The following is a 101,422-nucleotide window of genomic DNA, read 5'->3' on the forward strand; positions in this document are numbered from 1 at the left end:
AGCATCACTACTGTCTTTTTCTGATTTTTCTTCTATAATACGCGCCTTTCATTAGCCACTGAGTAAATTCTATGGACCAGCCGTTGTATTTTTCTGAGCAAGACTTTGCCTTCCCGAAAAAGCCTGTGCCATTAACCCAAGACGAGAAACAAGCCTACAAGGCGCGTATTAAAACCTTATTACAGCAAAAAGATGCGGTATTGGTTGCGCACTATTATACCGATCCGGAAATTCAGGCTCTAGCCGAAGAAACCGGCGGCTGTGTTTCCGATTCGTTAGAAATGGCCCGTTTTGGTAATCAGCATCCGGCTAAAACCTTATTGGTAGCGGGCGTAAAATTTATGGGTGAAACCGCCAAAATTTTAACGCCAGAAAAAACGGTGATCATGCCAACACTGGACGCTACTTGCTCGCTGGACTTAGGTTGCCCAGCCGAGGAGTTTTCAGCGTTTTGTGACCAGCATCCAGATAGAGTCGTCGTGGTATACGCCAACACCTCTGCAGCCGTTAAAGCGCGTGCTGATTGGGTAGTAACTTCTTCTATTGCCCTTGATGTAGTGGATTATTTGGATAGCCAAGGCAAGAAAATTCTCTGGGGTCCAGATAAGCATTTAGGTGCCTATGTGCAAAAGCAAACCGGTGCCGATATGCTACTGTGGAACGGCGCCTGTATTGTGCACGATGAGTTTAAAGCCAAAGCGCTAATTGAACTGAAAAAACAGCACCCAGAAGCGGCAGTATTAGTGCATCCGGAATCGCCAGATAGCGTAGTGCAGCTCGCTGATGCAGTGGGCTCAACCAGCCAGCTGATTAAAGCCAGCCAAACACTGCCTAATGAGATGTTTATTGTCGCCACAGATGCAGGCATCTTTTACAAGATGCAGCAGCTGCTGCCCAATAAGACCTTTATCGCCGCCCCAACTGGTGGTAATGGCGCAACCTGCCGCAGCTGCGCGCATTGCCCTTGGATGGCAATGAATGGCTTAAAAGCCATTGAAGAGGCGTTAATCAATCACGAGGGTCATGAGATCTTTGTTGATGCTGCCATTCGCGAGCGTGCCTTATTACCGCTGGATCGGATGTTAAACTTTGCGAAAGAACAAAAAATGCAGGTAAAAGGCAACGCTTAAAGTCGGTTGCTGTAGCTCGCTGTTTAAAATAGCGGCAACAACACCTAGTGATTGCATATAGTTATTGCTAAGTCGCCGCTTTTTCCCTAGTATAACGGCGCTTGCAGTGCAAGCCCCGGAGAGATGGCTGAGTGGCTGAAGGCGCACGCCTGGAAAGTGTGTTTAGGTTAACCCCTAACGAGGGTTCGAATCCCTCTCTCTCCGCCAGATAAATGAATAAGGCCCACGCCAAAAGCGTGGGCCTTATTCATTTATGCGCCGAGATAGCGGATTTGGTTCGAACCCTGGGTTCGACAAATTCGCTGGGAGCGAATTTGGACGCACTTTAGTGCGGCCCGTAGGGCCAGAACCAGGGATGGTTCTGGCAATCCCTTACCCACCGCAACGCCAAAAGCGTGGGCCTTTTGTTTTAACGCGGTGAGCGAGGTCTTGGTTCGAACCCTGAGGTTCGACAAATTCGCCTGGAGCGAATTTGGACGCACTTTAGTGCGGCCCGAAGGGCCAGAACCAGGGATTGTTCTGGCAATCCCTTACCCACCGCAACGCCAAAAGCGTGGGCCTTATTCATTTATGCGTCGAGATAGCGGATTTGGTTCGAGCCCTGCAACCTTATCTTAAACCGAAGCGCTTTAACACCTCGGCGCGCTCGTCGGCAGATAAGGCTGCCAATTTCTGTTCGGTTTTCTTAGTGATACGGATAACGGAACCACGTTGTAAGTTACGTAACTGCGCCGAAACCGCTTGCTGGTCGTTACGGGTGTTGCTAGGTTGTAATAATGCGCGACAATCATGCTGATTTGGCATAAAGCCTAATTTCCGAGCATAAGCATCCAACTGACTTGCTGCAGCACCTTGCGTTTGCAGTTGGCAATACTCAAAGTTCGAGTAGACGTAGGTGTTATTGCTGGCCATAGCATTAACGCTAAACAACATAGTTAAAGACAGCATAGTGCTTAATACTTTCATCATAATCTCCGGCTAAGTTAGATAAACTGATAGCAGTCTAAGTTCAGCCTGTGACAAAGCCGTGTAAGAAGCACGAAAATATTTATGACAAAAGGATTAGAATTTCTTATGTATGATTTGCCCTATCTGCGAGGTTATCCTGCAACAGTTTGTCAGCAGGTACAGCAACTGTTGGCAGCTGACCTGCTTGGTAGTACCCTGGCAAAGCGTTATCCCGAGAATAGCCACGAGATCCAAACTGATAAAGCGCTGTACGAGTTAACGATGCAACTTAAACGGCAGTTTTTAAAAAGCAGTGAGCCGGTAAGTAAGGCCGTGTTTGACCCAAAAATTCATGTCATTAATAATGCATTGGGCACCCATAGCCAGGTTAGCAGAGTGCAGGGCGGTAAACTAAAAAGCAAAAACGAAATACGGGTAGCCAGTCAGTTGAAAAAGTTACCTTTACCGCTACTACGGATGGTGGTGGTGCATGAGTTAGCCCATCTGCGGGAGAAAGATCATAACAAAGCCTTTTATCAACTTTGTCAGTATATGGAGCCGCATTATCATCAGTTGGAGTTTGATTTACGGTTATATTTAACTTGGCAGGATCTGCAGCAAAGTAGCTAGCGTATTTTATTGAAAATGCGGCAATAGGGTAGTCCATTTCCCTATCACCGCGACCAGGAAAGGTTAGAACCTAATGGTATAGCGTAAAGTCCATAAGCGACCTACCCAATCATGTACGGCACTGGCATAGCCATCGGTAGGTGAAGAGGCATAAGGAGGTGCTTTATCCGTCAGGTTACGCACCGCCAAACTGACAGATTGCGCATCGCTAATATCGTAGCTCAGGCTGCCACTTAGGGTAGTCCAGGCTTTGACGGTTTCATTACCACCAAAACGGAAATCGCCATCACCCAATGAGCTAATGTAATGTGCTGATAAGCTGGCAGACCAGTCACCATGGCGCCAATCTGTGCCAAAATCAGCCACTAGATCCGGGCGGGCAATTTCATTAGCACCAGACAGCCGGCCTAATAGATCTTCTTTTGGGGAGTCAGGCGTTAGCTGTCGCTTATAGTTAAAGGTCTTGGTGCCCGCCGCATAAAACTTAAAGCTACCAAACCCAGTATCTAGCCGGTAGTTTAAGTTAACATCGATACCATCAGTTTCCTGGCTGCCGATATTGTAAAAGCCAGTGCGTAAGAACACCAACTCGTTGTTTACGACGACACAGCCAAAAGCATCACCCAGTGCGGCTTCAGTGCTGGTTACCGGTGCTGCGCCGCTTAAACAGCCACGTAGCGTAGTGATTGAATCGTAATCCACAATATCGGTATGGCGGTAACGCCAGTAATCAGCAGTAAGTTGTAGATTATCGGTTAAGTTCCAAGACATACCGATATTCAAGGCTCGTGACTTTTCAGCGTCTAGCTCTTTGTTACCCACCCGCTCCTCGTCGTAGCCCACTTCTACTGGCTGAGTGCCACAGAATGATTGGAATGGCTGGCCAGGCAAGCAGCTGATGTAGTTAAAGCCTAATGACTTACCTGCGCCAATCTGCGACAGCGACGGAGCACGGAAGCCGGTGCTGGCTGAAGCACGTAAAATTAAACTATCGGTCGCCCGATAACGCAATGACAGCTTAGGATTGATATCGCTGCCAAAATCGCTGTAGCTGTCGTAACGCAATGCTACGATGGCATCCAGTTGCTCGGTAAGGGGGACGTTTAACTCAGAATAGAGCGCGAATTGATCACGACTTGCTGCAGCGTCACTGGCACCCAGCGAGTAAATGCCATCTGCGGCAGCTAAAGGTGAAGGCGTATCAGAGATTTTTTCGCGACGGTACTCGCCGCCAAATACCGACTGCACTGTGCCCGCTGGCATTTCGAATAATTCACCGTTTAAACTAAAGTCTGCTGAGAAAACCGAAGAGTCACCCACCCGTGGCGCTTCGTCCCGCATACCCGTGATCACATCTTGCGGTGTGTCTCTACCTAAATTAAAGGGGTTAAAACTGCCGTTATTAACCGCTTCCCGCACTTTAGCGCGTGAAAAATAGCCAGAAACATGACGTATTTCATTTTCAGATTTACCGTAACTTACTGCTGTTTCATAACCCCAGTTGCCAAGTTCACCACGCAAGCCTGCTAAGGCGCGGTAAGCTTCTGCTTCAAAAGATTGGCTGCGTCGCTCTGGGAAGCGGGTGCGTAAGCGAATATTATTATCCGGGTTACCATCGGCTGCGTTTAACTCTCTGGCCCAGGCTGGAACAAAGGCAGCATTGCCTGGCACCGTAATATCCAAACCTGCCGGAGCATCGTAAGTGAAACCGGTGTTACGCTGATACATTGCTTCAGCAAAGAACTCTTTGTTATCACCTAAATCATAATAATGATTAATAGTAGTACCAAAGTTCTTGGTTTCAGGCTGGATAGCGCGTTGAATCACATAATCGTAGCGGCAGCGAGTGTTGCCGTTACTGGTGTCATTACCGCACCATGGCTCTGGGTTATCAACACCATCAATGGTTACCCGGGTGTTAGATTTGAAAGTCACTTCAACATCACGGTCTTTATTAAATAGCGCATTGCGATCGAAATAATCGATAACAACAGTCGTATTGCTGTTTGTTGTCGCAAAACCGCCAACATAAGTCAGATTTTTGCGACTAAAATCATGGCTAGAAGTATCGTCGCCGTACATCACTGACACTTCATGGCCTTCAACGTCTTTACGTAGGATAAAGTTAATAACGCCGGCAATAGCATCTGAACCGTACACAGAGGAAGCGCCATCGGTTAATACTTCTACGCGCTCTATAGCTGACATAGGAATAGCGTTAACGTTAACAAAGGTATCGGCACCATTGCTAAAAGAGTCAACTGCGACGCGACGGCCGTTGACCAAAATCAGCGTAGAGCTACTGCCTAAACCCCGTAAACTAACACCTGCAGAACCCGCTGGTGCGCCTTCATTACCGGAAGTACCGCCAATTTCGTTAAAGGTGCCTGCGCTGGCTTGGGGCAGATCACGCAAAAAGCTGCTGATACTGTCGTAACCACGGCGGGTAAGATCATCGCGGCTAAACACTTGCAACGGATTAGCGCCTTCCATATCCACGCCCTTTAAGCGTGAACCTGTCACTTCAATTTTTTCAATTTGCTGCTCTGCAGCATTGGTATCAGTGCTGCTTTGGGCAAAAGCCTGACCTGATACCGCTAAAGTTATTGCCAAGCCTAGTTTTGACAGCTTGTTAACTGCTTGATATTTCATACACATTCCTCTGGATAACATAAAGTGTTGCCTTTAAGGCAATCTGATTAAAAAAAGGAGCTGCGTCGAAACAGAAACAGAAAAGATCGGTACACCGACAGGCACAAAACACGCGTGTTTTGACGATGTCAGAATATTATTTGATCAAGAGAATCTCTGCCTGACGCAGAGGGAGAACTAATTATTGAACCACTCGGAGAGATAAAACGGCGAGCAGTAGTAGCTATGGCGATTAAGCGCACATTTTTGCATACTGTCCTCCGTTAATTAGAAAAGTTAGAAGCTATCTATCGTTTAAATTGTCTCATTCATCGCACAGTGTCAAGCAAAATTTGCAGTAATCATCAGTAAAGTTATTTATCTGTGGTAGCTAATTGCTGCCGCTGTTTGCTGTTGCTAAAATAAGCGCCAATTGCTGGCTTGCCCGTCTGGGGCTGTGTTGCCTGTGTGCTGAGGTTCTAAATGCGTTATTTTGCACTGTTATGTTGTGCCATCTTAGCTGGACCTGTTGCTGCTAAACCGGCCAGTGTGGTTTTTAGTAGTGATTTTGAACAAAGCAACTTAACACAATGGCGGCAATTAGGTGATTGCCAGCTTACCAAGGAATTAGCTCGCAGTGGGCAGGCGGCTTTGCGCTGTGGTATCGGTAATTCGAGCTTGTTTAGTCGTGAGGCGTTAAGTGAGCAAGGCTTATTGGAGCTTTGGGTATCACCCGAGTCTGAACTGACCAGCTATCGAATACAGGTACTATTATCTGATCGCAGCACCTTAGACAGTGCTTGGCAGCCTGTTGCGGTCATTGAGCATCAGGCTGGCAGTGTTGGCTATAAAGCCCATCGTATTTCAATAGATGATCCTGGCCGTAAATTTTTAAGATTGGATATCGAAGCGCAACATGGCTTTGTGCAATTGGACGATCTGCAAATCGAGCGTATTTTGCTGGGTACGGCCCTACATAAAAATGAGCAACGGATTATCAGTGGTATTTTGGACAAATTACGTCGCGATCAAAATATCGAATTGCAAGCTGAATCTTTCCGCACCCTGGGTACCAATTATGCTGCGCAGCTTGATGTACAGCGGCAATATCTGGAATACGCCAATGCTTTGCATTCTGGGATCTCGCTGGTTTTAGCCAGCTCGGAACGTAATAAAATGTCCAATCCGATGGCCTATGCCAGTTTTCGGAGCATTATCAGCGACACTAAAAGGGTAAGTTCAAAAATCCAGCAGGCGCGCTTAAACTCGATGATCAAACCCTTTGGTGATCTGGTTACGGCAACACTCAATGTGGTAAGTGCTGGGACTTATTCGGCTTTTGCCGAGCCTTTTAAATCCTTTTTAGCAACCAGTTTTGATCGTTCCAGCTATCAAAATGCAGGTTTAAACCGCGCTGATCGGAAGTTTGCCGAAGAACATGGTCTAAAAATATATCAGGATGCAGAGCGTTTTCTCACTGAGCTTGAACGGGAGCTGCAACAGGTTAGTCAGTTAGACAGCGAGCTTGCGACGATTCAGCGTACCATAGAAACCTACCGCCGTGATTTGGAAAAGCACCTGCGTGATACCTTGTTACATGCCAACATTGCTAGCTCGAAAGAGAATATCAGCAAAGTCCTCAGCAAAGACGAAAATGTACGGCAAAAAATTACCGCCGCTGCAGCTGGCAATATTAGCCTTAAAGCCGGTACCTATTTGAATGATGGTAATAATACTGAGCTTATTCGTTTTGTGTTAAAAACGTCTGAATTATTGGATGCGATGCAAAGCTATAAAGATGGCTTTAATCAAATTACTTCTGCCATGCTCACCTATTATGAGCGTTTCGAGCGTTCAGTAGCGACTGAACAAAATCCCTTTACCGAGAAAGCAGATAGAGAAGCTTGGGAGAACCATGCCCGTAAAGCCAGAGAATATTTAAAGCAATCAAAAGAGTCTTTTAATAAAGCGTATTTGTAAGGTAGACCGCGTTATGGTGGGGGCTTTACTGGCACCCTGGTCAGAATTCGTTATAATGAGGCGCTATGACCCAAGATGAGGAATTTATGGTTAAGACATCTGTATTAGCGGCATTGTTCTGTTTTAGTGTGACCACGGCCATGGCAAGCCAACCAGTTAATCTGGAAAGTACCATGAAAACCATGGGCTTTGCGTTTAAGCAAGCAACGGAAGCAACCACAACGGCAGAGGCCTTACCTTTTTTAGAGAAGCTGCACCGTTTAACGGAGCAAGCAAAATCAGCGCCATTGCCTGCTGATAAAGCCAGCGTTTTTACGGAAGGGCTAGATAAGGTATTAGCGGAACTGGTATTGGCGAAGCAAGCTGTAGCCAGCGACGATATGTCCAAGTTACAACAGCACCTAAAGCAGGTGGATGCGTTGAAAAAGCAATATCATAAAGAACGCCGTTTTAGTTTTTGGCAGCTTATTTTTGGTAAATATTAAAAACGATTCTTATTCAGGTTAGGCTCAGTTTCTGTGCGCTAGGCTAATGATAATGGCTATCTGCTATAAGATAGCCAGCGTAAATAGTCAATCAGAAGCGGGGTACCAGCTATGAAAGCACGTAATCAAACAGTACAAATAAGCGAACGTTATTATTATCAACCAAAGACTGTGAACTTAACCTTGCAAGAGCGCAGGGCATTAAGTTTAGTTTGGTCAGAGTCAACCGAAGAGCGGCAAATTAAAGCAGTTGAGCCGGAAACGGAACACTGTGCCGTGCTTGGATATAACTAAATGGCTGTCATTGGTGAGCAGTTATCCCTAATAGCAGGCGTTTAGATGCTGTATTATCGGATAACTGCTCAGCCTGTCAGTTAGGCTAAACCGACATAGACGTTTTGTACGTCGTCATCGTTATCGATAGCATCTAAAAAGGCTTCGACCTCTGCCTGCGCGCTTTCGTCTAAAGACACCGGGTTATTGGCTCTGTATACTAACTTAGCAGAATGCACCTCATAGCCAAATTCTGGTAGGGCTTTTGCCACCGCATCCAAATCGGTGCTTTCTGTTAAAAAAATCACTTCGCCATCTTCACCTTGCTCGAAATCCTGGGCACCGGCTTCAATAGCTGCTAACTCCAGATCGGCATCTGCACTGGTGGCTACGGCTTCTATCTGTCCCAAGTGTTTAAAATCCCAGGAGACTGAACCTGAGCTACCTAATTGACCTTTGCGAAATAGCATACGCATACTTTGTGCACTGCGGTTCTTATTATCGGTTAAACACTCAACGATGACTGGCACCTGATGAGGAGCAAAACCCTCGTAGACTACGGTTTCATAGTTCACCGGGCCATCCAGTAAGCCTGCGCCCTTTTTAATAGCGCGTTCCAGCGTATCTTTGGGCATTGATGCCTTTTTTGCGACTTCGATGGCTGAGCGCAATTTGGCGTTCATCGTTGGGTCTGCACCGTTGCGCGCGGCAACCATAATTTCTTTGGCAAGTTTAGTAAAAATGCGACCTCTGGCGTTGGCCGCATCCATTTTATGCTTGTTTTTCCACTGGGCACCCATAGTGAGATCCTGTTAAGCTAGCAATTAAAAAATTTGGTGGGCTAGTCTAGCGAAAACTTGGCTTTTATAGCAACCGCCAGCACCGCTTTTTACGTACAAATCCCCAGATAATCTTAACTAAGTCAGGAGTTGTAATGAACCTTGCGCATATTAATGCGATAGTATTTGATTTGGACGGCACCTTGGTCGATTCTCAGCTTAATTTTGCCGCCATTTGCGATGATATTGGTTGGCCTCGCGGTACACCTTTATTGGAGAAGTTGGCAACATTGGGGCAAACAGCTGAGGCCGCACGAGCCAATGAAATTATTCGGATGCATGAGCTTGCTGGCGCCAGAGCTGCTAGTTGGATGCCCGGTGCAGAAGCTTGTTTACAGTACTTACAGCAACAGAATTATCCTTTGGCGATTTTAACCCGCAATATGCGAGAGGCTACCACCTTGATGTTAAATCGTTTGCAAATTCCCATCTCTTTAGTGCTTACGCGGGAGGACTGTGCGGCAAAGCCCGATCCGGAAGGTTTGCTGCTGATTGCCAAGCAACTTGAGGTACCGTGTCAGCATATGTTGTACGTTGGCGATTATATTTTTGACCTGCAAGTGGCCGCCAATGCAGGTGCCCGTTCTTGCTTATATTTAAATGAAAATAATCAAGTGTTTATAAAGGACGCAGACTATAGCATTACTCACTTTTCAGAGTTAGCGAGGGCGTTTTAGCTTGCAGGGGATGAAAGTGAATCGTCTGCAGGATGTGAGTTGCAGTCATTAGTTTTAGTTGGAATTTTAGGCAACAGTTGCCATTAGTACTAGTTAGGCTCTATAGTGGTCCGATAAGAACAACCTAATTAAAAGGTGCGACTTGTTTAACCGCGGAACATTGTTAGAACGGCTTGGCAATAAACTGAAGCAAGATTTCTATCTGGCAATGATTACGCTGGTAGGTGCTATTATTGCATCTTTTGTAACGCCTTATGCTATTTACCGGCTCTATACCGGTAATCTGGTGGTGGGCATTGCTGATTTGATTATTGTGATCTCTGCCATCAGCGCCGTTATTTATGCTTGGCGCACCGGCGATACGGTAAAGCCTGGTCAATTTTTAGCGCTTATTTTTTGTATTGGTGCTGGTATTGTCTGTATTAGTTTAGGGATAAATGGTCTATTCTGGGTGTATCCCTTGCTGGTGTTTATCTTTTTTCTGGTATCAGCAAGGCGAGCGGTAATTTTGTCGCTGATGTTGCTTTTTACGCTGGCAATGGTAGACCTTGCTTGGCCTTCGTTGATTTTCGTCAATCACTACCAAATGACTTCCTTTTTGGTTACTTCTTTTGTCTGTAGTTTTTTTGCTTACGTATTTGCTTATCGTGCACAACTGCAACGTAATGAATTAAAACAATTAGCCAGTATCGATAGTTTGACCGGGGCAGGCAATAGGCACACTCTTAATCAAGAGTTAGAGCAGGCTGTATTATTAAAGCAAAAGCTGCAAAGCCGTTTTGCGGTAATCTTATTCGATCTCGATTTCTTTAAACAAATTAATGATAATTATGGCCATAAAGTAGGGGATGAAACCCTAATCAGGCTCGTCCCTATCATCTCAGGTATGATCCGCCAGACAGATCAGGTTTTTCGCTTTGGCGGAGAGGAGTTTTTGGTGTTGTTACGCGATATGGACACACAAAACTTACTGCCTCTGGCAGAGAAAATCCGCAGTGGTGTTGAGCAAAAGTTACGTTTACCGGATGGGAAAGCGGTTACCTTGTCTGCTGGTGTGGCAATACTAGAAGAAAATGAACACTGGGAGCAATGGCTTCACCGTGCTGATATGGCGCTTTATCAGGCAAAGCATAATGGCCGCAACCAGGTTATTGCTGCGGCCTAAGCCAGGTTTATTGTGGGCAGTTATCCTGCTGTTTTAATAGGGGCATTAACAGTGGCGCCATACCATTTAATACCTGTAACGGTAAGGCAGAGGTAAAAAAGTAATCTGCCGCCGCATTTCCTGGTAGGTAAACGCTAATAACACCAAAGTATTTATCACTAAAATAAAACGCAAAGGTTGCTGTGCGGTTTAATGCCCGAGATTGCACCGTCTCACCGCGGCTGTTTACGGTGCTGATACGGTTATCACCAGTACCGGTTTTACCACCCATAATAGCAAGATCAGGTAGTTGTGGCAGGCTATAATGCGCCAGCAGCCGACGGCCGGTACCTTGTTGTACTACACCTGCTAAATTTTCCCGCAGTATTTGCGCTACCTCTGCTGGCATAACCCGCTCAGCGCTAACTTCTGTGCGACTCAGACGAGTTGCATAGGGCGTATTTTCAGCAAAATGTAAGCCTTCAACCCGGAACATCGGCAGGCGTCTGCCACCATTTTGGATAATACCTAGCAGCTCAGCTAATGCCGCCGGGCGATCACCTGAACTCCCCAAAGCGGTGGCCAGTGACGGCACCAGATAATCAAATGGATAACCCAACCGCTGCCAACGCTGATGAATATCCCAGAATGCCTCAATTTCTAGCATAGTGCGAATGCGATTATCCCGGGCGCTGCGCGACTGGGTGCGAAATAGCCACTGATAAGCTTGCTGGCGTACATCGGCGCTTAAACTGATCGCTTCGCTCAGGCTGGGACTCGGATTTCTTTGTAAATATGCCAGTAACCATAGCTCTAATGGGTGGCTACGGGCCAGATAGGCCTGATCGGGCAAACTAAACTCGCTGGGCGCATACTTGCGGTACAATTGACGCCATTGTTGTGCAGTTAACGGATTATCGCTAAAACGTTGCTGCATAAACTGAATAAAGTCACTCTCACTTTGTTCAGGATCGATAAAACGATAACCAGCGCTTAAGCGATCGGGTGTTTGCCGTAAACCACTTAAAAAAACCTCAAGCCGTTGTTCTGCCGATAGCTTGTGATATTTACGCCAGAATCGTTGTAAAAAGCTTACTCCTTCATGATCAGCAAAACGGCGTAAATATTGATCACGGCGCGGATCATTGTCGTTCTTTAACAGCTGATAGCTGCTGGTTTCGCCATGATGGATACTGTATTGCACGATTTCTTGGGTAAGTCGTACGAATGGTAAGTTAATCGATTCATATAAGGACTGGCGTAAAGTCGGGGTCATTAGATCTTCTTCACGTCGAAAGTTGCCAAAAGTATGTAAGCCACCACCGGTGAAAAAGCTGGTACGCGGATCGGCTGAAAATTCTCGGTCCAGTGCCGAATTCAGCATGGTGGTTAAGCTAACCCCCGGATTAGCAATCAGATAATTAATAGCCCATTGCGTCAGCTGATCTTGCGGAGCTATATCCAAAAATGCCAGTTGACTTGATGACTCTTCAGCATAAAGCTGATGCAGCTCAGCAACCATTTCTAAGTAGGTAGTAAGCATCCGTAACTTGGCGGTGGACCCCAACTCCAGCTTCCCCCCTTCGTTTAAATCGAACGGTTGTTCGGCGTGATTATCCGTCTGCACCCTTAACTTATTGCCGGTAGGCGTGCTTTCGTACAGAGTAAAACTGTATTTTACGCCGCGAATTTGATCTTCACGTAACAAGCGCGGCCCAATAATACCAGCAGTGGCGGCATAGGGTTGCTGCTCTAGCTGATTTAAATAGCGGTTAATTTTTTCTTGTAACGGCAAGTTAAGGGTTGTCTGTACAGTAAGATCTAGCCGATCGGTTTGGTACAAACTACGGCCAAGTAAAGCGGCCACTCTGTTACGTACTAACAGGGCCGTTTTATCTAGTTTCCGCGGTGCACTGCGAATTGGTTGGTTAAAGCTGAGACGTTGTTTGCTGGCTGCATCGAACCATGTTTGATTGACAATACCATATTGGCGTAACAAGCGCAGGTGGCTATCGACTAACTGTTCCAGCTCATTCCTGCCTTGAAGTAAGTAAAAACTGGGCCGGCGCTGCGCGATAAACAAAGCGAGTACCTGGCGCAGTGCCTGGCCATGCTCTGCGGTGGCGCTGCTCTCTTGCAATAATTGATTTACCCGCATCGCATCATTACCAAACCAGGCTGCAAGGCCGTCGGCAATGCCATGAACTTCACCTGTTTGTGGTGTTGCGGCAAGGGGCACGGTGTTTATATAGTCTAGGGCAATTTGTTTGCGTCGCTCAAGGGTTTCTATACCGGGTTGATAAGCCCTGACACTAGCAGAGAGCATTTGCTGGAATTTGTCGCTAAAACCAGAAGTAAAGCCCTGAGGCGAGTGGCGATACTTTTCAATCTGCGTTGCCAAGGTGCTGCCACCTGCGGTGGCGGTATCTTGACCCACCAGTTTTTTTGCTTGTGCCAGTAAAGCAGCACCTAAACGGGACCACTCTATTGCTGGATTGGTGAGCGGGGCATGCTGAAATAAGTTGCGATTTTCAATAAAAAGCAAGGTGCGCAGCATTAACGGTGCTACATCATTGAACTGCGCAAATTGTACTTCTGGTGTTTGAAAACTAAATAACGACTGCTGGCGACAGTCAAATACCTGTAAGCCCCATTGGCTTTTTTCAGCATAAGGCGGGTAGAACCCCCAATCAGCATAACGTTGCAAAGCGGGAGAGAAGCGGCTTTGTTCATTTATCGTAAAACCGCTATTATTCAATCTTGGTAACCACTCGGCTAAATGACTATAGCCAGCACGTTGATCAAAAGGCCCTGCCGCAGGAAATACCGGCTTTTCTTCCTCTGGGGCTGGCCCTGGCGCTGTTTCAAAAGTTAATTGATTAGCAAGCCAATGGAATACGCGCGCTTGTACGTAGCTGCTGCGTAATTCTTGATAAACCAAGCCCGCAACCAACACCAGCAATAATAACCAGAGTAACCATTTTAAAGGGCGCCAGTTACGTACTCTGGGTGTTTCAACGGTTTGGCGTGTATCTCGCACGTTATCGAAACGGCGTCGCTGAGTAATTGGAGGAACTTCAAGAGGTGCCTCACCGATTCTGGGTTCTACTTTTCGTTCTTCAGACATAAATAAGCTTTATTTCACTTCCTGTGAGTTTAGTGCTTGTGCGCGTGACAAACGTGCCGGGTCTGTTGTAAGTTGCCAACCCTGCAAGTTAGTGGAAATTAGCTGGCATAGGGCAGCAATATGATCAGGCCGATCATTTAAGGCGCTAATATATTCATATCGCTTTCCACCAGCATGCTCAAAATATTCTTTATTTTCTTCACCAATTTCTTCAATAGTTTCCAGGCAGTCTGCAGAGAAACCTGGACAAAACACCTGAATACTGGAAACACCTTGTGCCGGTAAAGCTTTGAGTGTTTCATCGGTATAGGGCTTTAACCACTCCTCACGGCCAAAACGGGATTGAAAAGTGGTTAGGTATTGCTCTTTGCTTAATCCCAATTGCTCTGCAATTAAGCGTGACGTTTTATAGCACTCGCAATGGTAGGGATCGCCATTCATCAAATAACGTTTTGGAATGCCATGATAAGAGAATAGCAGTTTATCGGCCATACCGTGAACTTGCCAGTGTTCCCTGATTCGATTGGCACAGGCGTCAATATAAGCTGGGTAATCGTGATAATGGCTAATAAAACGTAAATCAGGTAACCAACGGCGCTGCATAAAATCTCGTGCTAATTCATCAAAACTAGAAGCCGAGGTTGACGCTGAATATTGCGGATATAAGGGCAATACCAATAATTTTCGTACACCTTGCGCCATTAAACGTTCTAGGGCACTGGTAAAGCTGGGGTTGCCGTAACGCATAGCAAAATCCACTACGACATTATCATGGCCAGCTGCGGTAAGAGCGGCCTGTACCGCTTTAGTTTGCCGTACCGTATGGAACATTAACGGCGATCCTTCGTCGGTAAAAACGGTGGCGTAAGCTTTTGCTGAGCGACGCGGGCGAATATTTAAGATCACGCCGTTTAAGATACACCACCATAGCAGCCGTGGGACTTCTACCACGCGAGGATCCGATAAAAACTGTTTAAGATAGCGTTTTAATGCTTTAGGCTTTGGCTCATCAGGGGTACCTAAGTTAGTTAATAGGACGCCAATCTTATCAGCTTGCGCATGGCTAAAGTCTTTAGTATTGATAAAACCCATAGTCGTTGTTTACTCTCGTTACTCTGAAAAGTGGCCTTACGGCGGCGGGTCAGCATCAGATCTTATCTCAAATTGATCTTAGCAGCTTCGTCTACGTAAAAATATTACTTGAAGCAGATAAAGTTGAGTTTCTTTAGCGGATGCCATAACGTTATTGCTGACTTAACCATCTACCTAAACAATTACAACAACAGATTGTCTTTGGGCAAGTTTAATACGAAAGGCGGGATTAAATTGAAAAAAATCGTGTTGTTTATCTTAGCTGTGCTAGGTGCAGCTGCTTTGGGATCTGTGCTGCAAAGCCTGTTTAACTTAACAGCAATAGCAGCGTTAACCGATGCAATTGCGTTACCTCTGTGGTTTCAGACCATCGGTTATGATCTTATCTATTTTATGCCAGTTCTTGCTGCAATTTTACTCCCTGTGATGTTGATCAGTTTGCTAATAACGGCACTATTGCATCGTTACCTTAAACTATCATTATTAGCGGCGAGCTTTGGCGTAACCGTACTGGGCACTTGGCTTGCATTGCTGATCATCAACCATTTTGCACCTATGCCCACCCTAATTGCGCTTAATCGCAGTACTGTTGGCACTTTGCTATTACTTTGTTGTAGCGGTTCTGCTGTGGTGATTTTTCAATATTTAACCCATAAGCGGAGGCTCAGATGACACGTCTTTTAGCATGCTTTTTAAGCATCAGTTTGCCAGTTTATGCTAGCCAGTCTATCCAAGTAGAAACAGTCGCGTCAGATTTAGATTTCCCATGGAGTCTGGCATTTTTACCGGAGGGCGGCTATTTGGTTACCGAACGAACCGGAAGCCTGGTTAGTTTTTCGGCAGCAGGGGAATTGCTGTCCCGCCATTCTGTGGCTTTACCTAAGATCTTTGTTGCTGCACAGGGAGGTTTGCTCGACATAAAGTTGGCTAAAGATTTTTCGCAAAGCGGCCGCCTTTTTCTGAGCTATTCCTGCGGTAATATCCATGCAAATAGTACTTGTCTGGCAAGCGCTCAGTGGGCGGCAGGGGAGCTAACGGCAATTCGTCCCATCTTCCATGCCAAGCCTGATCGTCAGGGTGCTGCGCATTACGGTGGCCGGATAGCCTTATTGCCAGATAACAGCTTGCTGTTAACCTTGGGTGATGGGTTTGACTTTCGCGAGCAGGCACAGAATAAAGCGAGCCATATTGGAAAAATTGTCAGACTAACGGAGGATGGAGCTGCACCTACTGACAATCCTTTTGTTGAACAACCTGGGGTAGCGGCTGAAATTTTTACGCTTGGGCATCGCAATGTGCAAGGAATTTTTTATGACGAGGTAACAAATAAAATTTATAGTCACGAACATGGTCCCAAAGGTGGGGATGAGTTAAATCTGCTGGAGGCAGGTAAAAATTATGGTTGGCCAGTGGCAACCTATGGTGTTGATTATACTGGTGCGCGAATTTCGCCCTTTACTGAATTTGCGGGTATGCAAGCACCTTTGCACGTTTGGACGCCATCGATAGCTCCAGCGGGGATGACCCTTTATCGCGGTGAATTATTCCCTAAGTGGCACGGCAATATTTTTGTCAGTGCCCTGGCAGGCAAGGCATTGCATCGTTTAGTGTTAGAAAATGACAAGGTGGTAACTGAAGAGGTGTTATTAAAGGAGCTGGGTAGTCGCATTCGAGACGTGCGCACCGGCCCAGATGGCGCTATTTACTTACTGACCGACGGTGCCAACGGCCAACTACTGCGCCTCACCCCTTAAAACTTATCCACACAACTCCGGTACCGGTAAGAGCTAAGAGGCCTGACCGGTACCGGAGTCGTGTGGACAACTTGTCTTTAGTGGTTATGGCCGCCTTCACCGTGCGCATGGCCGTGGGCAATCTCATCGGCCGTTGCTTCCCGTATTTTGATGACTTCAAGATCGAAGCTAACCGTTTTACCTGCTAGTGGGTGATTGGTATCCACCTCTGCTTTAAACATACCCACTTTTACCACTGTTACCTGGCGTTCACCTTGCTCGGTTCTTAACCAAGCAATCATGCCGGGTTTCCATTTCTTGGCACCAGATAAGTGTTTTACTTGAACACTTTCAATCGCATCTGTTAACAATTCGCCGTAAGCATCTGCAGGCGCTAAGGTAACCTGTACTTTGTCGCCGACCGTTTTACCTGTTAATTCTGCTTCCACTTTAGGAAACATTTGATTATGGCCATGTAAGTAAAGCAAGGGCGAGCCTTTACGTGAGCTTTCTAGTTCAGTGCCGTTTTCACTTAGGGTGTAATGAAACTGCACAACGCTGTTTTCTTGAATTTGCATAGGAAAATCTTCAATAATTTATCGTGCAGCTATTATACCTAATAGCAAACAAGAATTGTTTCTAATATCACAGATATTTTTGCAAACTTATCCACACAACACCGGTACCAGTTAGACCTCTGAGGTCTGGCCGGTACCGGTGTTGTGTGGATAAACTGGTTGGACCGGTACCGGAGTTGTGTGGATAAATGGGTTAGGTGGCGGCTTTCATGGCGCTGGCAAAGTGCCGCAAAGCCGGCAGCAGTATGGCTGGCTCGTGCAGGTGTTGCTCAATCAGTTTAACAATAGCCGAGCCGCTAATGGCACCTGCAGCACCGTTGGCGATAGCATCACGCACCTGTTCCGGGCTGGAGATGCCAAACCCCAATAGTGGTGGTGCGGGGTTATATTGCCGGATGCGGTTAATCAGCTCGGCAGTAGGCATCGCCGCTTTAGTTTCCGCTCCCGTCACACCGGCGCGGCTTAGCAGGTAGGTATAGCCGCGGCCATAAGAGGCAATGGCGCGCAAGTCATCATCATCGACGTTTGGTGGCACAATATAGATAGGGGCAATATTGTGTGCCATCGCGGCCTGGCGGAACATTTTACTTTCGTGTAGCGGTACATCGGCAATCAGCACCGAATCAACCCCTGCCTCAGCGGCTACGGCATAAAACCCGTCGACTCCCTTGGCCATTACCAAGTTGGAATAGAGCAATAAACCAATCGGGATATCTGCAGCATAAGCACGAATTTTTTTAATTAGCTCAAAGCTCATCGCCGGTGTCACCCCAGCAGCTAGCGCACGGATATTAGCGTTTTGAATAGTTGGGCCATCGGCAATCGGATCTGAGAACGGGATCCCCAGCTCCAGTGCATCGGCGCCGCCATCAATTAGCGCTTTGATAATTTCAAAAGACAGCTCTGGGTTTGGATCGCCCAAGGTGACAAAGGGCACAAAGGCGCCGCGCCCCTCAGTGGCTAAGCGACTAAACATCTGTTGATAACGCTGCATTATTCTGCTCCCTCTGTCGTTGCTTGCTCGGCCTGTTGCTGTGCTTGTGCCGCTAACACGCTATGCACATGGCTTAAATCTTTATCGCCGCGGCCGGATAAGTTAATTAATAATACCTGTGGGGTAGTGGCTGCTGCGGCCAGTTTTAGGGCATAAGCTACCGCATGCGAGCTTTCCAGTGCTGGAATAATGCCTTCGGCCTTGGCTAACAGCTGAAAAGCAGCCAGGGCTTCATCATCATTAATGGCCACATATTCGGCCCGACCACTTTGCTGCAAGAACGTATGCTGAGGGCCAACTGCCGGATAATCCAGACCTGCAGAAATAGAATAAGACTCTTCAATCTGACCATCGCTGGTTTGCATAATGGCGGTATAGGCACCGTGTAAGATGCCATAGCTGCCAGTACTTAGCGCGGCACCATGTTGGTGAGTATTAATGCCCATACCCCCTGGCTCGACGCCAATTAATTTCACGTTCGGCTCGTCGATAAAATCGAGCAATCACTGCATCGGGTAATTTACCTTCGGCTTTAAGAATTTGCGCCTTGGCTTCTTCGCCAATCATTCGCTGAAAATCCCGTACTATGGTAGGAAACGGATGCGGACCTGCAGCAGTACCCAGCATATAATGGGTGGTGTCATAGGTAGCGGACCAATCGCGCATCGCTTCGTTTACCGCATCTTTTAAGGTACCGGAACCTGCCGTAACCGGAATAACCGTTGCGCCCATCAGCTTCATCCGAAATACATTCGGCTGCTGGCGCTCAATATCTTTGGCGCCCATATAGATACGGCATTTTAGACCGAGCAAAGCACAGGCTAAGGCGGTAGCCACACCATGTTGGCCCGCGCCGGTTTCGGCAATCACTTCTTTTTTGCCCATACGCTTGGTTAACAGAGCCTGGCCTAATACCTGATTAGTTTTGTGGGCGCCGCCATGCAGTAAATCTTCGCGCTTTAAGTAAATTTTTACCAAGGGGTTTGGTGATAAATTTCGGGTTAGCGTTAACGGAGTTGGCCGGCCCGCATATTCCGTTAGCAGCTGTTGAAACTCGGCCAAAAATGCCGGATCTTGCTGCGCATCCACAAAGGCGGCTTCCAGTTGCTTTAATGCCGGTACCAGTAATTGCGGCACAAACATACCACCGTACTGACCAAAATAAGGGTTTAGTTTAAGCTCACTCATTAGCGACTCTCTTTAATTAGCAGTAATTAGCTCGAAAATTAATTTGCCTGCTTTGGCAGCAGATCAAATTGGCGAATTCTGTCAAAGGCTTGCGCAACTTTGTCGGCATCTTTAATGCCGGGGGCGCTTTCTAAGCCGGAATTTAAATCTAAGCCAGCAACTGGCAAGCCTAATGCCAGACTAACATTGTCTGGGTTTAAGCCGCCGGCCAGCATAATCTTTTGCTGACTTGCTGTGTTTTGCAGCAATTGCCAGTCGAAACTCAGGCCACTGCCGCCATGTTGCTCTGGATGAAAGCTATCTAGCAAAATGCGAGCAGCATAAGGCGTAAACGCCGGTAAGGCCGCTTTAACCCGATAGGCTTTCCAGATCTCACAATTGGCGGGAAGCTCAGTTTTGAGTTGTTGCAGGTAGCTATCGTCTTCATCGCCATGCAGTTGCACAGCACTTAACCCTAAGCGGTTGGCCAGTTTTGCCACATCTTCTAACGGGCTATCGACAAAGACACCAACAAAGTTAAGCGCAGCGGCTTGCACCAGCGCCGCTGCTTGCTCCGGACTGACATAGCGCGGTGAGGTTTTAGCGAAAATCAGGCCTCCATAATAAGCACCTGCCTGCTTAACGGCTTTTACGTCTTCCACCCGGGTTAAACCGCAGACTTTATGCTCGCCGATAATCAGTTTATGACAAGCTTTTGCTAAATCGGCTTCAGCCATCAGCGAGCTGCCCACTAAAAAAGCATCGGCGACCGGTAATAACTGCCGTACCTGTTGATTAATGTAAATGCCTGACTCGGATACCACAGTGCGACCTGCCGGTATTAAGGCCCGTAACCGCACACTGGTTTGTAGATCGGTGCTAAGATCGCGCAAATTACGGTTATTAATCCCGATAAGCTCGGCACCTAAGGCCACAGCACGCTCGGTCTCTTGCTCGTTGCTGACTTCTGTCAGCACTGTCATGGCTAAATCTTTAGCAATTGCGGCTAACAAGCGGTATTGGCGATCAGATAAGATTGAGAGCATTAATAGCACCGCATCTGCGCCAGCTTCGCGCCCGGCATAGATTTGATAAGGCTCAATAATAAAGTCTTTATGTAAAAGTGGCTTATCCGAGAGTTGCCGCATCGCGCGTAAATAGTCGTAGCTGCCCTGAAAGAACTGGCTATCGGTTAGCACCGAAATGCAATCGGCATAGGTGTTATACACACTGCTGATTTCAGTTAAATCAAACACCGGTCGAATTAAGCCTTTCGAAGGGGAGGCTTTTTTACACTCTAAAATAAAACGCGCGCCGGGTTGCTGCAGTGCCGCCAAAAAGCTATTGCGGCTTTGCGTAACCAGATGAATAAAGTCATCTAGTGGCCGCTCGGCGGCCATGGCGGCAACTTCGCCTTGTTTATGGGCGACAATTTTAGCCAACACGCCCTCAATAGCAACTTCCGGCCTAAAGCTTAGGGTTTCGATGACATCAGCCAAGGCTTAACTCCTTTAAGGTGTGTAACGTACTAAGCGCTTTAGCACTTTGCAATTGCTCTAGCACGGCACGGGTATTCACTTTTAAATCGGCGCCTAAGCCGGAAATTTTCAGCATTGCCGCAACATTGATTGCCACAGCATGTAAGTGCGCTGCGGGTGCGCTGCCATCTAAAATGGCTAAGGTGGCTGCGGCATTTTCTGCGGGCTCGCCGCCAGCTAAGCTCGTTAGCGGCTGCAGCTCTACGCCAAAATCTGCTGGGCTTAATGTGAATTCTGAAAGGACACCGTCTTTTAACTGGCAAACATAGGTATTACCATGCAGGGCAATTTCATCGCAGCCGCTGCCATGTACTACCCATGCAGCTTTAGTGCCTAACTGTTTTAAGGCCTCGGCCATTAAGCGGCACAGCGCCGGATCGTAAACACCAAGTAATTGAAAATCGGGGCGGGCCGGGTTAATTAAGGGGCCAAGCAGGTTAAAAAGGGTGCGGCTTTTTAACGCAGTACGCACCGGCATGGCATGCTTAATACCACTGTGATACAGCGGCGCAAACAAAAAGCTGCAACCACTGCCTACAAGGGTGTTAGCCGCCTGCGCTGGGCTTAGCTGAATATTAACGCCCAGCTGCTCCAGTAAATCGGCTGAGCCTGAGCGGGAAGACACGCTACGGTTACCATGTTTGGCTACCGGCAGCCCCATACTGGCTGCTACAATGGCAGCGGTGGTAGAGATATTAATGGTATTACTGCCATCACCACCAGTACCACAGCAATCGATAGCACCGCTTACGCTTGCAGGAAAAGGCGTTGCAGCTGCTAATAGCGCGCTGGCCGCGCCGGTAATTTCATCGGCGGTTTCGCCCCGTACCTTTAACGCGACTAATAAGGCTGTTAATAATACCGGCTCTACTTCGCCTCTCACCACGGCGCCAAAAAACTGCTCACTTTGGGCGCGGCTTAGGCTTTTATTGTTAAGCACCTGCTGCACTAATGGCAACACGCTGGCGTTTTGTTCCGTTATCGCTTGCGTCATTAGCATGGGCTCCTGTGTAGTTGATCTTTTAATAAATAAGCAACACTTTGCTTTAACAAGGGCTTACCCAAAGTCGTTAAAATTGACTCGGGGTGAAACTGAAAACCCAGCATCCGATCCTGCTCGTTAATTACCGCCATTGGAATATGCCGCTCGCGGGCAATTTCGGTTAGCGCACTGGGCAGTGTTGTTGCCATTAACGAGTGATAACGTGCTACCGGAAAAGGCCTGGGTAAATCAGCAAATACCGGATGTTCATCCAGCACTATAGCCGAGGTTTTACCATGTACGGTTTCACCAGCGCGACCGACCACTCCACCGTAATGTTCTACAATGGCCTGATGCCCTAAACAAATGCCCAGCACCGGATAAACCCCCGCGCAAAGCTTTAGTAACGCTGGCATGGCACCGGCATCGGCAGGTGCACCAGGACCTGGCGAGAGCACCAGTAACACTGGGCCACTTTCTTGTTGCATCTTGGCAAAGATATACTCGGGCGGCACGGTATTGCGATACAGTTTTAGCGTAAAGCCTAGCTGCGCAAACTCATCAACCAGGTTATAGGTAAAAGAGTCGATATTATCGAGCAGGTAAATGGTCGTCCCTGCCAGTGGGTTCGTTAAATCTGCTGCAGATTGCTGGGCTAGTGCTTGTTGTGTTGTCATCTTAGTAACCTGCTAATTGAATGGCTTTAATCACGGCTTGCGCTTTATTGCGGGTTTCTTCTGCTTCCAGTTTGGCAACTGAATCGAACACCACACCAGCACCGGCCTGAATATAGGCCATGCCGTTTTCCACATAAGCTGAGCGGATCACGATACAGCTATCGAAATCGCCATTACCGGCTAAATAACCCACCGCCCCGCCATAGGAGCCGCGCTTTTGTCCCTCCACCTGTCGGATCAGCTCAGCCGCTTTGACTTTAGGTGCACCCACCAATGTACCCATATTCATACAAGCCTGATAAGCATGTAAGGCATCCAGTTCTGGTTTTAAGGTACCAACGACCCGTGATACTAAGTGCATAACATAAGAATAACGGTCTACTTTAAGCAGCTCTTTGACATAACGGCTGCCAGGTACGCTAATTCGCGCCACATCGTTACGGGCTAAATCGACCAGCATTAAATGCTCGGCTTTTTCTTTCTCGTCCTGGCGCAGCTCCAGCTCAATGCGGCTATCCAAATCACGATCAATACTGCCATCGGCGGCAAAACCACGGCGACGTGTGCCGGCGATAGGGTAAATCTCAACCTGACGATCGGCAGCGGCGAATTTTAGCGCTGATTCCGGCGAGGCACCAAACAGGCAAAACGCTGGATCTTGCAAATAAAACATATAGGGGCTGGGATTAAGCTGCTTTAATTTGGCATAAGCTTGCAGCGGCTTGGGGCAGGGCAATGAAAAACAACGCGACGGTACTACCTGAAAAATATCACCCGCCACAATATGCGCTTTTAAGTTTTCGACTTGTTGCTCAAAATCGCTATCACTAATATCAACCGCAATGTCTTGCTCTGCATTGCCCTGACCTGCAGCCAATGGCTGGCTGTGTGCCAATAGTTGTTTTAACTGCTCCAGCCGTTTGCCAATCACAAAACAATTGGCCGCCGCGTTTTCACCACAAAACACATTACCCACCAAGCGGCTTTGCTGGCGTTGATGATCAATCACCAGTGCGGTCTCGGCTAAGTAGAACAGATAATCCGGGCATTTATTGGCTTTGGCTGCTACTTCTGGCAACTGCTCGATATTGGCAACCATATCGTAGCCAATCACCCCGCCTAAAAAGATGGCAAAAGGCTCGTCACACTGGCCGCGCAAGCTTTGTTGAATAACACGCAAGGCACTAAAAGGGTTAGCTTGGGTTAAACGGCTAACTTCATCTAATAGCGCATCCGGCCGGGTAAAGTTGGCGCTGAGTTGCTCCGAGCTCAGCGTTATGCTGGCTAAGCCCTGCAGTTGTTCAGCTAAAAAGGGTAACAACGCCAGACCATTATTGCTAAGTGCGCTAATCACTACCTGCTGAGCGTTACATTCAATGCGCAGTGCCGCATCAATTAGCATTAGGCTATTGACGCTGTTCTTGCTATCTATCTCGGCCGACTCTAATAGTAATGAGCAGCTAGCTGGTTTACAGACACTGGCGTAAGCCGCCAGCGCATCGGCCTGATAGGGCACAGGCAGGGCGATACTGGCAACTTCGCCTGCTGTATCGGTAATATGGCTAAAAATCATTTACGTGGTCCTTACTGCAAAATGGTTACAGGCATCAGGCCAAAAAAAAGCCCGCTTCTTTGGGAAACGGGCTTAGGTAATTAAAGCGAATACAACGCCTACACACGCCCGTTGGGAATGTGCCACCACCAGTTAATCAGGTTGAAAGCGGTTGTAAATTGCATTGGTTTTAATCACCTTAAATTGGACTCGTACATAAAACCGCGAAATCGTTTTCGCGTCAAGGGTAATTTTGCATTTAAAAGAAATAAAACCGTAAAGATGGCTATACGGCTCATTCAGTTGTCTATGCGGGTTTTGCTTTTTACAAGGTAACACTATAAAAGGAAATGCGCTGATTAAGCGCAGCCATGCCGTAGCTATAGTTAGTCGGCTACTAAACCAGCTTAAAAACGCCAACTTAGCTGTGCATTGACGGCTATTCTGATAATCCTTGTTGCTGTTTAAGCGTGGTGATTTTTTGCCATATCTCTTCACTCTCTGCCGTTAAGTCGGCAAAAAGCCGCATATCACCATTACGCTGGGCATGCATCGCCTCTTCTAGTTTAGCGTTATATTGCTTGCTAAGTTTTTTTAAGGGATCAGGCTTTAACCATCCGAACATGTGTCGCTCCTTCTTATGTTGATATAACCAGTACGCGATAACGGTTAACTTGGTTTTGCGAAAGTTGGGCTTTACCACATAGTATGCGACAATAATGGCAGAGATTAAGGAAACTGCATGAAAATCGACTTACATAGTCACACTAACCACTCTGATGGCGTATTAAGTGTATCTGAATTACTAAACCGGGCACTCGAGTTTAAGCTGGATGTGCTGGCCATTACCGATCACGATACCGTGAGCGCCCTTGTAGAAGCAGAGCGTTGGCTGCAAGCTGAAAAAGCCCCCTTAACGCTGATTAAAGGGGTTGAGATCTCTACCGCTTGGGCGGAATTTGAAATCCATATCGTTGGTTTAAATATCGATGCCGATTGTCCGCAGTTTCTTAGCCGTTTAGCCAGTCAGCAGCAGCGCCGTTTGGCCCGTGCGCAAGAGATTTCCCGGCGTTTGGCTAAAGCCAATATTCCTGGTGCCCTAGAAGCCGTCTTAGCCGAAACCGGCGAGGGCGCTATAACCCGTACCCACTTTGCCCGGTTTTTAGTAAAAACCGGTCGTGCCGCCACCATGAATACGGTATTTAAGAAATATCTGGCTCGCGGTAAAACTGGCTATGTGCCCAACAATTGGGTGGAGATGGCCGAGGCGATTCAATGGATCCATGAGGCGGGTGGCCAAGCGGTACTGGCGCATCCACTTAAATACAAATTAAATGGTAAATATTTAAAGCGACTGGTCAGTGATTTTACGCTAGCCGGTGGCGATGCCATGGAAATTATCTCGCCGCAACAAACCCTGGTGCAGCGACGGGAGCTATGGGCGCTGTGTTTACAGCATGGGCTAACCGCTTCTGTTGGCTCAGATTTTCATCAACCAACAACTTGGAATGAATTGGGAAAGCATCTATATTTACCTGACGATGTTACTCCGATTTGGGCGAACTGGGCGTTATCTCAGCTAGCCGCGACGACCACTTTACAAAGGCAAGACTTATGAGCCAGTTTTTTCATATCCATCCAGAAACACCACAGCAGCGGCTGCTTAAACAAGCGGTGCAAATTATTCAACAAGGTGGTGTGGTGGTGTATCCCACAGACAGCGGCTATGCGCTGGGTTGTCACACTGGCGATAAAAATGCGCTGGAGCGGATATTGCGTATTCGGCAAATTAGCGGTGATCACCATTTTACCATGATGGTGCGTGATTTATCGGAGCTGTCGGTGTATGCCAAGGTAGAAAATACCGCCTTTCGTTTAATTAAAAACAATACACCAGGTGCCTATACCTTTATTTTGCGCGGCACCAAAGAAGTGCCTCGGCGTTTATTAAATGAAAAGAAAAAAACCATTGGTTTACGTATCCCAGAAAATAAAATTGCGCTGGCGCTGCTAGCCGAGTTAGGTGAGCCTTTACTTTCGACCAGTCTGGTATTGCCGGGCCAACAATTTGCGGAAGCCGATCCTGATGATATGCGCCAGCAGTTGGAAAAGCAGGTTGATCTGATTTTACATGGCGGCGTTATTGGCGAGGATCCGACCACTATCATTGATTTATCGGAAGATAACCCAGTAGTAATTAGGGAAGGGCGTGGTGATGTGCGGCCTTTTCAATAAGGTAAGTGGTCGCTTACCGAGCACAGTGAAATGACGGAGCCAGTTGCCAGCCTAACCATTCAACACCCTTTACCGCTGGCTTTTGTCCGCGGAGAGGCGGTATTAGATAGGCCGGAAGATCTCTATATTCCGCCGGATGCCTTAGAAATTCTGCTTGATGCCTTTGAAGGGCCACTGGATTTTTTACTGTACTTAATTCGCCGCCATAAATTTGATTTGGTCGATTTACCGGTAAACGAAATTACCCTGCAATATATGGAATATATTAACCTAATGCAGGAATTAAATTTTGAGTTGGCGGCAGAATATCTGGTGATGGCCGCCATGCTAGCTGAGATTAAATCCCGCTTGTTATTGCCTCAGTTAAGCAGTGCGGATGCGGAAGAGTTAGATCCCCGAGCAGAGTTAGTGCGGCGCTTGCAAGAGTATGAAGTCTTTAAACAAGCGGCAACCGATTTAGACGCGCTGCCAAGGCAAGAGCGGGATTTTTTTCCGGCTAAAGCCAGTTTAGCGGATAATTTTAGCCCACTACTCATTTTCCCTGAGGTAGAATTTGACGAGTTGATCGCGGCACTCAAAGATATTGTAAAACGCGCCAACGCCTTGCAGCATCATCATATTAAACGTGAACATTTATCTACCCGTGAGCGCATGAGCAGAATTCTTGACTTATTGCAGCAGCGTCAGGGGTATCTGGAGTTTGCCGAATGCTTTGAGCTAAGCGAAGGACGGGAAGGTGTGGTGGTAAGCTTTTTAGCCATATTAGAGTTAACCAAAGAGAAACTGGTGGAGTTGACGCAAGTGGCTCCTTACGCACAAATCCATGTCAAATTAGCAATGAATGAGGCATAATGGCGCGCAAAATAAACGATGTGCAATTACTGCAGCTATTAGAAGCGGCCATTTTTGCGGCCGATAAACCCCTCAGCCGTACCGAGCTACAGGCCACAGTATTAGATGATTTCGCGGTAAGTAGCCGTAAACTCACCCAAATATTGCAGCAATTACAGCAAGATTACAGTGCGCGCGGTATTCAGTTGTTAGAAACGGCCAGTGGTTATCGTTTTCATACCCGACCGGAATTTAGTGATGCCTTAGCCAAACTTTGGCCAGAGCGTTCGCCACGTTATTCCCGTGCGGTATTAGAAACCTTAGTATTAATTGCCTATCGGCAGCCGATCACCCGCGGCGAAATTGAAGAAGTTCGCGGTGTCTCGGTTAGTACGCAAATTATTCGTACCCTTACCGAGCGCGGCTGGGTAAAGGTCGTAGGGTATAAAGAAGTACCGGGACGGCCAGGGCTCTATGCGACTACTGCCGCCTTTTTAGATTATTTTGGGTTACCCCATTTAACTGCGTTGCCGCCACTCACTGAGTTTCAAGCTATTCTCAGTGAGAACGTTGAGCAACACGTATCCACCGTCGAGATGACAGGAGAGCTCCATTAATGAGTGAAAAATTACAGAAAGTATTGGCCCGTGCTGGCGTAGGTTCGCGCCGCGAAATGGAAGAGTGGATCAGCCGTGGCCGGGTTACCGTCGATGGTAAACCTGCCGTGCTGGGTGATCGGGTTGATACTACCCAGGCTATTCGGGTTGATGGGCATCCGGTGCTGGTAGCCAGCGAAGAGCAGCATATTTGCCGGGTACTGGCTTACCACAAACCGGAAGGCGAGATTTGTTCGCGTACCGATCCAGAAGGTCGGCCAACGGTGTTTGCGCGTTTACCCAAAATACGCGGCGCGCGCTGGATTGCGATTGGCCGCTTAGATATTAATACCTCTGGCTTGCTGCTATTCACCACTGATGGTGAGCTGGCTAACCGTTTAATGCATCCTAAGTTTGAAGTTGAGCGTGAGTATGCGGTGCGGGTGTTTGGCGAAATTAATGATGCGATGATTCAGCGCTTGCGCACCGGTGTCGAATTAGAAGACGGCAAAGCCAACTTTAAGAAAATTAAAGCCCTGCCAGGCGAAGGGATCAACCGTTGGTTCCATGTAGTGCTAACTGAAGGTCGTAACCGCGAAGTCCGCCGCATGTGGGAATCGCAGGGCGCAGTAGTGAGCCGGCTTATTCGGGTGCGCTATGGCGATTTGCTGTTACCAAAACACTTACCTGCTGGCGGCTATGCCGAGTATCCGCTGGATGAAGTGAATTATTTGCGTAAATTGGTGCATTTAGGTGCAGAAAATGAAACCTTAGTTAAGGCGGAAGATCGCACCGAGCGTCGTCGTCGCATGGCCAGTATGAAGCGTGCGGTGCGCAAGCATCAAATCGCCGAGAAAACCCCGGGCAAAGCGGAAGGCAAAGCCACTAAAACTGAGCGGCCTGTTAAATCGGAGAAGCGGCCTGCAGCCTCTGATAACAAACCCAGCAACAATGGTACTAAGCCAGCGCGTAAGCCGGGTCACAAACCAAAACAGCCGACGCGTAATCGCGGTTAAGGTAAGCTGATAACAGTAAATAGCAGCTGTAGCGTAATGCAGCTGCTACTTTGTTTGGTTGTAGTGCCATAAAGATGCCAAGCAACGTTTTCACTTTTAACGCAAAAACGCAGCAATGCTTCGTTCTAGTGCTTCTCGCTCAATATCGTAAGTAATAAATACCAGCTTACTTTTTCGATCGGCATCTGGCCATTCAGGTAAAAATGCAGACTGATGGAAAATATGCTGTACCCCATGGATCACCATTGGGCCAGGAAACCCTGCTAAATTAATAATACCTTTAATTCTGAGCATATTAGCCCCCATCATCTGCATCATACTCGTTAACCATCCCTCTAAGCGGCCATGCTGCAAGGGGGTATCAAAAGTAAAACAGTACGCTTTAATATGCGTATTGTGGCGATTTACATCGTTTTGACTACTCAGATCCGAGCTTAAATTGTCCAGGAAAGGGTTTGCTGCCATCGCAGTTGCATGGTCTAACGGCGCAAATGAGGCCAGGTTTAACCATTGATTGAGCGGTGTGGCACTCTGGACGGGTTCGATATGATCTAAACTGAGTATAGCGTTCGGATCAAGCTGACCAGCTTGAGGCTGCGCAATGGTTGCAGCGGGATTTAACTGTTGCAAGCGTTGGGTTAATGCGGCAACTTGGTGAGGCTGTGCCGTAGCAAAATCGGTTTTAGTGATAAGTAATAAATCGGCAACTGCTACCTGTTTTTGTGACTCGGGATGGCGATCAAGGGTTGCTTCGGCATGAAGAATATCGACGGTGGTGATCACGCCTTGCAGCCGAAACATGGCATTGAGCTTGTTATCGGTGATAAGCGTGTGAACTATTGGCGCTGGCTCGGCCAGGCCAGTAGTTTCAATAATAACCCTATCGAACTGACGCTGCCCATGGCGCGAGAAACGCCAATGGATATCGCGCAATGTCTTGGCTAAATCGCCACGAATAGTACAACACAAACAGCCACTGCCTAATTCGACAATGACATCTTCGTTGGTATGGCTTACCAACAAATGATCCAAACTGACACTACCAAATTCATTAATAATCACCAAAGTACGCGCCATCTCTGGTTGTTTAACTAAATAGTTAAGTAAGGTTGTTTTGCCACTACCTAAAAAACCCGTGAGTAAATAGACAGGAAGCCGATTGGCATTAACTTGAGACTGCAACGAATGCTACCTAATGTTGAGAACTAACTCTGTTATATAGTAACATCTAGTTTGGTAGCTTGACAGTTGCTGCGGCATAAAAGGAGGGAGCAGGGATGGTGCCTGCGTCCTAAACTTTGCTAGGGGCAGCATTGATATAGTATGGTAACAAGAGTTAGGAAATAGTGTTTTAGAAAAATCGCTCTTACTGCTTTTACACAGTTAATTTGTGTATTGGAGATACAATGCGCCCGCTTGTTCTCGCGATAGCCTTTATTATCGGCTGTTTTCCTGCCTATAGTTGTACCTTTCGCTTTGGTAATGAAATCAGTTTTCGGCCTTTTATCGAGTTGCAAGACAACAATTGGCAAGGCTTAACGGTTGAGCTGTTACAAATGTTGGTGCAGGATGTTGGATGCGCATTAGAGTTTATTCCAAGCCCGTGGTTACGTTCGTTAAGGCTGATTGAACAGGGTGAGTTAGATGTGTTGACTCATCTTACCTACAATCATGAACGTGCAGCTCGTTTTGCTTTTATTGGGCCGCATCATTTAGAAAGTATTTATTTGGTAGCTGTAGCTGATGCCTTTCCTGGGGTATCGAGTATTGGACAATTGAGCAGCAAAGGGGCCGGCTTTATTGCCTTGTTGAATGGTGCCTATTATGGCCAAGAACTCGACGCCATGATGAAGCACAAGCGCACGCAGGAGTTTTTTATTGCTATTGTGAGTAATCAAGACAAGCTGTTGTTGCTTGCCAATGGCAGAGTGCAGGGGGGTAATGGATAATATTACCGCGCAGAGCACGATATCAGCTTACCACTACCAAAACCGACACTGTAAAAAGTGCTAAACTTACCTCAAACCAAGCTAAATCGGAGAGCCTGACAAAATACTAACTAAGTTTTCTGACTAATTACGTACCTTGTGGCTGGTTTGCGGAATCAGTTCTGCTTTTTTCGCGCGGTCTCAAGCAGAGATTTTTGGTAATTTGACTGCGCTATATGTTTAGGTCCCTCTAACTTCATCTTTTTGTTTTAGCAAATAATTTTTTAAAGGTAACTCAGTGGCAGCATTATTTTTTTCAAGTGTGTAATTTTTATTGGAAAGGTAAGGTCAATGACTCTATCTCTTTGAACTTAACGGACCTTACTTTTACGGATAAGTTTGTAAAGTAGCTCGGGCGATAGGCGGCTGACCAAAGCGGCGAGCTTTTCTTTAAAGCCTCCAATCACAATATAGCTTTGGCCTGCTTTCAGGGCTTTTAAACTAGCTGTGGCAAATTGCTCTGCCGTCATAGCTTTAGCTTGGGCATCATCCATCTTACCTAGTGCTTCGCCATTGCCGGTTAAGGCGTTCATCGAAACGGCTGTTTTTACAAAACCAGGAAAGATAACGGACACTCGGATACCCTGCTCAAACAGCTCAGCTCTGGCGCTATTGGCCCATAAATGTAACGCTGCTTTGGCTGCTGAATAACTGCCACGATATTGGGTGCCTACAAGCCCTGCGACACTAGAGACAAACACCAATTGCCCGCTTTTTTGCTGCAACATCACCGATAGAACCCGGCGGCTCAGCGCCACTTGCGCAAAATAGTCAATTTCCATAATTTTACGATCGGTTTCGCCGGTGGTATCCATCACCAAAGCGCGTTGACTAATACCGGCATTGTTAATAAGCCAGTCTAGTTTGCCATACCGTTCAAGTAGGGCTGCTAGGGCCTGTTGCTGGGCTTGTTCATCACAAATATTTAGGGGTAAGACAAGGTGTTTTTCAGGATCAGGCAAGGTCAAACGCACCCGCTCTAGCTGGTCGGCACGCCTGGCGCTTAACACCACTGAGGCGCCTTCTTTAGCAAAAGCGCATGCCAGTGCCTCACCAATGCCACCTGATGCCCCCGTTATCCAAACAATTTTATCTTTTAGCGTTTTTGTCATTGTTCTAGCCGTCTACAGATAAAGAGGTCTGATGGTAGAGTATGCAGCCCGCTGTTGTCAAAGCAGTATTTATCCACACAACTCCGGTACCGGCCAGAGCTCGGACCTCCGGCCGGTACCGGAGTTGTGTGGATAAGTTAGAGTTCTTCACGGATATAGCGGATGCGCTCGTCTTCGTATACCTGGTAGATGTTTTGCAATAATGCTTTTAAATCATCCGATTGTTCACCCATGCGGATACTCATAATCACTGGCGACACCGCGCGTTGCTCGTCCAGATCCAAATAGCTGACGTCCTGGCGGATAAAGGCATGCATACTGCTGGGTACTATCGTCAGGCCTTCACCGGCGGCGACTAAACCGATAGCAATTTGCAGCTCCCGCACTTCAATCACCTTATTCGGCGTTAAGCCGCGATCATAAAACAGCGCCAGGATCTGATCGGCAAAGCTCGGTCGTGGCTGCTTTGGGAACACCAAGAGCGGCTGATCAATCAGATCACGCAGCGTCAGCTTCTGGCCTTTTTTGGCCAGTGCATGCGAGGAAGGTAGCGCCACCATTAGCGGCTCTTCGCGCAGCAAAATACGCCGGATACTGGGATCCTCGACCCTTAAGCGACCAAAACCAACATCAATTTTGCCGGCTTTTAGCGCTTCAATCTGCTCTGAGGTGGTCATTTCGTGCAGGGTGAGCTCCACGTTGGCATGTTGCTCGCGAAACTGGCGGATAATCCGCGGCAGCAAGCCATACAGTGTAGTGGCAACAAAACCAATCGATAAACTGCGCTCTATTTTGCCGACCCGCTGCGTCATGGTTTTGATCTCAGCGCTTTTGGCCAGCAAGCGTTTGGCATGGGTATACAAAAATTTACCGGCTTCGGTCAGCTGTAATGGCCGGCTGCTACGCTCAAACAAACTCACACCAAGTTCATCTTCTAATTGCTGAATTTGCCGGCTAAGTGGCGGCTGGGCAATAAAAAGTCGCTCCGCCGCGCGGGTAAAATTCTGCTCTTCTGCTACAGCGACAAAATATCGTAAATGCCGAATTTCCATCATGTATACCTTTTTGGTATGGAGTTGATACCAACATAGTGTTGGAACTGCGATTAACGCCGAAGTATTGTCCGGTTATCCGATTTAACTATACCGAAACGATATGATCAAGGCGATTGAAACAATTCTGATAGATATCCCGACCATCCGACCGCACAAGTTGTCGGTGGCGACGATGAGCACCCAGACTCTGGTACTGGTGCAAATCCAAACTGACGACGGTTACAGCGGCTGGGGCGAAGCGACCACCATTGGCGGCCTGAAATATGGCGACGAAAGCCCGGAAAGCGTAGCGGTGAATATTCGCGAGCATATCGCGCCCTTATTGCTTGCACAAGATGAGCGTCAGGTCGGCGCCCTGATGTACCGCCTGCGCAAAAATATCCGCGGCAACCGCTTTGCCAAATGCGCGTTGGAAACTGCCTTACTGGATATCCAGGCGCAGCGCCTTGGCGTGCCAATGAGCGAGCTTTTAGGTGGCCGCCTGCGTGACAGCGTACCGGTACTTTGGACCCTGGCCAGTGGTGATACCGCCAAAGATATCGACGAAGCGCAGATGATGATCGATTTGCGCCGCCATAACAGCTTCAAACTGAAAATCGGTTTAAACAGCATTCAGCACGACGTGAATCATGTGTTGGCGATTAAAAAAGCGCTGGGTAACGACGTCAGTATCCGCGTTGACGTCAATCAGGCCTGGTCGGAACTACAAGCCACCACTGCCATTCAGCAGTTACAGGATGGCGGTATCGATTTAATTGAACAGCCATTAAAAGCCGAAAACCGCGCCGGTATGGCGCGGCTGGCTGAGCGCTTTAGCGTTGCCATAATGGCCGACGAAACCTTAAACGGCCCGCAGGATGCGTGGGAAGTCGCCCGCCTGAACGCCGCTGATGTGTTTGCAGTAAAAATTGCCCAGTCCGGCGGCCTGATCCAGGCCAAAGAGCTTAGCACCATCGCCCGCTTAGCTGGCATCAGCCTGTACGGCGGCACCATGCTGGAAGGCGCTGTTGGCACTATGGCCTCAGCCCAGCTATTTGCCACCTTCGATGAACTGGAATTTGGTAGCGAACTGTTCGGCCCCTTGTTGCTGAAGCAAGACATTCTGGCCGAACCACTGCAATACCGTGATTTTGCGCTGCAACTGCCGACCACACCAGGTCTGGGGCTGGCGCTGGATCTTGACAAAATTGCCGCCTGGCGTCGCCCGGCTTAAGGAGCTTTAGCATGTTATTTCAGGTACGGATGGATGTAAGCATCCCCGCCCATTTAAGCGAAACCGAGGTCAACGACCTTAAAAGCCGTGAAAAAGCGCTGGCGCAGCAACTGCAGCAAAGTGGCAAATGGCGCCATCTGTGGCGCATTGCCGGCCAGTATGCCAACACCAGTATTTTTGATGTAGCCAGTAACGAAGAATTGCACAACCTGCTGCTGTCGTTGCCGCTGTATCCCTTTATGCAGATTGAGGTCACGCCGCTGTGCCGGCATCCGTCCTCGATCCATGACGACGACCGTTAAACCACGCTCTCACTAATAATTTGATACCGACAGGGGACAACACCATGACACATAACGAAATCGACCAGTTAGTAAAAGGCTTTATCATTGACGCCGCCCAATCTGCAGCGAACCCGCGGGTACAGCAAATTGTGCTGCGCTTGGTAAGCGACTTATTCAAAGCGATTGAAGATTTGGATCTTAGCGCCAGCGAAGTCTGGAAAGGCTTAGAGTTTCTGCAAGAAGCCGGCGGCCGCATGGAGCTGGGTTTAATTGCTCCGGGGATCGGCTTAGATCGCTTCCTCGATATCCGCTTTGACGAAGCCGAAGCTAAGCTTGGCATCACCGGCGGTACACCGCGCACTATCGAAGGCCCGCTCTATGTGGCCGGTGCGCCTGTTGCCAAAGGCTTTGCGCGACTGGATGACGGTACTGAATCTGAACAAGGCAAAGTGCTGTTTATGCAAGGCACTGTATATGGCGCTGACGGTAAGCCGCTGCCCAATAGTCAGGTCGAAGTGTGGCATGCCAACCTGCTTGGTAACTACTCATTCTTTGATAAGTCGCAGTCTGATTTTAACCTGCGCCGCACCATCATTACTGACGACAACGGCCGTTATCAGTTCCAGAGCATCGTGCCAAAAGGCTACGGCTGTCCGCCAGATGGTAGCACCGCCAAATTACTGGGCTTATTAGGCCGTCACGGTCAGCGCCCGGCACACATCCACTTCTTTGTGACGGCAGATGGTCATCGCAAACTGACTACGCAAATCAATATCGACGGTGACGAATACCTGTGGGATGACTTTGCCTTTGCCAGCCGCGAAGGCCTGGTACCGCCGGTAGTTGAGGTTAGCGATCCGGCTGTTTTGGCCAAACATGGTGTTAGCAAACCGTTCGCCTCGATTGATTTTGACTTCCATTTAAATGCGGAAGTGGCGGCGGCGCCTACGACTGAAGTCGAGCGGCGTCGCGCCCAGGCCTAAGTTCATTCCAGCTTAATCCTGAGCTTGCTCTGAGTTGTAACGGAGTTCCCTTGGCGCAGCAGTTGGGTAAACCATAGTACAGACTGCTGCGCTTTTTTTCAGGATATCAGTAACTGATTTTGAGGTAAGACACCATGTATATCATCGATCCGGACCGGCCGCTGAACGAGCGCACCCTGAACGACTTTTTAGTTGAAGATCACGACAAAGGCGACCACCGCCTGCACCGCAGCGCCTTTACCGACCAGCGCTTATTTGAGCTGGAAATGAAATATATCTTCGAAGGTAACTGGATTTACCTGGCGCATGAAAGCCAGATCCCAGATACCAATGACTACTACACTACCTATATTGGCCGTCAGCCAATCTTTATTGCCCGCAACCGCGCCGGCGAGCTGAATGCCTTTATCAACGCCTGCAGCCACCGTGGCGCTCAGCTGTGCCGGCATAAAAAAGGCAACAAAGCCACCTTTACCTGTCCGTTCCACGGCTGGACCTTTAATAACAGCGGTAAGTTGTTAAAAGTCAAAGATCCGCTTGATGCCGGCTATTCGGAGTGCTTTAACAAAGAAGGCTCGCACGACCTGAAAAAAGTCGCACGCTTTGAAAGCTACCGCGGCTTTTTATTCGGCAGTCTGAACCCGGACGTCGCCCCGCTGACTGAGTTCCTGGGTGAAGCGGCGAAAATCATCGATATGATTGTTGATCAATCAGCCGATGGCTTAGAAGTGCTGCGCGGCTCCTCTACCTATACCTTTGACGGCAACTGGAAACTGCAGGCCGAGAATGGCGCCGACGGTTACCACGTTTCCGCCGTGCACTGGAACTATGCGGCGACCACCAACCGCCGCAAAGAAGAAGCCGCCAAGCGTGAAGATAATATCAAGGCGATGGATGCCGGTCGTTGGGGCCAGCAGGGCGGTGGCTTCTATGCCTTTGAACAGGGCCACATGTTGCTGTGGACCAACTGGGCGAACCCGGAAGATCGGCCGAATTTCCCGCGTTATCAGGAATTTGCCGACAAGTTTGGTCAGCCCACTGCTGACTGGATGATCCAGCGCTCGCGCAACCTGTGTCTTTATCCGAACGTCTATCTAATGGATCAGTTCGGCAGCCAAATCCGTCTGTTACGGCCACTAAGCGTGGATAAAACCGAAGTCACCATTTATTGCATCGCACCGAAAGGTGAAGCGCCAGAGGCCCGTGCCCGCCGCATTCGTCAGTACGAAGATTTCTTTAATGTCAGTGGCATGGCCACCCCGGACGATTTGGAAGAATTCCGCGCCTGTCAGCAGGGTTATGCCGGTAAGGTGATGGAGTGGAATGATATGTGTCGGGGTGCCACGCACTGGATCCAGGGCGCGGATCAGGCCGCACAGGAAATTGGTTTAAAGCCGGTGATGAGTGGCCTGAAAACCGAAGATGAAGGCTTATACACCGTGCAGCACAGCTACTGGTTAAAAGTAATGCAAGACGCTCTGGCCAAAGAAGGAGGCAAAGTATGAATAAGCTGAGTAATAGCGCGGTTGATTATCAGCAACTTTGCGCCTTTTTATACCGCGAAGCCCGGTTACTGGACGATGAACAGTGGGACGACTGGCTGCAATGTTATCACGACGACGCCCAGTTCTGGATGCCATCCTGGGATGACGATGACAAGTTGGTCACCGATCCGCAAACTGAGATTTCGCTGATTTATTACCCGAATCGCGCCGGGTTGGAAGACCGGGTGTTCCGGATCAAAACCGAACGTTCCAGCGCTACCATGCCGGATACCCGCACCAGCCATAACCTGAGCAATATCGAAGTGGTAGCGCAGCAGGGCGATTTAGTCACGGTGCGTTTTAACTGGCATACCCTGAGCCATCGTTACAAAACCACGTTCAGCCATTTCGGTATGTCGCGCTATGTCATCGATGTCAGTGGCGATAGCCCGAAGATCCGCGACAAGTATGTGGTGCTGAAAAACGATTATATCCATCAGGTTATTGATATTTATCATATTTAATGCCGGGGAGCCTGCTATGACCTTTCGTATTGCCTTACAGTTTGAAGACGGTGTCACCCGCTTTATCGACTGCAAAGACGGTGAGCTGTTATCCGATGCCGCTTACCGCCAGAAAATTAATATTCCGCTGGACTGCCGTGACGGCGCCTGCGGTACCTGCCGCGGCTTTTGTGAGTCGGGCAAGTACGAGATGCCGCCCGAGCTGTATATCGAAGATGCGCTAACCCCAGAAGAAGCCGCACAAGGCTATATTCTGGGCTGTCAGATGCGGCCCAAGTCTGATTGCGTGGTGCAAATTCCGGCTTCGTCGACCAGCTGTAAAACCGGCATGGCCGAGTTTGCCGGCACCCTGACGGCGCTGAGCCAGCCGAGCGATTCCACCATTTGCTTTACTATCGCGCCAGAGCAACCGGCTGCGCTAAGTTTTCTGGCCGGGCAATACGTTAAGGTCGCCGTACCGGGCACTCAGGATAGCCGTGCCTATTCCTTTAGTTCCGGCCCGGGTCAGGACAGCGTCAGCTTTATCGTACGCAATGTCCCGGGCGGTCTGATGAGCAGCTTTTTAACTCAAGGCGCCAAAGTCGGCCAGGCGATGAGTTTTAGCGGCCCCTATGGCAGCTTTTACCTGCGTCCGGTACAACGGCCGGTATTAATGCTGGCCGGTGGTACCGGTATTGCGCCCTTTATGGCGATGCTGGATGTGTTAGCGCAAACCGGCAGTGCTTATCCGGTGAATCTGGTGTTTGGTGTAACGCATGATCAGGATTTAGTTGAGCTGGACAAACTGGCTGCTTTTAAAGCGCAACACAGCTGGTTTGACTATCGCACTGTGGTGGCCAGCGAGGCCAGTCAGCATCCGCGCAAGGGCTATGTTACGGCGCATATTGACGAGGCGTGGCTGAATCAGGGCGATGTCGATATTTATCTGTGTGGTCCGGTGGCGATGGTGGATGCAGTCCGTAACTGGCTGAATACCGCACAAATTACCCCGGTAAGTTTCCACTACGAGAAATTCTCAGCCAGTGTCGGAGCCTAAGATGAACGCACGCTTTGTCAATAAAGTGGTACTGGTTACCGGCGCAGCTCAGGGCATCGGCCGCGGTGTCGCCGAAGCGCTGGCACAGGAAGCCGCCAAGCTGGTATTGGTTGACCGCGCCAGCTTTTTGCCGGAGGTGGCCGCGGAAATTAAAGCCGCAACCGGCCTGGCTGACAGCGATATTCTGACCGTGGAAGCTGATCTGGAAAGCTGGAGCGGCGCCGAGCAGATGGTGCAGGCGGCGCTGACACAGTTTGGCCGCATTGATGTGCTGATTAATAACGTCGGCGGCACCATCTGGGCTAAGCCATATCAGCACTATCAGCCGGATGAAATTGAAGCTGAAATCCGTCGCTCCTTAATGCCGACGCTGTGGAGCTGCCGTGCCGTATTGCCAGCGATGCTGGCGCAGCAAGCCGGCGCCATTGTCAATGTGTCTTCGATTGCCACCTGCGGTATTAACCGCATCCCTTATTCGGCTGCCAAAGGCGGTGTTAATGCCTTAACCGCCAGTCTGGCGTTTGAGCATGCTGCTGATGGCATTCGGGTCAATGCGGTCGCCACTGGCGGCACTGAAGCGCCACCACGCAAAGTGCCGCGCAACCCGAAGCCACTGAGTGCCGACGAGCAGGTCTGGTATCAGCAAATTGTCGATCAGACCATCGAATCGAGCCTGATGAAGCGCTACGGCAGCATTAACGAGCAGGTACAGGCGATTTTGTTTCTGGCCTCTGATCAGGCCTCTTACATTACCGGCACTGTCTTGCCGGTAGGTGGCGGCGATCAGGGCTAAGCGGCAAACAGGGCGAACCAGCGCCGTTAACTCTTTAACTTAAGCTTTGCCAGTTGCTGGCACAGCGAAGCAGGTGAACAGATGATAGATAAAACTGTGGCGACCGCCGCTGACGCGGTGGCGCAAATTTACGATGGCGCAACGGTGATGATTGGCGGCTTTGGTAGCGCCGGCCAGCCGGCTGAGCTGATTGATGCCTTAATCGCTCAGGGGGCGCGCGAGCTGACCATTGTTAATAACAACGCCGGTAACGGCGACACCGGGCTGGCGGCGCTGTTAAAAGCCCGCCGGGTGAAAAAGATGATCTGCTCTTTCCCACGCCAGTCCGACTCTTACGAGTTCGATGCGCTGTACCGTGCCGGTGAAATTGAACTGGAACTGGTGCCACAAGGCAACCTGGCTTGCCGAATTCAGGCCGCAGGTTCAGGCCTTGGCGCCGTCTTTACTCCTACTGGTTATGGCACCTTGCTGGCGGAAGGTAAAGAAACCCGAGAAATCAATGGTAAACACTATGTGCTGGAATACCCGATCAGCGCCGACTTTGCGCTGATTAAAGCGCAGCATGGCGATCGCTGGGGCAATTTGGTGTACCGCAAAACCGCACGTAACTTCGGCCCTATTATGGCCGCCGCGGCTAAGGTCACTATTGCGCAGGTTAGCGAAATTGTCCCGCTGGGCGCGCTGGATCCGGAGCAGGTAGTGACACCGGGTATTTTTGTTCAACAACTGGTTGCAGTATAAGGAGCCGCGTCATGATGTATCAGCCATTAAACCGCGATCAACTGGCGGCGCGGGTTGCCCGCGATATTCCGGAAGGTAGCTATGTCAACCTGGGTATCGGCTTACCAACGCGAATTGCCAACTTTCTCGATCCGGAAAAAGAAATCTTTTTACACAGCGAAAACGGCCTGCTGGGCATGGGCCCGGCACCGGCGCCGGGCGAGGAAGATCCGGAGTTGATTAACGCCGGCAAGGAGTTTGTTACCTTGCTAACCGGCGGTTGTTATTTCCATCATGGCGATTCCTTTACCATGATGCGCGGCGGCCATATCGATATCTGCGTACTCGGTGCCTTTCAAATCGCTGCCAATGGCGATCTGGCCAACTGGCATACCGGTGCCGCTGATGCCATTCCGGCGGTTGGCGGGGCGATGGATTTAGCCGTGGGTGCCCGCAAGGTCTTTGTGACGACCGATCATGTCACCAAAAAAGGCGAGCCAAAGATTGTTGAGCGCTGTAGCTATCCGTTAACGGGTGTTGGCTGTGTCGCTCGCATTTACACCGATCTGGCGGTGATTGATGTGACACCACAGGGCCTGCTGGTACAGGAAATGGTACCGGGTATTAGCCGCGAGCAGTTGCAGGCGATGACTGGCGCAGCGCTGCAATTTTCTGCTAACTGTCAGTAAGGCTGAGGAGCTAATAATGAGTGAAGTCTATATTTGTGATGCCATCCGGACGCCCTTTGGCCGTTTTGGTGGCGCCTTAGCTGCCGTACGCGCTGATGATTTGGCCGCGGTCCCGATTAAAGCCTTAATGGCCCGCCAGCCGCAGGTCAACTGGCAGGCAGTGGATGATGTGGTCTATGGCTGCGCCAATCAGGCCGGTGAAGATAACCGCAACGTAGCGCGAATGGCAGCCTTACTGGCCGGTTTGCCGGTCGAGGTGCCGGGTACTACAGTTAACCGGCTGTGCGGCTCCAGTCTGGATGCCATTGCTATTGCGGCCCGCGCTATTAAAAGTGGCGAGCAGCAATTATTGATTGCCGGCGGCGTAGAGAGTATGTCGCGGGCGCCCTTTGTGATGGGTAAAGCCGACAGCGCGTTTTCGCGCAATCAAAAAATTGAAGACACCACCATCGGCTGGCGCTTTATTAACCCGCTAATGGCAGAGCTGCATGGTGTCGATGCAATGCCCGCCACAGCCGAAAATGTCGCCGAAGATTTTAATATCAACCGCGCCGATCAGGATGCTTTTGCACTGCGCAGCCAACAGCGCGCCGCTGCTGCCCAACAGGCCGGTATTCTGGCGGCAGAAATTACGCCGGTATTGATCCCACAGCGTAAAGGCGAGCCGTTAGTCATAAACGAAGATGAACACCTACGCCCGGACACCACCTTAGCCGCCCTGCAAAAACTAAAGCCAGTGGTTAAAGCTGACGGTACAGTGACCGCCGGTAATGCCTCGGGTGTTAATGACGGCGCCTGTGCGCTGTTACTGGCCTCGGCAGAGGCAGTAAAAGCGCAGCAACTGACGCCGCGTGCCCGCATTTTAGGTACCGCCGTTGCGGGTGTCGCGCCGCGGATTATGGGCTTTGGCCCGGCACCTGCGGTGAAGAAAGTGCTGGCATTAACCGGGCTTAATTTGGCGCAAATGGATGTCATTGAACTAAACGAAGCCTTCGCGGCGCAGGCACTGGCAGTCACCCGCGACCTGGGTTTGGCTGATGACGAAGCCAGAGTCAACCCTAATGGCGGCGCTATCGCGCTCGGTCATCCACTCGGCGCATCCGGCGCGCGGCTGGTCATCAGCGCTTTACAGCAGCTGGAACGTAGCGGTGGTCTTTATGGTTTATGCACCATGTGTATCGGCGTCGGTCAGGGCATTGCCATGATTATCGAACGGCTGGAGGCGACAGATGTTCGTTAAAACCGACGATAAGGTCCAGCTGTACTACCAAACCGCAGGCGATCAGGCTAACCCGGCGCTGTTGTTATCCAACTCGCTGGGTACCCGCTGGCAAATGTGGCAGCCACAAATCGATGCCCTGACCAAATACTTTTATCTGATTAGCTATGACAGCCGCGGTCATGGCGAGTCGGATAAACCCGCCGGCCCCTATAGCCTGACGCGGCTGGGGCAGGACGCACTTTGCGTATTGGGCGCACTCGGCATTAAAAAGGCGCATTTTTGCGGCATTTCAATGGGTGGCTTAACCGGGCTATGGTTGGCGATCTATGCGCCGGAGCGTTTTATGCGGATTGCGGTAGCCAATACTGCGGCGAAAATCGGCAGCGCCGAGGGCTGGCAGAGCAGGGCAGCTACAGTGCGCGAGCAAGGCCTGATTGAGCTTGCAAAATCAGCACCACAGCGCTGGTTTACCCCGGGCTTTATTCGCAAGCATGCCGCCTTAGTTGAGCAGTTAACGGATACCTTAGCTGAGCAAGATAAGGAGGGTTATGCCGCCTGCTGCGATGCCCTGGCCGAGGCAGATTTACGCGCGGATCTGTCACGGATCCAGTTGCCGTTGTTAGTTATCGCCGGTAGCGCCGATCCGGTAACCACAGTGGCAGACGCCGAGGCGATTGTACAGGCTTGCCCCAGTGCCAGCCTGGTATCGTTAAAAGCCTCGCATATCTCCAATCTGGAACAACCCGCAGCCTTTAACCGGGCGCTAAGTCAGTTTTTGCGGGGCTAGTATCCAGCAGCAGGATAAGTGCATCCGGCGGCTAAACGCGCCGTACAACTTTCCTGGGGCACGCCGTGAACCCATCCCTGTAGGGTTACAAACTTCATCCTGAAGTTTGCCCTGGCCCGAAGGGTAAACTTCAGGATGAAGTTTATAACCCCCAGGGATGTATTTACGGCGTCTTTGCGTGCAATATCGGCTGTAAGCAGCCTGGCGGTTCGACTAAGCCAAACTAATCGAAGCCGAAAATGAGAATTACCGCCGGATGCTCCAGTCTCGGGGCAAAATCATGCGAGTCTACAAATTTATCTCTTTCTCGCTAAATCCCGAGCTGAAACCCTAAAATCCCGCCTGTTTTTCAAGCATATCCAAATCCGAATAGCAATAGTTTTCCATACTTTCTCGGTATAGTGACATACTGATTCGGTGTTGGATTATCACGCTATAAGCAGCGTATCTTCTGGGTAATGGTGAAAAATACACCATACCGATAGGGTTGCCTCGCCAGCCTATCCATCAACAGGAAGATAGAGAGAACACCGCAATGCCAAACACAACAATACACCCTGCCGGCAGTAACCGGCCCGACAACAGGCTCGATGTCAACCAAACCATCGACAACGCCCGCTTTAACCGCTTTCACTGGCGGGTACTGCTACTCTGTGCACTGATTATTATCTTCGACGGCTACGATCTGGTGATATACGGTGTCGTGCTGCCGGTACTGATGCAGGAATGGCAACTTACCCCAATGCAAGCCGGTGCCCTTGGCAGCTACGCATTGTTTGGCATGATGTTCGGCGCACTGTTTTTTGGTCCGCTGGCCGACAAAATTGGCCGCAAAAAAGCCATCGCCATCTGTGTGGTGCTATTTAGCGGCTTTACCTTTTTAAACGGCTTTGCCCGTGATGTGACTGAATTCGCCATTTGCCGCTTTATTGCTGGTTTAGGTATTGGCGGCGTGATGCCCAATGTGGTGGCGCTGATGAACGAATATGCGCCGAAGAAAATCCGCAGCACTCTGGTTGCTATTATGTTTAGCGGCTATTCGGTTGGTGGTATGTTGTCGGCTGGCCTCGGCATTTGGCTTTTGCCCAACTTTGGCTGGGAAGTTATGTTCTATCTTGCCGGCATTCCGCTGTTATTACTGCCGTTGATTATGCTGTTACTGCCTGAGTCGGTTGGCTTTTTAATTAAACGCGGCCGTCATAGCGAAGCGCGGCAAATGCTGCAAAAGGTAGAGCCGGCGTTGTCATTAACCACGCAATCCGAATTGCTTTTGGCCGACAATAAACCTGCTGGTAAACCGGTTAAAGAGCTATTTACCGACGGTCGTGCGCTGGGCACCCTGATGCTGTGGCTGGCGTTTTTCTGCTGCTTGCTGATGGTGTATGCGCTGGGTTCCTGGTTACCGAAGTTAATGGCTAATGCCGGCTATAGTCTGGGCTCCAGTTTAGCCTTCCTGCTGGTACTGAATTTTGGTGCCATCTTTGGTGCGGTCGGTGGCGGTGTACTGGGTGATAAACTAAATCTACCCAAGGTATTGGCGGTGTTTTTTGCTATTGCCGCGGTGTCTATTACCTTACTTGGCTTTAAACCACCGATGGTTGTGCTGTATTCACTGATTGCCATTGCCGGCGCCACCACCATTGGCAGTCAGATCCTGCTGTATGCCTGTGCCGCACAGTTCTATAACCTGAATATCCGTTCCACCGGTCTTGGCTGGGCGTCGGGAATTGGCCGTAACGGCGCCATAGTGGGTCCCTTGCTGGGCGGGTCTTTGCTGGCGATTAGCCTGCCATTGCAACTGAACTTTATGGCCTTTGCCGTACCCGGCGTGATTGCATCTGTGGCGATGTCGGTGTTTGTATTAAGCCAGCGCAGGGGCAAGGCAGCACCGGCTTTTGTCTTACAAAAACAACGGGTATAAGCAATGCGAACTCTACTGCGGGATAGCTCAGTATCAGCGTTGGTGGCCGGCTTAATTGCGACCTTGATTTCCTATGCCGGCCCTTTGTTGATTATTTTTCAGGTTGCCGCTGTGGCGGAGTTACCCGCAGCCCTGCTGAGCTCTTGGATCTGGGCCATCTCGATTGGCAGTGGTGTACTGGGCATTGCCCTCAGTTATTACTACAAGGTGCCGGTGATTATCGCCTGGTCGGCGCCCGGCTCAGCGCTGCTATTAACACTGTTACCGGGATTAAGTTATGCCGAAGCCGTTGGCGCTTATCTGATGACCGCGTTGTTGCTACTGCTGCTGGGGCTAACCGGTGCCTTTGACCGGCTGCTAAAGCTGTTACCGCCGGCCATTACGGCAGCTATGTTGTGTGGCATCTTACTGCAGTTTGGCATGGCGGTATTTGGGGTATTGCCGCAAAACCCGCTACTGGTCTTGTTAATGTTACTGGCTTATCTGCTGGGGCGGCGCTTTTTACCGCGTTACGCCATCGTGCTGGTATTACTGACCGGGCTAACCATAGCATTGTGGCAGGGGCAGGTCGATACCAAGCTGATCAGCTGGCAGTTAGCCACAGTGGTGTGGACTACGCCGGTATTTAGCCTGCAGGCTTTGCTTAATGTGTCGGTGCCGCTATTGCTGGTGGCACTAAGCGGCCAGTTTATGCCGGGTATGGCAGTGCTACGACAAGCCGGTTACCCACTGGCCGCCAGCCCGCTGTTAACCCATAGTGCGCTGGGCAGTGCAGCGCTGGCGCCCTTTGGTTGTCATGGTTTAAACCTGGCCGCCATTACTGCGGCGATCTGCACTGGCAAAGATGCGCATCCGGATCCGGCCAGGCGCTATATCGCCGGTATCAGTGGTGGTGTGGCGTATCTGCTGCTGGGGATCTTTGGCGGCACCCTGGTGGCACTGTTTAGTGCTTTTCCCAGGGCTTTTATTGCGGCCTTAGCGGGGCTGGCGCTGTTTGGTGCTATTGCCGGCGCCTTGCACTCTGCCATGGCAGAGCCCAAAACCCGCGAAGCCGCCCTGATTACCTTGCTACTTACCAGCTCGGGCGTCAGCTTATTCGGTCTGGCTGCCGCCTTTTGGGGCCTAACCGCCGGCTTACTGACCCATGTTGTACTTACTTATAAACAGAACGAACTAACACCCTAATACTTTTTCGACAGGATTTTTTATGCGCAATGATATGTGTGGCGGCTTCCTGCGGCCTGAATTTAGCAAAACAAACCGCTCTAAAGCAGCTAAGTCTTTATCTTATATCGTTTTTAGTCTTGCAGCTGTTATTGCCAATGCCGCACAGGCTGATGGGGAAATCACCCCACTGTGGCAGGAGAGCAAGCTTGATTTACAGCTAAGAAACTACTATTTCTCGCGTGAGTTTAGCGATCTTAAAAGTCCGGGGCCACGGCGCGCAACCGAATGGGCACAAGGGGCGGTGGCAAGCTTTAAATCCGGCTATAGTGCGACGCCGCTGCAGGTCGGTTTTGACGTGCATGCCTTCGCCGGCGTTAAGCTCGACAGCAGTCGCAGCAAAATTAACAGCGGTTTACTGGCATTGGACGACGATGGCACTGCCGCCGACAGCTACGGCCGGCTGGCCGGTACGCTAAAACTAAAGGCCGGCGGCACTGAGTTAAGAGTAGGGGAGTTGCTGCCGAATTTGCCGGTATTAACCTATAGCGATATCCGGTTATTACCGCCAACCTATCAGGGCGCCAGTTTGCATTCTGTGCTGAGCAGCAAGCTAACATTACAGGCTGGCTATCTGGAAAGTACTAGTCTGCGAAACCGCGCCGGGCGCGATAAATTACAGGCTATGCTGGGGCATGTGCCGCAGCGCCAGGTCAGCAGCGACAGCTTTCGCTATCTTGGCGCTGATTATCAGTTAACGGCGAACAGCCAGTGGCGGCTTTGGTATGCGCAGCTGGAAGATCTCTATCAGCAAGCCTATCTTAACTGGCAGCAGCAGTTGGCAGTGACTAAACAGCTGCAATTTAAGGCGAATATTGGCTTTTTTTCCGCGCAAGAACACGGCCGGGCGTTGTTAAACCAACTGGACAACCAGGCACTGTACGCGCTGTTTTCGTTACAGCAGGGCGCCCATACCGGCTATATCGGCTATCAGCAAATGCGCGGCGACAGCGCCTTCCCTCGGGTATTTGCCAATGTCAGTATTTTGGGCAACGAAGTACCAACCTTTGAATTTGCCTCGGCCGGTGAGCGCTCCTGGCAACTGCGCTACGATACAGACTTTAGCTTTTTCGGGCTGCCCGGCTTCAGTAGCACCCTGCGTTATATCAAAAGTCATGGTGCCAAAGTTGGCATGATAACCGATGGTGCAGCCTTTGAGCGGGATTTGGATTTGGCCTATAGCATTCAGCACGGTACTTTAAAAGGCTTCAGCTTGCGTCTGCGCAACGTCACCGCCCGCGCCAACTACCGTACCGACATCGACGAAAACCGACTGATCTTGAATTACAACTTCACTTTCAACTAACCTCTATTATCCACACAACTCCGGTACCGGCCAGAGCTCGGACCTCCGGCCGGTACCGGAGTTGTGTGGGTATGTTAATGATTTATCCACAATAAGTTAGGGGGCAACTCGAAATTTGCGTTCAAAGTACTTCTTAAATAACGTTATTGCCAATACCCCTATAATGGGCGCGATTAGCCAACTGACTATTTGCCAGTGCCCGGTTAATATCCCAGCTAGCATCCTTCTACCGCCTGCGGCAAAAAATGCGGTATAAAGTGCGATACCGCTGGCAATCATCGAGCTGAAGTGCTCAATAATCCATTGCCGCTGAGCTAGCTTTGTTTGCCAGGTATAACGCCAAATACTTATAGCAGTCACGATCCCTACAGTAGAAAAAACCATAAAGAGCACAGTACCGCTTTTCCAGCCCGACCAAAGCATGTAGCAACTACCGAGCAACAGCAGCAGAACCGGTAATTGCAGTTGCCAACACTTAAGTTGCTGCAAAGCAGATTTCGCTTGTAAGACAGCATAGGCATGGCGAACGGTAACCCAGGTAAGAACACTGAGCAGCAATAGAAAAGAGGAAAAATGTCGTCTTACGCGGGCAAAGTGTTCCTGTTTATCCGCAGGTAGGGGGTTACCGCTGGTATAGACCGCAATAGGATCGATCAGTACCAAGATACTCATAATAGCGCCAGAGGCTGCGATAAAAAGCATCATCTTATAATAGAGACGACCGCTGACATTATGTATTTTGCTACCTTTCTTGCTTACAATTGGCAGCCAAAACAGCAGCAGACATATTGCCCCCAGTAGAATGTGTACGTAAAGTAAAGTGGAATGTATGGTTGACATGACAAAGCCTCCATTGTTTGCAGCCTGCAGTGTAATGAAGGTTTGGAGGCGATACAGGTGCCAGAAGTCAGCATGTTAAAACATGACTTTTGGCCTATTGCAGTTATTAGTTAAACGCAGATAATACGTTAATGAAGCTACGTTTCCCTCTTGAGACCCTAGCTGGTGTTTTAACCTGGCTGTTGGTGTCGGCGCTAACCTTACTTATCCTGCAGCGTTTACCGGGTGAACAACCTATTGTGCTGGTTACGTTACTTCTGTTGCTCTATGGCATCGGCTTTATCTTACTCACGCAAGAACATCATAGTTGTGGCCTGAGCGGACGCTATGGTCGTTATTTGTTATGGTTAACATTACTGTGTGCTTTTTCATTGTTAGTGATACTACCGCCGAGGCAGTTTGATTATCTTTCCATTCTAACCATTATCTGGGTCTGTTTATTACCGCATAGTATGTCGCAGCGTCGGGCACTGTTGTTAAGTGCAGTAATCGTGGTGAGTTGGTTTAGTTTACAGGCTTACTTAGAACAACGCAGTTTGTGGATCACCGCTAGCTTATATGGTGCATTTCACCTCTTTGCGGTGATAATGCAAAGTGCTATTACTGCTGAACAACAGGCTAAACAGGCGTTGGCCGCGAAAAATCTGGAGCTACAAAGCGCCCAGCAACTGTTATTAGCGGCATCGCGCCAAAATGAGCGCATGCGTATTGCCCGAGATTTGCACGATTTACTGGGACACCATCTAACGGCACTCACCATTCAGCTGCAGATTGCCTGCTATCATACAGAGGGAGAGGCCAAGCAGCAGGTAGAGCAAAGTTTGCAATTGGCCAGGTTATTGCTGTCTGATGTGCGTGAGGTCGTAAGTTCAATGCGTGAACATTCTGATCTTAATTTGCAGCAACTGTTAAAGCCGCTGCTAGCAAGTTTACCCAAACCGTTACAGGTGGAGTTGGATATTCCAGCCGAGTTAAGCCTCTCCGGTGTTCTACCAGCCCAGCATATATTGATGCTGGTGCGGGAAGCCATCAGTAATACCTTAAAGCACGCCAGGGCCACTAAACTTTGTATCAGTGCAAGGGTAGATCAGCAGCACGTAGTGCTCACTATCACAGATAATGGCCAGGTGGTAAGTAATTGGCAATCGGGAAATGGTCTAACGGGTATGCAAGAGCGTTTAGCTGAATGCGGTGGCAGTTTACAAGTAAGTGATCATACTGGTGCTATGCGTTTAGAGCTGCGCTTACCGCAGGAGCATGTCCGTGTTTAAAGTATTGCTGGTAGATGATCAAAAATTAATTCGTGAGGGTATTCGTAGTTTATTAGCGATATCGGGCAAAGTTCAGGTAGTGGCTGACGCTGCCGATGGTACCAGTGTTGTGGCGCTTTGTCAGGTTCATCGACCAGACGTAATTTTGCTCGATCTCTCTATGCCAATAATGGATGGCATTGAAACCTTACAGGCTTTGCAACAAGCCGCCATAAGCACACCCGTTTTAGTGTTAACAACGTTCGATGAGCATGATTTAGTATTGCAAAGTATCCAAACTGGCGCTAAGGGCTTTTTGCTAAAAGATGTGTCGCTGGACACACTGGTATCGGCCATTGCTGCCTTGGCCAGCGGTGGTAGCTTTTTTCATCCTAATATAACTGAGCGCTTACTTACTCAGGTGCGAAAACAACCAAAAACTGCTTTTAGTAAACCGGTAGCTTTTGAAGCGTTAACCGATAAAGAGCTTGAAATATTGCAGTTGATGGCAGCAGGTTACAGTAATAAAGAGATTGCCAGCGCCTTGTCTAAATCTGAAGGTACGGTAAAAAATCAGTGTTCCACCATTCTCAGTAAATTGGGGGTTCGCGACCGCACACGTGCTGTGTTGTTGGCATTGGAGCAGGGATTAATTATTTCATAAGAATTGTTTTGCTGGTTGGTTGCAACTGACTGTAGAGCAGCCAAACTAGCGGGTAGCCGAAAAATTATCCACAAGACTCCGGTACTGGCCGGAGGTCTGAGCTTTGGCCGGTACCGGAGTCTTGTGGATAAGTTAGTTGAAGGCGAGGTAGAGGGGGCGGCCGCTTAGCATTAAGGTAACCGCGAATACGGCGAGGCCGAGCAGATTGTGCCGATATTGGCCGAGGTTAGGCGCGTTGACCGCCAATAGCGAGCATAGGGTAATAATCGGCAGTAGAATGCCGTTGGCAACCTGCGCGAACCAGATCACGCTTAACGGTTTCAAAGCGAGGCTGGACACGACGACCCCAATTGACATTACTAACAGCTAGGTCAGCCGAAACTGCGTTGCGTTAAGCGTCAACAGTCCCTGCAGTGCATAGGCTGCTGCCAGCGGTGCTGTTAGCGCCAAAGATAACCCTGCCGCCAGTAATCCCAGCGCCATTAGATAGCGGGCGCCACGATCAAATAGAGGCTCCAACGACAACGCCAGCTCACCCGCATTGTTTAAACTGAGCCCTTTACCGAAAAATGCCGTTGCCGCGATTGAGATTATGGCTAGAGTAATCAAAGTTCCCAGCGGAATTGCGGTACGTAAATCGGCTGCTGACTCGCCCAGCGCCTCTGTCTTATCCGTTGTTCGCCATTTTGTGCTGCACTGGCCGCGTGTGAAAACAGCGAATAAGGCACCACCGTGGTACCAATCAGAGCAATAATGGTTAAGGTTGCACCGTCTGGCAGCGTCGGTACAATGGTTAAGGTTGCACCGTCTGGCAGCGTCGGTACAAAGAGTCCTCGCAGCATGGCACCCAAGTCAGGCCGGGTCAGCAGCATACTACTGATAAATGCCAGGCTCATCAGCAGAACTAAGCCAATTAGCCAGTGCTCAACTCGCTGATAGTTACCCTGCCATAGGATAGCGGAGGCGATAAAGCCCAGCAATAGCGCCCAGGGATTCAAAGCTGTCCGCTTTGCCAGTGCACGTCGCCAGGCGGTATCGCCCCAGATGGCCTCGGCACCAAGGCTGGCATCAGTTAAATTGCTGCCCTGATAAGCGCTATTACCGACGACAATAGCACCAATCACCAGTAGCGCAAGCAGCGTTTTAAGCACATGAATAAAGTTTATATTTTGGTTACTGCTAAGCGTCTTCAAAGGGCTCTGACATGAAGGTTTAACTTCAAGCTTATGATTTTTATGAATAATAAAAAATATTAAATTTTTCTAATTTTTTTTGACCAGAAAACTAAATCGCTACGTAGACATAGAAGCGTAAACAAACGCAGACAATATTGGAGAATAGCGCCATGTCTAGTTTAAGCCAGTTAGTGTTGAATTTAAGTGTCAAAAGAAAGTTGCTCAGCGGTTTTGCGGTAGTGCTGGCAATTTTATTAACCATCAGCACGCTGAGCTTTCAAGCTCTGAGTGCGTTAAGTGAACGTTTTACCTTACTGAACAATGTGAAAAGTATTAGTTTGTTAATCTCCGACGCCAGACAGCAAGAGAAAAATTTTATTCTGCGTGGAGATGCGCGCTACATCGATGAGGCAGTTGCCTTAGTTGACCAGAGTTTAGGCCTTGCCGGAGCTGCCATAGCGGATTTTAGCACCCCTGAGAGTGTGTTGCTTATGCAAACCTTGCAGCAACAGGCCAGAAATTATCAACAAGAACTGCGAAATTATCAGCGACTAGAGCAAGAGAATCAGAGTCGCCAACAACAGATGGAAGCACAGGCGTACGCTGCCATCAGAAGCTTTAACCAGTTGGAACAGGATTTCCGGGCCAAGGCTACTGCTGCTATCGAACGTCAGGGAAATTCAGAAAGTATTAACGCTTTGCGCTACTCTCAGCTAGCTTCCGATGCCAATAGAGCCTTAATGGAAGCCCGGCGGCTAGAACGCAATTTTATCATCAGTAAAGATAACGCCGTGTATCAGGCACTGTTGGCGCAGTTAACTGTGTTGGAGCAAATTGTGCCGCAATTACAGCAGAGTAGCACTGAAACCGAAGTTCAGCAGTTGTTGACCGAGATTAACCAACAACTTAATGCTTATCGTGCCGAGTTTAGTCGCTTTCGTCAGCTCAGTGTTCAGCTGGAAGCCTCTGAGCAACAGCTAACAGAGCAGGCGCGTGCTGTGGTATCCGATGCAGATAGCTCGTTGGAACGACAACTTGAGCGTTTAGCCAGTGAAGAGCAACAACTTAAAGCGGTACTGATGTTTTCTAGCGTTTTGGCCTTGATATTGGGGATAACCGCTGCACTTATCATTACCCGAATGATTGTTAAACCTCTACAGCAAGTTGTTGAAGTTGCAGATAAAATCGCGGATGGTGACTTAACTGCAGATTTACATTCAGTTCGCACCGATGAGTTAGGGCAGTTAATGCAGGCAATGCAACGTATGACGTTGAGCTTGCGACAGCTGATTTTACGTTTATCCAGCGGCATTACCCAGCTCGCCAGTTCGACCGAAGAAATGGCGGTGATTTCGCAACAAACCAGTACCGGAGTTGCCCAACAAAAAATGGAAACTATGCAGGTAGCAACGGCGATGAACGAAATGACGGCGACTGTGCAGGACGTTGCTCGCAGTGCAGAAGAGGCGTCAACTGCTGCAACGCATTCAGCTGAGCAGGCTGAATTTAGTAACCGGGTACTGGATCGCACTATGACAGGTATTAAGAGCCTGGCGCAGGAGGTGAGTGAATCGGCTAACGCTATTTCGGCCTTACAAGAAGAGGCTGCCAGCATAGGCGAAATTGTTAGTGTTATATCGGGTATTACTGAGCAAACTAACTTGCTGGCACTTAATGCAGCTATAGAAGCCGCACGTGCTGGCGAAGCTGGCAGGGGGTTTTCGGTGGTTGCGGATGAGGTTAGGCAGCTGGCAAATCGGGCACAACAATCCACCACAAAAATCAGTGAAGTGATAAAACGTTTACAGCAAAAAACTGAGCAGGCGGTGCTGGCAATGCAAGCCAACGCGGGGATGGCTAACGATGTCTTCAAATCGACTGACGATGCGACGGCTGCGATTGAGCAAATTATCAGTAATATTAGAAATATTCAGGCAATGAATCAGCAAATTGCTGCAGCTGCACTGCAGCAAAGCACTGTGGCTGAGGAGATAAATCGCAGCCTCACCAATATTCAAGTGGTGACAGAGCAATCTTCGGTCGCAATTGAAGAAACCGCGAAAACCAGCAGTGCGCTCAGTCAGCTAGGACTGGAACAACAGCAACTGGCTAATCAGTTCCGTTTATCTGCAGCTTGATTGTGTCGGCAGTCGATGCCGACTCGTAGCGCCTGGAGGGTGCAATGTTAGAAAAGAATTCTAAGTTAACACCCGGGGCTTTTTACCAATTTCAGGTAGATAGCCAAGGTAGCTATACCTTAACTGCAATGAGTGAGATGATTGAAACCTTACTCGGTTTCAGCGCCTGCCTACTAAAAATGCAACCGGCTTTATTATTTGAGCGGATGCATCCGCAAGATGTGCTGCGGGTGAAGCGTGAGACAGAAAAATCTGCGGCGCAGCTGACAGTTTTTCACAGTCAGTACCGTTTTCAGCATGCAGCTGGACATTGGGTATGGTTGGCTGCGCAGTCTGAGCCAACTCTTTTTGCAGATGGTGTTCGCTGGCATGGTTTTATCTACGATATCAGCGAACAAAAACAGATTGAGCGGCGATTGAAACGTGCAATGCTGGATGGTCAGTTGTTGTTGGATCATATGATGGATGCAGTCATCACAGCTGATCAACGCGGCATAATTCAAACCTTTAATCCGGCTGCACAGCGTTTGTTTGGGTATACCAAGGCCGAAGTGCTTGGTAAGAATATCGCCATGTTGATGCCGCATACTCATGCTAGCCGTCATGATCACTACCTTGCCGCTTATGATAAAAGTAAGATCCCAAAAGTTGTTGGTAATAGCCGGAAACTGGAAGCAAAACATCGCGATGGCAGTTTAATCAGTATTGAACTGCGCGTATCAGACGTATTAAGGCAAGATGGTAGAACCTACTTAGCAGTGATCCGGGATTTGCGAGAGCAACAGCAAGCGGGTGATCTAAAGCGCTTACGTTACCTGGATCCGTTAACTAACTTGCCAGACAGATATAGCCTGCTGATTGAGCTGCAATCAACACTAGATGCCTTCTGGCCGGAAACAACACAATATGCGTTGTTGTTAATTGATATTAGAAACTTTAAGAAAATCAATGATTGGCTAACGCATCAACATGGTGATGAATTATTGCGGCAGGTGGCTGGTCGTTTAAAACAAATCATACCTTATCAGCGCTTTTTAGCGCGTACCGGGGCTGATGAGTTTGCTTTTATTATCAGCCGGGAGCAACCCTCGGTAGAAGAGTTTAGTCAGTACTGTGATGCCATTGTCACTGCTCTGCTGCAGCAAATGAAACAACCTTTTGTCGTGTTTGAGCGTGAAGTGCCTCTTGCTGTGAATATTGGGTTAGCGACTTTGGAGTTAGGAATGAAACCTGAATCCTGGTTAAAAGCCTGTGAGTTGGCGTTAGATCATGCCAAATTATATGAAACTGCTGATTACATCTTTTTTTCACCTGAGCTGGCACAAAAAACCTTGGGTAAGTCACAGTTGGAGCTGGAGTTGCAGCAGGCTTTGGCAGAACAGCAATTAAAGCTATTTCTACAAGCTAAGTTTGATAGTGAAAAGCATTTACAAGGTGCCGAGGTATTATTACGCTGGCAGCATCCTACTCGTGGCTGGGTCTCTCCAGCGGAATTTATCCCTTTGGCAGAAGAGTCTGAGCTGATTGTACAAATTGGTGCCTGGGTGCTCGAGCAAGCCTGCATCTTATTGCGTGACTGGCAGCAAACGGAACAAACAGCTGAACTGGATCTGGCGGTAAACATTAGCAGCAGGCAATTCAGTGAGCAGCAGTTCGTTGTAAAAACCTTGCAAATGATTGAACGTTATCAGGTTAATCCGCAGCGTCTGCATTTGGAGCTAACGGAAAGCTTGCTAATTAATAACGCGGATGACGTGGTTGAAAAAATGATGTTGTTAAACAGTAAGGGGATCACCTTTTCACTGGACGACTTTGGTACAGGGTATTCTTCGCTCAGTTATTTAAAACGCTTACCGTTGCAGGTTTTGAAGATTGATCGTAGTTTTGTTAGAGAGATGCATAGCAACCCAAATGATCAGGTGTTGGCGAAAACTATAGTATCTATGGCGCACAGCCTCGGCTTGGGTGTAATTGCCGAAGGTGTTGAAGACGAGAGACAATTTAGTTTATTAAAAAATATGGGGTGTGGTGGTTTTCAAGGCTTTTATTTACATAAACCGGCAGCAGTGTCAGACTTTACCAAGCAGCTAATCGGCGCATCAGCTGCTTGGCATTGTCAACATATCTATGCTTAGTAACAACGCTTCTTTTCGATCGGTACCGCGGTATATTGGGTTATCAGACGTAAACCTTATCCACAGCACTCCGGTACCACCTAATAAGTCAACTTATCCACAGCCCGTCAATGTCACCTGATAAATTAGCTTTTGTAGCCATTAGGATTTTGGCTTTGCCAGTGCCAGGTATCTTGCACCATATCTGCCAAGGTTTTTTCGGTTTGCCAACCCAGTAACTGTTTGGCTTTAGTTGGCTCGGCGTAGCAACTGGCTATATCGCCTGGCCGCCGCGGGGCGATTTTATAAGGCACGGCTACCTGGTTTCTTGCACTGAACGCTTTCACCATATCCAGTACGCTGTAGCCAACACCTGTACCTAAGTTAATTGCTTCAATGCCCTGATGCTGCTGTAAATACTCCAGTGCCTTGAGATGTCCTTTCGCCAGATCGGCCACATGAATATAGTCGCGCACCCCTGTACCATCTGGGGTGGGGTAATCATTACCAAACACCGATAGCTGTTCACGTTTACCTACAGCAACCTGTGCAATAAATGGCAGTAAATTATTGGGGATACCATTGGGATCTTCGCCAATCAGGCCGCTTATATCAGCGCCAACCGGATTGAAGTAGCGTAGCAAGGCAACAGACCAATCCGGCTCCGCTTTAACAAGGTCCTCTAAAATAAGCTCAATCATTAGCTTACTTTGACCATAAGGGTTCGTAGCAGAGCGAGGCGCACTTTCTTTTATCGGCACTTCTTTGGCATCGCCGTAAACGGTAGCGGATGAGCTAAAAACGAGTTTTTTTACATTAAAATGGCGCATTACCCGACAGAGGGTTATGGTACCAGCCACGTTATTGTCGTAGTAATGTAAAGGCAATTGAGTCGATTCGCCTACCGCCTTTAACCCGGCGAAGTGTATTACCGCACTAATTGTATATTGACTAAACACTGCGGTTAATGCCGCTTGATCGCGGATATCACCGGTAATGGTAACAATTTTTTCGCCCGATAACTGCTCAACACGCTTTAGTGCCTCATCTGAACTATTACTGTAGTTATCAAAGCTAATAACTTTATAGCCGGCACGCACTAAACAGAGTGCAGTATGGCTACCGATATAGCCAGCGCCGCCTGTTAGTAAAATGTAATTGCTCATTGCTGCAATCCCTTGGACATGTAATTAAGGTAGCACTTTTTTGTAAGGTTTGACGGTGGCTTTTACATAGACACCGGCTTGCCAGTAAGGATCAGCTGCGGCCCAGGCTTCGGCATCAGTCAAAGAGGGAAACTCAGCAATCACTAGAGAACCGGTAAAACCGGCTTCACCAGGCGCTTCTGAGTCAATCGCGGGTAATGGGCCTGCGGCAAATAAACGCTGTTCATTTTTTAGCTGTTCTAGCCTGGCCAGGTGAGCAGGGCGGGCTGCCAACCGTTTTTCCAGACTATTGGCCGCATCTTCTGCATAAATCATATATAACATGTTAAAAACTCACCTTAAAAAATAAGCCAGAACCTTAGCAGATTTGCGGTTTAAAACCAATTGCTGCGAGTAACAATTGAGGTCGGGCTAGGATTTCTCAACACAGGCTGTTAGCATGCAGCTGACAACAATAAATTATAACTATAACAATTACCCAAACTGCCTTGTGAAAGCTTATATGAGTGAACACTGCGGCTAGCAAGGGTATATCACTATATCCAGGAGTCACGCAGTTATGAAACGTGAACAATTTAGCTCCAGCTTAGGTTTTATCCTGGCTGCAGCAGGTTCCGCCGTTGGTATTGGTAATCTGGTCGCCTTTCCGGTTATGGCCAGTAAAAATGGTGGGGCGGCTTTTCTAATTATGTACGCCTTTTTTGTATTCTTTATTTGCTTACCTGTGATGTTAGCCGAGATGAGTCTGGGCCGGCATACCCGGCAAAACCCCTTAGGTGCCTATACACAAATTGGTCAAAGTCGGGCCTGGCGTACTGTTGGCTGGTTGTCGGTGCTCACCCCTTTTATGATTGGGGTGTTTTATCTGGTGATTACCGTGTGGATTGCCGGCTATTTGGGGAAGGCGCTGATGGGGCAGCTTGATCAACTGGCTGATCCCGCAGGTTTTGATGTCTTTATCAATAGTAACGAACTCTTTATTTACATGGGTTTTGTCGTAGCTCTAACCTTTTTGATTTTACAAGGTGGTGTGAAGAAAGGTATTGAAAAGGCCACTACGGTCTTAATGCCAACCTTGTTTATCATGTTGATTGCCTTGGTTATTTATGTGTTGACCTTGGATAACGCTATGCTCGGCGTAAAATTCTTTTTAATTCCTGATTTTACCAAGCTTACCGGTGAAGTGTTGAATGGTGCTTTAGCTCAGGCGTTTTTCTCTTTGTCACTGGCTATGGGGATTTTGATCACTTACGGCTCTTATATTCAAAAACACGACAATATTGTCTCAGCCGGTAAGACGGTAGCGGGTTTGTCGTTGTTAGTTGCTTGTTGCTCAGGCTTATTGATTCTGCCTGCCGTCTTTTCCTTTAACCCGGATATCGAAATTGCTGAGTTATCTGAATCCAGTATTGGTATGATCTTTATGTTTTTACCAAAAATCTTTTTGGCACTGCAAGCCGATATTGGCTACTTTGGCGCTTCTTTTATTGCAGCTTTCTTTTTCCTGTTAGTGTTTTTTGCTGCGATGACCTCGTTAGTGTCTATTATTGAAGTGCCTGTCGCCAGTGTAATGGATGGTAAAGGCGTGAGTAGACGTAAGGCACTCTACATTTTGGGCAGCGCTATGGTCGTTTTAGCCATCATATCTGCCTTATCGTTCGGCCGCGTTGATGCGCTTACCAATTTGCTTAGTTACGGCGGGGCTGATAAATCGTTCTTCGCGATTATTTACGATATGTTTTATGAAACCATATTACCGTTAAACGGCTTCTTATTGTGCCTATTTGTTATTTACCGTTGGAAGAAGCACAATCTTATTGCAGAAATCAGCGATGGCAATCAAACCTTTGCTGGCTCGGTGCTGCAAAAGTACATGAACCTCTCGTTAGGCATCTTTATTCCGGTAATTTTAGCCATAATTTTTGTTAATACCGTTTCTACCATCTATTTTGGTAAAAACTTATTATTCTAACTTACTAACACAACTCCGGTACCGGGTATAACTTATCCACACAACTCCGGTACATGTGGATAAACTGGTTAGACCGGTACCGGAGTTGTGTGGATAAATGTGTAGAGATCAGGCTTTGGTTGAGATTAAGCTGGTGCGGCGGTTGCCAAGGGTATCCGGGATTTTGCCAAGTTGGCATTGTGCTGTGCTTACGTTTAAGCCTTGAGCGGTGCAGCGTTCGGTAAGCAGCGGCAAGAATTTTTCGGCTTGGCGTAGTGCTAATGGTTCGTCAGTGTAAAACTGTAATTGCACATCGCTATTATTGAGTTTCGCCACCGCCATTAGCTGTCCATAGCGGCCTAAGTCGAATTTCATTGTCAGTTGCCAATATTTTTGTTGCTCCGCTTTTTCTTTGTTTTCAGCCTCTCGTTGCTCAATTAAAATTTGGCTTAAGCGGCTTTCTTGCTGTTGTTGCAGTGCCAATGGGATTAACCATTGCTGGCCGATGCTGGCTGTGTCGGCATTTTGTAACTGGGCCAGCTGCAAGGCACTGCTGTGGCTGCCTAGAGCACGTAAGAGCTGACTACTTTGCTGCTGATCTAATTGCGCGATATTTTGCGCTAAGCGTTGTGCGGTGGTTTCTTTGCCAGCATGCAGCGGCTGTCTTAATAAATGCCCGAGTAATAACTGAATCGCAACGGCCAAGGTACCTGCGGCTGTGCCCAGATTAGGTTGAGCTTGTAGCGGTTGAAACTGTAACGCGGCTTGAAGCTGCTCTTGCACTTGTGGCACTGATAATATTTTAGCATTGTCAGGTTGCGCCTGGCGCACCAACAATAGCAATTGTTGCACAGCTTGAGGCATCTCCGGCATGTTACGCAGCGTTGCCGGGCTAATCTCAAGTAATGGTAAAAGCTGGCGCCAGGCAGAGGTGCTAGGTGCCAGTTGGTGGGCAGAACTCGTTTTAGAGTCTGCAAGCATATTACTAAGAGGCAAAGGCTTTAAAAAATCACTACTGGGTAATCGCAGTTTTTGCTCACTGGCTACGGGTTGAATGCTCAACTGCCAGTCATTGTTTTTTACCGTTGTACGGCCAATATTTTCTGTAGGAGCCACCAGGTTCAAATGTAGTGCTTTTACCTCGGATAGTGGTATTTTTAGCGGTTCATTTGCTAGTTGTGTTACCGACTCTCCGCGCTGTAACCGTTGTTGTAACAAGGCTAACTGTTTAGGGTCCTGCAATAGCTCTGCCTGTGCTTTGGTTAGTGCAACAGTTTGAGGTAACGCTGTTAAAATTTTGATTTCTAGCTCCACCATACCTGGCTGGGGCATGCTAAAACGCATTTGTAGCGGTATATCAAGAGGTATAGATTGCAGAGCTGCTGGCGAGTTGAGCGCAAGCTTCAGTGGACCTTGCGCAGTTTGGACAATCAATTGTGACTGTTGCTGGCTAAGCTGTTGTAGTTTAGCAAAGTACAGTATCGAGGGTTGCAGTTTTACAGCTGCTGGGTCTGTTGTTGGGCTGTGAATATTTAACATTTTTTCCAAATTAACTGCTTTCATTGCATCCTCTTTCAAGCTGGTTATAGCACCTTTTAACAGACTGAAAACAGATACTGTCTTAGAGCTTGCCGGCTGCGCGCTCTTTTCTGTTAATTCTCTTGTAACAGCAATATTGGGTTGCAGCGTAATCTTTGTGTCAGTGCTTTTAGCCTCTTGGTGTTTTCCTTCAATATTTTTTGCTTCAGGGCCAAGTAGGGTTAACTTTGTTGCCAGCATATCCGGTGTCAATTGAACATCAGGTAAAGCTTTAAGAGGTTGCACAAGCAATACAGCGCTTGCCTGAGGCAGTTGAGTGTGAGCTAAATGCTGGATCAAGGGGGTTAATAACGTTTGCAGTACCGAGCGCTGAGTGCTGTTAAGCACGAAAGTGGTATCACCCAACTGTAAGATAGGTGTGTTGCTGAGTAGTTGCTGTTGTAGTGCAACTTGTTGTTGAGGTTGAAGCAATAACTGCTGCAAAGCAGGACTTAGCTTTTGCAGAATATCAGACTGACTGAACTGAGTAATTAAAGTTGCAAAGGAAGAAACTTGCCCGCCAGCTTGCTGGGCAACTGATAAGATATGTAGCTGTGCATATGAAGTAGGGATCTTTAGGTTAAAGGTTTCACCTGCTAAATGCCGTATCATTTCACCTTGCGCAAAATGCTTTGCCAATTGCTGCAGATGCGTAGGGTTTGTTAGCCATTGTGCTTGTGCCTGGCTTAGTGCTATCGCTTGCGGTTGACCTTGCCATTGCATCACTTTAACATTCACAGCGTTATTGGGTGCCGCGCTAAAGCTCAGTTGCAGAGGCATATTTGTTGGTAATGCTGCTGGTGCCTGTAATTTTACTTGTTGCATGCCTTGCGGTTGTTGCAAAAATAAAATGGCGCTGTCAGCTGCTTGTGCTACCAGTCTGGCATTATAGGGAGTATTGGCTAGCAAAGGCTGCAACGCGCCAGGTGAATTGGCAACTAGCTGATTAAGTGTTGGCAGAGAACCAGGCTGTAAAGGTTGCATCTAAAGCGAAACACTCCTGTTTAAAAACATCACTAGTGTCAGTATAGCTTGCCGACAATTCCCGCAAACAGCTGATCTGGATCACGCTGCTTACGCGGTTCTGATTCTTAATCGGCCTGCATTATGCTACTATGCGCGCAATTTTGTCCGTCGTCGATAGTCAGAGGCCTGTGAATATAGCACAATCCACCTTTGCTGTTACTGCACCAGTGTTGTTAAGCGCGCAAGGACTAAGTTGCGTAAAACAAGACCGGGTGTTGTTTGAACAGCTATCGTTACAATTAAAGCCGGGCGAGCTTTTGCAAATTAAAGGCAAAAACGGTGCCGGTAAAAGCTCGTTATTACGTATTTTAGCCGGTTTAGCGCGACCGGACGAAGGCGAGCTAGCCTATCTTACCCAACCGCTTAGTACTCAATTGGCTGACTATGCGGCAAATCTGTGTTTTATTGGCCATCAAAGCGGTATCCACGAACAACTTACTGCCTTAGAGAATATGCAGTTTTGGCGGGCAGCCGCAGAGCTCAGAGCGGTAGACGATTATGCCTTACTAGCTGCTCTGGGCCTGGCAGGCCTTGAGGATATTCCTTGTAAAATGCTCTCAGCCGGCCAGCAGCGCCGGGTGTCTTTAGCGCGGCTTTGGGCCACCAATGCGCAAATTTGGATCTTAGATGAGCCTTTTACCGCCTTAGATCAAAGTGCTATCAGTAGTTTACAGCAGCACTTTATCCAACATTTAACCCAGGGGGGAGCCATTATTCTGACTACTCACCAACCGCTGACGTTAGACTATCACGCGCTACATGCCCTGGAGATCCAGTACCGATGGTAAAGTTTGGGGTTTTTCTAAAGCGCGAACTGCGGCTGCTGGCGCGGCAAAAATCTGACTGGCTAAACCCGGTACTATTTTTTGTAATAGTGCTTACCCTTTTCCCGCTAGGGGTTGGGCCAGAGCCCAATATGCTGCGTATAATAGCGCCAGGAATAGTCTGGATAGCGGCATTGCTCAGTGTGCTGCTGGCGGCAGAGCGGTTGTTTAAAGATGATTACCGTAATGGTGTTATTGAGCAGTTAGTTGCTGCGCGCCATACGCTGTTAGCCTTTGTGTTGGCGAAGATTGCCAGTAATTGGTTGAGCACTGGCTTACCCTTGATATTGTTGGCGCCGGTGGTTGCTTTACTGTTTAATATGGAATTGCCAGCGCTACAAGCGATGACATTAACATTAATCTTAGGCACGCCAGTGTTGAGTTTATTGAGTGTGCTGGGGGCGGCTATTACGGTTTCGGCCGATAAAGGCGGCATTTTACTGGCACTACTAATTCTACCGCTGTATATTCCGCTGTTAATTTTTGCCAGTGCTGCTATTGAGGCTGCGAGCATGGGGCTGGAATACCGTGGGCAGCTGGCAGTTTTACTAGCTATTGTATTGTTTTCATTAGCATTGGTGCCTATGGCGGTGTGCAGTGCTTTAAAGATAAATGTGAGCTGATATGTTTAAGTGGTTAGATCCTTTAGCAAAACCGGAAACGCTATTTCACTTTTGCGGCAAATTGACACCTTGGTTAATGGGCTCTGCTATTTTTACCATGTTGCTGGGTAATATCTGGGGGTTAGGTTTCACGCCAACGGATTACCAGCAAGGCGATAGCTATCGTATTATCCACATTCATGTGCCGTCCGCTATTATGTCGATGGGCGCTTATATGGCGATGGCCATTGCCGCCTTTACGGCCTTAGTTTGGCAAATAAAGACTGCACAGTGGGCTGTTCTCGCCATTGCACCTATAGGTGCCGTTTATACGGCTATTGCCTTATTAACCGGTATGGCATGGGGTAAACCCATGTGGGGTGCCTGGTGGGTGTGGGATGCACGCTTAACCTCCCAGCTTATTTTATTATTTTTATACTTTGGGGTTATGGCACTGCATGGTGCCTTTTCTGATCGGCAAACCGGTGCCAAAGTGGCCAGCTTACTTGCCGTTATTGGTGTAATTAATCTGCCAATTATCCATTTCTCGGTAGAGTGGTGGAATACCCTGCATCAGGGCGCCACCATTACTAAGTTCGGTAAGCCTTCTATTGATCCCAGCATGTTATGGCCGTTGTTAATCAGTTTGTTAGCTTACAAGCTGCTGTTAGCGGCGTTAGCTTGTTATCGTTTACGTACTGCAATCTTAGAGAATGAGCAGCATCGGCCTTGGGTTAAACAATGGGTAGCTAAACAATGAATGGAACATTAACTGTGTTTTTTCAATCACTTTTTAGCGGTAATATAGAGTTACCTCAGAAACTTTTTGGTATTTTTACCTTCTATTTTGCCAGCTTTTCCGATCTTTTAGCCATGGCCAGTAACGGCATTAGCTACAGCTTTTTTGTTTGGCTGTCGTTTGGTTTAACGTATTTATTGTTAAGTGTGTTACTTGGCTGGAGTCTCTATCAGCAACGGCAGTTTAAACAGCAGATGGCTGCTAAACTGGCCCGGGAGCAACGAGTTAAGCAGTATCAGGAGCAACAGACCTAATGCAACCAAGACGTAAAAAACGCCTGTTTTCAATGTTATTAGTGATTAGCCTTATTGCCGGTGCCGTTGGCGCTATGCTGTTCGCTTTACAGCAAAATATTAATTTATTTTATACCCCGGGCCAGTTAGTACAGGGGTTAGGGGAAGGTAAAATTAAACCTGATGTAGGCCAGCGTTTGCGTTTAGGCGGTATGGTGGTGCCGGGGTCGGTGTCACGGGATGCAACCAGTTTAAAAGTTAGTTTTGATTTAACCGATGACTCTGGTGAGATAGCAACGGTTGAATTTGAAGGTATCTTGCCGGATCTGTTTCGTGAAGGGCAGGGTATAGTGGCGCAAGGTATTTTGAAAAGTGCCAATGTGCTCGCAGCCACTGAAGTATTGGCTAAGCACGATGAAGAGTATTTACCGCCGGAGGTTGCCGAAGCGGTAAAAGGTATTCGTCATGTACCGCCGAGTCAGCTGCAACAACAAAACCGCCCACAAAGCAATTACGGAGGCTAAGCATGATCCCTGAATTGGGTCAGCTGGCGCTGACGTTCGCCTTAGCTTTTTCTATTATTCTGGCAATAGTGCCATTAATGGGCAGCTTTACTGCCAATGAACGCGCTCTGTTGGTGGCCAAGCCGCTGGCCATGGGCATGTTCGTATTTACCTTGTTGGCTTTTTGTGCCCTAAGCTGGGCTTTCTACCACGACGACTTTACCGTGTTAAATGTGGCGAATAACTCCAGCTCGGTATTGCCCTGGTACTTTAAACTCACTGCGGTTTGGGGCTCGCATGAAGGCTCCATGTTAATGTGGGTAATGATTTTAGCGGCATGGACTGCCTTAGTTGGGCAATATTCTAAAGGTTTACCCTTACTGATGCAGGGCCGTATCCTCGGCGTGATGGGCTTAATTAATATTGGTTTTATTGCCTTTTCGTTGTTTATGTCCAACCCCTTTGAACGCACCTTGCCCTTTTTCCCGGTTGAAGGCAGCGATTTAAATCCGTTATTACAAGATTACGGCATGATTATCCACCCGCCACTGCTTTACATGGGCTATGTGGGGTTTGCAGTCTCTTTTGCTTTTGCTATCGCGGCCTTAATTGGTGGTAAATTTGATAGTACCTGGGCGCGTTGGGCCAGACCCTGGACCTTGGCTGCCTGGTTATTTTTAACCTTAGGTATTATGCTGGGCAGCTGGTGGGCTTATAAAGAATTAGGCTGGGGCGGCTGGTGGTTTTGGGATCCGGTAGAAAATGCTTCCTTTATGCCTTGGTTAGTGGGTACCGCATTAATCCATAGTTTGGCGGTAACCGAAAAACGCGGCACCTTTAAATCTTGGACAGTATTACTTGCGCTTGGCGCCTTTTCGCTAAGCTTACTAGGTGCCTTTTTAGTGCGCTCTGGTGTTTTAGTCTCGGTTCACTCTTTTGCGGCTGATCCTGAGCGTGGCGTGTTCTTATTAATCTTCTTATTGATTGTGATTGGTGGCTCTTTGTTATTGTATGCCAGCCGCATGCATTCAGTACGCAGTCAGGCACGCTATGAGATTTTCTCACGCGAAGTCATGCTCTGGGGCAACAACGTGTTCTTATTAACCGCCACCCTAGTGGTATTGCTGGGGACTTTATTCCCGTTAGTGCACAAAGAGCTGGGTTTAGGTTCGATCTCTATTGGTGAACCGTTTTTTAACCAGATGTTTTACTACTTAAATATTCCTTTTGCCTTGTTACTCGGTTTAGGGCCTTGGGTGCGCTGGAAGCAGCAAAAAGCGGCACCTTTGTTAAAACCGATGGCGCTAATTGCGGTGTTTAGTTTAATTCTGGCATTAGGCACTATGGCAGCAACTCAGACTGTGGCAGCGAATCTGGCACTATTAGGGCTACTACTTGGTGCCTGGGTCGGGGTTTCCGCCATTATGGAAGTCTATCAGCGGTTACAACAGTTTGGCTCGATAACACAGGGCGTGGCTAAGCTCCAGGCTTCGCATTACGGCATGACCATTGCGCATATCGGTTTTGCGGTGATGATCGTTGGTATTGCTATGACGCTTACCTACAGCGAAGAGCGTGATGTACGGATGGAGATTGGTGATCGGGTTGTACTTGCTGGTTATGAGTTTGAACTGCAAGACGTATACAAGCTAAACGGCCCTAACTATGGCGGTGAAGCGGCAGAAATTGATGTGCGGCGTGTTGATGGCCGTTATGTTACCCATCTGCATGCCGAAAAGCGCGAATACACTATTCAGCGCATGGTGATGACAGAAGCCGCTATTCACGCCCGTTTAAGCCGTGATCTTTATGTGTCTTTAGGTGAAGCGCTGCCTGGCAACGCCTGGGCTATCCGTGTATATGTTAAGCCGTTTGTTCGCTGGATTTGGCTAGGTGGCTTGCTTATGTCACTTGGCGCCTTAATCGCGCTACTGGATAAGCGCTATCGCCGCAAAACAACAACAGGTGGTGCGGCTTATGCGTAAAACCTTATTTTATGTACCGCTGGTTTTGTTTTTAGGCCTTTCGCTGTTTTTGCTGAGCGGGTTGTTTTCAGACCCGCGCGAGCGTGATGCGGTGATGGTGGGTAAACCATTGCCCGCCTTTAGCCTGCCGGATTTAATGAACCCGGAGCAAGTCTGGTCACCGGAAACACTCAAGGGTGAAGCCTTTCTGCTGAATGTGTGGGGTATTTGGTGTCCGACCTGTAATGCTGAACTAGGCTATATGAGCCAATTGCGTAATGAGCAGGGCGTGCGGATTATCGGTCTTTACTATGTGCTACCGGAAGATCCGATGTTTGGCGAAGTGTTTGATTTAGCTAAGCTACAGGTAGATGTGCAAAGCCGTTTGCAGGCGTTTGGCGATCCCTACCAGTTTAATATTTTGGATCGGCAGCGGCGTTTATCTATGGATTTAGGCGTCAGTGGTGCACCAGAGCATTTTATTGTTGATGCGAAGGGTATAGTGCGCGCTCATCATATTGGTGATATTAATCCGCAAGTTTGGCGTGCTAAGTTAGCGCCGATTTACCAGCAATGGGCAGGTAAACCATGAAATATGTCGCCAGGTTATTATGCTTGATAGTAACATTGAGTTTCGCGGCAACGGCCGTTGCCGAGCAAAGCCAGGAGCTGTTTAATTTTGAATCGGAACAACAGCGCCGGATCTACGCGCAGCTAACTGCAGAATTACGCTGCCCACAGTGTCAAAACCAAAATATCGCCGATTCAAATGCCGTGGTGGCGGTGGATATGCGCGAAAAAACTCATGAGTTAGTGTTGCAAGGCTACAATCGGCAGCAAGTGCTGGATTATATGATCGACCGCTACGGTAACTTTGTGCATTACCAGCCGCCGGTTAACTCAGTTACCATTTGGCTGTGGTTACTGCCGGTTTTAATGTTAGTCGCACTATTTCTTTTTCAATTACGCCGTCGCCGGAATGTTGATGAAGACGATAGTACCTCCTCAGAAGTGTTGTCAGAGACGGCTACAAAAGCAGCACAACAAAAAGCCCTATTAAGTAATGAGCTTGATCACATTATCGAACGTTATCGGAGTAAAAAGTTATGATCTGGCAAATCGTTGCCGGCGCTGCAGTGATGTTTGCACTAAGTGCGCTTTTTATTTTTTGGCCACGTAAAGCCAGCGCGCAGAATCATCAAACCCCGGCGCAATTATTTGAAGAGCGTCTGCAATTATTAGTGCTGGCCCGGGATGCGGGTGAATTAGCCGAGCAAGACTTTAGTAGTGCCGCAGCTGAGTTAAAAGATCAGTTTTTAGAGCAAGAACAGAAAGCCGTGTTGTATCAACAACCTAAGCATAAGGTGTTATTTCACTCTAGTTTAGTGGTGTTTGTGCTGGTAATTGTCGGCGTTATTTACAGTCAGAACGGGCATTATCGAGAGTTAGCAGATTGGGAGCTGGCACAACAGAATCTGGCCACTTATGGTCAGCGTGCTTTGTTAGGCGAAGGAGAGCCAATGAATGAGCGCGATATGCAATTGTTCTCGCTGGCGCTACGTACTAAGTTAGATAAAGAAGGCGATGATGCCGTAGCCTGGATGCTGCTTGGCCGCGTCTGGATGACGCTAGGTATGCTGGAGGAGTCGGTCGAGTCTTTTGAACGCGCACTAAAGTTGATGCCGGAGCGTACACCACTGCTAATAAGCTATAGCCAGGCGTTAATCATGCTCGGTGGTGACTATAATCTTGCAAAAGCTGGGCAAAGTGTTGCTAAAGTGCTGATGAAAGAGCCAGATAATATCGACGCGGTGTCTTTAATGGCGCTTATTGCGCATGAGCGGGGTGACAACGAGCAAGCTATTTCAGCCTGGCAACTGTTAGCGAGCAGCTTAGACGCTGATGATCCACGTTTAGCGGTTGTTGCTGAGCGTTTAGCTGAGCTAACGGGGCAAACGGCGGCAGCGACTGCAGAGGTCGTTGCTGAGAATGAACGTAGTATCACTTTAACGCTTAGTATCGCGGATACGCTTGCAACGGATTTTCCAGACGCTAGCTTATTTGTCTTTGCCCGGGCAATAGGTGGACCGCCATTACCGCTAGCTGCAAAACGTCTGCCTATGCAGTCAGGGTTAGTTACAATCAATTTGAGCACCGCAGATGCCATGCAACCCGGTTGGGATTTAACCCAGAGTGAGCAGATTGAAGTCGTTGCACGTATCGCAATTTCAGGTACAGTTGAGCGTTCAGCACAAGATGTTGAAGTGGTGTCAGCGCCACTGCGTTTTGAGCAACCACATTTAACATTACAGTTAACCTTGGAACCCTAAGATGTCAGCACTTTTTAGCCGTACCTTTTTACTTGCTGTAGTATTGAGCTTAACGGCTTGCGCCAGCTCTGAGCAGGCTAAACAACAAGCAGAGCAAGTACCGGTCAATCAGGCACCGGTTTATGATGATCCAAGAGATCCGTTCGAGCGGGTTAATCGCTCACTGTGGGACTTTAACTACGACATTCTGGACGCATATATTTTACGCCCAGCAACCGTAGGTTATATGGCGGTTGTCCCTAAGCCAGCCCGTAAAGGCTTAATCAATGTGGTTGATAACCTTGGTGAACCTGCCAGCTTTTTAAATAGCATCTTGCAAGCCAAACCCGAGAAAGCCGCGGTTAGCGCCGGACGATTTTTGGTGAACAGCACTGTAGGTGTACTCGGCATTTTTGATGTTGCCAGTAAAATAGGCTTGGAAAATGCCGATGAAGACTTCAATCAAACACTTGCTGTTTGGGGCGTAGGTGACGGACCTTATTTAATGGTTCCAGCTCGCGGGCCTACTACGGTGCGAGGCACTGCAGGGGGTATTGTTGATACATTATATTTTCCACTAGGTTTGTTAAATACCCCGCTAACCCTTACCAGAGCGGCCATAATGGCGCTGGACGGTCGCGAGCAGCTAATGCAAGTGGAAAATATGTTGAACAATTCGCTTGATCCATACTCTTTTGTAAAGGAAGGTTATTTTCAGCGGCAATTATTTAAAATTTATGATGGCAACCCGCCTGCACCGGAAGAAACACTCGACGACGACATCCTCGATTTTCTCGACGACATCGACTAAAAATTATCCACACGTCTCCGGTACCGGTCCGATCTGTTTATCCACAACTTATTCAACAGACTCCGGTACCGGTACGACCAGTTGGTGTTCAATTCGGTCGTGGCGCTGCGCCAGCAATTAACCTCTGAGGGATAAAATGATTAAAGTATTGAGCGTGTTTGGCACCCGGCCTGAAGCTATTAAGATGGCCCCTTTGGTCAATCAGTTAAAGCAAGACTCGGCTTTTGACAGCAGGGTTTGCGTCACTGGCCAGCATCGTGAAATGTTGGATCAAGTATTAAAACTGTTTGATATCATTCCTGAATATGATTTAGCCATTATGAAACCGGGTCAGGATCTATATGATGTGACCACCAGTATTCTATTGAATATCAAGCCGGTATTACGTGATTTTCAGCCCGATGTTGTTTTAGTTCATGGCGACACTAGCACTACCTTCGCTGCTGCTCTAGCGTGTTATTACGAAAAAATTGCGGTAGGGCATGTCGAAGCTGGCCTGCGCACAGGGAATATTTACAGCCCTTGGCCAGAAGAAGCGAATCGCAAGTTAACAGGCGCTCTAACTCGTTTTCACTTTGCTCCCACAGAGACGTCTGCGCAAAATTTGCGCTTAGAAAATGTTACGCCAGAGCATATTGTGATCACCGGTAATACCGTGATTGATGCACTGCTGCAAGTGGTTGGTAAGGTAGAACAAGACACTACGCTAAACCAGCAGTTTGCCGCGCAATTTCCTTTTGTTAGCCCTGATCGGAAAATGGTATTAGTCACGGGGCATCGTCGTGAGAGCTTTGGCGGCGGTTTTGAACAGATTTGTGCTGCCTTGGCTGATATTGCCAAAGCTTATCCCGATTGCGACATTGTTTATCCGGTGCATTTAAACCCTAATGTGAAAGAACCGGTGTATCGCTTGTTAAGTGATGTGAGCAATGTGCATCTTATCGCGCCGCAAGATTACTTACCCTTTGTCTATTTAATGAGCCGTAGTTATTTAGTGTTAACTGACTCAGGTGGCATCCAGGAAGAAGCTCCCTCATTAGGTAAGCCTGTGCTGGTAATGCGTGATACCACAGAGCGTCCTGAAGCAGTAAGCGCCGGTACCGTTAAATTAGTTGGTACCGATCGGCAGAAAATTGTCAGCGAAGTAAGCCGTTTATTTGATGATAAAGCTTACTATGACAGCATGAGTTTTGCGCATAATCCCTACGGTGATGGCCAAGCCTGTAGCCGAATTTTAGCCGCGTTAAAGCAAGCCCTATAATTTATCCACATGACTTTATCCACACAACTCCGGTACCGGTAAGAGCTCTGAGGTCTGGCCTGTACCGGAGTTGTGTGGATAAGTGGGTAGCCATCTGGATGGAAATATCTTATTCCAAAACAAGATTATGCTTTTTATACTGTTCTGGTAAGCTGCCAACATTATTATTAAGATGTTGGAGTTACTATGGCCGCGCCTCTTCAAAGCCATTTAAAAGCCCTCGAAAACGAATCTATTCAAATTTTCCGTGAAGTGGTTGCCGAGTTTGAAAACCCGGTGATGCTGTATTCAGTAGGCAAAGATTCTTCTGTGTTACTGCATTTAGCCCGTAAAGCGTTTTACCCGGGTAAAATTCCCTTTCCGTTATTGCATGTCGATACCACCTGGAAATTCAAAGAGATGATTGCCTTTCGCGATCAGATGGCGAAAGAGCATGATTTTGAGCTGCTAGTGCATCAAAACCCCGATGGTTTGGCCATGAACATCGGCCCTTTCACGCACGGCAGCAGCAAACATACCGATGTGATGAAAACCCAGGGCCTAAAGCAGGCGCTTGATAAATACAAGTTTGACGCCGCCTTCGGTGGTGCCCGTCGTGATGAAGAAAAATCCCGCGCTAAAGAGCGGGTATATTCGTTTCGCGATCGAAACCATCGCTGGGATCCAAAAAACCAACGGCCGGAGCTGTGGAATATCTACAACGGCCGGGTGGATAAGGGCGAAAGTATTCGGGTCTTCCCGCTGTCAAACTGGACTGAGCTAGATATCTGGCAATATATCTATTTAGAAAATATCGCTATTCCACAGCTGTATTTCGCCAAGGCGCGGCCGGTAGTAGAGCGCGATGGTACCCTGATTATGGTGGATGATGAGCGCATGCCGCTACGTGAGGGCGAAGTGCCGCAACTGAAACAGGTGCGCTTTCGGACCTTAGGCTGCTACCCACTTACTGGTGCGGTGGAATCAACGGCGGCGACCTTACCGGATATTATTCAGGAAATGTTGTTAACCAAAACCTCCGAGCGGCAGGGGCGGGTGATAGATCATGATAGCAGTGGCTCGATGGAGAAGAAAAAGATGGAAGGGTATTTTTAACGCAGCCTAAGTCAGGCCAAAACCAAGGCAGACAAGTGCCTTAGCGTATTTTGGCGCAAGCGATTAAAAACAGCACACCATTTAGAGGATTAAAAGATGAGTCATGCATCAGCTTTAATAGAACAAGATATTCTGGCCTATTTAAAACAACACGAAAACAAGCAATTATTGCGTTTTATCACCTGTGGTAGTGTCGATGATGGTAAAAGCACCTTAATTGGCCGTTTACTGCACGACAGTAAAATGATTTTTGAAGACCAGTTAGCCGCTATTACTGAAGATAGCAAAAAGGTCGGTACTCAGGGAAACAATATTGACCTGGCTTTGCTGGTGGATGGCCTGCAATCAGAGCGCGAGCAGGGCATTACCATTGATGTGGCTTACCGGTATTTTTCTACCGACAAGCGTAAATTTATTATTGCCGATACGCCAGGGCATGAGCAATACACCCGTAATATGGCCACCGGTGCTTCTACCTGTGATTTAGCGATAATTTTGATTGATGCACGGCGCGGTGTGCAAACACAAACCCGCCGCCACAGCTTTATCTGCTCGCTGCTGGGTATTAAGCATGTGATTGTCGCCATTAATAAAATGGACTTGGTGGATTACTCACAGGCGCGTTACAAAGAAATCCAGGAAGAGTATTTAAAACTGGCAGGCTCCTTAGATATTCCCGATATCCGCTTTGTGCCTATTTCGGCTTTAGAAGGCGATAATGTGGTAAACCCCAGTGAAAAACTCAGCTGGTTCCGTGGTTCAACCTTAATGCAATATCTGGAAAATATCGACATTAGCGCAGTAGCCAATGAAGACTTCCGCTTTCCGGTGCAGCTGGTGAGCCGGCCAAACTCAGATTTTCGCGGTTTTCAGGGCACCATTGCCTCAGGCAGTGTTGCCGTAGGCGATGCGATTCGGGTATTACCGTCTGGTACGGTATCTACCGTAAAAGAAATCGTGACCTTCGATGGTAATTTGCCACAGGCTTTTGCCAATCAGGCGGTGACCATTACCCTGAACGACGAAGTGGATGTCAGTCGCGGCAATATGCTGGTGAAAAAAGACGCCTTACCGCATGTGTCCTCGCGCTTACGTGCCAGATTGATTTGGCTACACGATAGCCCGATGAAAGTAGAGCGGCAGTATTACATTAAGTTTAGCTGCAAAACGACCTCGGGTGAGGTGGAGAAGCTGCATCACCGAATTGACGTAAATACCTTGGCAGAGAAAGAAGCTGACGTATTAGCGATGAACGAGATTGGTTTGGTGGACATAACGCTTACTGAAGCTATGGCTTTTGATAGCTATAGCAAGAATAAGCAAACCGGTGGTTTTGTGATTATCGACAGATTAAGCAACCTTACTGTGGGCGCGGGGATGATCGAGTCGGCGCTGGTGGCGCACGTTGCTGAGCCTGAGCTGGGGATAAGCGGCCTATCTGAGTTTGAGCAGGAGCTTATTTTATTACTGCGCAAGCACTTTCCACAGCTGAGTAAAGGCTAAGATGTCAGACAGTGCCGTAATTATGCTGGTACTGTTGGTGCTGTTGCTGACAGCGTTAATTCGCTTTCAGCAGCATGCCACCGAAGTGTTTGGCGCAGCAATCCTGGTGTTGCTGCTAAGTGGTTTTATTGGTACACAGGATGTGCTACGTAATGCTGCCAATCCGGGGTTGGCTACCTTAGTGTTGTTGGTGCTTATTTCCTATTCACTGGAAAAAACCAGTTTGCTGCGGCGGATCTCCGCCTATCTTTTTACCTCCTCAGTACAAGGCTCTGTTGTTCGCACTGTCGGCTTTTCTGCCTTGGCCTCCTCGGTATTAAATAATACCGCTGTGGTCGCGGCGATGCTAAATGCCGTGTTGTCGAATAAGAAAGTAGCGCCATCTAAACTACTTATTCCTTTATCTTATGCCTCTATTATGGGCGGTACTTTAACTCTGATTGGTACCTCAACTAATTTAATTGTGCATTCTATGCTTACTGAAAAAGGCCAGCCTGGCTTCGCCTTTTTCGACTTTACCCTGGTGGGGGCAGGCGTTGTGTTGGCTGGCGGCTTGGTGCTATTAATTTGCAGCCGTTGCTTGCCGGCAGCGGCGATAAAGCAGGAAAAAACTACCGAGTATTTATTAGAGGCCAAGCTGCAAGCTGATTCGCCGTTAGTGGGTAAAACAGTGGAAGAAGCAGGTTTACGCAGTTTGGATGAGCTGTTTTTAGTAGAACTTTATCGCGGCGATAAGCTAATGCGGCCTGTGGCCCGCTACGATGTGTTAGAGGCTGGTGACAAGCTGGTCTTTAGCGGTAACGTACAAAAAGTATTAAGCTTAAAACAGTTCCCGGGTCTACAGTTATTTGCCGAGGCTAATGGGCTGGCGACACAACAGCTAACGGAAGTTATTATTAAAGAAGAGTCGGCCATTATTGGCAAAAGCTTAAAAGAAAGTGGTTTTCGGGCGCGTTTTGATGCTGCGGTTGTTGCCATTCGGCGTGATGGGGGGCGAGTAAGCGGTAAGCTTGGTGATATTACCTTAAAAGCCGGTGATTTTTTGTTATTAGCTACCGGCCCTGATTTTGCCGGCCGGCATAACTTAAGCAAGAACTTTTATGTGGTCTCTGGTATTAAACCGGATCATATGCTCAGTGGCTGGCGGGAAAAGCTTGCCTGGTGGGGCTTTGTCGGCCTAATTACCGTTAGCGTTTTAACCGACGTATCCCTATTAACCGGCGGTATTTTCTTATTGTCGTTGTTGCTGTTTAGTGGCTGCTTATCGGTTAACGAAATAAAACGACGTTTCCCTATTGAGATTTGGCTGATTGTTTGCGGTGCGCTCTGTATCGCCACGGCGATGAATACGACCGGCTTATCGGCGGCAATCAGTAGTTTTGCCAGTGGTGCCTTAGCCGCGGAATCGCCGCTGGTTGCCTTTATTGGCGTGATGTTGCTCACGTATCTGTTAACCGAGCTGATTACCAATAATGCCGCAGCGGCGCTGATGTTTCCTATCGCCTTTAGCTTGGCTGAAGGCCTAGGCATTAACACTATGCCGATGGTCATGGCGGTGGCTTTTGCGGCGTCGGCTAGCTTTATTACGCCCTATGGTTATCAAACCAACTTAATGGTCTTTAACGCGGGTGACTATAAACTTAAGCACTTTTTACGAGTGGGCGTGCCGGTGGCGATTACTTATTTACTGGTGTGTATTGTGCTAATTCCGTTGGTTTTTCCTTTTTAACTCGTCGTGATTTGCGTATTGCTGCCAGCCAATAAAAACCGCTGAGCAAAAGCGTCAAGCAGCAAAAGTTGCTAAATAGCGACGATGCGTTAAAGTAGCCAGCAATCCTGATAATACGAAACACCATTCCATGCTTTTACCTGTGATCCTGGCTGGCGGCAGCGGTAGTCGCCTTTGGCCTTTGTCGCGAGAGTTTATGCCCAAGCAGTTTTTAACGCTACAAGGCGAACACTCTTTACTTCAAACCACCTTACTGCGGCTAAAAAGCTTGCAGGCTGCCAAGCCATTGGTTATCTGTAACGAAGAGCATCGTTTTCTTGCTGCTGAGCAGTTACGGCAGTTGCAATTACTCAACAACAATATTTTATTAGAGCCTGCGGCACGCAACACCGCGCCAGCGATAGCGGCAGCAGCGTTTTATACCCTGGAGCATTATGGTGATGAGGCGATACTGTTGGTGCTGCCGGCTGATCATCATCTGGCAGACGATAGCCAGTGGCAACAGGCTGTCACCCAAGGGGTAATCCAGGCTGAACAAAACCACCTGGTGACCTTTGGCATTAAAGCTACCGCACCAGAAACGGCTTACGGTTATATCGTGCCGGGGGCGGCCGTGGCCGATAGCACAGCGGCATATCGCATAAAGCAGTTTACCGAAAAACCTTCTGCCGCAGCTGCAGCAGCCTTGCTCAGTTCAGGCAATGTGTATTGGAACAGCGGTATCTTTATGTTTAAAGCCAGTGTGTTGTTACAACAGCTACAGATTTTTCGACCGGACATTTACCTGCAGTGTCAAAAAGCCTTGGCAAGGCCTCAACCTGATTTAGATTTTATTCGCTTAGATCAGGCTGAGTTTAAGCAATGCCCCGCTGAGTCAATCGATTATGCGGTGATGGAGCATACCAAGGCCGCCGTGGTGGTCCCGATTGCGAGCCCTTGGAGTGATTTAGGTTCCTGGTCATCATTATGGCAACTTAGTGAAAAAGATCAGCAAGGTAATGTGCACCTTGGCCAGGTATTACAACACAACAGTACAAATAACTTTGTGTATGCCGAAACAGGGCTGGTGGCAACAGTGGGCCTAACGGATACTGTGGTGATTCAAACCAAAGACGCGGTGTTGGTGGCCGCCAAAGATCAGGTTCAGCAGGTTAAAGCTATTGTACAGCAGCTAAAAACCGAGGGCGACACCGCTTATCAAGTACATCGACAGGTCTACCGGCCCTGGGGTAACTATGATGTTATTGAGCAAGGTCGGGGCTATCAGGTAAAGCGCATTCGGGTATTGCCCGGCGAATCATTATCGTTACAAAGCCACCAGCACCGCGCTGAGCATTGGATAGTGGTTGCCGGCACGGCGAAGGTCACCATCGACGGCACAGAGCAGCTATTACAGGCCAACCAATCGATATATATCCCACAACACTGTGTGCATGCTCTGGCAAATCCTAGCAAGGACGTGCTAGAGCTGATTGAAGTACAAACCGGCGATTATATCGACGAGGACGACATCGTGCGCTACCAGGATCGTTATGGCAGAGTTTAACTAAGCTTGGTATGCGCTGGGGTGAGTATCGCTATCTTTTAACGTTTTGCATTCGTATTCACCTTGCAGTTCTTAATCATTTAAGTCAGTTTAAAAAAGCAACAGTTAAATTGAAAAGGCAAGGTATGATTAAGATAATAATAGCTTTGATAATAGTGGCGTCTTTGAGCAGCGGGTGTCAGTCAGCTAGCCATCTCGCAAAGGCGTCCAAACAGGCAGGTACTGCAAAGGTTACGCAAATATCGCCGTATGTCACATTACGTCATCCTGCTTGGATGAAAGATGCGGTGATCTATCAGCTCAATACCCGGCAATTTTCTGCAGAAGGAACCTTTAACGCAGCTAAGGCAGAGTTACCCCGTTTGCAAGCCTTGGGCGTTGATGTTATCTGGTTAATGCCGATACATCCTATTGGCGAAATTAACCGTAAAGGCAGCTTAGGCAGCCCTTATGCAGTAAAAGATTATCGGGCAGTGAACCCTGAGTTTGGCACTAAAGAAGATTTTAGCGCCTTTGTCGCCGAAGCACATAGGCTGGGGATGTATGTGATTTTAGATTGGGTTGCTAACCATACCGCCTGGGATAATGTATTGGTTTCCCAGCATCCAGAATGGTACTTACGTGATTGGAAAGGTGATTTTAGGCCAACGCCCTGGTGGGATTGGAGCGACATCATAGAGTTGGATTATAGCCAACCAGCGTTACGGCAATATATGGCGTCAGCCATGCGGTACTGGGTGGAAGAATTTGGTGTCGATGGCTACAGAGCCGATGTAGCAGGTTTTGTTCCCTTAGATTTTTGGGTTGCGGTGCGCCAGGAATTAGAACAAGTTAAACCTGTTTTTATGCTGGCTGAGTTTGAAGGGCGAGACTTTCATGCCGAGGCTTTCGATGCAACCTATGGCTGGACCTGGGGCAGTGCAATGCATGACATAGCACTGGGCAAGAAAGATACCCATCAACTTTATGTATACTACTCCTGGAATGAGCGCTACTACCCGCAACAAGTCATGCGCTTGCTTGGCGTGAGTAATCACGATGCTAACAGCTGGGAAGGCACCGAATTTGAACGCTTTGGCGCCATGTTGCCCGCTGCAATGGTGTTGTCCTTTGTTAGTGAGGGCATTCCCATGATTTATAACGGGCAAGAAGCAGGATATGACAAGAGGTTAGCGTTTTTTGAGCGGGATCCGATAGTGTGGCAGCCACATGAAAATGGCGAGTTGTATAAGCAATTAATTCAACTCAAAAAAAGCTACAGCCCACTGTGGAATTCAACCTGGGGTGCCAGAATGATTCCGGTACACAATAGCGCTGAACGCAAAGTCCTGAGTTTTGTTCGACAAAACCAGGAGCAAGCGGTTTTTGCGGTGTTTAATTTTAGTGCTGAGCCACAAGAAGTGAGTTTTGATCTGCATTTGCATCATGGTAACTTTACTGAATACTTTACGCAGCAAGCGATCACCTTTAGCGCAGAAACAACATTAGTCTTACCCGCCTGGGGCTATCAGATTTTTGTGCGCTAAGGCAGTGTGGCTAGCTTAACTAAAGGCCAGATAAAGCGTTCTGCCACTTAACAGCAAGGTGGCGGCAAATACGGCAAAACCCAGCAGGTTTTGCCGTTTACTATTACGATATGCCCCTAACAAGCTGGAATTGACCGCCCACAATAAACACAGAGTAATGATGGGTAATAACAACCCGTTAGTCACTTGAGCAAACCAAATAATAGTCAGCGGCCGCAACCCCAAACTCGCTACCAGCATGCCAATCACAATAATCAACAACCAGGTTAAACGAAACCAATTTGCTGAGAGATTTAGCAAACCGGTTAAAGCATAAGCGGCAGCTAAGGGGGTGGTTATCGCGGAAGACAAGCCCGCCGCAAGTAAGCCAAGTGCCATTAAATACTTAGCCCAGACCCCAAACACCGGTTCTAGCGATAGCGCTAAGTCACCCGCATTGTGCATCGTTAAGCCTGTGCCAAAATATGCGGTTGCGGCGGTAGACAAGATGGCCAGAGTAATAATACCGCCAAGTGGAATAGCCGTGCGCAGATCTGCATGAGATTCTGCCAGTGCTTGCTGCTTATCAGGCTGGTTTTGCCATTTTTTCGCAGAGCTGGCGGCATGTAAAAATAGCGAGTAAGGCACAACGGTCGTACCAATTAAAGCAATGACTGTTAAGGTGGCGCCAGTAGGCATGTGCGGGATAAAGCCTGTTAACATAGCGCTGACATCGGGTTTAGTCAGCAACAAGGTGCTGATAAAGGCTAAACTCATCACCAGTACAAGTAAGATCAGCCAACGTTCAATCCATCGATAATGGCCTTGCCATAACACCAGTATGGCTAAGCTGCCTAACAGCAGTGCCCAGGGGTTTAGATTAAGGTCGTTTTTTAGCGCCAGTATGCCATCCGTTTGCCCCCATAGCGCATCGGCGCCTAAGCTGGCACCGGTTAAATTTCCTCCCTGATAAGCACTGTTCCCGATCACTACAGCACAAACTATCAGACTAAACAAAGCAAAACGCGCCAATGGGTGCTGCACTTGCTGCCTTAAGTTCTCACCCAATCCTTGCCCCGTCACAATACCAAGACGTGATGCCATTTCCTGTAAGATCATGGTGGCGACAACAGAGAACAGCAGTGCCCAAAGCAAAGCAAAACCAAAGTTAGCACCGGCCATAGAGGCGGTAACCACAGTACCGGGGCCAATAAAAGCAGCGGTCACTAAAGTAGCAGGACCAAGCCGAAAAGGAGAACGCATAGGTTTATTCCGTAAAAAGTTAACCTGTGCCACTAAGCCATCGCAATTTGCTTTAGCGGTATTAGGTAGAGCTAAATAGTAGCGCTTAATTTCGCGCTGTCGCAAGGCGTCTTTCGAAGTTGTGCGCGCAGGCGCTGATTAGGCACAACCTATTGCTAAGCAAACAAATAACGCCTAGTGTTAACTTGTCTTTAATACCGTTATGGTAAGTTAGATACGAGTGTACCAGATTCACCAGCACGTGCTGGGCTCGCACTGGTAAGTTGCCTGGCGCTATCTCATTTAGCTCATTTTTTATTTAATAAAGGCTGTTATGACGTTAGAACAAAAGCTTATTCTGGGTATTCTCGGACTTACCATTGCCATGTTTCTTTGGGGCCGTTGGCGGCATGATATGATTGCCTTAGCCGCGTTATTAGCCTGTGTGCTCACCGGTTTGATTGACCCTGCTATCGCTTTTAATGGTTTTGGCCATCCGGCAGTTATTACTGTTGCTTGTGTGCTGGTATTAAGTGCGGGTTTGCAAAGCTCAGGCGCTATTGATGTGTTGGCTCGGCATGCCATGCCAAAAAAGGCCGGACCTTTACTCAGTATGGGAGTATTGGTGGGTGTCGGAGCCATATTATCAGGCTTTATGAATAATGTTGGTGCTATGGCTTTGCTTATGCCGGTAGCTCTGCAACTGGCCAATCGATTAGCTATCCCGCCTGGACGGGTACTTATGCCATTGGCATTTGGCACCATCTTGGGAGGGATGACCACCATGATAGGAACGCCACCGAATTTAATTGTTTCAGGTTTTCGGGCACAGCAAAACGCCGTGGGTTTTGGCATGTTTGATTTTACACCTGTGGGGCTGGCCGTCGCATTGTTCGGCGCAATTTTTGTAGTAGTAGCCTGGCGTTTGGTACCAGCGCGTAAGCAAGCTGGGAATGAAGGCTTTGAAACCGGTGCTTATCTTACCGAAGCGCGAGTCACCGAGAAAAGCAAAATTGCCGATAAACGTCTTTATGATATTGAAAATGAGTTCGACGATATTGGAGCCCAAATTGTCGGTTTAATCAGAAATAATGTGAAAATTAATGCGCCCAGTGGTGGCAGGGTAATTCGGGCCGGTGATATTTTGGTACTTGAAGCAGAGGTTGATTCTCTGGGAGCGGTGTTAGCAACCTTGGGGTTGGAGTTAGAGGAGTCGGTGGCAGTAGATAAATCTCCAAAAGCACCAGCTGATGCGGACGATACTATAAAAAACTCTCCAGCCAGCGAACCGCAAACTAAAGTTGAGCCCACGGCTAACCTGGCGGCTTCTGCCGGTAATAGCTTCACCTTTAATGGCCTTACTCCTGATACCCAGGGTACTGCAGCAAAGATACATAATACCCGCGCAGCAGAGCATAACCCAGCAGATAAAAACACTGCCCGTACTGATGTCGTGGTTGGCGACAATGCTGCTGAACTCAAAGCAGTTGCCAGCAAAACAGCTGAAAGTAAAGTTGCTGAGCTTAAAGCGCAGGGTAATGAAGATGTGGTATTGATGGAGCTGGTTGTGCGGCCGGAATCAAGCTTACAGGGGCGTTCTGCCACCAATATTATGTTGCGCACCCGCTACAGCTTAAATTTACTGGCCGTTTCCCGCTCTGGTAGCCGCTCTAAATCCCGCTTACGTAACTTCAGAATGCAGGCTGGGGATTTGTTATTATTGCAGGGCACCACCGAGAGTGTGCTGGAGTTTGCCAGCGATTATGGTTGTGTGCCTTTGGCAAAAAGAGAGTTAAACATTCCCGATAAAAAACAGGCGCTATTTGCTGCAGTAATTATGCTGTTTGCCGTGGCGGGGGCAGCTTTTGGCTTATTACCGGCAGCCATTTCTTTTGCCATTGGGGTGCTGGCTTCTATGGCGGTTAAAACGGTGCCGCCGCGCACCGTCTATAACGTTATCGATTGGCCTATTATCGTATTGCTGGCCGCGCTCATTCCGGTCGCCGGTGCCATGGAAACAACCGGCACTGCCGCACTTATTGCCAGCTTACTAATGGATAATATTGCACAGGGCAATGCCATTGTGGCACTGGCTATGGTATTAATAGTAACCATGTTCTTATCTGATCTGATGAATAATGCGGCAACAGCGGCCGTAATGTGCCCCATTGCCATAGGCACGGCTGTGGCGCTGGGTGTGAATGCCGACTCCTTTTTAATGGCGGTTGCCATTGGCGCCTCCTGCGCCTTTTTAACGCCAATAGGCCATCAAAATAACACCCTAATTCTTGGGCCTGGCGGCTTTAAATTTGGCGATTACTGGCGTTTGGGGCTACCGCTTGAGATGTTAGTGATTATTGTCGCGTTACCACTCCTACTACTATTTTGGCCATTATGACGTTAGACATTGCGCTGGTTTTATCGTTATTACTTATCGCCCTGGTACTGTTTATTACCCAGTGGCTCAGGATGGATCTGGTCGCCATGTTAATGCTTTGTGCTTTGGCACTGCTTGGCCTGGTTTCACCAACCGAAGCGGTAAGTGGCTTTAGCAATCCGGCGGTCATTACTGTTTGGGCCATGTTTATCTTAAGCGAAGGGCTAGCCCGTGCTGGTATAGCCGACAGTATTGGCAAACGAATCATGCAATTGTCTGGCTCGCACGAGGCACAAATGATTATCGTCATTATGCTGGTTGCTGGCGTACTCTCTTCGGTGATGAGTAATATCGGCGTAGTGGCTCTGTTATTACCCGTTACCGTGGAAGCGGCGCGACGCTGCGGTATTGCACCCGCTAAAGTACTGATGCCGATGGCTTTTGGCGCCATGCTAGGCGGCTTATTAACCCTCATTGGTACGCCACCCAATTTATTGGTGAGTATGGCGCTGGAAAAAAATGGCCAGGCGGGTTTTCACTTTTTTGATTTTGCTTTAATTGGCGTGCCGGTGTTGTTAGGCGGTACCTTATTTATGGCCTTTATTGGCCGGCATTTTTTACCGGCCACCGATCCGGAGCGCGCAGGCTTAGCCAGCAGTGCCAGCCTAAGCGAACAATACGGCTTACAAGAGCGGATCTTTGCACTGCGTTTGCCCGCATCCTCGTTATTAGCCGGCCGCACCCTGGAAGAGTCAGGATTAATTAATACAGTGGGTTTAATGATTATTTCTCTTACCCGCGGCAAAGAAACCTTTACCTTGCCTTCACAGCATACCGTATTACAAGCTGGTGATATCTTATTGGCACAGGGAAAATTTAGCCGGTTTGAGCGGTTACGTAGCTGGAACTCGCTAACTATTGTGCGTGAAGCGCCGTTATTGCACGAAAAACTGTTAGCCGCCGGTGTGCAGGCCGAGTTGGAGCTTGCCACTGACAGCCCCTTACTGGGCGATGGCATTGTGCATCATCAGTTTCGCGAACATTTTCAGCTTAATGTGCTGGCGGTAAAGCAGGCAGGGCAAACACACAGTAGCAAGCTAGCCAGTATTGTACTTAAGCCTGGCGATAAAATACTGGTGCAGGGCAGCCAAGCCGCTTTAGCGGCACTGACAGAGCCGACGGTATTTCAGACTATTCGGCCGCTTAGCAAGGAAGAGGTAAAGAAATACTATCAGCTGGAGGAGCGCTTATTTGTACTGGGGTTACCGGCTGATAGCCCGCTGGTTGACAGCAGTTTTGCCGAAAACCGCTTAGCGGATGCCTTTGATTTCAGATTGCTTGGGGTATTTCGGCAGGGCGATGTGATACAAGAGTTTCACTCAGATGATAAATTGCAAGCAGGTGATTTACTGCTGATCCAGGGCCAGGAAGAAGATCTGGATATCTTACGCGGCTTTAAGCAGCTGGAACGGCTTGATGATATGTCGCCCTACTTAGACTTACTGCACAAAGGTAAATTAGAGCTGGTCGAAGCTACCTTACATCCGCGCAGTAAATACCTGGGGCAAAGCGTTAGCGCCTTACAATTGGATAAACGCTATAAAGTGGAAGTAGCGGCGATCTGGCGCGAGGGACGGGCTTATCGCTCTGCTATTAACAGTATGCTGCTGCAGGCTGGCGATGCCTTATTAATCGTGGGACCCAAACCGCAATTGGCCAAGCTAAATAGCAGCGAACATTTAATTGTAATGAACCCCGTGCAGGTAAAACCTATCAATGCCCGCAAAGCACCGCTGGCAGCAGGCTTAATGCTATTAATGGTAATGTTAACTGTAACCTCGGTACTACCGGTGTTTCTGGCGGCTATTTTAGCCGCTACGCTGATGGTGCTCAGCCGTTGCCTGAGCATGGAACAAGCCTATGCGGCTATTGATTGGCGCTCTATCTTCTTAATTGCTGGTATGCTGCCGTTAGGGTTGGCTATGCAGTATTCAGGCACTGCCGATTGGTTGGCACAGGGCGTGCTGGCGGGTTTAGGGCAGTATGGCCCCTTGGCTGTGCTGGCTGGTTTATATTGGCTAACGGCGCTAGGCACCCTCGTGATCCCGATTATTGCGCTGGTGCTGATTATGATCCCTATCGCTTTAACACTGAGCACTGCACTTGGCATTAATCCGCAGACAGTGCTGCTGGTGGTTGCAGTGGCCGCAACCAGCCTGGCTAGCCCGGTGTCGCATGCGGCCAATACTTTGGTGATGGGGCCGGGCGGATATCGATTTATCGATTATTTAAAAGTGGGCGGCCCACTTAGCCTGTTATTATTTATACTCACTATGCTAATTTTACCCGTATTTTGGCCACTGACTTAATATAGCCGTTCAACATAAGAAGATCGTGATGAAAACCTTAGTAAAACACTCCAGCCAATTGGCGCTTTGTATGGCACTGGCCTTTGGAACCTTTGCCTGTAGTCAATTATCCTTTGTTAAAACACCTTTACCGACGCCGGTAGTGATTACTGCCAGTGCAACCGATACCTCACAATTAGCCCCCTTAGCATTGATCGATGTAATGCAATTTCGAGAAATAAAAGGTCGGAGTCTGAGTAAAAACCAGCAATGGCTTATTTATACAGCCGAGCCGGACTATGGTGACAGCACAGGCTATGTGCAGCATTTACTCAGTGAAAAAAGCTATGCTGTAGCCAATGCTGATCGTGGCCTGTTAAACCAAAATGGCCACTTTGCGTTATTTCGCCAGCAGGCACCATTATTAGCCCGTGAGCAAGCCAAAGACGATAAAGCCGCGCGGGAGGCCTTAGCCCATGATGCGGTGTTACTAAACACCCAAACTGGGGTGCAAACCCTGTTTAGCCAAATTGATAAGTTTGCCTTTAGTGGCGATGGCCAGTTTGCATTTTTATTAAGCCGTAAAAAAGACAGCAAAGATAAGACACAACTATTACAGGTATTGGATTTACATACCCTTAGCCTAACGGAACTAGGGCAGGTAACCGACTTTGTGGTCGCCCCTGAAGGTGATTTGCTGGCTTTTGTTAGTGTGGTTAGCTCCGAGCCGAGCGTAAAAGCTTCTTCTGCTAAGGCTAAAGATACCCGCGCTAAGAGTAGCAGTACGCAAGATAACAACACGCCTGCTAACGGTACCATTGAAAAAGCGGCTGATCAGCAGCAAGTTACCCTATATGCTGCGGGCAGCAAAAACAGCCGCGTGTTTAATGCCGCCAGTGCTGGAGAGATCCAGCATCTGGTATTTAGTGAGGATGGTCAGCAACTGCTGTTTTTAGCGGGTGATAAAGCCGAGAAAAACCGCGAAACTGCGCAGCAGCTTTGGTATTGGTCAGTACAACATGCTACAGCCAACCCCTTAGTGATTAATCAGGACGGATGGATCCTCAGCGCAGGTGAAGCCCCCCGTTTTAGTGCAGATGGCCAGCGTATTTTCCTTGGGCTGCGTCCAGAGCCTGTCGTGCCAACCACAGCGTTAGCCGCCCCACAATCTGAAGACGCGCTATTTGATACTGAGCGTTTATTAACCGATCGCAAACTACAAGTTTGGCATGGTCAGGATGATCGGATTAACTCACAGCAAAAAGCCGAGTATCAAGCCTCACTAAAGCGCACCGCGCCAGCAGTATTTTGGTTGGCAGAGCAGCGCTTGGTGGTATTAAGTACTGATATTGAAGACAGGCTTTATCGCAGTGAGCATAGTGAGGCGGCCTTAATTAGCAATGGCCGACCTCACTTTAAACAGCTTACTTGGCAAGGTCGTTTACACGATATCTGGCATGTTAATTTAAAAACCGGTCAGCGTCAGCAAGTGTTCGCGGCTAACCCCAGCTTTGAACGCGCGCATTTATCGCCCAGTGGTCGTTTTGTGTTGTATCAACAGCAGGGCAAACTCTGGTTATTTGATAGTAGCAACGGCCAACGTCAGCAGCTAGCGGCTGATGTTAAGGTCTCCTGGGTAGATGAAACGCATGATAGACCCGAGCCGGCGTCAAGCTATGGTATAGCCGGCTGGTTAGCCGATGAATCGGCGGTGTTGGTGTACGACCGTTTTGCTATTTGGCGTATTGCCTTAGATGGCACTAGCCAAAACCTGACACCGGATAGTCGTAGTGCAACACTGCAGCTAAGAATGGTGCAAACGGATCCAAAAGCGCTGGCGTTGGATCCGCAAGCGCCGTTATTACTGCGCGGTTTTAATGAGGAAAATAAAAGTACGGGATTTTACCAGCTGGATCTGGCAGATAATCGCTTCAGCACCTTACTTAGCGGGGAAAAACGCTACGATGTTGTCGACGTCCTGAGTGAATTAGCAGAGGCTACGCCGCACTACCTCTTTACTGAGCAAAGCTTTCGGCAATTTCCCGATCTGTGGCTGGCCAATAGCGATTTTAGTCAGCGCAGTCAGCTGACCGAAATCAATCCCCAGCAAGTGCAGTTTATTTGGGGTGATAGCCATTTAATCGATTGGTACACGGCAGATGGTAGTCGCTTACAAGGTGTGGTGATAACGCCAGATGGCTATGATGCCACTAAACGCTATCCGGTGCTGGTGTACTATTACGAACAATTCTCTGATCGCTTGTACAATTTCAACCAAATGAAAGTAAATCATCGCCCCAATTTCCCGTTCTATTTAGGGCAGGATTATGTGGTGTTTTTACCGGATATCCGTTTTCGGGAAGGCGCACCAGGTCCAAGTGCGACCGAATCGTTATTACCGGGTATAGACCGCTTAATTGAGCTGGGTATTGCCGATCCAAAAGCGATAGGCTTACATGGCCATAGCTGGTCAGGTTATCAAACGGCCTTTGTGGTGACCGAAACAGATCGCTTTGCCGCAGCCGTTGCAGGTGCGCCGGTGTCGAATATGACCAGCGCTTACAGCGGTATTCGCTGGCAAACCGGCTTAGCGCGGCAGTTTCAATATGAAACCGGGCAAAGCCGCATTGGGCCCTCAATGTTTGAAAATCTGGCGCCTTATATTGAAAACTCCCCGGTGTTCTTTGCCAATCGCATCAACACGCCGCTGGTGATTCAATTTGGCGATAAAGACGGGGCTGTGCCATGGGAGCAGGGTATCGAGCTTTACCTGGCGATGCGTCGCTTAAACAAAGACGTGGTTATGCTGCATTACGAGGGAGAAGATCACCATTTGGCGCACTTTGCCAACAAACTGGATTACAGCATCAAAATGCTGGAATTTTTTAACCACTATTTAAAAGGTGAGCCCGCACCCGCCTGGTGGCAGCAGGGCCAGCCATATCAACCAAATAATTAAGTAAGGCTACCTGCGTTGGGGGCAGTGCAAGTTTTGCCCCCACATTCTCTGCTCTGGAATCTTTCGCTGGCAGGTTAGTTTTCTTTCTCCGCCTGTGCTTTCACTCGCCGCACATAGCGAATTAAGCGTGCTTCTTCTTCGGTTATGGGGTCTTTACCAATATAGGTTGCTTCGCGTTGCATGGCTTGTTGTTTAACATTTTCTTGCCAGGCCAATAGCTCTGTCTCTGGAAGTAGCTCCCAACGGCCATTGCGGTCGGAGGCTAACTCGCAGCGCCTGGGTAAGGATTCGAGTACTAAAATGGCGCCCAGCGAGAAGAATTTATTATCGTAAATGCAGTCCAGAATTTTGCCACGGTCAATGACTAACTGCCACGGGAAGCTGGAATTATTTAATGCGATACCCTCTTCAGCTATAGGGTTACTTGCTGTAGCGAAGGCCAATAGTGGGCTACAAAAAATTAATGAAATTGCAAGTGAGACAGATTTCAACGCATTATTGCCTAGATATTTAAATGACTTGTTAAATTAATAAGGCATTTAAGGTATGTCAAGTGACCGTTTTAGGCTGATAAGACTCTAACAAGCTTAAACGCCATGGTGTTGATTGGAGATTATTTTTAATTTCTGTTCCTAAAACAAATATTTATCTTATTTTTAACTTACTGCTCCGAGCTGTTTACTGCCTAAAAAGTGGCTACAATTAATTTAGTATTCAAGACGCGGGAAAGTGCATATGGAGCATGACTTATCGAAAACGGCAAATATGAAAATTCTGATCGCCGAAGATGATCCTATTATCCGGGGTAATCTGTTTCGTACTTTGCAACTAGAGGGGTACCAGGTCGCTGCAGCCGAAGATGGCCAAAAAGCGCTGGCGTTGGCACTTTCAGATAACCCAGATCTGATTTTGTCCGATATGATGATGCCAATAATGGACGGGCATGAGTTCTTAAAAGCCATTCGGGCGGAACATGCAACAGCCCATACCCCTTTTGTCTTCTTAACGGCGCGAGCTGATCGTACAGATATTCGGGAAGGGATGAAGCTAGGCGCTGATGATTACCTGAGTAAGCCCTTTTTGCGGCATGAGTTATTGGAAGTAGTACAGACGCAACTTTCAAAACAAGCCCTTAGGCTGGAAGAAAAAAATCGTTTACAGCAAGAAACTGTGCGCCTGAAAAAATATGATAGCGTAACCGAACTTGCCAACCGGCAAGGCTTTGAAGAGTCTCTAGATGATGCTCTTGCCTGGGCTACAGCTAGAAACAAAACCCTGGCAGTTATCTTCGTTACTTTAAATGCTTTGCATAGTTTACGGCAGTCACATGGTGCTCGCTTGTATGAGCAGGTCTTGCGCTCTTTTGCTGCAAGGATGTTTCATATAAAAAAATATCTACCACCATCGTGCAAAGTTGCCGACATTGCCCGTATTTGTGATAGTAGTTTTGCCTTAATTTTATCGCCTGCTACTGACGAAGAAGCCGAACGCCTGACAAAGGCGTTATTGACAGAATTACTGGATGCGGTAGTCGTTGAAAATGAGGCGCACTACTTTCAACCTACCGCGGGCATTGCTTTGTTTCCGCGAGACGGACAAGATGCGGTATCACTGATCCAAAATGCGGAAGCAGCAGAGCCTGAACCCAAGCCTGGCGGCAATGTGGCGTTCTATTGCGTAGAAACCAGTGCCCGTTTATGCCGGCGTATGAAAATGTTGCAGGCATTGCATACTGCATTAGCTAATGATGAATTGTTTTTATGTTTTCAACCGCAAATTGATGCCAATAATCATAACGTCATAGGGTTTGAAGCCTTGCTCAGATGGCAGCATCCGGAATTTGGCCTGGTGTCGCCAGTAGAGTTTATCCCCTTGGCAGAAACGAGCGGCTTAATTATTCCCATCGGTGCTTGGGTGTTAACACAAGCTTGTCAGCAGATGCAGCGTTGGTTAGAGGAAGGCTTTGGTCCCATGCGCATAGCGGTAAATTTATCTGCCCGTCAGTTTGAAAGTATGGACTTATATCCGCTGGTTTGTCGTACTTTGGCGGAAACAAATCTAGCCCCGCATCACCTTGAGTTGGAAATTACCGAAAGTATTGCGATGCAAAACGCGGAGCAGGTATTAGGCATTATGCAGCAGTTAACCGACGATGGGGTGATGTTGGCAATGGACGATTTTGGTACCGGATATTCCAGCTTATCCTACCTTAAGGGATATCCACTAAATGTGCTGAAAATTGACCAGGTCTTCGTCAGACATTTTTTGGACGACGAGAGTGACGAAGCCATTATCAAGGCCATTATTGCCCTGTCGCAAAGTTTTAAATTGGCCGTTATTGCCGAAGGGGTTGAAACTCAGGCGCAAGCCGAACGGTTAAAAGCATTAGGCTGTCAGTACTTTCAAGGCTATCTGTTTAGCAAACCCTTAACCGCCGTACAAGCCACCCTTTGGCTGGAACAACAGCAGGGGCTTGCTAATGAAACAGCTTGAACAACAGCTGCAATTGATCGCCCCCTTTGTTGCAGACGAACAAATTGAGCAATGGCAGCAAACATTAAGCAAGCAGATACCGCCTGAACAACAACTTTTGCTGCATATTTCGCTGGCCTGGCATCTGCGGCAACGTGATGCCATTCAGGCGCTACAGCATATCAACCATGCAAGGCAATCTCTGACAGCTTATCCATTAACAGAACGTCTTCAGCTACTGGTGCTAGGCCGGCTCGATCTAGTGCAGGCAGAGGTGTCGCGCTTACTGGCTAATTTGTCACAAGCGCAAACGGCAATAACGAGTGCGCTAGCTAACTTTTCGTTGTTGGACGACGCTCTCGCTTTGGCAGATGCGCACTGGATCCATGCCTGGATACTTTATGATATTGGAGATATTGCTAAGCGGGATAAAGCTTTGGAGCTGGCGATTGAACTCGCTATTGCCGCCGGAGATCAAGAACGTACTCAACTGGCAAATGCCGGTTTGGCTCGGGCTTCTGCTTTTAAAGACCTAACGATGGTAGAACAACGTTGGGGCCAACATTTCTCTGCCGATCTGGCAGATGCCTCGGCTGGTCTTGCGACCTGGATCCACGATTTTTATTATGTGGTGGCAAGTAAACGACAAGAGATTGGTCTAGCCATTCAGCACGGTAGTAAGATGTTTTTAGCGGCGCTGGCCAGTGGGCAGTACGAGCGCGCTATTACTGCCGCCTCAAATATTGGTTTTGACTTAGCCCGGATCCACGATTTACCGGCGGCGTTGGAATGGAGTGAAAAAGCACTACAGCTTGCCCGCAAAATGGCCTGGCCATTGACAATCGGCCTTTGCCTGACAGAAATGGCCGAGATTCTGCGTAAAATGCGGCGTACAGGTGCTGCCCGAAGCCTGCTGACGGAAGCCTTGCAAATTATGGAACCACATGCTGATAGCCGTGATATGGCGTTGGCGCAGCATTATTTGGGGGATGTTGAGCTTAACGGTGGCAATTTTGCTGCTGCCTTGCACAGTTTTTCTGCCTTATTGGCCAAAGCGGAAGTGCTTGGCCATGCCGATTTACAAAGTATCGCGTGCCGCGGTTGCGCTGAAGCACTGCTTGGTGCTGGAGAACCTAAAAAAGCACAGCTTTTCGCCGAAAAAGCGCTACTTTTGGCAAAACAACAGTTAGATGGTTACAACACTGTTGAAGCGCTAAGAGTGCTGGCTCGTATTCATGAAGATCCGGAGTTGTCCGCTAGCAGCGGCCTATCATCGCTAGATTATTTGGAACAAGCCGTAAAGGCTGGCGAGCAGATAGCAGGGTTTTGCCCGCAACCAGAGCTGTTGGAAGCCTTAGCTAAAAAGTATGCGCTTAATCAGCAATATCAACAAGCCTACCAAGCTACCTTAAAAGCCATTGCCGCCTATCAAAAGAATTACGATCGCCGCACCCAGGAGCAGGCGACTGCTTTGCAGATCCGTTATGAGCACGACAAAGCGCATCAAGAAAATCAATATCACCGTAAATTGGCTGCCGCGGAAAAAGAGCGCTCTGAATCATTGGAGGCAATTAATAGTTCTTTGGAACAATTACTGGTACGTGAAAAACAATTGCAGCGTCTGCTAGAGGCCTCGCTTGATGCTATTGTTACCATGGATAGTGATGGACGGGTAGTGCGCTGGAGTGCCGCTGCAGAGCGGATGTTTGGTTGGCAAAGTGAAGAGATCATTGGCCAGCGTCTGTCCGATCACTTGATTCCGCACCGTTATCGTGAAGCGCACGAAAGCGGGATGCGCCGCTTTATCCGTACTAGAGAAGCCAGAATATTGGGCAAAACCATGGAGTTATCTGCTTTGCATCGGGATGGCCATGAGCTACCCGTAGAGTTGTCACTCTGGCATGTGGAGACAGAAACCGGAATATTGTTTGGCGCTTTACTCCGAGATATCTCAGCGCGCAAAGAAGCGGAACGGCAATTGCGCGAGCAAGAAGAGAAATACCGTTCGGTAGTTGAGAATGGCTCTGAAGGGATTTTAGTGGTGGCGGGTGGCCGTTTAGTGTATTGCAATCCCTTTATGCAGCGCACCACCGGACGCAGCCTCGAAAGCATGCTCGGAAAGCCTTTTACAACCTTTATTCATCCGGATGATATTGGTCGTGTAGTGGAAAATTATCAGCGGCGCTTGCGTGGTGAAGAGGTTGAGCAGCATTACGAATTTAGAATTCTGACTGTGGATGGTGCGGAAGTCTGGGTGGAGCTGTCTGCCGTTGCCATTCAATGGGAAGGACAACCGGCAACCCTCTCGTTTTTAAATGACGTGACACAGCGACGGAAGTTACAAGAGCAATTGCTGGCCAAAACCCGCGAACAGGAAATCATTTTACAAAGTACGGTTATTGGCATTGCGTTATTCCAATCACAGCAGTTGCAATGGGCCAATAGCAGGCTGGAAACTATGCTTGGCTATACGCATGGTGGCTTGCAAGGTCGATCAATAGGGGTGCTATTTAAAGCGGAACGTGACTGGAGTGAGTTTTTGCCAGCCGTGATGAGTACACTTGATAACACCGGGGCGTACACGGGGGAGTTAGAGTTATTACGCGCTGATGGCCAACCGATCTGGTTGCAACTGCATGGTACCCGTTTACCACCAAGTGATGATGCGCCGGTGAGTCTTTGGACCTTTATTGATATCACTGAGCGTAAAAGAGCGGAGACCGAGCTGTTAAACGCTCTGGCGCGGGAGCGCGAATTTGGTCAGCTAAAAAGCCGTTTTGTCTCCATGACCTCCCATGAGTTCCGCACGCCGTTAACCGGTATTCAATCTTCTGTTGATTTGCTTGCAGATTATGGTGACCGTTTGGATGCAGATGAAAAACGTGAAATCTTTCAGCAAATCCACGATTCTGTCGGGCGGATGACGCGCATGCTCGACAATATTCTGGTGATTGGTCGGGGGGAGGCACAAAAGCTGCGTTTTACGCCCAAGCCGACCGACGTTTTTGCCTTATGTCGGCAACTGTTAAACGAAGTAACCCAATCGCGCCCAGCGGAAGGCCGCCGGGCAGAAATTGTCATGGATATCGACGGTGTCGAAGGGGAATGGCAATTAGACGAGAATTTGCTACGCCATAGCTTGGGCAACCTGTTGTCTAATGCATTGAAATACTCGCCTGAGGGTGGAGATGTGTGCTTTCGAGTGTGCGGCGAGGAAGGAATGCTACGATTTGAGGTGACAGATCAAGGTATTGGCATCCCCGAAATTGATCAACAACGCTTGTTCGAGTCGTTTCATCGGGCAAGTAATGTCGGCAATATTGCTGGAACGGGCTTAGGTTTAGCTATCGTTAAACAATCGACTGAGCTGCATGGTGGTAAAGTCACTGTGCACAGTACTGTGGGGGCGGGAACAACCTTTACCGTTTTTATCCCCAGCAACCGCTTACACCAATAAGCGAGAGCAAAAGGGTAGAGTCATTGATTTGCAAAAACCAACCAAGCTTATTTATCTGGCAGTTTAATTAACGCAACTAGCCTGAGTACCATCGATAAAAGCTGCTGCTTTGATGTAAGCAAAGGGTCTAGTGTGGAATCAACGACGCTGCCCCTTTGATCCGTTCATGGCTAAATAATTTCGTTTTAACGCTATAAACTTGTTTGCGCGCTAAGCCATTGATAAGCTTGCCGCGCTAATAGATTATCAATGGTTCCGTAATCTTTAAACACCAATAACAACGCCACATAACAGGGCTACTTACCATGTTCTTATCTGATAAATTGTCGTTTACCCAGCGTCACAAAAAAAGGCTGGCTGTTTTTACCTTGCTTAGTTTGTTAAGCCTGCCACTAGCTGCCCAAGCGGTGTTATTGGCAGAGCAAACACATTCAGCAGAAGCTGCTGCACAAACTGAGAATACTCACCAGCAGAGCGTCAATGCGCAGCAAGTGCTGTTCTTAGGGCCGTTGCCAGCGTTTTCCTCAACACAGCTGGCCTTAACCGGCAAAGCGAAAGCGCAGCGTCAGCAATTGTTGCGTTTACTTGAGAAACAGCCGTTGCCGGTAGCCGGGCGGCAAGTCAGTGTTTTTGGGCAGCAATTAAGCTGGCAGTTATTAAGCCTGCAAGAGGCAGCGGCCGCAGGCCCAGGGCTGTGGTTTGTGCAGTTTTCGCATCCTGCCTATTTAAAAGCCAAGCTGGCATTAAGCGGTGTGCAAGCGCCAGAAATCTTCTTAAACTTGCAAAGTCAGCCGAATAACAGCGAGCTAAAGTTAGCAACAGGCTGGCAGCAATTGCTGATCTTCAGTGATGGTGAAAAAACGGGTGAAGCGCTACAACTGAGTTTAACGCCGAGCAATCAGGTGCCGGTGCAATTTCAGCTAGCGGCAAAAGAGCCGGTAAACAACCGCTTACTCACCAATGCCGAAACCATTTCACAGCTTGCCGTCTCTGATAATGGCCAGTGGCTATTAGTGAGTTTTAGTGGTCGCAGCGATGTCAGCGATATGCAGTTACAGCGCACTGAATTACGGGACCTAAGTAAAAATACTGTGGTACATACTTTCAGCCAGCAAAACTTAGGGCGCGCAGCCTTTAGCCCTGATAATCAATGGTTAAGCTATCAGACCAACAACACTCTCTGGTTACAAAACCTCAACAGCGGTGAAGTGCGTCCTTTACTGGAGAACCAGAGCGGCCTTGGCACTTACAGCTGGGCAGCCGACAGCAAAAGTCTGTTTATACAATGGACCCAAGCCGATACCAGCTTAAAAGATACCAAAGCTAAGCTGTATCGCTCACTAGAAGATCGCTGGCGCAATAACCGTGATATCAGCCGTATTTTTCAGCTGGATATTCAAAGTGGTTTGGTTCGGGCCCTAACGACGGATAAAGAGAGCAGTTTTCTGGCAGACGTACGACAAGATGGCCGGGCACTGCTGTTTACCCAACGCCGCAACGACCGCAGCACGCCACCACACGCCAGCACTGCGGTATTTGAACTGGATCTGAGTAGCTTAACTGCCCGCGAATTAGGTGTGTACCAGCATTTTGGGCAAATTGAATATTATCAGCAAGGCTATTTAATTGTCGGCGGTCCTAACTTTGCCAATGGTGCCGGCATCAATTTACCGGCCGGCGATGATATTGCCAATGATTACGATGGCCAGCTGTACTTTATGGATGCAACTAGCCTGGAGGTGACTGCCTTATCTAAAGCCTTTGATCCCAGCATTAGCAGCATCGCCTTGAATAATCGTCAGCAGGTGGTGGCACAGGTCAGTGAAGGTGACAGAACCCTGCTTTATAGCGTTGATATCGAGCGTCAGCGCTATACAAAGCTGCCATTTAACCTGGATGTGGTTGAGCGTTTTAGCCTGGCCAATGATAGAAATAATACCGTTGTTGCGCTGGGGACCGGTGTGCTTACGCCACAGCAGTTAGAAAAAGTCCAAATAGGTCAGCGCCGCGCCAGCACTTTGCATAGCAGTCAGGCGTTATACCAGCATATTCAATTAGGCGAAGTGCATGATTTTATTGTAACCAATCCGCAAGGTGACAACATTGATGGTCGCTATTACCTACCACCTGACTTTGATGCCAACAAAAAATACCCTGCTATCGTGTATTACTATGGTGGCACCACTACCGTAAACCGGCAGTTTACCGGTCGTTATCCGTTCCATCACTGGGCAGCCAACGGTTATATTGTTTATGTAGTGCAACCGCGCGGCACCATAGGGTATGGCCAGCGTTTCTCCGCCTTGCATGTTAATGCCTGGGGCAAATATACCGCCGACGATATAATTTATGCCACTGAGCAGTTTGTTGCCAAGCATCCCTTTGTGGATGGTAAACGCCTAGGGAATATCGGTGCCTCTTACGGTGGTTTTATGACCATGTATCTGGCTACGCAAACCGATATGTTTGCTGCATCCATTTCGCATGCTGGCATTAGCGCACTAAGCTCGTACTGGGGACAGGGCTGGTGGGGCTTTCTCTATTCTGGCGTTGCCAGCCGCGGCAGCTTCCCGTGGAATAACCAAGAGCTGTATGTAGGGCAAAGTCCACTGTATATGGCCGATAAAATCACTACGCCGTTATTGCTGATCACCGGCGACTCCGACGTAAACGTGCCAGCCGGTGAATCGCAGCAAATGTATACTGCGCTGAAGCTACTTGGCCGGGATGTTGCCTTGGTCGAGATCCCAGGCGAGGACCATCATATTATTGACCGGGAAAAACGCTACGTCTGGTGGGATCATCTGTTAGCCTTCTTTGATAAGCATCTTAAGGATGAAACGGACTGGTGGCAGCAGCTGAGTCAGGAATAAGGCCACAGCGGCGTCCTTGTTGCCGGGCTCTTGCTGTTAGTAAAGCTCGCTGCGAAGGCGCCGCAGTGAAAGAGGTATAAAACCTTAACGAAAATAACGGTCTGCGGTATTTATGCCAGCAGGCCGTTTTTTGTGGGTTAACGCTACTTGTCGGTTAACGTTACTTGTTGATTAACAGCGCACTGCTGTTTAAGCACAGCTGTTGTAATACCGGCAACGCAGGGTGTGCATTGTTACTGCGATAGGCCAGCGCAATAGTTCTTTCCATCGTTAAGCTTTGCACGGGTTTTAGCACCACATCACTGCGTTGTTTTAAACTGTCAAAGTCGGGTACCAGCGCGCAGCCAACGCCGGCGGAGACTAAACCTAAGGCGTATTCAATAGTCTGAATATCGGCGCGGATAGCCGGTTGGATATTATGCCGGTTCAACTCAGGGTACAGCAGCTCCCATGCATCGCAGGGGGTACGTTTAATTAAAGGTAATTCCTGAAAATCACTTAAGCTGATTTGCGGCTTTAAGCTCAGTGGCCAGGACGGTGGCACTGCCAGTAAGTAACGATCACGCCAAATGGGTTGCAATACTTCGCCAGCATATTGCTGTGCCGGGGTAATAATACGGGCATCACAGGCCGCGTCCGGTTCTACCAGATGCAGTTCCAGCCCTGGGATCTGCTGGCTAAATTCGCGTAGCAGTGTACTCATCCGCTCTACCCCGAGCGCTCTAATTAAACCTAGCCGAAAGCGCACCTTGGCGGCCGGTGTCTGAAAGGAAGCTTTTAATGACGCCAACTGCGCCAGTAACTTACCAGCGTGGCCATAGAGTTTGTCACCTTCCTCTGTGGGGGTAACACCTTTGGGTAGACGCAAGAATAAACTGACTTCCAGCTCCTGCTCTAACTGCAATAATGCCGCCGACAGCGAAGGCTGCGCAACACAGCACTGGCGCGCTGCGGCGCTGATGCTACGCTGCTCATAGACGGCAACAAAGTATTTTAATTGGCGTATATCCATAGGAAAAACCTATGTCACATAAAGAATTAATATATTTTAACTTTATATCAGGTCGCAGTAGAGTGAGCAAGGCAACTCAATAAATACAATCAGCTGAGGTGGTTAGATGGCGCGTCCCCAATTTGACTGGCAAGATCCTTTTCAATTATCCCAACTATTAACCGAAGAAGAGCGGCTTATTCGTGATACCGCCCATCAATATTGTCAGGAGCGTTTGCAAACGCGGGTGCTAATGGCAAACCGCGAAGAGCATTTTCATCGTGAAATTATGAATGAGCTGGGCGAACTCGGCTTGCTTGGCGCCACCTTGCCAGAAAAATACGGCTGCTCGGCGGTGAATTACGTGAGTTATGGTCTGGTTGCCCGGGAAGTGGAGCGGGTAGACAGTGGCTACCGTAGTGCCATGAGTGTGCAATCCTCTTTAGTGATGCACCCTATTCACGAATATGGCACTGAAGCACAGCGGCTGAAATATCTGCCGAAACTGGCTACCGGTGAGTGGGTAGGATGCTTTGGGCTAACCGAGCCGGATGCGGGTTCCGATCCTGCCAGTATGCGCACCACGGCTAAGCGCGTGGACGGTGGTTATCTGCTACACGGCAGCAAAATGTGGATCACCAATAGCCCCATCGCTGATGTGTTTGTGGTATGGGCTAAGCTGGATGGCGAAATTCGTGGCTTTGTGCTGGAAAAGGGCATGAAGGGGCTATCTGCCCCCAAAATTGAAGGCAAGTTCTCGCTACGAGCCTCCATTACCGGTGAAATTGTCATGGACAATGTGTTGGTGCCAGAAGATGCCTTATTGCCTAATGTGAGCGGTTTAAAAGGCCCCTTTGGCTGTTTGAATAAAGCCCGCTACGGCATTGCCTGGGGTGCCTTGGGTGCGGCCGAGTTCTGCTGGCATGCGGCTCGGCAATATACGCTGGATCGGCTGCAATTTGGTCGGCCGCTGGCGCAAACCCAGCTGGTGCAAAAAAAGCTGGCCGATATGCAAACCGAAATTAGCATAGGGTTACTGGCGTGCTTACAGGCAGGCCGCTTAATGGATGCCGGGCTGTTAGCACCGGAGACTATTTCGTTGATTAAGCGCAACTCTTGCGGTAAAGCACTGGATATTGCGCGTATTGCCCGCGATATGCATGGCGGCAATGGTATTGCTGATGAATATCATGTAATTCGCCATGTGATGAACCTGGAAGCGGTGAATACCTATGAAGGTACACATGATGTGCATGCGCTGATCCTGGGTCGCGCCCAGACCGGCTTGCAAGCCTTTAGCTAAGCCAGGGGGAATTATGACCGAAGCCTTGCACCCCTGGTTGCAGGGGTTTTTGGCGCGTATCGAACAGGGCGCCTTACCCACACCACATTGGCCGGACAGCCTGAGTGATACCGAACTTTACCGGCTCTGGCATAGCCAGCTGTGTAGCCGACTACTAGATTTGCAGTCACGCTTATTACAGGCCAAAGGCCAGAGTTTTTATACCATCGGCAGCGCCGGTCATGAGGGAAATGCGGCGGTTGCCGCAGCCCTTAGAGTAACGGATCCGGCGTTTTTACATTATCGCAGCGGTGCATTTTTTATTGAGCGCAGTAAACAGCTGGCCGGCAGCACGCCGCTGTACGATATGCTGTTATCATTCTGTGCGTCCAGTGAGGATCCGATCTCCGGTGGCCGCCACAAGGTACTTGGCAGTCTGGCGCTGAATATTCCGCCACAAACCAGCACTATCGCCTCGCAACTCCCTAAGGCGGTTGGTACCGCCTTTGCTATTGATTTAAGCAAAAGGTTAGGGCAGCCCGGTAATTGGCCGGAGGATGCGATAGTGGTTTGTAGCTTTGGTGATGCCTCAGCTAACCATTCAACGGCACAAGGTGCCATTAACTCAGCGTGCTGGGCGGCTTATCAGCATGTGCCACTGCCAATTTTACTGGTCTGTGAAGATAATGGCCTGGGTATTTCTACCCCAACACCACAGGGTTGGATTGAGCAGAGTTTGGCGGAGCGGCCAGAGCTGCGCTACTTTGCCGCGGATGGTAATGATTTAGCCGAGACCTTAAGGGTAGCAAAAGCGGCTGCGCATTATGTGCGCAGCAAACGGGCGCCGGCTTTGTTGCATCTTTCTACGGTTAGGTTATTTGGCCATGCCGGAGCCGATGCGGAAGTGGCGTATCGCAGTAAGCAGTTGATTGAGGCAGAGCTGGAGCAAGATCCAATTTTGGCCAGCAGTGGTATCTTGCTAAGTCGTGGCATCCTTACACCGGCAGCATTAGCAAGCTCAGTACAGCAGCTCGCAGCACAAATCGCCCGGGTTGCGGCGGTGGCTACGGGGCGGCCCAAGCTTACGAGCGCTAAAGCGGTTATGGCATCGATAGCGCCGGTTTATCCTAAATTACCAACACCGCCATTACCGCTGCCAGAAATACGTCAGGCCTTGTTTACCTATGATCAGCATAACCTTGGCAAAGCTCAGCATCTGGCCAAACTTCTAAACTGGGCGCTGCATGATCTTTTTTCGCAGTATCCGCAAGCGCTGCTTTTTGGCGAAGATGTCGGTAAAAAAGGCGGGGTTTACGGTGTATCGCAGCATTTAGTCCATGCCTTTGGGGCAAATCGGGTTATCAATACGCTATTAGACGAGCAAAGTATTTTGGGGTTGGCCATTGGTTTGGCGCAACAGGGTTTTTTGCCCATTCCAGAAATTCAGTTTCTGGCTTATGTGCATAACGCCGAGGATCAAATTCGGGGTGAAGCAGCAACACTGCCGTTTTTCTCTAACGGTCAGTACCACAATGCCATGGTGATCCGCATAGCGGGTCTGGCCTATCAGCGCGGTTTTGGTGGTCACTTTCATAATGATAATTCTTTTGCCGTTTTCCGCGATATTCCGGGCATTATTTTGCTTTGTCCGTCCAACGGTGCTGATGCGGTGTTGTTATTACGGCAGGCAGTTGAGTTGGCTTATCAGCAAAAACGGCTGGTGATCCTGCTTGAGCCCATTGCACTTTATATGACACGGGATCTGGTAGCTGCCGGCGATGGCCTATGGTTATGCCAGTACCCTGAGCCTGATACGCCTTTACCCGCGTTGGGGGAGCCTGCGCTCTTTGGCGAAGGCGAGCAGTTAGCGGTGATTAGCTATGCCAACGGTTATTACCTTAGCCGCCAGGCGCTGGCAGAATTACCCGCGCAGGCAGCAGCGATGCGTTTATTAGATTTACGCTGTTTAGTGCCGCTCAATATCGATGCCATTATGACAGCGCTGGGGCCTTGCCGGAAAATTTTGCTGGTAGATGAGTGCCGGCGTCGCGGTTCACTAAGTGAAGAGTTATTTACTTTGCTACATGAAGCGCGGCCGGGGTATTACCAGATCCAGCGTATTACGGCCGAAGACAGTTTTATTCCGCTTGGCGCTGCGGCCTATCAGGTATTGCCATCCAAAGCGCAAATTAGCAGTGCCATGCAGCAGTTACTGAGTGTGGAGGCCTTAGCATGAGCAAGAAAAAGACCGCTGTTGTTGTGTGTCCCGGTCGGGGCAGCTATAACCGCACTGAGCTGGGTTACTTAAAACAGATCGCAGGTAACAGCGTCTGGCTATCGCAATTTGATGCAGTGCGCGAGCAACTGGGATTAACCACGGTCTCCACACTGGATCAGGCTGCTGTTTTTAACAGTCGTGAGCACCTAAAAGCCGATAATGCGGCCGCACTGATTTATAGCTGCGGTTTGGCTGATTTTGCGGCCATAGATCGTGATCAGTATGACATCGTCGCTATTACTGGTAACTCGATGGGCTGGTATACGGCACTTGGTTGTGCCGGAGTTTGGCAGGGTGACAGCCAGATGCAGTTGGTTAGCGGTATGGCGCAGTTGACGGCGGAAGCCGCCGGTGCGCAATTTATCTATCCACTGGTCAATGCCAACTGGCAGCCTGATGCAGAAAAGCAGGCAGCAGTGGCAGAGCAACTATGGCAACATCAGGGCGCGCTCTTTATGTCGATTGTCTATGGTGGCTATGCGGTGCTGGCAGGTACACAACAGGCGGTACAGCAAGCAATGCAGGCGCTGTCACCTGTCGATGAGCGCTTTCCGTTATTGCTACCCGGTCATGCCGCTTTTCATAGCCCCTTGATGCAGCCCGCTGCCGATCAGGCGCAAAGCCGCTTCCCGGAAACACTATTTCATAAACCACAGCTCCCGTTAATTGATGGTCGCGGCCAGATCTGGCCGGCCGGTCTGACACAAGCGGCTGCACTGAAAGCCTATACCTTGGGCGATCAGGTGTGTCAAACCTACCATTTTAGTAAAGCGATTGAAGTGGCGGTAAAAGAGTTTGCACCAGATCATTTGATTTTACTGGGGCCAGGCGCCAGTTTGGGTGGCGCCGTGGCGCAAAGTTTGATTGCTATTAACTGGCACAACTGGCAGAGCAAAGAGGACTTTAGCCTGGCACAGCAGGCAGCATCGCCTTTTATGCTCAGTATGGGCATGCCGGAGCAGCGTAGCTTGTTAAGTTGCTAGCATGTTAGGTTGATAGTATGCAGGCTGCCAGCTTGACTATGGCAGCTTGCAGTGTTTTATTTAGGGTTGCTGTTCTGCTAAATATTATCGCCCGCCTGAGTAAGTGGGCCCGAGCAACAAGGAGCACTTTCATGTCACAGGTTCAACCTATACCAGATGGCTATACTGGCGCCATCCCTTACCTGACGATTTCCAATGCCGCTGATGCTATTGGCTTTTACCAAAAAGCCTTTGCTGCCGAGCTTATCCTGAAAATGGATACGCCAACGGGCGCGGTGATGCACGCTGAAATGCGGCTGGGGCAGGCGCTGTTTATGCTGAGCGAGCAAAGCGACGACTGGGGTACCAAAAGCCCGCCGATGCTACAAGGCACCGCGG

General features: G+C 48.7%; 83 protein-coding genes, 1 tRNA gene and 2 pseudogenes. 61 read left to right on the forward strand and 25 right to left on the reverse strand.

Translation table 11 applies throughout. From position 1 onward, the window contains the following. Positions 1-71 precede the first annotated feature (71 nt). Positions 72-1,130, forward strand: coding sequence for a quinolinate synthase NadA (nadA, locus tag IE163_RS10490; protein ID WP_189432917.1), 1,059 nt, complete (start codon positions 72-74; stop codon positions 1,128-1,130). A gap of 117 nt (positions 1,131-1,247) precedes the next feature. Further along, positions 1,248-1,337: transfer RNA gene (locus IE163_RS10495), tRNA-Ser, on the forward strand. 402 nt (positions 1,338-1,739) lie between these two features. Here IE163_RS10495 and IE163_RS10500 read toward each other — a convergent pair. Further along, positions 1,740-2,099: a hypothetical protein gene (locus tag IE163_RS10500; protein WP_189432918.1), complete on the reverse strand. Its 360-nt coding sequence runs from the start codon at positions 2,097-2,099 to the stop codon at positions 1,740-1,742. Positions 2,100-2,204: 105 nt separating this feature from the next. On the opposite strand from IE163_RS10500, the gene IE163_RS10505 reads away from it, so the two are divergent. Further along, positions 2,205-2,708 (forward strand): M48 metallopeptidase family protein, encoded by a 504-nt coding sequence (locus IE163_RS10505; RefSeq protein WP_189432919.1) that lies wholly within the window; start codon positions 2,205-2,207, stop codon positions 2,706-2,708. A 63-nt stretch (positions 2,709-2,771) separates the two neighbouring features. Here IE163_RS10505 and IE163_RS10510 read toward each other — a convergent pair whose 3' ends face one another. Beyond that, positions 2,772-5,360: a TonB-dependent receptor plug domain-containing protein gene (locus IE163_RS10510; RefSeq protein WP_189432920.1), complete on the reverse strand. Its 2,589-nt coding sequence runs from the start codon at positions 5,358-5,360 to the stop codon at positions 2,772-2,774. Positions 5,361-5,822: 462 nt separating this feature from the next. Between IE163_RS10510 and bdpA the strand changes: the two genes are divergently transcribed. From bdpA to IE163_RS10525, 3 genes are all read left to right on the forward strand, one after another. Next, positions 5,823-7,319 (forward strand): BAR domain-like protein A BdpA, encoded by a 1,497-nt coding sequence (gene bdpA, locus IE163_RS10515; protein ID WP_189432921.1) that lies wholly within the window; start codon positions 5,823-5,825, stop codon positions 7,317-7,319. A gap of 86 nt (positions 7,320-7,405) precedes the next feature. Then, entirely contained in the window at positions 7,406-7,804 is a 399-nt protein-coding gene (locus IE163_RS10520) for a cytochrome b562 (protein WP_229833522.1), read from the forward strand. 111 nt (positions 7,805-7,915) lie between these two features. Then, the gene (locus IE163_RS10525; RefSeq protein WP_189432923.1) at positions 7,916-8,098 is read left to right on the forward strand and encodes a hypothetical protein; all 183 of its coding nucleotides are present in this window, start codon (positions 7,916-7,918) and stop codon (positions 8,096-8,098) included. Between the two features lie 80 nt (positions 8,099-8,178). Here IE163_RS10525 and IE163_RS10530 read toward each other — a convergent pair whose 3' ends face one another. Further along, on the reverse strand, positions 8,179-8,877 hold the full coding sequence (locus IE163_RS10530) for a YebC/PmpR family DNA-binding transcriptional regulator (protein ID WP_189432924.1): 699 nt from the start codon (positions 8,875-8,877) through the stop codon (positions 8,179-8,181). A 134-nt stretch (positions 8,878-9,011) separates the two neighbouring features. On the opposite strand from IE163_RS10530, the gene IE163_RS10535 reads away from it, so the two are divergent. Both IE163_RS10535 and IE163_RS10540 read left to right on the forward strand, forming a co-directional pair. Beyond that, complete coding sequence (locus tag IE163_RS10535) at positions 9,012-9,593, forward strand: HAD family hydrolase (protein WP_189432925.1); 582 nt, start codon at positions 9,012-9,014, stop codon at positions 9,591-9,593. A gap of 142 nt (positions 9,594-9,735) precedes the next feature. Next, on the forward strand, positions 9,736-10,758 hold the full coding sequence (locus IE163_RS10540) for a GGDEF domain-containing protein (protein WP_229833523.1): 1,023 nt from the start codon (positions 9,736-9,738) through the stop codon (positions 10,756-10,758). Positions 10,759-10,765: 7 nt separating this feature from the next. Here IE163_RS10540 and IE163_RS10545 read toward each other — a convergent pair whose 3' ends face one another. Continuing rightward, a complete protein-coding gene (locus tag IE163_RS10545) occupies positions 10,766-13,864 on the reverse strand; it encodes a transglycosylase domain-containing protein (protein WP_189432926.1) in 3,099 nt (1,032 codons plus the stop codon). 9 nt (positions 13,865-13,873) lie between these two features. Further along, entirely contained in the window at positions 13,874-14,956 is a 1,083-nt protein-coding gene (gene hemH / locus IE163_RS10550) for a ferrochelatase (RefSeq protein WP_189432927.1), read from the reverse strand. 123 nt (positions 14,957-15,079) lie between these two features. On the opposite strand from hemH, the gene IE163_RS10555 reads away from it, so the two are divergent. After that, positions 15,080-15,628, forward strand: coding sequence for a hypothetical protein (locus tag IE163_RS10555; protein WP_229833524.1), 549 nt, complete (start codon positions 15,080-15,082; stop codon positions 15,626-15,628). After that, positions 15,625-16,710, forward strand: a complete 1,086-nt coding sequence (locus IE163_RS10560; protein ID WP_189432928.1) for a PQQ-dependent sugar dehydrogenase — start codon at positions 15,625-15,627, stop codon at positions 16,708-16,710. Before IE163_RS10555 ends, IE163_RS10560 begins: the two co-directional genes overlap by 4 nt. A gap of 77 nt (positions 16,711-16,787) precedes the next feature. Here IE163_RS10560 and IE163_RS10565 read toward each other — a convergent pair whose 3' ends face one another. The 8 genes and pseudogenes from IE163_RS10565 to IE163_RS10600 all read right to left on the reverse strand — a co-directional run bounded on the left by IE163_RS10565 (position 16,788) and on the right by IE163_RS10600 (position 24,802). Further along, positions 16,788-17,267, reverse strand: coding sequence for an FKBP-type peptidyl-prolyl cis-trans isomerase (locus tag IE163_RS10565; protein ID WP_189432929.1), 480 nt, complete (start codon positions 17,265-17,267; stop codon positions 16,788-16,790). Positions 17,268-17,460: 193 nt separating this feature from the next. Continuing rightward, on the reverse strand, positions 17,461-18,261 hold the full coding sequence (gene trpA, locus IE163_RS10570) for a tryptophan synthase subunit alpha (protein WP_189432930.1): 801 nt from the start codon (positions 18,259-18,261) through the stop codon (positions 17,461-17,463). Beyond that, positions 18,261-19,449: pseudogene (trpB, locus tag IE163_RS10575) on the reverse strand (tryptophan synthase subunit beta). The gene trpA and the pseudogene trpB overlap by 1 nt, the downstream one beginning before the upstream one ends. 38 nt (positions 19,450-19,487) lie before the next feature. Beyond that, positions 19,488-20,882: a bifunctional indole-3-glycerol-phosphate synthase TrpC/phosphoribosylanthranilate isomerase TrpF gene (trpCF, locus tag IE163_RS10580; protein WP_189433009.1), complete on the reverse strand. Its 1,395-nt coding sequence runs from the start codon at positions 20,880-20,882 to the stop codon at positions 19,488-19,490. Between the two features lie 37 nt (positions 20,883-20,919). Next, a complete protein-coding gene (trpD, locus tag IE163_RS10585; protein WP_189432931.1) occupies positions 20,920-21,960 on the reverse strand; it encodes an anthranilate phosphoribosyltransferase in 1,041 nt (346 codons plus the stop codon). Beyond that, positions 21,960-22,625, reverse strand: coding sequence for an aminodeoxychorismate/anthranilate synthase component II (locus tag IE163_RS10590; RefSeq protein ID WP_189432932.1), 666 nt, complete (start codon positions 22,623-22,625; stop codon positions 21,960-21,962). Before IE163_RS10590 ends, trpD begins: the two co-directional genes overlap by 1 nt. Position 22,626: 1 nt before the next feature. Beyond that, complete coding sequence (locus tag IE163_RS10595) at positions 22,627-24,198, reverse strand: anthranilate synthase component 1 (protein WP_189432933.1); 1,572 nt, start codon at positions 24,196-24,198, stop codon at positions 22,627-22,629. Positions 24,199-24,616: 418 nt separating this feature from the next. After that, complete coding sequence (locus IE163_RS10600; protein WP_189432934.1) at positions 24,617-24,802, reverse strand: DUF6435 family protein; 186 nt, start codon at positions 24,800-24,802, stop codon at positions 24,617-24,619. 117 nt (positions 24,803-24,919) lie between these two features. Here IE163_RS10600 and rnm point away from each other — a divergent pair, with 117 nt between their 5' ends. From rnm to rluB, 5 genes are read left to right on the forward strand one after another with little or no spacing between them, the layout of a single operon-like run. Continuing rightward, positions 24,920-25,795: an RNase RNM gene (gene rnm, locus IE163_RS10605; RefSeq protein WP_189432935.1), complete on the forward strand. Its 876-nt coding sequence runs from the start codon at positions 24,920-24,922 to the stop codon at positions 25,793-25,795. Next, the gene (locus IE163_RS10610) at positions 25,792-26,412 is read left to right on the forward strand and encodes an L-threonylcarbamoyladenylate synthase (protein ID WP_189432936.1); all 621 of its coding nucleotides are present in this window, start codon (positions 25,792-25,794) and stop codon (positions 26,410-26,412) included. The genes rnm and IE163_RS10610 overlap by 4 nt, the downstream gene beginning before the upstream one ends. Positions 26,413-26,442: 30 nt before the next feature. After that, on the forward strand, positions 26,443-27,264 hold the full coding sequence (locus tag IE163_RS10615; RefSeq protein ID WP_189432937.1) for a segregation and condensation protein A: 822 nt from the start codon (positions 26,443-26,445) through the stop codon (positions 27,262-27,264). Further along, positions 27,264-27,860: an SMC-Scp complex subunit ScpB gene (gene scpB, locus IE163_RS10620; protein ID WP_189432938.1), complete on the forward strand. Its 597-nt coding sequence runs from the start codon at positions 27,264-27,266 to the stop codon at positions 27,858-27,860. The genes IE163_RS10615 and scpB overlap by 1 nt, the downstream gene beginning before the upstream one ends. Beyond that, entirely contained in the window at positions 27,860-28,855 is a 996-nt protein-coding gene (gene rluB, locus IE163_RS10625) for a 23S rRNA pseudouridine(2605) synthase RluB (protein WP_189432939.1), read from the forward strand. Before scpB ends, rluB begins: the two co-directional genes overlap by 1 nt. Before the next feature lie 96 nt (positions 28,856-28,951). Here the strand turns inward: rluB and IE163_RS10630 are convergent, their stop codons facing one another. After that, entirely contained in the window at positions 28,952-30,037 is a 1,086-nt protein-coding gene (locus IE163_RS10630; RefSeq protein WP_229833525.1) for a CobW family GTP-binding protein, read from the reverse strand. Between the two features lie 224 nt (positions 30,038-30,261). Here IE163_RS10630 and IE163_RS10635 point away from each other — a divergent pair, with 224 nt between their 5' ends. Next, entirely contained in the window at positions 30,262-30,804 is a 543-nt protein-coding gene (locus IE163_RS10635) for a substrate-binding periplasmic protein (protein WP_189432940.1), read from the forward strand. Positions 30,805-31,154: 350 nt separating this feature from the next. On the opposite strand, the gene IE163_RS10640 is transcribed toward IE163_RS10635, so the two are convergent. Next, the gene (locus tag IE163_RS10640; RefSeq protein ID WP_189432941.1) at positions 31,155-31,955 is read right to left on the reverse strand and encodes an SDR family NAD(P)-dependent oxidoreductase; all 801 of its coding nucleotides are present in this window, start codon (positions 31,953-31,955) and stop codon (positions 31,155-31,157) included. Between the two features lie 137 nt (positions 31,956-32,092). Then, positions 32,093-33,010, reverse strand: a complete 918-nt coding sequence (locus IE163_RS10645) for a LysR family transcriptional regulator (RefSeq protein ID WP_229833526.1) — start codon at positions 33,008-33,010, stop codon at positions 32,093-32,095. Between the two features lie 100 nt (positions 33,011-33,110). Here IE163_RS10645 and IE163_RS10650 point away from each other — a divergent pair, with 100 nt between their 5' ends. From IE163_RS10650 to IE163_RS10715, 14 genes are all read left to right on the forward strand, one after another. Beyond that, on the forward strand, positions 33,111-34,223 hold the full coding sequence (locus IE163_RS10650) for a muconate/chloromuconate family cycloisomerase (protein ID WP_189432942.1): 1,113 nt from the start codon (positions 33,111-33,113) through the stop codon (positions 34,221-34,223). 11 nt (positions 34,224-34,234) lie between these two features. Beyond that, a complete protein-coding gene (gene catC / locus IE163_RS10655; RefSeq protein WP_008983199.1) occupies positions 34,235-34,525 on the forward strand; it encodes a muconolactone Delta-isomerase in 291 nt (96 codons plus the stop codon). 44 nt (positions 34,526-34,569) lie between these two features. Further along, complete coding sequence (catA, locus tag IE163_RS10660; protein ID WP_189432943.1) at positions 34,570-35,490, forward strand: catechol 1,2-dioxygenase; 921 nt, start codon at positions 34,570-34,572, stop codon at positions 35,488-35,490. Between the two features lie 134 nt (positions 35,491-35,624). Next, positions 35,625-36,995, forward strand: a complete 1,371-nt coding sequence (gene benA, locus IE163_RS10665; RefSeq protein ID WP_189432944.1) for a benzoate 1,2-dioxygenase large subunit — start codon at positions 35,625-35,627, stop codon at positions 36,993-36,995. Further along, positions 36,992-37,498: a benzoate 1,2-dioxygenase small subunit gene (gene benB, locus IE163_RS10670; protein ID WP_189432945.1), complete on the forward strand. Its 507-nt coding sequence runs from the start codon at positions 36,992-36,994 to the stop codon at positions 37,496-37,498. The genes benA and benB overlap by 4 nt, the downstream gene beginning before the upstream one ends. Before the next feature lie 16 nt (positions 37,499-37,514). Further along, positions 37,515-38,534: a benzoate 1,2-dioxygenase electron transfer component BenC gene (benC, locus tag IE163_RS10675; RefSeq protein ID WP_189432946.1), complete on the forward strand. Its 1,020-nt coding sequence runs from the start codon at positions 37,515-37,517 to the stop codon at positions 38,532-38,534. A 1-nt stretch (position 38,535) separates the two neighbouring features. Next, complete coding sequence (benD, locus tag IE163_RS10680) at positions 38,536-39,327, forward strand: benzoate diol dehydrogenase BenD (RefSeq protein WP_189432947.1); 792 nt, start codon at positions 38,536-38,538, stop codon at positions 39,325-39,327. 81 nt (positions 39,328-39,408) lie between these two features. Further along, entirely contained in the window at positions 39,409-40,068 is a 660-nt protein-coding gene (locus IE163_RS10685) for a 3-oxoacid CoA-transferase subunit A (protein ID WP_189432948.1), read from the forward strand. A gap of 11 nt (positions 40,069-40,079) precedes the next feature. After that, positions 40,080-40,736: a 3-oxoacid CoA-transferase subunit B gene (locus IE163_RS10690; RefSeq protein WP_189432949.1), complete on the forward strand. Its 657-nt coding sequence runs from the start codon at positions 40,080-40,082 to the stop codon at positions 40,734-40,736. A gap of 16 nt (positions 40,737-40,752) precedes the next feature. Beyond that, a complete protein-coding gene (pcaF, locus tag IE163_RS10695; RefSeq protein WP_189432950.1) occupies positions 40,753-41,976 on the forward strand; it encodes a 3-oxoadipyl-CoA thiolase in 1,224 nt (407 codons plus the stop codon). Next, positions 41,966-42,745 (forward strand): 3-oxoadipate enol-lactonase, encoded by a 780-nt coding sequence (pcaD, locus tag IE163_RS10700; protein WP_189432951.1) that lies wholly within the window; start codon positions 41,966-41,968, stop codon positions 42,743-42,745. Before pcaF ends, pcaD begins: the two co-directional genes overlap by 11 nt. 535 nt (positions 42,746-43,280) lie before the next feature. Continuing rightward, positions 43,281-44,666, forward strand: a complete 1,386-nt coding sequence (locus tag IE163_RS10705) for an MFS transporter (protein WP_189432952.1) — start codon at positions 43,281-43,283, stop codon at positions 44,664-44,666. A 3-nt stretch (positions 44,667-44,669) separates the two neighbouring features. Further along, complete coding sequence (locus IE163_RS10710) at positions 44,670-45,851, forward strand: benzoate/H(+) symporter BenE family transporter (RefSeq protein ID WP_008983210.1); 1,182 nt, start codon at positions 44,670-44,672, stop codon at positions 45,849-45,851. Positions 45,852-45,873: 22 nt separating this feature from the next. Next, the gene (locus IE163_RS10715; RefSeq protein WP_189432953.1) at positions 45,874-47,196 is read left to right on the forward strand and encodes an OprD family outer membrane porin; all 1,323 of its coding nucleotides are present in this window, start codon (positions 45,874-45,876) and stop codon (positions 47,194-47,196) included. Positions 47,197-47,292: 96 nt separating this feature from the next. On the opposite strand, the gene IE163_RS10720 is transcribed toward IE163_RS10715, so the two are convergent. Further along, positions 47,293-47,868, reverse strand: a complete 576-nt coding sequence (locus IE163_RS10720; RefSeq protein WP_229833527.1) for a hypothetical protein — start codon at positions 47,866-47,868, stop codon at positions 47,293-47,295. Positions 47,869-48,167: 299 nt separating this feature from the next. On the opposite strand from IE163_RS10720, the gene IE163_RS10725 reads away from it, so the two are divergent. Then, complete coding sequence (locus IE163_RS10725; RefSeq protein ID WP_189432955.1) at positions 48,168-49,307, forward strand: sensor histidine kinase; 1,140 nt, start codon at positions 48,168-48,170, stop codon at positions 49,305-49,307. Continuing rightward, positions 49,300-49,950 carry a response regulator gene (locus IE163_RS10730; RefSeq protein WP_189432956.1) on the forward strand — a complete coding sequence of 217 codons (651 nt, stop codon included), beginning with the start codon at positions 49,300-49,302 and terminating at the stop codon, positions 49,948-49,950. Before IE163_RS10725 ends, IE163_RS10730 begins: the two co-directional genes overlap by 8 nt. A 132-nt stretch (positions 49,951-50,082) precedes the next feature. Here IE163_RS10730 and IE163_RS17820 read toward each other — a convergent pair whose 3' ends face one another. Then, positions 50,083-50,307, reverse strand: a complete 225-nt coding sequence (locus IE163_RS17820; protein WP_229833528.1) for a hypothetical protein — start codon at positions 50,305-50,307, stop codon at positions 50,083-50,085. Between the two features lie 9 nt (positions 50,308-50,316). After that, positions 50,317-51,101, reverse strand: a pseudogene (locus IE163_RS17995) (divalent metal cation transporter). Between the two features lie 194 nt (positions 51,102-51,295). Here IE163_RS17995 and IE163_RS10740 point away from each other — a divergent pair. Together IE163_RS10740 and IE163_RS10745 are read left to right on the forward strand one after the other, a co-directional pair. Then, positions 51,296-53,263: a methyl-accepting chemotaxis protein gene (locus IE163_RS10740; protein WP_189432957.1), complete on the forward strand. Its 1,968-nt coding sequence runs from the start codon at positions 51,296-51,298 to the stop codon at positions 53,261-53,263. Positions 53,264-53,307: 44 nt separating this feature from the next. Further along, a complete protein-coding gene (locus tag IE163_RS10745; RefSeq protein ID WP_189432958.1) occupies positions 53,308-55,398 on the forward strand; it encodes a putative bifunctional diguanylate cyclase/phosphodiesterase in 2,091 nt (696 codons plus the stop codon). A 125-nt stretch (positions 55,399-55,523) separates the two neighbouring features. Here the strand turns inward: IE163_RS10745 and galE are convergent, their stop codons facing one another. Together galE and IE163_RS10755 are read right to left on the reverse strand one after the other, a co-directional pair. Then, positions 55,524-56,543 carry a UDP-glucose 4-epimerase GalE gene (galE, locus tag IE163_RS10750; protein ID WP_189432959.1) on the reverse strand — a complete coding sequence of 340 codons (1,020 nt, stop codon included), beginning with the start codon at positions 56,541-56,543 and terminating at the stop codon, positions 55,524-55,526. A 24-nt stretch (positions 56,544-56,567) separates the two neighbouring features. Next, entirely contained in the window at positions 56,568-56,867 is a 300-nt protein-coding gene (locus tag IE163_RS10755; RefSeq protein ID WP_189432960.1) for a YciI family protein, read from the reverse strand. A gap of 235 nt (positions 56,868-57,102) precedes the next feature. On the opposite strand from IE163_RS10755, the gene IE163_RS10760 reads away from it, so the two are divergent. Then, complete coding sequence (locus IE163_RS10760; RefSeq protein ID WP_189432961.1) at positions 57,103-58,515, forward strand: sodium-dependent transporter; 1,413 nt, start codon at positions 57,103-57,105, stop codon at positions 58,513-58,515. Positions 58,516-58,623: 108 nt separating this feature from the next. On the opposite strand, the gene IE163_RS10765 is transcribed toward IE163_RS10760, so the two are convergent. Continuing rightward, on the reverse strand, positions 58,624-61,056 hold the full coding sequence (locus tag IE163_RS10765) for a flagellar hook-length control protein FliK (RefSeq protein ID WP_189432962.1): 2,433 nt from the start codon (positions 61,054-61,056) through the stop codon (positions 58,624-58,626). Between the two features lie 170 nt (positions 61,057-61,226). Here IE163_RS10765 and ccmA point away from each other — a divergent pair, with 170 nt between their 5' ends. The 16 genes from ccmA (at position 61,227) to IE163_RS10845 (ending at position 77,803) form a co-directional block, all read left to right on the forward strand. Then, a complete protein-coding gene (gene ccmA / locus IE163_RS10770; protein WP_229833530.1) occupies positions 61,227-61,886 on the forward strand; it encodes a cytochrome c biogenesis heme-transporting ATPase CcmA in 660 nt (219 codons plus the stop codon). Further along, the gene (gene ccmB, locus IE163_RS10775; RefSeq protein ID WP_189432964.1) at positions 61,880-62,545 is read left to right on the forward strand and encodes a heme exporter protein CcmB; all 666 of its coding nucleotides are present in this window, start codon (positions 61,880-61,882) and stop codon (positions 62,543-62,545) included. Before ccmA ends, ccmB begins: the two co-directional genes overlap by 7 nt. A 1-nt stretch (position 62,546) precedes the next feature. Beyond that, positions 62,547-63,284, forward strand: a complete 738-nt coding sequence (locus IE163_RS10780) for a heme ABC transporter permease (RefSeq protein WP_189432965.1) — start codon at positions 62,547-62,549, stop codon at positions 63,282-63,284. After that, positions 63,281-63,577 (forward strand): heme exporter protein CcmD, encoded by a 297-nt coding sequence (gene ccmD, locus IE163_RS10785; protein WP_189432966.1) that lies wholly within the window; start codon positions 63,281-63,283, stop codon positions 63,575-63,577. The genes IE163_RS10780 and ccmD overlap by 4 nt, the downstream gene beginning before the upstream one ends. After that, positions 63,577-64,080, forward strand: a complete 504-nt coding sequence (gene ccmE / locus IE163_RS10790; RefSeq protein ID WP_189432967.1) for a cytochrome c maturation protein CcmE — start codon at positions 63,577-63,579, stop codon at positions 64,078-64,080. Before ccmD ends, ccmE begins: the two co-directional genes overlap by 1 nt. A gap of 2 nt (positions 64,081-64,082) precedes the next feature. Further along, positions 64,083-66,044: a heme lyase CcmF/NrfE family subunit gene (locus tag IE163_RS10795; RefSeq protein ID WP_189432968.1), complete on the forward strand. Its 1,962-nt coding sequence runs from the start codon at positions 64,083-64,085 to the stop codon at positions 66,042-66,044. Continuing rightward, positions 66,037-66,615 carry a redoxin family protein gene (locus tag IE163_RS10800; RefSeq protein ID WP_189432969.1) on the forward strand — a complete coding sequence of 193 codons (579 nt, stop codon included), beginning with the start codon at positions 66,037-66,039 and terminating at the stop codon, positions 66,613-66,615. Before IE163_RS10795 ends, IE163_RS10800 begins: the two co-directional genes overlap by 8 nt. A 23-nt stretch (positions 66,616-66,638) precedes the next feature. Next, the gene (locus IE163_RS10805) at positions 66,639-67,133 is read left to right on the forward strand and encodes a cytochrome c-type biogenesis protein (protein ID WP_229833531.1); all 495 of its coding nucleotides are present in this window, start codon (positions 66,639-66,641) and stop codon (positions 67,131-67,133) included. Beyond that, positions 67,130-68,353 carry a c-type cytochrome biogenesis protein CcmI gene (ccmI, locus tag IE163_RS10810; RefSeq protein WP_189432971.1) on the forward strand — a complete coding sequence of 408 codons (1,224 nt, stop codon included), beginning with the start codon at positions 67,130-67,132 and terminating at the stop codon, positions 68,351-68,353. The genes IE163_RS10805 and ccmI overlap by 4 nt, the downstream gene beginning before the upstream one ends. A 1-nt stretch (position 68,354) precedes the next feature. After that, a complete protein-coding gene (locus IE163_RS10815) occupies positions 68,355-69,143 on the forward strand; it encodes an MlaA family lipoprotein (protein ID WP_189432972.1) in 789 nt (262 codons plus the stop codon). A 136-nt stretch (positions 69,144-69,279) separates the two neighbouring features. After that, a complete protein-coding gene (gene wecB / locus IE163_RS10820; RefSeq protein ID WP_189432973.1) occupies positions 69,280-70,404 on the forward strand; it encodes a non-hydrolyzing UDP-N-acetylglucosamine 2-epimerase in 1,125 nt (374 codons plus the stop codon). Between the two features lie 186 nt (positions 70,405-70,590). After that, positions 70,591-71,499 carry a sulfate adenylyltransferase subunit CysD gene (gene cysD / locus IE163_RS10825; protein WP_189432974.1) on the forward strand — a complete coding sequence of 303 codons (909 nt, stop codon included), beginning with the start codon at positions 70,591-70,593 and terminating at the stop codon, positions 71,497-71,499. Positions 71,500-71,595: 96 nt separating this feature from the next. Beyond that, complete coding sequence (gene cysN / locus IE163_RS10830) at positions 71,596-73,002, forward strand: sulfate adenylyltransferase subunit CysN (RefSeq protein ID WP_189432975.1); 1,407 nt, start codon at positions 71,596-71,598, stop codon at positions 73,000-73,002. A 1-nt stretch (position 73,003) separates the two neighbouring features. Next, on the forward strand, positions 73,004-74,731 hold the full coding sequence (locus IE163_RS10835) for an SLC13 family permease (RefSeq protein ID WP_189432976.1): 1,728 nt from the start codon (positions 73,004-73,006) through the stop codon (positions 74,729-74,731). A 130-nt stretch (positions 74,732-74,861) separates the two neighbouring features. Next, on the forward strand, positions 74,862-76,277 hold the full coding sequence (locus tag IE163_RS10840) for a mannose-1-phosphate guanylyltransferase/mannose-6-phosphate isomerase (RefSeq protein WP_189432977.1): 1,416 nt from the start codon (positions 74,862-74,864) through the stop codon (positions 76,275-76,277). 125 nt (positions 76,278-76,402) lie between these two features. Further along, positions 76,403-77,803, forward strand: a complete 1,401-nt coding sequence (locus IE163_RS10845) for an alpha-amylase family glycosyl hydrolase (protein WP_189432978.1) — start codon at positions 76,403-76,405, stop codon at positions 77,801-77,803. A gap of 15 nt (positions 77,804-77,818) precedes the next feature. Here IE163_RS10845 and IE163_RS10850 read toward each other — a convergent pair whose 3' ends face one another. Then, positions 77,819-79,045 (reverse strand): Nramp family divalent metal transporter, encoded by a 1,227-nt coding sequence (locus IE163_RS10850; protein ID WP_189432979.1) that lies wholly within the window; start codon positions 79,043-79,045, stop codon positions 77,819-77,821. A gap of 313 nt (positions 79,046-79,358) precedes the next feature. Between IE163_RS10850 and IE163_RS10855 the strand changes: the two genes are divergently transcribed. From IE163_RS10855 to IE163_RS10865, 3 genes are read left to right on the forward strand one after another with little or no spacing between them, the layout of a single operon-like run. After that, positions 79,359-81,422, forward strand: a complete 2,064-nt coding sequence (locus tag IE163_RS10855; RefSeq protein WP_189432980.1) for an SLC13 family permease — start codon at positions 79,359-79,361, stop codon at positions 81,420-81,422. Then, positions 81,419-83,770 carry an SLC13 family permease gene (locus IE163_RS10860; protein WP_189432981.1) on the forward strand — a complete coding sequence of 784 codons (2,352 nt, stop codon included), beginning with the start codon at positions 81,419-81,421 and terminating at the stop codon, positions 83,768-83,770. Before IE163_RS10855 ends, IE163_RS10860 begins: the two co-directional genes overlap by 4 nt. 28 nt (positions 83,771-83,798) lie before the next feature. Then, complete coding sequence (locus tag IE163_RS10865; RefSeq protein WP_189432982.1) at positions 83,799-86,708, forward strand: prolyl oligopeptidase family serine peptidase; 2,910 nt, start codon at positions 83,799-83,801, stop codon at positions 86,706-86,708. 74 nt (positions 86,709-86,782) lie between these two features. Here IE163_RS10865 and IE163_RS10870 read toward each other — a convergent pair whose 3' ends face one another. Beyond that, positions 86,783-87,199 carry a hypothetical protein gene (locus tag IE163_RS10870; protein WP_189432983.1) on the reverse strand — a complete coding sequence of 139 codons (417 nt, stop codon included), beginning with the start codon at positions 87,197-87,199 and terminating at the stop codon, positions 86,783-86,785. Positions 87,200-87,443: 244 nt separating this feature from the next. On the opposite strand from IE163_RS10870, the gene IE163_RS10875 reads away from it, so the two are divergent. The 3 genes from IE163_RS10875 (at position 87,444) to IE163_RS10885 (ending at position 95,510) form a co-directional block, all read left to right on the forward strand. Then, the gene (locus tag IE163_RS10875; RefSeq protein WP_189432984.1) at positions 87,444-89,201 is read left to right on the forward strand and encodes a putative bifunctional diguanylate cyclase/phosphodiesterase; all 1,758 of its coding nucleotides are present in this window, start codon (positions 87,444-87,446) and stop codon (positions 89,199-89,201) included. Continuing rightward, on the forward strand, positions 89,188-92,637 hold the full coding sequence (locus IE163_RS10880) for a PAS domain S-box protein (protein ID WP_189432985.1): 3,450 nt from the start codon (positions 89,188-89,190) through the stop codon (positions 92,635-92,637). Before IE163_RS10875 ends, IE163_RS10880 begins: the two co-directional genes overlap by 14 nt. 305 nt (positions 92,638-92,942) lie before the next feature. Then, positions 92,943-95,510: a S9 family peptidase gene (locus IE163_RS10885; protein WP_189432986.1), complete on the forward strand. Its 2,568-nt coding sequence runs from the start codon at positions 92,943-92,945 to the stop codon at positions 95,508-95,510. A gap of 160 nt (positions 95,511-95,670) precedes the next feature. Here IE163_RS10885 and IE163_RS10890 read toward each other — a convergent pair whose 3' ends face one another. Then, positions 95,671-96,522 (reverse strand): LysR family transcriptional regulator, encoded by an 852-nt coding sequence (locus IE163_RS10890; protein ID WP_189432987.1) that lies wholly within the window; start codon positions 96,520-96,522, stop codon positions 95,671-95,673. 106 nt (positions 96,523-96,628) lie between these two features. On the opposite strand from IE163_RS10890, the gene IE163_RS10895 reads away from it, so the two are divergent. The 4 genes from IE163_RS10895 to IE163_RS10910 form a co-directional block, all read left to right on the forward strand. After that, positions 96,629-97,804, forward strand: coding sequence for an acyl-CoA dehydrogenase (locus IE163_RS10895; RefSeq protein ID WP_189432988.1), 1,176 nt, complete (start codon positions 96,629-96,631; stop codon positions 97,802-97,804). 13 nt (positions 97,805-97,817) lie between these two features. Further along, positions 97,818-100,019, forward strand: coding sequence for a dehydrogenase E1 component subunit alpha/beta (locus tag IE163_RS10900; protein ID WP_189432989.1), 2,202 nt, complete (start codon positions 97,818-97,820; stop codon positions 100,017-100,019). Beyond that, positions 100,016-101,044 carry a malonyl CoA-ACP transacylase gene (locus IE163_RS10905; RefSeq protein ID WP_189432990.1) on the forward strand — a complete coding sequence of 343 codons (1,029 nt, stop codon included), beginning with the start codon at positions 100,016-100,018 and terminating at the stop codon, positions 101,042-101,044. Before IE163_RS10900 ends, IE163_RS10905 begins: the two co-directional genes overlap by 4 nt. 131 nt (positions 101,045-101,175) lie before the next feature. Then, positions 101,176-101,422: VOC family protein (locus IE163_RS10910; RefSeq protein WP_505602304.1), on the forward strand; the 247-nt coding region annotated here is incomplete at its 3' end.

The organism is Alishewanella longhuensis, from assembly GCF_014653435.1.
Classification (GTDB): Bacteria; Pseudomonadota; Gammaproteobacteria; order Enterobacterales; family Alteromonadaceae; genus Alishewanella; species Alishewanella longhuensis.

Bases quoted from the DNA above. Each gene is read 5' to 3' on its own strand.
- IE163_RS10520 (WP_229833522.1), top strand. From the start codon at position 7,406: ATGGTTAAGACATCTGTATTAGCGGCATTGTTCTGTTTTAGTGTGACC.
- IE163_RS10885 (WP_189432986.1), top strand. From the start codon at position 92,943: ATGTTCTTATCTGATAAATTGTCGTTTACCCAGCGTCACAAAAAAAGG.
- IE163_RS10800 (WP_189432969.1), top strand. From the start codon at position 66,037: ATGCGTAAAACCTTATTTTATGTACCGCTGGTTTTGTTTTTAGGCCTT.
- pcaF (WP_189432950.1), top strand. From the start codon at position 40,753: ATGAGTGAAGTCTATATTTGTGATGCCATCCGGACGCCCTTTGGCCGT.
- ccmB (WP_189432964.1), top strand. From the start codon at position 61,880: ATGGTAAAGTTTGGGGTTTTTCTAAAGCGCGAACTGCGGCTGCTGGCG.
- IE163_RS10880 (WP_189432985.1), top strand. From the start codon at position 89,188: ATGAAACAGCTTGAACAACAGCTGCAATTGATCGCCCCCTTTGTTGCA.
- IE163_RS10895 (WP_189432988.1), top strand. From the start codon at position 96,629: ATGGCGCGTCCCCAATTTGACTGGCAAGATCCTTTTCAATTATCCCAA.
- benB (WP_189432945.1), top strand. From the start codon at position 36,992: ATGAATAAGCTGAGTAATAGCGCGGTTGATTATCAGCAACTTTGCGCC.
- IE163_RS10610 (WP_189432936.1), top strand. From the start codon at position 25,792: ATGAGCCAGTTTTTTCATATCCATCCAGAAACACCACAGCAGCGGCTG.
- IE163_RS10855 (WP_189432980.1), top strand. From the start codon at position 79,359: ATGACGTTAGAACAAAAGCTTATTCTGGGTATTCTCGGACTTACCATT.
- IE163_RS10745 (WP_189432958.1), top strand. From the start codon at position 53,308: ATGTTAGAAAAGAATTCTAAGTTAACACCCGGGGCTTTTTACCAATTT.
- IE163_RS10715 (WP_189432953.1), top strand. From the start codon at position 45,874: ATGCGCAATGATATGTGTGGCGGCTTCCTGCGGCCTGAATTTAGCAAA.
- cysN (WP_189432975.1), top strand. From the start codon at position 71,596: ATGAGTCATGCATCAGCTTTAATAGAACAAGATATTCTGGCCTATTTA.
- nadA (WP_189432917.1), top strand. From the start codon at position 72: ATGGACCAGCCGTTGTATTTTTCTGAGCAAGACTTTGCCTTCCCGAAA.
- IE163_RS10740 (WP_189432957.1), top strand. From the start codon at position 51,296: ATGTCTAGTTTAAGCCAGTTAGTGTTGAATTTAAGTGTCAAAAGAAAG.
- IE163_RS10900 (WP_189432989.1), top strand. From the start codon at position 97,818: ATGACCGAAGCCTTGCACCCCTGGTTGCAGGGGTTTTTGGCGCGTATC.
- IE163_RS10530 (WP_189432924.1), bottom strand. From the start codon at position 8,877: ATGGGTGCCCAGTGGAAAAACAAGCATAAAATGGATGCGGCCAACGCC.
- benD (WP_189432947.1), top strand. From the start codon at position 38,536: ATGAACGCACGCTTTGTCAATAAAGTGGTACTGGTTACCGGCGCAGCT.
- IE163_RS10535 (WP_189432925.1), top strand. From the start codon at position 9,012: ATGAACCTTGCGCATATTAATGCGATAGTATTTGATTTGGACGGCACC.
- IE163_RS10635 (WP_189432940.1), top strand. From the start codon at position 30,262: ATGCGCCCGCTTGTTCTCGCGATAGCCTTTATTATCGGCTGTTTTCCT.
- IE163_RS10795 (WP_189432968.1), top strand. From the start codon at position 64,083: ATGATCCCTGAATTGGGTCAGCTGGCGCTGACGTTCGCCTTAGCTTTT.
- IE163_RS10815 (WP_189432972.1), top strand. From the start codon at position 68,355: ATGTCAGCACTTTTTAGCCGTACCTTTTTACTTGCTGTAGTATTGAGC.
- ccmD (WP_189432966.1), top strand. From the start codon at position 63,281: ATGAATGGAACATTAACTGTGTTTTTTCAATCACTTTTTAGCGGTAAT.
- IE163_RS10835 (WP_189432976.1), top strand. From the start codon at position 73,004: ATGTCAGACAGTGCCGTAATTATGCTGGTACTGTTGGTGCTGTTGCTG.
- benC (WP_189432946.1), top strand. From the start codon at position 37,515: ATGACCTTTCGTATTGCCTTACAGTTTGAAGACGGTGTCACCCGCTTT.
- cysD (WP_189432974.1), top strand. From the start codon at position 70,591: ATGGCCGCGCCTCTTCAAAGCCATTTAAAAGCCCTCGAAAACGAATCT.
- IE163_RS10690 (WP_189432949.1), top strand. From the start codon at position 40,080: ATGATGTATCAGCCATTAAACCGCGATCAACTGGCGGCGCGGGTTGCC.
- IE163_RS10780 (WP_189432965.1), top strand. From the start codon at position 62,547: ATGTTTAAGTGGTTAGATCCTTTAGCAAAACCGGAAACGCTATTTCAC.
- IE163_RS10565 (WP_189432929.1), bottom strand. From the start codon at position 17,267: ATGCAAATTCAAGAAAACAGCGTTGTGCAGTTTCATTACACCCTAAGT.
- IE163_RS10505 (WP_189432919.1), top strand. From the start codon at position 2,205: ATGTATGATTTGCCCTATCTGCGAGGTTATCCTGCAACAGTTTGTCAG.
- IE163_RS10615 (WP_189432937.1), top strand. From the start codon at position 26,443: ATGACGGAGCCAGTTGCCAGCCTAACCATTCAACACCCTTTACCGCTG.
- IE163_RS10525 (WP_189432923.1), top strand. From the start codon at position 7,916: ATGAAAGCACGTAATCAAACAGTACAAATAAGCGAACGTTATTATTAT.
- rnm (WP_189432935.1), top strand. From the start codon at position 24,920: ATGAAAATCGACTTACATAGTCACACTAACCACTCTGATGGCGTATTA.
- IE163_RS10890 (WP_189432987.1), bottom strand. From the start codon at position 96,522: ATGGATATACGCCAATTAAAATACTTTGTTGCCGTCTATGAGCAGCGT.
- IE163_RS10685 (WP_189432948.1), top strand. From the start codon at position 39,409: ATGATAGATAAAACTGTGGCGACCGCCGCTGACGCGGTGGCGCAAATT.
- IE163_RS10595 (WP_189432933.1), bottom strand. From the start codon at position 24,198: ATGATTTTTAGCCATATTACCGATACAGCAGGCGAAGTTGCCAGTATC.
- ccmI (WP_189432971.1), top strand. From the start codon at position 67,130: ATGATCTGGCAAATCGTTGCCGGCGCTGCAGTGATGTTTGCACTAAGT.
- IE163_RS10860 (WP_189432981.1), top strand. From the start codon at position 81,419: ATGACGTTAGACATTGCGCTGGTTTTATCGTTATTACTTATCGCCCTG.
- benA (WP_189432944.1), top strand. From the start codon at position 35,625: ATGTATATCATCGATCCGGACCGGCCGCTGAACGAGCGCACCCTGAAC.
- IE163_RS10545 (WP_189432926.1), bottom strand. From the start codon at position 13,864: ATGTCTGAAGAACGAAAAGTAGAACCCAGAATCGGTGAGGCACCTCTT.
- IE163_RS10705 (WP_189432952.1), top strand. From the start codon at position 43,281: ATGCCAAACACAACAATACACCCTGCCGGCAGTAACCGGCCCGACAAC.
- IE163_RS10500 (WP_189432918.1), bottom strand. From the start codon at position 2,099: ATGATGAAAGTATTAAGCACTATGCTGTCTTTAACTATGTTGTTTAGC.
- IE163_RS10765 (WP_189432962.1), bottom strand. From the start codon at position 61,056: ATGCAACCTTTACAGCCTGGTTCTCTGCCAACACTTAATCAGCTAGTT.
- IE163_RS10600 (WP_189432934.1), bottom strand. From the start codon at position 24,802: ATGTTCGGATGGTTAAAGCCTGATCCCTTAAAAAAACTTAGCAAGCAA.
- IE163_RS10650 (WP_189432942.1), top strand. From the start codon at position 33,111: ATGATCAAGGCGATTGAAACAATTCTGATAGATATCCCGACCATCCGA.
- ccmE (WP_189432967.1), top strand. From the start codon at position 63,577: ATGCAACCAAGACGTAAAAAACGCCTGTTTTCAATGTTATTAGTGATT.
- IE163_RS10905 (WP_189432990.1), top strand. From the start codon at position 100,016: ATGAGCAAGAAAAAGACCGCTGTTGTTGTGTGTCCCGGTCGGGGCAGC.
- wecB (WP_189432973.1), top strand. From the start codon at position 69,280: ATGATTAAAGTATTGAGCGTGTTTGGCACCCGGCCTGAAGCTATTAAG.
- IE163_RS10640 (WP_189432941.1), bottom strand. From the start codon at position 31,955: ATGACAAAAACGCTAAAAGATAAAATTGTTTGGATAACGGGGGCATCA.
- IE163_RS10510 (WP_189432920.1), bottom strand. From the start codon at position 5,360: ATGAAATATCAAGCAGTTAACAAGCTGTCAAAACTAGGCTTGGCAATA.
- IE163_RS10865 (WP_189432982.1), top strand. From the start codon at position 83,799: ATGAAAACCTTAGTAAAACACTCCAGCCAATTGGCGCTTTGTATGGCA.
- galE (WP_189432959.1), bottom strand. From the start codon at position 56,543: ATGAGCAATTACATTTTACTAACAGGCGGCGCTGGCTATATCGGTAGC.
- scpB (WP_189432938.1), top strand. From the start codon at position 27,264: ATGGCGCGCAAAATAAACGATGTGCAATTACTGCAGCTATTAGAAGCG.
- IE163_RS10590 (WP_189432932.1), bottom strand. From the start codon at position 22,625: ATGACAACACAACAAGCACTAGCCCAGCAATCTGCAGCAGATTTAACG.
- IE163_RS10720 (WP_229833527.1), bottom strand. From the start codon at position 47,868: ATGAGTATCTTGGTACTGATCGATCCTATTGCGGTCTATACCAGCGGT.
- bdpA (WP_189432921.1), top strand. From the start codon at position 5,823: ATGCGTTATTTTGCACTGTTATGTTGTGCCATCTTAGCTGGACCTGTT.
- IE163_RS10710 (WP_008983210.1), top strand. From the start codon at position 44,670: ATGCGAACTCTACTGCGGGATAGCTCAGTATCAGCGTTGGTGGCCGGC.
- IE163_RS10840 (WP_189432977.1), top strand. From the start codon at position 74,862: ATGCTTTTACCTGTGATCCTGGCTGGCGGCAGCGGTAGTCGCCTTTGG.
- IE163_RS10845 (WP_189432978.1), top strand. From the start codon at position 76,403: ATGATTAAGATAATAATAGCTTTGATAATAGTGGCGTCTTTGAGCAGC.
- IE163_RS10725 (WP_189432955.1), top strand. From the start codon at position 48,168: ATGAAGCTACGTTTCCCTCTTGAGACCCTAGCTGGTGTTTTAACCTGG.
- rluB (WP_189432939.1), top strand. From the start codon at position 27,860: ATGAGTGAAAAATTACAGAAAGTATTGGCCCGTGCTGGCGTAGGTTCG.
- IE163_RS17820 (WP_229833528.1), bottom strand. From the start codon at position 50,307: ATGTCAATTGGGGTCGTCGTGTCCAGCCTCGCTTTGAAACCGTTAAGC.
- IE163_RS10645 (WP_229833526.1), bottom strand. From the start codon at position 33,010: ATGATGGAAATTCGGCATTTACGATATTTTGTCGCTGTAGCAGAAGAG.
- catC (WP_008983199.1), top strand. From the start codon at position 34,235: ATGTTATTTCAGGTACGGATGGATGTAAGCATCCCCGCCCATTTAAGC.
- IE163_RS10875 (WP_189432984.1), top strand. From the start codon at position 87,444: ATGGAGCATGACTTATCGAAAACGGCAAATATGAAAATTCTGATCGCC.
- IE163_RS10755 (WP_189432960.1), bottom strand. From the start codon at position 56,867: ATGTTATATATGATTTATGCAGAAGATGCGGCCAATAGTCTGGAAAAA.
- IE163_RS10760 (WP_189432961.1), top strand. From the start codon at position 57,103: ATGAAACGTGAACAATTTAGCTCCAGCTTAGGTTTTATCCTGGCTGCA.
- trpA (WP_189432930.1), bottom strand. From the start codon at position 18,261: ATGCAGCGTTATCAACAGATGTTTAGTCGCTTAGCCACTGAGGGGCGC.
- trpD (WP_189432931.1), bottom strand. From the start codon at position 21,960: ATGACGCAAGCGATAACGGAACAAAACGCCAGCGTGTTGCCATTAGTG.
- catA (WP_189432943.1), top strand. From the start codon at position 34,570: ATGACACATAACGAAATCGACCAGTTAGTAAAAGGCTTTATCATTGAC.
- hemH (WP_189432927.1), bottom strand. From the start codon at position 14,956: ATGGGTTTTATCAATACTAAAGACTTTAGCCATGCGCAAGCTGATAAG.
- IE163_RS10560 (WP_189432928.1), top strand. From the start codon at position 15,625: ATGACACGTCTTTTAGCATGCTTTTTAAGCATCAGTTTGCCAGTTTAT.
- IE163_RS10850 (WP_189432979.1), bottom strand. From the start codon at position 79,045: ATGCGTTCTCCTTTTCGGCTTGGTCCTGCTACTTTAGTGACCGCTGCT.
- pcaD (WP_189432951.1), top strand. From the start codon at position 41,966: ATGTTCGTTAAAACCGACGATAAGGTCCAGCTGTACTACCAAACCGCA.